At 67.9% G+C, this 112,455-nt stretch carries 106 protein-coding genes, 1 tRNA gene, 1 pseudogene and 1 riboswitch (1 of these 109 only partly in view); of the genes and pseudogenes, 50 read left to right on the top strand and 58 right to left on the bottom strand.

Features of this window, described 5'->3' with window-relative positions:
• Positions 1-181 (top strand): annotated as a pseudogene (locus ACSFA2_RS15790) (methyl-accepting chemotaxis protein); the annotation flags it as partial.
• 15 nt (positions 182-196) lie between these two features.
• Here the strand turns inward: ACSFA2_RS15790 and ACSFA2_RS15795 are convergent.
• Positions 197-1,093, bottom strand: a complete 897-nt coding sequence (locus ACSFA2_RS15795) for a response regulator (RefSeq protein WP_435456263.1) — start codon at positions 1,091-1,093, stop codon at positions 197-199.
• Positions 1,077-4,463 carry a hybrid sensor histidine kinase/response regulator gene (locus ACSFA2_RS15800; RefSeq protein WP_435456264.1) on the bottom strand — a complete coding sequence of 1,129 codons (3,387 nt, stop codon included), beginning with the start codon at positions 4,461-4,463 and terminating at the stop codon, positions 1,077-1,079. The genes ACSFA2_RS15795 and ACSFA2_RS15800 overlap by 17 nt, the downstream gene beginning before the upstream one ends.
• Positions 4,464-4,726: 263 nt before the next feature.
• On the opposite strand from ACSFA2_RS15800, the gene urtA reads away from it, so the two are divergent.
• The 7 genes from urtA to ACSFA2_RS15835 all read left to right on the top strand — a co-directional run bounded on the left by urtA (position 4,727) and on the right by ACSFA2_RS15835 (position 11,611).
• Entirely contained in the window at positions 4,727-6,001 is a 1,275-nt protein-coding gene (urtA, locus tag ACSFA2_RS15805) for an urea ABC transporter substrate-binding protein (protein WP_435456265.1), read from the top strand.
• 124 nt (positions 6,002-6,125) lie between these two features.
• Positions 6,126-7,040 carry an urea ABC transporter permease subunit UrtB gene (gene urtB, locus ACSFA2_RS15810; RefSeq protein WP_435456266.1) on the top strand — a complete coding sequence of 305 codons (915 nt, stop codon included), beginning with the start codon at positions 6,126-6,128 and terminating at the stop codon, positions 7,038-7,040.
• Position 7,041: 1 nt separating this feature from the next.
• Positions 7,042-8,247 (top strand): urea ABC transporter permease subunit UrtC, encoded by a 1,206-nt coding sequence (urtC, locus tag ACSFA2_RS15815; RefSeq protein WP_435456267.1) that lies wholly within the window; start codon positions 7,042-7,044, stop codon positions 8,245-8,247.
• A 16-nt stretch (positions 8,248-8,263) separates the two neighbouring features.
• Entirely contained in the window at positions 8,264-9,007 is a 744-nt protein-coding gene (gene urtD / locus ACSFA2_RS15820) for an urea ABC transporter ATP-binding protein UrtD (RefSeq protein ID WP_435456268.1), read from the top strand.
• Between the two features lie 315 nt (positions 9,008-9,322).
• The gene (gene urtE, locus ACSFA2_RS15825) at positions 9,323-10,012 is read left to right on the top strand and encodes an urea ABC transporter ATP-binding subunit UrtE (protein WP_435456537.1); all 690 of its coding nucleotides are present in this window, start codon (positions 9,323-9,325) and stop codon (positions 10,010-10,012) included.
• Between the two features lie 26 nt (positions 10,013-10,038).
• Positions 10,039-11,268 (top strand): formamidase, encoded by a 1,230-nt coding sequence (gene fmdA / locus ACSFA2_RS15830; RefSeq protein ID WP_435456269.1) that lies wholly within the window; start codon positions 10,039-10,041, stop codon positions 11,266-11,268.
• A 4-nt stretch (positions 11,269-11,272) separates the two neighbouring features.
• The gene (locus tag ACSFA2_RS15835) at positions 11,273-11,611 is read left to right on the top strand and encodes a zinc ribbon domain-containing protein (RefSeq protein WP_435456270.1); all 339 of its coding nucleotides are present in this window, start codon (positions 11,273-11,275) and stop codon (positions 11,609-11,611) included.
• A gap of 12 nt (positions 11,612-11,623) precedes the next feature.
• Here the strand turns inward: ACSFA2_RS15835 and ACSFA2_RS15840 are convergent, their stop codons facing one another.
• The 4 genes from ACSFA2_RS15840 to ACSFA2_RS15855 form a co-directional block, all read right to left on the bottom strand.
• Positions 11,624-13,486, bottom strand: coding sequence for a hypothetical protein (locus ACSFA2_RS15840; protein WP_435456271.1), 1,863 nt, complete (start codon positions 13,484-13,486; stop codon positions 11,624-11,626).
• Between the two features lie 247 nt (positions 13,487-13,733).
• Positions 13,734-14,447 carry a YebC/PmpR family DNA-binding transcriptional regulator gene (locus tag ACSFA2_RS15845; protein WP_435456272.1) on the bottom strand — a complete coding sequence of 238 codons (714 nt, stop codon included), beginning with the start codon at positions 14,445-14,447 and terminating at the stop codon, positions 13,734-13,736.
• A 75-nt stretch (positions 14,448-14,522) separates the two neighbouring features.
• Positions 14,523-15,284 (bottom strand): molybdate ABC transporter substrate-binding protein, encoded by a 762-nt coding sequence (locus tag ACSFA2_RS15850; RefSeq protein WP_435456273.1) that lies wholly within the window; start codon positions 15,282-15,284, stop codon positions 14,523-14,525.
• A gap of 69 nt (positions 15,285-15,353) precedes the next feature.
• Positions 15,354-15,908 carry a nucleoside 2-deoxyribosyltransferase gene (locus ACSFA2_RS15855; RefSeq protein ID WP_435456274.1) on the bottom strand — a complete coding sequence of 185 codons (555 nt, stop codon included), beginning with the start codon at positions 15,906-15,908 and terminating at the stop codon, positions 15,354-15,356.
• Between the two features lie 97 nt (positions 15,909-16,005).
• Here ACSFA2_RS15855 and ACSFA2_RS15860 point away from each other — a divergent pair, with 97 nt between their 5' ends.
• A complete protein-coding gene (locus tag ACSFA2_RS15860; protein ID WP_435456275.1) occupies positions 16,006-17,049 on the top strand; it encodes an aliphatic amidase in 1,044 nt (347 codons plus the stop codon).
• A gap of 88 nt (positions 17,050-17,137) precedes the next feature.
• Complete coding sequence (locus ACSFA2_RS15865) at positions 17,138-17,419, top strand: hypothetical protein (protein WP_435456276.1); 282 nt, start codon at positions 17,138-17,140, stop codon at positions 17,417-17,419.
• A gap of 15 nt (positions 17,420-17,434) precedes the next feature.
• Here the strand turns inward: ACSFA2_RS15865 and ACSFA2_RS15870 are convergent, their stop codons facing one another.
• The 5 genes from ACSFA2_RS15870 to ACSFA2_RS15890 form a co-directional block, all read right to left on the bottom strand.
• Positions 17,435-18,571, bottom strand: coding sequence for an ABC transporter substrate-binding protein (locus ACSFA2_RS15870; RefSeq protein ID WP_435456277.1), 1,137 nt, complete (start codon positions 18,569-18,571; stop codon positions 17,435-17,437).
• A 92-nt stretch (positions 18,572-18,663) separates the two neighbouring features.
• Complete coding sequence (trmB, locus tag ACSFA2_RS15875) at positions 18,664-19,422, bottom strand: tRNA (guanosine(46)-N7)-methyltransferase TrmB (RefSeq protein ID WP_435456278.1); 759 nt, start codon at positions 19,420-19,422, stop codon at positions 18,664-18,666.
• Positions 19,419-20,321: a tRNA glutamyl-Q(34) synthetase GluQRS gene (gluQRS, locus tag ACSFA2_RS15880; RefSeq protein WP_435456279.1), complete on the bottom strand. Its 903-nt coding sequence runs from the start codon at positions 20,319-20,321 to the stop codon at positions 19,419-19,421. Before gluQRS ends, trmB begins: the two co-directional genes overlap by 4 nt.
• A gap of 8 nt (positions 20,322-20,329) precedes the next feature.
• Complete coding sequence (locus ACSFA2_RS15885; protein WP_435456280.1) at positions 20,330-21,403, bottom strand: NAD(P)/FAD-dependent oxidoreductase; 1,074 nt, start codon at positions 21,401-21,403, stop codon at positions 20,330-20,332.
• A 61-nt stretch (positions 21,404-21,464) separates the two neighbouring features.
• Positions 21,465-22,418 (bottom strand): LysR family transcriptional regulator, encoded by a 954-nt coding sequence (locus ACSFA2_RS15890; protein WP_435456281.1) that lies wholly within the window; start codon positions 22,416-22,418, stop codon positions 21,465-21,467.
• 142 nt (positions 22,419-22,560) lie between these two features.
• Here ACSFA2_RS15890 and ACSFA2_RS15895 point away from each other — a divergent pair, with 142 nt between their 5' ends.
• The 4 genes from ACSFA2_RS15895 (at position 22,561) to ACSFA2_RS15910 (ending at position 25,354) form a co-directional block, all read left to right on the top strand.
• A complete protein-coding gene (locus ACSFA2_RS15895; protein ID WP_435456282.1) occupies positions 22,561-23,262 on the top strand; it encodes a pirin family protein in 702 nt (233 codons plus the stop codon).
• 97 nt (positions 23,263-23,359) lie between these two features.
• Positions 23,360-23,797 carry a DoxX family protein gene (locus ACSFA2_RS15900; protein WP_435456283.1) on the top strand — a complete coding sequence of 146 codons (438 nt, stop codon included), beginning with the start codon at positions 23,360-23,362 and terminating at the stop codon, positions 23,795-23,797.
• A gap of 44 nt (positions 23,798-23,841) precedes the next feature.
• A complete protein-coding gene (locus tag ACSFA2_RS15905; RefSeq protein WP_435456284.1) occupies positions 23,842-24,396 on the top strand; it encodes a flavodoxin family protein in 555 nt (184 codons plus the stop codon).
• 40 nt (positions 24,397-24,436) lie between these two features.
• The gene (locus ACSFA2_RS15910; RefSeq protein ID WP_435456285.1) at positions 24,437-25,354 is read left to right on the top strand and encodes a pirin family protein; all 918 of its coding nucleotides are present in this window, start codon (positions 24,437-24,439) and stop codon (positions 25,352-25,354) included.
• Between the two features lie 10 nt (positions 25,355-25,364).
• Here the strand turns inward: ACSFA2_RS15910 and ACSFA2_RS15915 are convergent, their stop codons facing one another.
• Positions 25,365-26,150 (bottom strand): sulfurtransferase, encoded by a 786-nt coding sequence (locus ACSFA2_RS15915; protein WP_435456286.1) that lies wholly within the window; start codon positions 26,148-26,150, stop codon positions 25,365-25,367.
• A gap of 148 nt (positions 26,151-26,298) precedes the next feature.
• Between ACSFA2_RS15915 and ACSFA2_RS15920 the strand changes: the two genes are divergently transcribed.
• Positions 26,299-27,351, top strand: coding sequence for an Ldh family oxidoreductase (locus ACSFA2_RS15920; protein WP_435456287.1), 1,053 nt, complete (start codon positions 26,299-26,301; stop codon positions 27,349-27,351).
• A 27-nt stretch (positions 27,352-27,378) separates the two neighbouring features.
• Here ACSFA2_RS15920 and ACSFA2_RS15925 read toward each other — a convergent pair whose 3' ends face one another.
• Positions 27,379-27,813, bottom strand: a complete 435-nt coding sequence (locus ACSFA2_RS15925; RefSeq protein WP_435456288.1) for a hypothetical protein — start codon at positions 27,811-27,813, stop codon at positions 27,379-27,381.
• A 263-nt stretch (positions 27,814-28,076) separates the two neighbouring features.
• Here ACSFA2_RS15925 and dnaE point away from each other — a divergent pair, with 263 nt between their 5' ends.
• On the top strand, positions 28,077-31,589 hold the full coding sequence (gene dnaE, locus ACSFA2_RS15930; RefSeq protein WP_435456289.1) for a DNA polymerase III subunit alpha: 3,513 nt from the start codon (positions 28,077-28,079) through the stop codon (positions 31,587-31,589).
• A 97-nt stretch (positions 31,590-31,686) separates the two neighbouring features.
• Positions 31,687-32,553, top strand: coding sequence for a cupin-like domain-containing protein (locus ACSFA2_RS15935; protein WP_435456290.1), 867 nt, complete (start codon positions 31,687-31,689; stop codon positions 32,551-32,553).
• A 24-nt stretch (positions 32,554-32,577) separates the two neighbouring features.
• Here the strand turns inward: ACSFA2_RS15935 and tolA are convergent, their stop codons facing one another.
• The 19 genes from tolA to ACSFA2_RS16030 form a co-directional block, all read right to left on the bottom strand.
• Positions 32,578-33,570, bottom strand: coding sequence for a cell envelope integrity protein TolA (gene tolA / locus ACSFA2_RS15940; RefSeq protein ID WP_435456291.1), 993 nt, complete (start codon positions 33,568-33,570; stop codon positions 32,578-32,580).
• Positions 33,571-33,573: 3 nt separating this feature from the next.
• Complete coding sequence (locus ACSFA2_RS15945; protein WP_435456292.1) at positions 33,574-34,011, bottom strand: ExbD/TolR family protein; 438 nt, start codon at positions 34,009-34,011, stop codon at positions 33,574-33,576.
• 36 nt (positions 34,012-34,047) lie between these two features.
• Complete coding sequence (tolQ, locus tag ACSFA2_RS15950; RefSeq protein ID WP_435456293.1) at positions 34,048-34,758, bottom strand: protein TolQ; 711 nt, start codon at positions 34,756-34,758, stop codon at positions 34,048-34,050.
• Positions 34,755-35,192 carry a tol-pal system-associated acyl-CoA thioesterase gene (gene ybgC / locus ACSFA2_RS15955; RefSeq protein ID WP_435456294.1) on the bottom strand — a complete coding sequence of 146 codons (438 nt, stop codon included), beginning with the start codon at positions 35,190-35,192 and terminating at the stop codon, positions 34,755-34,757. Before ybgC ends, tolQ begins: the two co-directional genes overlap by 4 nt.
• On the bottom strand, positions 35,189-36,373 hold the full coding sequence (locus ACSFA2_RS15960; RefSeq protein WP_435456295.1) for a pyridoxal phosphate-dependent aminotransferase: 1,185 nt from the start codon (positions 36,371-36,373) through the stop codon (positions 35,189-35,191). The genes ybgC and ACSFA2_RS15960 overlap by 4 nt, the downstream gene beginning before the upstream one ends.
• On the bottom strand, positions 36,370-36,906 hold the full coding sequence (nusB, locus tag ACSFA2_RS15965) for a transcription antitermination factor NusB (protein WP_435456296.1): 537 nt from the start codon (positions 36,904-36,906) through the stop codon (positions 36,370-36,372). The genes ACSFA2_RS15960 and nusB overlap by 4 nt, the downstream gene beginning before the upstream one ends.
• Complete coding sequence (gene ribH / locus ACSFA2_RS15970) at positions 36,903-37,367, bottom strand: 6,7-dimethyl-8-ribityllumazine synthase (RefSeq protein WP_435456297.1); 465 nt, start codon at positions 37,365-37,367, stop codon at positions 36,903-36,905. The genes nusB and ribH overlap by 4 nt, the downstream gene beginning before the upstream one ends.
• A 4-nt stretch (positions 37,368-37,371) precedes the next feature.
• On the bottom strand, positions 37,372-38,526 hold the full coding sequence (gene ribBA / locus ACSFA2_RS15975; protein WP_435456298.1) for a bifunctional 3,4-dihydroxy-2-butanone-4-phosphate synthase/GTP cyclohydrolase II: 1,155 nt from the start codon (positions 38,524-38,526) through the stop codon (positions 37,372-37,374).
• Entirely contained in the window at positions 38,523-39,176 is a 654-nt protein-coding gene (locus tag ACSFA2_RS15980; RefSeq protein ID WP_435456299.1) for a riboflavin synthase, read from the bottom strand. Before ACSFA2_RS15980 ends, ribBA begins: the two co-directional genes overlap by 4 nt.
• 49 nt (positions 39,177-39,225) lie before the next feature.
• Positions 39,226-40,329 carry a bifunctional diaminohydroxyphosphoribosylaminopyrimidine deaminase/5-amino-6-(5-phosphoribosylamino)uracil reductase RibD gene (gene ribD / locus ACSFA2_RS15985; protein ID WP_435456300.1) on the bottom strand — a complete coding sequence of 368 codons (1,104 nt, stop codon included), beginning with the start codon at positions 40,327-40,329 and terminating at the stop codon, positions 39,226-39,228.
• A gap of 39 nt (positions 40,330-40,368) precedes the next feature.
• On the bottom strand, positions 40,369-40,803 hold the full coding sequence (locus ACSFA2_RS15990) for a type IV pilin protein (protein ID WP_435456301.1): 435 nt from the start codon (positions 40,801-40,803) through the stop codon (positions 40,369-40,371).
• A complete protein-coding gene (locus ACSFA2_RS15995; protein ID WP_435456302.1) occupies positions 40,800-44,033 on the bottom strand; it encodes a pilus assembly protein in 3,234 nt (1,077 codons plus the stop codon). Before ACSFA2_RS15995 ends, ACSFA2_RS15990 begins: the two co-directional genes overlap by 4 nt.
• 34 nt (positions 44,034-44,067) lie before the next feature.
• Positions 44,068-44,787 carry a pilus assembly PilX family protein gene (locus ACSFA2_RS16000; protein ID WP_435456303.1) on the bottom strand — a complete coding sequence of 240 codons (720 nt, stop codon included), beginning with the start codon at positions 44,785-44,787 and terminating at the stop codon, positions 44,068-44,070.
• Positions 44,784-45,692, bottom strand: coding sequence for a PilW family protein (locus ACSFA2_RS16005; RefSeq protein ID WP_435456304.1), 909 nt, complete (start codon positions 45,690-45,692; stop codon positions 44,784-44,786). The genes ACSFA2_RS16000 and ACSFA2_RS16005 overlap by 4 nt, the downstream gene beginning before the upstream one ends.
• Positions 45,580-46,131 carry a type IV pilus modification protein PilV gene (pilV, locus tag ACSFA2_RS16010; RefSeq protein WP_435456305.1) on the bottom strand — a complete coding sequence of 184 codons (552 nt, stop codon included), beginning with the start codon at positions 46,129-46,131 and terminating at the stop codon, positions 45,580-45,582. Before pilV ends, ACSFA2_RS16005 begins: the two co-directional genes overlap by 113 nt.
• Entirely contained in the window at positions 46,125-46,682 is a 558-nt protein-coding gene (locus ACSFA2_RS16015) for a GspH/FimT family pseudopilin (protein WP_435456306.1), read from the bottom strand. The genes pilV and ACSFA2_RS16015 overlap by 7 nt, the downstream gene beginning before the upstream one ends.
• A gap of 139 nt (positions 46,683-46,821) precedes the next feature.
• Positions 46,822-47,265 (bottom strand): transcriptional regulator NrdR, encoded by a 444-nt coding sequence (nrdR, locus tag ACSFA2_RS16020; RefSeq protein WP_435456307.1) that lies wholly within the window; start codon positions 47,263-47,265, stop codon positions 46,822-46,824.
• Positions 47,266-47,286: 21 nt separating this feature from the next.
• Complete coding sequence (gene glyA / locus ACSFA2_RS16025; protein WP_435456308.1) at positions 47,287-48,531, bottom strand: serine hydroxymethyltransferase; 1,245 nt, start codon at positions 48,529-48,531, stop codon at positions 47,287-47,289.
• Positions 48,532-48,573: 42 nt separating this feature from the next.
• Positions 48,574-48,700, bottom strand: a riboswitch (ZMP/ZTP riboswitch).
• 43 nt (positions 48,701-48,743) lie between these two features.
• On the bottom strand, positions 48,744-49,595 hold the full coding sequence (locus ACSFA2_RS16030; protein ID WP_435456309.1) for a lytic transglycosylase domain-containing protein: 852 nt from the start codon (positions 49,593-49,595) through the stop codon (positions 48,744-48,746).
• Positions 49,596-50,230: 635 nt separating this feature from the next.
• On the opposite strand from ACSFA2_RS16030, the gene ACSFA2_RS16035 reads away from it, so the two are divergent.
• Together ACSFA2_RS16035 and ACSFA2_RS16040 are read left to right on the top strand one after the other, a co-directional pair.
• On the top strand, positions 50,231-54,019 hold the full coding sequence (locus ACSFA2_RS16035; RefSeq protein ID WP_435456310.1) for a DUF748 domain-containing protein: 3,789 nt from the start codon (positions 50,231-50,233) through the stop codon (positions 54,017-54,019).
• A gap of 98 nt (positions 54,020-54,117) precedes the next feature.
• Positions 54,118-56,952, top strand: coding sequence for a DUF349 domain-containing protein (locus ACSFA2_RS16040; RefSeq protein ID WP_435456311.1), 2,835 nt, complete (start codon positions 54,118-54,120; stop codon positions 56,950-56,952).
• Positions 56,953-57,016: 64 nt separating this feature from the next.
• Here the strand turns inward: ACSFA2_RS16040 and ACSFA2_RS16045 are convergent, their stop codons facing one another.
• The 5 genes from ACSFA2_RS16045 to ACSFA2_RS16065 all read right to left on the bottom strand — a co-directional run bounded on the left by ACSFA2_RS16045 (position 57,017) and on the right by ACSFA2_RS16065 (position 60,392).
• Positions 57,017-57,808 carry a M90 family metallopeptidase gene (locus ACSFA2_RS16045; protein ID WP_435456312.1) on the bottom strand — a complete coding sequence of 264 codons (792 nt, stop codon included), beginning with the start codon at positions 57,806-57,808 and terminating at the stop codon, positions 57,017-57,019.
• A gap of 8 nt (positions 57,809-57,816) precedes the next feature.
• Positions 57,817-58,584 (bottom strand): UDP-2,3-diacylglucosamine diphosphatase, encoded by a 768-nt coding sequence (locus ACSFA2_RS16050; RefSeq protein ID WP_435456313.1) that lies wholly within the window; start codon positions 58,582-58,584, stop codon positions 57,817-57,819.
• Between the two features lie 19 nt (positions 58,585-58,603).
• Positions 58,604-59,116: a peptidylprolyl isomerase gene (locus ACSFA2_RS16055; protein ID WP_435456314.1), complete on the bottom strand. Its 513-nt coding sequence runs from the start codon at positions 59,114-59,116 to the stop codon at positions 58,604-58,606.
• A 14-nt stretch (positions 59,117-59,130) separates the two neighbouring features.
• On the bottom strand, positions 59,131-59,703 hold the full coding sequence (locus ACSFA2_RS16060) for a peptidylprolyl isomerase (RefSeq protein WP_435456538.1): 573 nt from the start codon (positions 59,701-59,703) through the stop codon (positions 59,131-59,133).
• An 80-nt stretch (positions 59,704-59,783) separates the two neighbouring features.
• Positions 59,784-60,392: a tetratricopeptide repeat protein gene (locus ACSFA2_RS16065; RefSeq protein ID WP_435456315.1), complete on the bottom strand. Its 609-nt coding sequence runs from the start codon at positions 60,390-60,392 to the stop codon at positions 59,784-59,786.
• Positions 60,393-60,593: 201 nt separating this feature from the next.
• Between ACSFA2_RS16065 and cysS the strand changes: the two genes are divergently transcribed.
• The 6 genes from cysS to ACSFA2_RS16095 all read left to right on the top strand — a co-directional run bounded on the left by cysS (position 60,594) and on the right by ACSFA2_RS16095 (position 66,110).
• On the top strand, positions 60,594-61,970 hold the full coding sequence (gene cysS / locus ACSFA2_RS16070) for a cysteine--tRNA ligase (RefSeq protein WP_435456316.1): 1,377 nt from the start codon (positions 60,594-60,596) through the stop codon (positions 61,968-61,970).
• Positions 61,971-61,984: 14 nt separating this feature from the next.
• Positions 61,985-62,635, top strand: a complete 651-nt coding sequence (locus ACSFA2_RS16075; RefSeq protein ID WP_435456317.1) for a DNA-3-methyladenine glycosylase family protein — start codon at positions 61,985-61,987, stop codon at positions 62,633-62,635.
• Between the two features lie 14 nt (positions 62,636-62,649).
• Positions 62,650-63,630, top strand: coding sequence for an acetyl-CoA carboxylase carboxyltransferase subunit alpha (locus ACSFA2_RS16080; protein WP_435456318.1), 981 nt, complete (start codon positions 62,650-62,652; stop codon positions 63,628-63,630).
• A 35-nt stretch (positions 63,631-63,665) separates the two neighbouring features.
• Positions 63,666-64,616: a tRNA lysidine(34) synthetase TilS gene (gene tilS / locus ACSFA2_RS16085; protein ID WP_435456319.1), complete on the top strand. Its 951-nt coding sequence runs from the start codon at positions 63,666-63,668 to the stop codon at positions 64,614-64,616.
• 96 nt (positions 64,617-64,712) lie between these two features.
• The gene (locus tag ACSFA2_RS16090; protein WP_435456320.1) at positions 64,713-65,981 is read left to right on the top strand and encodes an aspartate kinase; all 1,269 of its coding nucleotides are present in this window, start codon (positions 64,713-64,715) and stop codon (positions 65,979-65,981) included.
• Positions 65,982-66,017: 36 nt separating this feature from the next.
• Positions 66,018-66,110, top strand: a tRNA-Ser gene (locus ACSFA2_RS16095).
• A 112-nt stretch (positions 66,111-66,222) separates the two neighbouring features.
• Here the strand turns inward: ACSFA2_RS16095 and ACSFA2_RS16100 are convergent.
• From ACSFA2_RS16100 to ACSFA2_RS16115, 4 genes are all read right to left on the bottom strand, one after another.
• Positions 66,223-66,471 (bottom strand): hypothetical protein, encoded by a 249-nt coding sequence (locus ACSFA2_RS16100; protein WP_435456321.1) that lies wholly within the window; start codon positions 66,469-66,471, stop codon positions 66,223-66,225.
• Positions 66,472-66,532: 61 nt separating this feature from the next.
• On the bottom strand, positions 66,533-67,978 hold the full coding sequence (locus ACSFA2_RS16105) for a trypsin-like peptidase domain-containing protein (RefSeq protein WP_435456322.1): 1,446 nt from the start codon (positions 67,976-67,978) through the stop codon (positions 66,533-66,535).
• Between the two features lie 16 nt (positions 67,979-67,994).
• Complete coding sequence (locus ACSFA2_RS16110; RefSeq protein ID WP_435456323.1) at positions 67,995-68,456, bottom strand: universal stress protein; 462 nt, start codon at positions 68,454-68,456, stop codon at positions 67,995-67,997.
• 111 nt (positions 68,457-68,567) lie between these two features.
• Positions 68,568-69,101 carry a hypothetical protein gene (locus ACSFA2_RS16115; protein ID WP_435456324.1) on the bottom strand — a complete coding sequence of 178 codons (534 nt, stop codon included), beginning with the start codon at positions 69,099-69,101 and terminating at the stop codon, positions 68,568-68,570.
• Positions 69,102-69,358: 257 nt separating this feature from the next.
• On the opposite strand from ACSFA2_RS16115, the gene ACSFA2_RS16120 reads away from it, so the two are divergent.
• Positions 69,359-69,631 carry a hypothetical protein gene (locus tag ACSFA2_RS16120; RefSeq protein ID WP_435456325.1) on the top strand — a complete coding sequence of 91 codons (273 nt, stop codon included), beginning with the start codon at positions 69,359-69,361 and terminating at the stop codon, positions 69,629-69,631.
• A 42-nt stretch (positions 69,632-69,673) separates the two neighbouring features.
• Here the strand turns inward: ACSFA2_RS16120 and ACSFA2_RS16125 are convergent, their stop codons facing one another.
• The gene (locus tag ACSFA2_RS16125; protein ID WP_435456326.1) at positions 69,674-70,057 is read right to left on the bottom strand and encodes a hypothetical protein; all 384 of its coding nucleotides are present in this window, start codon (positions 70,055-70,057) and stop codon (positions 69,674-69,676) included.
• 188 nt (positions 70,058-70,245) lie between these two features.
• Between ACSFA2_RS16125 and ACSFA2_RS16130 the strand changes: the two genes are divergently transcribed.
• The gene (locus ACSFA2_RS16130) at positions 70,246-70,533 is read left to right on the top strand and encodes a hypothetical protein (RefSeq protein WP_435456327.1); all 288 of its coding nucleotides are present in this window, start codon (positions 70,246-70,248) and stop codon (positions 70,531-70,533) included.
• Between the two features lies 1 nt (position 70,534).
• Here ACSFA2_RS16130 and ACSFA2_RS16135 read toward each other — a convergent pair whose 3' ends face one another.
• The 4 genes from ACSFA2_RS16135 to ACSFA2_RS16150 form a co-directional block, all read right to left on the bottom strand.
• A complete protein-coding gene (locus ACSFA2_RS16135; RefSeq protein WP_435456328.1) occupies positions 70,535-70,699 on the bottom strand; it encodes a hypothetical protein in 165 nt (54 codons plus the stop codon).
• Positions 70,700-70,843: 144 nt separating this feature from the next.
• Positions 70,844-71,272: an RNA-binding S4 domain-containing protein gene (locus ACSFA2_RS16140; protein WP_435456329.1), complete on the bottom strand. Its 429-nt coding sequence runs from the start codon at positions 71,270-71,272 to the stop codon at positions 70,844-70,846.
• A gap of 2 nt (positions 71,273-71,274) precedes the next feature.
• The gene (locus tag ACSFA2_RS16145) at positions 71,275-72,693 is read right to left on the bottom strand and encodes a sensor histidine kinase (RefSeq protein WP_435456330.1); all 1,419 of its coding nucleotides are present in this window, start codon (positions 72,691-72,693) and stop codon (positions 71,275-71,277) included.
• Complete coding sequence (locus tag ACSFA2_RS16150) at positions 72,690-73,373, bottom strand: response regulator transcription factor (RefSeq protein ID WP_435456331.1); 684 nt, start codon at positions 73,371-73,373, stop codon at positions 72,690-72,692. The genes ACSFA2_RS16145 and ACSFA2_RS16150 overlap by 4 nt, the downstream gene beginning before the upstream one ends.
• Before the next feature lie 117 nt (positions 73,374-73,490).
• On the opposite strand from ACSFA2_RS16150, the gene ACSFA2_RS16155 reads away from it, so the two are divergent.
• From ACSFA2_RS16155 to ACSFA2_RS16165, 3 genes are all read left to right on the top strand, one after another.
• Positions 73,491-74,450 (top strand): tripartite tricarboxylate transporter substrate binding protein, encoded by a 960-nt coding sequence (locus ACSFA2_RS16155; RefSeq protein ID WP_435456332.1) that lies wholly within the window; start codon positions 73,491-73,493, stop codon positions 74,448-74,450.
• 130 nt (positions 74,451-74,580) lie between these two features.
• A complete protein-coding gene (locus tag ACSFA2_RS16160) occupies positions 74,581-75,117 on the top strand; it encodes a tripartite tricarboxylate transporter TctB family protein (RefSeq protein ID WP_435456333.1) in 537 nt (178 codons plus the stop codon).
• Position 75,118: 1 nt separating this feature from the next.
• Entirely contained in the window at positions 75,119-76,633 is a 1,515-nt protein-coding gene (locus ACSFA2_RS16165) for a tripartite tricarboxylate transporter permease (RefSeq protein ID WP_435456334.1), read from the top strand.
• A gap of 15 nt (positions 76,634-76,648) precedes the next feature.
• Here ACSFA2_RS16165 and ACSFA2_RS16170 read toward each other — a convergent pair whose 3' ends face one another.
• Positions 76,649-77,020, bottom strand: coding sequence for a hypothetical protein (locus tag ACSFA2_RS16170; protein ID WP_435456335.1), 372 nt, complete (start codon positions 77,018-77,020; stop codon positions 76,649-76,651).
• A gap of 227 nt (positions 77,021-77,247) precedes the next feature.
• Here ACSFA2_RS16170 and ACSFA2_RS16175 point away from each other — a divergent pair, with 227 nt between their 5' ends.
• Entirely contained in the window at positions 77,248-79,245 is a 1,998-nt protein-coding gene (locus tag ACSFA2_RS16175) for a phosphatase PAP2 family protein (protein ID WP_435456336.1), read from the top strand.
• Here the strand turns inward: ACSFA2_RS16175 and ACSFA2_RS16180 are convergent.
• The 9 genes from ACSFA2_RS16180 to ACSFA2_RS16220 all read right to left on the bottom strand — a co-directional run bounded on the left by ACSFA2_RS16180 (position 79,200) and on the right by ACSFA2_RS16220 (position 90,587).
• The gene (locus tag ACSFA2_RS16180) at positions 79,200-80,735 is read right to left on the bottom strand and encodes a tripartite tricarboxylate transporter permease (protein ID WP_435456337.1); all 1,536 of its coding nucleotides are present in this window, start codon (positions 80,733-80,735) and stop codon (positions 79,200-79,202) included. The genes ACSFA2_RS16175 and ACSFA2_RS16180 overlap by 46 nt on opposite strands.
• The gene (locus ACSFA2_RS16185; RefSeq protein WP_435456338.1) at positions 80,735-81,157 is read right to left on the bottom strand and encodes a tripartite tricarboxylate transporter TctB family protein; all 423 of its coding nucleotides are present in this window, start codon (positions 81,155-81,157) and stop codon (positions 80,735-80,737) included. Before ACSFA2_RS16185 ends, ACSFA2_RS16180 begins: the two co-directional genes overlap by 1 nt.
• Before the next feature lie 193 nt (positions 81,158-81,350).
• Complete coding sequence (locus ACSFA2_RS16190) at positions 81,351-82,604, bottom strand: sensor histidine kinase (protein WP_435456339.1); 1,254 nt, start codon at positions 82,602-82,604, stop codon at positions 81,351-81,353.
• On the bottom strand, positions 82,585-83,271 hold the full coding sequence (locus ACSFA2_RS16195; RefSeq protein ID WP_435456340.1) for a response regulator: 687 nt from the start codon (positions 83,269-83,271) through the stop codon (positions 82,585-82,587). The genes ACSFA2_RS16190 and ACSFA2_RS16195 overlap by 20 nt, the downstream gene beginning before the upstream one ends.
• Positions 83,272-83,281: 10 nt before the next feature.
• Positions 83,282-84,016, bottom strand: coding sequence for a hypothetical protein (locus ACSFA2_RS16200; protein WP_435456341.1), 735 nt, complete (start codon positions 84,014-84,016; stop codon positions 83,282-83,284).
• 61 nt (positions 84,017-84,077) lie between these two features.
• The gene (locus ACSFA2_RS16205; RefSeq protein ID WP_435456342.1) at positions 84,078-87,140 is read right to left on the bottom strand and encodes an efflux RND transporter permease subunit; all 3,063 of its coding nucleotides are present in this window, start codon (positions 87,138-87,140) and stop codon (positions 84,078-84,080) included.
• Entirely contained in the window at positions 87,137-88,369 is a 1,233-nt protein-coding gene (locus ACSFA2_RS16210; protein WP_435456343.1) for an efflux RND transporter periplasmic adaptor subunit, read from the bottom strand. The genes ACSFA2_RS16205 and ACSFA2_RS16210 overlap by 4 nt, the downstream gene beginning before the upstream one ends.
• Positions 88,366-89,874 (bottom strand): efflux transporter outer membrane subunit, encoded by a 1,509-nt coding sequence (locus ACSFA2_RS16215; protein ID WP_435456344.1) that lies wholly within the window; start codon positions 89,872-89,874, stop codon positions 88,366-88,368. Before ACSFA2_RS16215 ends, ACSFA2_RS16210 begins: the two co-directional genes overlap by 4 nt.
• Positions 89,871-90,587 carry a TetR/AcrR family transcriptional regulator gene (locus tag ACSFA2_RS16220; protein ID WP_435456345.1) on the bottom strand — a complete coding sequence of 239 codons (717 nt, stop codon included), beginning with the start codon at positions 90,585-90,587 and terminating at the stop codon, positions 89,871-89,873. Before ACSFA2_RS16220 ends, ACSFA2_RS16215 begins: the two co-directional genes overlap by 4 nt.
• Before the next feature lie 143 nt (positions 90,588-90,730).
• Between ACSFA2_RS16220 and ACSFA2_RS16225 the strand changes: the two genes are divergently transcribed.
• Complete coding sequence (locus ACSFA2_RS16225) at positions 90,731-92,281, top strand: sigma-54 interaction domain-containing protein (protein ID WP_435456346.1); 1,551 nt, start codon at positions 90,731-90,733, stop codon at positions 92,279-92,281.
• A 57-nt stretch (positions 92,282-92,338) separates the two neighbouring features.
• Here the strand turns inward: ACSFA2_RS16225 and ACSFA2_RS16230 are convergent, their stop codons facing one another.
• A complete protein-coding gene (locus tag ACSFA2_RS16230) occupies positions 92,339-92,923 on the bottom strand; it encodes a BPSL1445 family SYLF domain-containing lipoprotein (RefSeq protein WP_435456347.1) in 585 nt (194 codons plus the stop codon).
• Positions 92,924-93,282: 359 nt separating this feature from the next.
• Here ACSFA2_RS16230 and ACSFA2_RS16235 point away from each other — a divergent pair, with 359 nt between their 5' ends.
• From ACSFA2_RS16235 to ACSFA2_RS16265, 7 genes are all read left to right on the top strand, one after another.
• Positions 93,283-94,476 (top strand): substrate-binding domain-containing protein, encoded by a 1,194-nt coding sequence (locus ACSFA2_RS16235; protein ID WP_435456539.1) that lies wholly within the window; start codon positions 93,283-93,285, stop codon positions 94,474-94,476.
• Positions 94,477-94,492: 16 nt separating this feature from the next.
• The gene (locus tag ACSFA2_RS16240; RefSeq protein WP_435456348.1) at positions 94,493-95,257 is read left to right on the top strand and encodes an ABC transporter ATP-binding protein; all 765 of its coding nucleotides are present in this window, start codon (positions 94,493-94,495) and stop codon (positions 95,255-95,257) included.
• Positions 95,254-95,973 (top strand): ABC transporter ATP-binding protein, encoded by a 720-nt coding sequence (locus tag ACSFA2_RS16245; RefSeq protein WP_435456349.1) that lies wholly within the window; start codon positions 95,254-95,256, stop codon positions 95,971-95,973. The genes ACSFA2_RS16240 and ACSFA2_RS16245 overlap by 4 nt, the downstream gene beginning before the upstream one ends.
• A complete protein-coding gene (locus tag ACSFA2_RS16250; protein ID WP_435456350.1) occupies positions 95,970-96,956 on the top strand; it encodes a branched-chain amino acid ABC transporter permease in 987 nt (328 codons plus the stop codon). The genes ACSFA2_RS16245 and ACSFA2_RS16250 overlap by 4 nt, the downstream gene beginning before the upstream one ends.
• 10 nt (positions 96,957-96,966) lie before the next feature.
• The gene (locus tag ACSFA2_RS16255) at positions 96,967-98,031 is read left to right on the top strand and encodes a branched-chain amino acid ABC transporter permease (RefSeq protein ID WP_435456351.1); all 1,065 of its coding nucleotides are present in this window, start codon (positions 96,967-96,969) and stop codon (positions 98,029-98,031) included.
• Positions 98,028-98,897, top strand: a complete 870-nt coding sequence (locus ACSFA2_RS16260; protein ID WP_435456352.1) for an alpha/beta fold hydrolase — start codon at positions 98,028-98,030, stop codon at positions 98,895-98,897. The genes ACSFA2_RS16255 and ACSFA2_RS16260 overlap by 4 nt, the downstream gene beginning before the upstream one ends.
• Before the next feature lie 130 nt (positions 98,898-99,027).
• Positions 99,028-100,530, top strand: a complete 1,503-nt coding sequence (locus tag ACSFA2_RS16265) for a sensor histidine kinase (RefSeq protein WP_435456353.1) — start codon at positions 99,028-99,030, stop codon at positions 100,528-100,530.
• A 20-nt stretch (positions 100,531-100,550) separates the two neighbouring features.
• On the opposite strand, the gene ACSFA2_RS16270 is transcribed toward ACSFA2_RS16265, so the two are convergent.
• A complete protein-coding gene (locus ACSFA2_RS16270; protein ID WP_435456354.1) occupies positions 100,551-102,065 on the bottom strand; it encodes a helicase HerA-like C-terminal domain-containing protein in 1,515 nt (504 codons plus the stop codon).
• A 102-nt stretch (positions 102,066-102,167) separates the two neighbouring features.
• Between ACSFA2_RS16270 and ACSFA2_RS16275 the strand changes: the two genes are divergently transcribed.
• The 11 genes from ACSFA2_RS16275 to chrA form a co-directional block, all read left to right on the top strand.
• On the top strand, positions 102,168-102,479 hold the full coding sequence (locus ACSFA2_RS16275) for a phosphopantetheine-binding protein (RefSeq protein ID WP_286646073.1): 312 nt from the start codon (positions 102,168-102,170) through the stop codon (positions 102,477-102,479).
• 149 nt (positions 102,480-102,628) lie between these two features.
• Positions 102,629-103,270, top strand: coding sequence for a COG4648 family protein (locus ACSFA2_RS16280; protein ID WP_435456355.1), 642 nt, complete (start codon positions 102,629-102,631; stop codon positions 103,268-103,270).
• Between the two features lie 22 nt (positions 103,271-103,292).
• Entirely contained in the window at positions 103,293-104,990 is a 1,698-nt protein-coding gene (locus ACSFA2_RS16285) for an ApeI family dehydratase (protein WP_435456356.1), read from the top strand.
• A complete protein-coding gene (locus ACSFA2_RS16290) occupies positions 104,990-105,976 on the top strand; it encodes an acyl-CoA synthetase (protein ID WP_435456357.1) in 987 nt (328 codons plus the stop codon). Before ACSFA2_RS16285 ends, ACSFA2_RS16290 begins: the two co-directional genes overlap by 1 nt.
• Positions 105,960-106,556 carry a LolA-related protein gene (locus ACSFA2_RS16295; RefSeq protein ID WP_435456358.1) on the top strand — a complete coding sequence of 199 codons (597 nt, stop codon included), beginning with the start codon at positions 105,960-105,962 and terminating at the stop codon, positions 106,554-106,556. The genes ACSFA2_RS16290 and ACSFA2_RS16295 overlap by 17 nt, the downstream gene beginning before the upstream one ends.
• Positions 106,553-108,925 (top strand): MMPL family transporter, encoded by a 2,373-nt coding sequence (locus ACSFA2_RS16300; RefSeq protein WP_435456359.1) that lies wholly within the window; start codon positions 106,553-106,555, stop codon positions 108,923-108,925. Before ACSFA2_RS16295 ends, ACSFA2_RS16300 begins: the two co-directional genes overlap by 4 nt.
• A 40-nt stretch (positions 108,926-108,965) precedes the next feature.
• On the top strand, positions 108,966-109,772 hold the full coding sequence (locus tag ACSFA2_RS16305) for a polysaccharide deacetylase family protein (protein WP_435456360.1): 807 nt from the start codon (positions 108,966-108,968) through the stop codon (positions 109,770-109,772).
• Positions 109,769-110,518, top strand: coding sequence for a class I SAM-dependent methyltransferase (locus ACSFA2_RS16310; protein ID WP_435456361.1), 750 nt, complete (start codon positions 109,769-109,771; stop codon positions 110,516-110,518). Before ACSFA2_RS16305 ends, ACSFA2_RS16310 begins: the two co-directional genes overlap by 4 nt.
• The gene (locus ACSFA2_RS16315) at positions 110,515-110,991 is read left to right on the top strand and encodes a hotdog family protein (protein ID WP_435456362.1); all 477 of its coding nucleotides are present in this window, start codon (positions 110,515-110,517) and stop codon (positions 110,989-110,991) included. The genes ACSFA2_RS16310 and ACSFA2_RS16315 overlap by 4 nt, the downstream gene beginning before the upstream one ends.
• A 5-nt stretch (positions 110,992-110,996) precedes the next feature.
• A complete protein-coding gene (fabG, locus tag ACSFA2_RS16320; protein WP_435456540.1) occupies positions 110,997-111,728 on the top strand; it encodes a 3-oxoacyl-ACP reductase FabG in 732 nt (243 codons plus the stop codon).
• A gap of 47 nt (positions 111,729-111,775) precedes the next feature.
• Positions 111,776-112,455, top strand: partial view of a chromate efflux transporter gene (gene chrA, locus ACSFA2_RS16325; RefSeq protein WP_435456363.1) — the 5' portion only. Its footprint extends 655 nt past the window's final position; the window shows 680 of its 1,335 coding nt (coding positions 1-680); its start codon is at positions 111,776-111,778; its stop codon lies off the right edge, out of view.

Raw genomic sequence — 112,455 nt, forward strand, 5'->3', positions numbered from 1 at the left:
GACCCAAGGCATCGAGCAGATCAACCAGGCCATCAGCCAGATGGACCAGGTCACGCAGCAGAACGCGGCGCTGGTGGAAGAAGCCGCCGCAGCGGCCGGCTCGCTGCAGGAGCAGGCCGGCAGCCTGTCGCAGCTCGTCGGCGTCTTTCAGCTGACGCCTGCAGCGCCGTCCCGGCGCTGATCCGCCGAAGCGCCGTTACAGCGCCATGTGACCGGTCGCCAGCGCCGCGGCGGCCGAGCGTGTCTCCACGCCCAGTTTCTCGAAGATGTGTTCGAGGTGCTTGTTCACCGTGCGGGGGCTCATGCCAAGGATCTCGGCGATGTCGCGGTTGGTCTTGCCCTTGGCCAGCCACGACAGCACCTCGGTCTCGCGCGGCGTGAGTGCGGCGTCAGCCACGCGCGAGGCGAGGGCGGGGCCCTCGCGCTGCAGCGCCAGCAGCAGCATCGTCTCGCCGAGCGTGGCCGAGCCCATGTTGCGCACCGACAGGCGCGTGCCGGCCGCGGTGGTGGCCAGGATGCTCGCGCCCTCGGCCAGTGCCGACCCGAGCGCGGCGGGCAGTTGGCCTGGTGCGGCCGGTTCGCCCAGCGCATGCAGCCACAGCGCGGCCTGCGGCGAGCGCCAGGCCACGCGGCCGTGGGTGTCGACGAAGACCACGCCCATGCCCGCCACGTCGACCGCGTCGCGCGCCATCCGCGTGATGCGCGCGTTGCGCGTGTGCGTATGGAGCCGGGCCAGTACCTCCTGCGCGCGGATCGGCTTCACGACGTAGTCGACACCGCCGCAGGCGAAGCCTTCGACCACGTCCTGCGTCTCGGCCATGCCGGTCATGAAGAGCACCGGGATGTGCGCCAGCGCCGGGTTGGCCTTGATGCGGCGGCAGGTCTCGAAGCCCGACAGGCCGGGCATCAGCCCGTCGAGCAGGATCGCGTCGGGCACCACCAGCTCGAGCCGCTGCAGCGCCGACTCGCCGTCGGCCGCGACCAGCACGGTGTAGCCGCTGGCCTCCAGCGTGTCGCACAGCATGCCCAGGCTGCTGGGCGCGTCGTCGACGACGAGCACCACCGGGCGTTCGGTGTCAGGGGCTGGGGGCATCGGCATCCTCCGCGAGAGCGTTCTTGAAATCGTCGAGTTCAAAGCGCGCGAGCATGCCGCGCAGCTGGGTGCAGGTGGCGGCCAGTGCCGGGTCGTTGGCGGCCAGTCGGTCGAGCGCCTGCTGCAGGCCGCGCACATGGCCCACCTGCACCAGGCGCATCAGCTCGAGCCGGGCCTCCTCGGGCAGCGAGACCGGTTCGGCCGGCGGCGGTGCCGCATCGTGCGCGGCCGGCGCCGGCGTGTGCTGCAGCCATTGCAGGCCCAGGTGGCGTTCGAGCGTGGCGATCAGTTCCGACTCGATCACCGGCTTGCCGATGAAGGCCTGGCAGCCGGTGGCCTGCAGCCGGTCGGCCTGGTTCTCGAACACGTTGGCCGAGACGATGAGGATCGGCACGTCCTCGAAGCCGGCGATGCGCACCCGCGTGGCGGTCTCCCAGCCGTCCATGTCGTCCATGCTGATGTCCAGCAGGATGGCCGAGGGCACGTGCTCGCGCAGGCTGTCCAGGCATTCGGTGCCGCTGGCGGCCTCGCGCACGTCGAAGCCCAGCGGCATCAGCATGCCGGCCAGCATCTGGCGCTGCACCGGCTGGTCGTCCACCACCAGCAGGGTGCGGCGCGGGCCGAAATAGCCGGAGATCGGGCGCTGCGGTTCGGCCTGCGGGCCGGGGTCGGCCACCTCGCGCAGGTACACCCGCACGCTGAAGGTGCTGCCGCGGCTCGACGTGGCGGCCATGCGCAGCTCGCCACCCATCAGCGACGTGAGCAGGCCGGTGATGGTCAGGCCCAGGCCGGTACCGGGTTCGCCGTGGCGCCGGCCGGCCGCACCGCGCTCGAAGGGCAGGAAGATGCGCTGGTGGTCCTGTGGCGCCACGCCGATGCCGGTGTCGATCACGTCGAAACGGAGCACCTCGCGGGTCGCGTCGACGTGCAGCGTCACGGTGCCGGCCTCGGTGAAGCGCACGGCGTTGGTCAGCAGGTTGATCAGGATCTGGCGCAGCCGCTTGGCATCGGCATGCACCCAGGCCGGCAGGCGGCCGCTGTGGGTGTAGACGAAGGCCAGGCCCTTGCCCTCGGCCTGCGGTCGCACCATGCGCACCACCTCGTCGAGGAAGCCGGGCAGGGCGAGCGGCATCGGCTCCAGCTGCAACCGGCCGGCCTCGATGCGCGCCAGGTCGAGCAGGCCGTCGATCAGCCCGAGCATGTGCTCGCCGCTCTTGTGGATGGTCTGCACCGCGGCGCGCGGCGGGTGCGTGGCATCGTCGTTCTTCAGCAGGATCTGCGAGTAGCCCAGGATGCTGTTGAGCGGCGTGCGGAGCTCGTGCGTCATGCCGGCCACGTAGCGCGTCTTGGCCTGGTTCGCCGCCTCGGCCGCCTCCTTGGCGGCCTGCAGCGCGGCGTCGGTGCGGCGGTGCGCCTCGATCTCCAGCGTGAGCAGGTGGTTGTGGCGGTTCGATTCCTCCTGCGCCATCTTGCGGCTCTCGCTGCCCAGCACCACCCACCAGGCCGCCACGGCCGCCACCATCGACAGCAGTGCAAAGACTTTCAGGAAGGGGGAACGCAGGAAGACGTGCGTGGCGTGCGCGTTCAGCAGGCCTTCCTGCGCGTACACGATGCCCAGCACCGTGGCCAGCAGCGCGATGAGCGAGGTCGCGACGAGCATGTAGTGCGCCACCCGGAAGTTCAGCCGCAGCGCCAGCGCCGGCGGCAGCAGCGCCTTGATCCACACGCCGATCTGCTCCGAGGCGCGCGAGTTCTTCTTGCAGCCGTCGTGGCAGCGCGATTCGAGCGTGCAGCACAGCGAGCAGATCGGCGCGCTGTAGGCCGGGCAGTGCGCCATGTCTTCCGACTCGAAGGGGTTGTCGCAGACCGAGCAGCGCACCAGCTGCCCCGGCGCCCAGTGCTGCAGGTCGGTGCGCGCCAGGTAGTAGCGGCCCTTCGTCTTCCAGGCCAGCAGCGGCGACACCACCAGCGCGGTCAGCAGCGCGACGAAAGGCGAGAACGATTCGGCCCAGCGCCCCAGCAGGCCGGCGTAGGCCACCATCGCCACTGTGGCCGCGACCACCATCGACACCAGCCCGACCGGGTTGATGTCGTACAGGTGCGCCCGCTTGAACTCGATCGACTTCGGGCTCCAGCCCAGCGGCTTGTTGATGACCAGGTCGGCCACCAGCGCGCCGACCCAGGCAATGGCGATGTTGCTGTAGAGGCCCAGCACCTTCTCCAGTGCCGCGAACACCCCCAGCGTCATCAAGAGCAGGGCGATCAGCACGTTGAACACCAGCCACACCACGCGCCCGGGGTGGCTGTGCGTGAGCCGCGCGAAGAAGTTCGACCAGGCCAGCGAGCCCGCGTAGGCATTGGTCAGGTTGATCTTCATCTGCGAGACGACGACGAAGAGCACGGTGATGCCCAGCACCCAGGCCGGGTCGCTGAAGACGTAGGCGAAGCCGGCCAGGTACATGCGGGTCGGCTCGACCGCATGCGCGGCCGGGATCTCGTGCTGCAGCGCGAGGAAGGCGAGGAAGGCGCCGCCCAGCATCTTGAGCATGCCCGGCACGATCCAGCCCGGCCCCGCCACCAGCACCGCGGCCCACCACTTGGCCCGGTTGGCGGCGGTCTTCTCGGGCAGGAATCGCAGGTAGTCGACCTGCTCGCCGATCTGCACCACCAGCGAGAAGGCCACCGTGGCGCCGGCGCCGAACATCAGCGGGTCGAAGTTGTTGGTGCCGGAGATGCGGCCGACCAGCCCGGTGAAGTCGGCATAGGCCTGCGGGTTCTTCCACAGCACCGCGACGAAGGGCAGCACGAAGAGCGTGAGCCAGATCGGCTGCGTCCACAGCTGCAGGGCAGAGATCATCGTGATGCCCCGCATCACCAGCGGGATGATGACGATCGACGACACCAGGTAGCACACCGCCAGTGACCAGTCGAAGTACATCTGCAGCGCAAGCGCCAGGATGGCCGCCTCCAGTGCGAAGAAGATGAATGTGAAGCTCGCGTAGATGAGCGAGGTGAGCGTGGAACCCAGGTACCCGAAGCCCGCGCCGCGCGTGAGCAGGTCCATGTCGACGCCGTACTTGGCGGCGTAGTAGCAGATGGGCAGGCCGGTGAGGAAAGTGATGATGCCCACCACCAGGATCGCCCAGAGCGCGTTCTCGAAGCCATAGCTCAGCGCGATGGCACCGCCGATGGCTTCCAGCGCGAGAAACGAGGTCGCGCCGAAGGCCGCGTTGGCGACGCGGAACTCCGACCACTTGCGGAAGCTGCGCGGCGTGTAGCGCAGCGCGTAGTCCTCCAGCGTCTCGTTCGAGACCCAGGTGTTGTAGTCGCGGCGGATGCGAAAGATCTTCTGACCGGTGACGGGCGCCATGTTCCGTTCTTTCGGAAGGGGGAAATGGCTGTCTCGTTGCAAGAAGCGCTCCTTGTCCGTTCGGTGGGTGGCAGCGGGCGCCCAGTCTCGCCGCGCACGCCGCGGCGGCCTCTACGTTGATTGACGTATTCGGCGTACGTCGGCCCGTTCCTACAGTGGCGGCCATGGTGCTCGGCGCGCCGCACGCCGCACAGCGGTGGTGCGCCGGGACACCGTTTGGTCCCTGCTCCGCAACCTTTCAACCTTCGACTGGAGATTCCCCCATGGCCCGTGATCAAGATCCGTCCCTCGCCGAACAGCAGCAGCTCGCGCTGCGTCGCCGCCGTCTGCTCCAGGGCGCTGCCGCGCTGCCGGTGATGGGCCTCAGCGGCCTGAGCTTCGGCCAGCAGTTCCCGACGGCCAAGGTCAACACGACCAAGCTCGCCGTGACCGACACCGAGGTCACGGTCGGCCAGCTGCATTCGTCCAGCGGCACCATGGCCATCTCGGAAACCGGCTCGATCCAGGCCGAGCAGCTGGCCATCGACGAGATCAACGCCATGGGCGGCATCCTGGGCCGCAAGATCAAGGTCATCAAGGAAGACGGCGCGTCCGACTGGCCGACCTTCGCCGAGAAGTCGAAGAAGCTGCTGGTCAACGACCACTGCGCCGCGGTGTTCGGCTGCTGGACCAGCGCGTCGCGCAAGGCGGTGCTGCCGGTGTTCGAGAAGGAAAACGGCCTCCTGTACTACCCGACCTTCTACGAAGGCCTGGAGCAGAGCAAGAACGTGTTCTACACCGGCCAGGAAGCCACGCAGCAGATCATCTGGGGCCTGGACTGGGGCGCGAAGGAGAAGAAGGCCAAGACCTTCTTCCTGGTCGGCTCCGACTACATCTGGCCACGCACCTCGATGAAGATCGCGCGCAAGCACATCGAGACCGTGGGCAAGCTCGGTTCGGTCAAGGGCGAGGAGTACTACCCGCTGGGCCACACCAACTTCAACTCGCTGATCAACAAGATCAAGGTCGCCAAGCCCGACTGCATCTTCGCGGCGGTGGTGGGTGGCTCGAACGTGGCCTTCTACAAGCAGCTCAAGGCCGCCGGCATCACCGGCGACAAGCAGTTCCTGCTGACGCTGGCGGTGACGGAAGACGAAATGACCGGCGTGGGCGGTGAGAACTTCGCCGGCTTCTACTCGTCGATGAAGTACTTCCAGTCGCTCACCAACGACAACAACAAGAAGTTCGTCGCCGCCTTCAAGGCCAAGTACGGCAAGGACGCGGTCATCGGCGACGTGACGCAGGCCGGCTACCTCGGCCCCTGGTTGTGGAAGGCCGCGGTCGAGAAGGCTGGCAGCTTCGACGTCGACAAGGTCGTGGCCGCATCGCCGGGCATCGAGCTGAAGAACGCACCCGAGGGCTACGTGAAGCTCGATGCGAACCACCACCTGTGGAGCAAGGCGCGCATCGGGCAGGGGCAGCTCGACGGCTCGTTCAAGGTCGTGGCCGAGTCGCCGGACTTGATCAAACCCGATCCGTTCCCCAAGGGTTACCAATAGCCCACCCCCGAAGCGGCTCACTTCGTGTAGCCGCCTCCCCCTCGAGGGGGCGACACCAGCGGCCCGGCGAAGCCGGTTCCGCGGTGTCCCACGGTTCGTTCACTGATTTATCGGACGCAGCGCCATGAGCATTTCAGACATGTGGAACATCGGCCTCATGCAGGGCTTCGCGGGGCTGAGCCTGTTCGCGGTGCTGCTGCTGATGGGCCTGGGCCTGGCGATCATCTTCGGCCAGATGGGCGTCATCAACATGGCGCATGGCGAGTTCATGACCATCGGCGCCTACACGATCTACATGGCCGCGCGCTTCACGGAGCACCTGGCGCCGGCCTTGATGCCGTATTACTTTCCGGTGGCCATCGGCCTGGCCTTCATCCTGGCGTTCATCGCCGGCTGGCTGGTGGAATGGGCGTTGATTCGCCACCTGTACAAGCGGCCACTCGACACGCTGCTCGCCACCTTCGGCATCAGCCTCGGTCTCCAGCAAATCTTCCGCACCTTCATCGGCCCGAAGGAAGTGAGCCCCACGCTGCCCGAGTGGCTGATGGGCTCGTGGGCACCGGCCGAGGGCCTGGACATTCCGATCAATGGCCTGTTCGTGCTGGCGCTGACGACGTTCGTGACCGTCGGCGTGCTGCTCGCGCTGCACAAGAGCCGCTGGGGCCTGCGGGTGCGTGCCACCGTGGCCAACCGCACGATGGCCAACGCCACCGGCATCGACACCAAGAAGACCGACCGCCTGACCTTCGCGATCGGCTGCGGCATCGCCGGGGTGGCTGGCGCGGCCTTCACCACCATCGGCTCGACCGGGCCGACGTCAGGGTCGCTCTACATCGTCGACGCCTTCCTGGTCGTCACCTTCGGCGGCGCCGCCAGCCTGCTGGGCACCGTGGTGTCGGCCTTCGGCATCGCGCAGACCCAGTCGATCGCCGAGTTCTTCATTACCGGTTCGATGGCGAAGGTGCTGACGCTCTCGCTCATCGTGCTCATTCTGATGATCCGCCCCCAAGGTCTCTTCGCATCGAAGGTTCGTCGCTGACATGAACACCCTCAAGTCCTTGATCACGCGCTACCAGCTGGCCAGCCTGCTGATTCTGACGCTGCTGCTGGCGGTCGTGCTGCCGCTCGCGCTCGACATCTTCCGCCTCAACCTGGTGGGCAAGTACCTCACCTACGCCTTCGTCGCCGTCGGCCTGGTGATGGTGTGGGGCTACGGCGGCGTGCTGAGCCTGGGGCAGGGCGTCTTCTTCGGCCTGGGCGGGTACGCCATGGCCATGTTCCTGAAGCTGGAAGCGTCGGACCCCGAGACGACCAAGATCCAGTCGACGCCGGGCATCCCCGACTTCATGGACTGGAACCAGATCACCGAGCTGCCGTTGATGTGGCTGCCGTTCAAGAGTTTCCCGCTCACGCTGATCCTGGTGATCGCGGTGCCGACGCTGCTGGCCTGGATCATCAGCTACGCGATGTTCAAACGGCGCGTGGGCGGCGTGTACTTCGCCATCATCACGCAGGCCGTGGCGCTCATCGTCACCGTGCTCATCATCGGCCAGCAGGGTTACACCGGCGGCGTGAACGGCATGACCGACCTGAAGACGCTGCTGGGCTGGGACACCCGCACCGACAGCGCCAAGTACATCCTTTACTACGTTTGCGTCGCGCTGCTCATCGCCAGCATCGTGCTGTGCCGCTGGATCCAGACCAGCAAGCTGGGCACGCTGCTGCTGGCGATGCGCGACAAGGAAGACCGGGTGCGCTTCTCGGGCTACGACGTGTCGAACTTCAAGGTGTTCACCTTCTGCCTGGCGGCCGGCCTGTCGGGCATCGGCGGCGCGCTGTTCTCGCTGCAGGTGGGCTTCATGTCGCCCAGCTTCGTGGGCATCGTGCCTTCCATCGAGATGGTGATCTTCGCGGCCGTCGGCGGGCGCATGAGCCTGGTCGGCGCGGTGTACGGAACGCTGCTGGTGAACGCCGGCAAGACGCTGTTCTCAGAGAGCTTCCCCGACCTGTGGCTCTTCCTCATGGCCGCGCTCTTCATCGGCGTGACCATGGCTTTCCCGATGGGGCTGGCCGGCCTGTGGGAAAGCCACATCGCCCCGTGGTGGAAGAACCGCCGCCAGGCCCTGCGCGACGCGTCGGCCAAGCCGCCGACGGCATCGGCACCCCTGCCGCCACGCATCGTCGACCCCGCGCCCGGCACCGGTCGGGGCGACTTGCCCGACGGCGTGAGCAGCCAGCGCGTCTGAACCCCGGAGCCACCCCATGAGCAACACCGATTTCGCACTGGCGGTCGAAGACCTGACCGTGTCCTTCGACGGCTTCAAGGCCATCGACATGCTGACGCTCTACATCGACAAGAACGAGCTGCGCGTGATCATCGGCCCCAACGGCGCCGGCAAGACCACGCTGCTCGACCTGATCTGCGGCAAGACCAAGGCCAGCAGCGGCAGCATCAAGTTCAAGAACACCGAGCTCACGAAGATGGCCGAGCACAAGCGCGTGCGGCTGGGCATCGGCCGCAAGTTCCAGACGCCGTCGATCTACGAGAACCTCAGCGTGTTCCAGAACCTCGAGGTGTCGTACCCCTCGGGCCGCTCGGTGTTCGGCGCGCTGGCGTTCAAGTGCACCGACCAGGTGAAGGCCGCCGTGCAGGCCGTGGCGGAGGACATCGGGCTGGTCGACAAGCTGGGCACCGAAGCCGGGCTGCTGTCGCACGGCCAGAAGCAATGGCTTGAGATCGGGATGCTGCTGATGCAGGAGCCCGAGCTGTTGATGCTCGACGAACCCATCGCAGGCATGAGTTCACGCGAACGCGAGCTGACGGCCGACCTGCTCAAGCGCATCTGCAAGAACCGCGCGGTGATCGTGATCGAGCACGACATGGAGTTCGTCAAACAGATCGCGCACAAGGTCACCGTCATGCACCAGGGGAAGATCCTGGCTGAAGGGCCGATGGAGAAGGTGCAGGCGGATGAGCGTGTCATCGATGTTTATCTGGGGCACTGACATGAAACCCGTTGCTTGTCGTTCCGGGTGGGCTCACGCCGACGGCGTACTCCCCTCCGCGAATGTCCCCCGGCCTGCGGCCTCCTCCTTTATTTCGCTGCGGGGAGCACGCCATCGACGCGAGCCGGCAGCGCGGTGCTTCATCGATGGATATCGCACGACGTGCCCCGTGCCGAGGGTATGGGGTGTCTCCCGCAGCGAAATAAAGGAGGAGCCGAAGGCGGGGGACATTCGCGGAGGGAGATACCCCGTGGCCTCGGCACGTACCCCCACCTTGCAGTCCCTGAACCTGGAGCCATCGCAATGAGCAACGTGATGCTGGAAGTCAAAGACCTGCACACCGCCTACGGCCAGAGCGAGGCGCTGCACGGTATCTCCTTCGACGGCATGGCGAACGAGACCATCGCCATCATGGGTCGCAACGGCATGGGCAAGACCACGTTGTTCAAGAGCCTGATGGGCGTGCTGCCGATCAAGAGCGGCAGCATCAAGGTCGCAGGTAACGACGTGTCGCACGACGAGAGCTTCAAGCGCGTGGCCAAGGGCATCGCCTACGTGCCGCAGGGCCGGATGATCTTCCCGACGTTGACGGTCGAGGAAAACATCCAGACCGGCCTGGAGAATTCCAAGAGCCGGCACATCCCCGAAGAAATCTACGCGCTGTTCCCCGTGCTCTTCGACATGAAGCGGCGCAAGGGCGGCAACCTGTCGGGCGGCCAGCAGCAGCAGTTGGCCATTGCGCGCGCGCTGGTCACCAACCCGAAGGTGCTGCTGCTCGACGAGCCGACCGAGGGCATCCAGCCGTCGATCATCAAGGACATCGCCAAGGCGCTCAACGAGATCCGCAAGATGCGCGGCATCACGATCATCGTGTCCGAGCAGGTGCTGAGCTTCGCGATGGACGTGGCCGATCGGCTCTTCGTCATCGAAGGCGGCCGGCTGGTGCACGAGACCGCGCGCGACAAGACCGATGTGAATCACATCAAAGCCTACCTCTCTGTTTAACCACAACCCCCAGGAGCCACACGCAAATGACGGACACGCTGATCAAGGTCGACCTGACGAAGTCGCCCACCGAGAACGAAATGATCCACAACCGCTGGCATCCGGACATCCCGATGGCCTGCTGGGTCAACCCGGGTGACGACTTCATCCTGGAGACCTTCGACTGGACCGGTGGCTTCATCAAGAACAACGACAGCGCCGACGACGTGCGCGACATCGACCTCACCACGGTGCACTACCTGTCGGGCCCGGTCGGCGTGAAGGGTGCGGAGCCTGGCGACCTGCTGGTGGTCGACCTGCTCGACATCGGTGCCAAACAGGATTCGCTCTGGGGCTTCAACGGCTTCTTCTCGAAGAAGAACGGCGGCGGCTTTCTGACCGACCACTTTCCGCTGGCGCAGAAGTCGATCTGGGACTTCAAGGGCATGTTCACCAGCTCGCGCCACATCCCCGGCGTGAACTTCGCCGGCCTGATCCACCCCGGGCTGATCGGCTGCCTGCCCGACAAGCCGATGCTCGACATGTGGAACGAGCGCGAGCAGAAGCTCATCGACACCGACCCGCATCGCGTGCCCGGCCTGGCCAACCCGCCCTCGGCCGGCACCGCCCACATGGGCAAGATGACGGGCGAAGCGCGCGCCAAGGCCGCGGCCGAAGGCGCCCGCACCGTGCCGCCGCGCGAGCACGGCGGCAACTGCGACATCAAGGATCTGTCGCGCGGCTCCAAGGTGTTTTTCCCGGTCTACGTCGACGGCGCGGGCCTGTCGGTCGGCGACCTGCACTTCAGCCAGGGCGACGGTGAGATCACCTTCTGCGGTGCCATCGAGATGGCCGGCTGGGTGCACATGAAGGTCACGCTCATCAAGGGCGGCATGGCCAAGTACGGCATCAAGAACCCGATCTTCAAGCCGAGCGTGATGACGCCGAACTACAAGGACTTCCTGATCTTCGAAGGCATCTCGGTCGACGAGGCCGGCAAGCAATACTACCTCGACGTGAACGTGGCCTACCGTCAGGCCTGCCTGAATGCCATCGAGTACCTCAAGAAGTTCGGCTACTCGGGCGCCCAGGCCTATTCGATCCTCGGCACGGCGCCGGTGCAGGGCCACATCAGCGGCGTGGTCGACGTGCCCAACTCCTGCGCCACGCTCTGGCTGCCGACCGAGATTTTCGACTTCGACATCAACCCGAACGCCAGCGGGCCGACCAAGTTCATCGACGGCAGCATCGACATGCCGCTGTCGCAGGACGTCTGAGCCGATGCCGACCTACGACTACGAATGCGGCGCCTGCGGCGGCTTCGACGCGTTGCGCAGCGTGAGCCGGCGCGACGAGCCCGCCGCCTGCCCGGACTGCGGTGCGGCGTCGCCGCGCGTGATGTCGGCCGCGCCGCGCCTGGCGCTCATGGCCGGCAGCACGCGCAGCGCCATCGAGACCAACGAGCGCGCGCGCCACGAACCGAAGAGTTCGAAGGACTACCAGCGGTTGAAGCATCCCGCGGGCTGCGGATGCTGCAGCACGAAGCGTGGCGCGACGGTGACGGCGCCCAACGGCGTGAAGGGCGCGCCGAGCCGGCGGCCCTGGATGATCAGCCACTGAACCGAAAAGGCCTCAGCGGGAAAAGCGGGTGACCATGAAGTCCTGCCCGCTGTAGGTGCCCTGAAAAGTTCGCAATGGATTCGAGACATAGCGTGCGACATCCTGCTTCAGCTTTCCGTACTCTGGACTGTCCAGTTGGTAGGCATGGGTCGAACCGATCTTCAGGATGGGGACACCGGTCAGGCCGAGCACGCTCGATTCGTAGTAGCCCGATAGCAGAACAGCCGATATCTTTCGTCCCTGGTTCTGAACAATCCAGCGTACGGGCTCGTAGTTCGTCAGGACGAGAACCAGCGGCTGCGATGCAGGCGCCACGGTGACGCGAACGAAGCCGGGCGAACGAGGACGGCCCGCGCCATGTGTGCCCGATTTCGATTCGTAGACGCCAATCGCGGCAACTTCGGCATCGGCGGGCACCTCCGTCAACATCGGCTGCACCTGGCGTGTTTGCGGCATGCCTCCCATCATGCTGTCGCGGCCTTGGCCCGAAGTCAGCGCATTCAGCTTGGCCAATTGAACGGCAAGCTGGGCGTTGGCAATGATCTTGCTCAACTCCTCGGGCGGGCCTGCCTCGATGGCACTCCCGATGACCACTGCATCGCCGCGACGCATGAACCCACTCCGAGGTGACAGAGGAAGGATGAGCCCGTCAGCCTGCTGATACTTCAGATCAGGGGCCATGGTCTGGGCATCCACATCGAGCACCTTGCCCTCGTTGCGCATGGAACCTTCCGTCGACGCCGCGAAGTAAATACGCGAGTCGTCGAGCTTGGCGTAGCCGCTTGCACGCAGCACCGCGGTGTCCCAACTGCCTTGATCGCCGGTCTCAAGATCCGCCCAAGCCAGGCTCGTCGACGTCACATAGACGAGCCTCTTCCCGCCCCGCATCAGGAACGGGGTCGCCGATGTCACTGGTTTGATGAGGCGCCACTGGTTGAGTTGCCGGGCCGTCAGTGTGCCGTCGGCTTCTCGCGCATGGTCCATGACCATGGCCGTGTTGTACCCGCCGATCAGGGTCTGATTGCCGTCGCCCGGAATGGAAACTGACCAGCTGGGCCGCCGCTCGGACGACAGGTATGCCGTAGCCTCACCGTTGAGCATGTCGACCAATACCGTCGCCTGTCCCTGAGCGCTTTGTGTCATCACCAGCCCGTTGACAGACGGAAGCCACGAATACAGACGCAAGTACTTGTCGGTCGACCACAGCACGGCGCCGGATTCGATCTCCAAGAAAACCACGCCGCGGTTGGATCCGCGCGGGAGCGCGAGCACCCGCCCGTTCGGCGACAGCTCCAGACCGGTGTGGGTGTAGTCGTCTGCTGTAAACGTCTGCATCACCTTGCCCGACGGAAGGCTCACTGCTGTCAGGGTGCCGCGCGAGGATCGAAGTACCGCGACATTCGACGCCGAGGACGTCGTGATACCCACCGTGCTCTCGGGTGTCGACGGCAGAGCCTGAGATGGCGGCAACGCGGCGAGGGGGACCAGTGCTGGCTTCTGCATGGCTATGGCAACACGCCTGATGCCGATCCAGTCAGCAAGCTGCCGATCTTGTTCCGCGAAGCAGCTTGCGTTCGTCACTTTCCTCTTGATGTCCGCAGGCGAGTCCAAGCGCCCTACATCCACCGCCGCCGTGCAGGTGAGGGCCCGGACCTGCAACATCTTTGCGTATCGAGCCTTCACTGCATCGGCCGTTGCCTTGTCCGCATCCGAGGTTGCTATCGCTTCTAAGAGCCTTTTTGACGCAAGTGCGGTCTCATCCGGAATCGGAAATGCACTGGTGATCCGGTCGCTGGGGGAGGCGAAGCCGGCTGCGAGCTTGTCGCAACCACTCAACGTGCATGCCGCAAGTAAGAGGACCAGAATTCGACGCATCGTTCTACTTTCAAAGGCACTCCGATGCCCGGCATGGGGTATGGGTGCGCAGGCTTGGGGCAATCTGCCGAGTGGCGGCGGCGCCAATGAGTGAGCACCATTGACTGGTGAGAATGTAACAAAAGTGCTCGGTGTCGATGCCTGCCTGTGGTGCAGGAATGTTGGCCGCATTGCTGTGCGGGACCGAGGGTGACCGCTTTCGATGCGGCTCGATGATCGACCCGGCCTTGCCCGTTTCGACTGCGCCTCAGCCCGCCAGCCCGGCGTACACGTTCTGCACGTCGTCATTGGCGTCGATCGCCGCCAGGAAGGTCTCGACCTCTTCCAGTTGCTCGGCGCTCAGCGTCGCCGGATCGACCGGGTTCTTCGGCTTGTAGCCCAGCTTGGCCGACAGCACGGTGAAGCCCTGCTCGGGCAGCGCCTTGCTCACCAGGTCGAGGTCGGTCGGCGCGGTGAGAAAGACGGTGGTGCCGTCTTCCTCGCCGGGCTCCAGGTCCTGCGCGCCGGCTTCGATCGCGGCGACTTCGGCATCGGCGCCGGCGGCGGCCGGTGCAGCCTCGATCATGCCCAGGTGGTCGAAGTCCCAGGCCACCGAGCCCGAGGTGCCGAGATGGCCCTTGCGGAACAGCACGCGCATCTGCGGTGCCGTGCGGTTCACGTTGTCGGTCAGGCACTCGACCATCACCGGCACCTGGTGCGGCGCGAAGCCTTCGTAGACAACATGCTCGAAATGCACCGATTCACCGGTGAGGCCCGCGCCTTTCTTGATGGCGCGGTCGAGCGTGTCCTTGGGCATCGACACCTTGCGGGCCTGTTCGACGACCAGCCGCAGGCGGGCGTTCGACCCCGGGTCGGCGCCGCTGCGCGCGGCGACCATGATTTCCTTGGCCAGCTTGCCGAAGAGCCGGCCCTTGGCGTTGGCCGCCACGTCCTTGTGCTTTGCTTTCCACTGCGCGCCCATGTCGATCTCCTTGCGTTCTGCGTTGCCTGGCGGCGAAGCAGCGACTGTACGCGTGCGCGCGGCGGCTCGCCTCGTTCAGCGCGGCGGCGTCATGCCCTTGGCGGCGAGCGTGGCGGCGGCGTCCGGGCCGGTCATGGCCGCGAGCAGGCTGCGCGCTGCGTCGGCGTGCGGGGTGTCGCTGGCAATGGCGCCCGCGTAGGTCGTGCTGTTCTGGATGTCCGCCGGCAGCGGCCCGACGAGTTCGGCGCCGCGCACCGGCAGGATCTCGCTGATCTGATGCACCGCCAGGTCGGCCTCGCCGGTGACGACGCGTTCGGCCACCAGGCCGCCGGGCACCAGCACCGCCTTGGCGCGGATCGCGTCGGCGATGCCCATGCGCTGGAACAGCCCGTCGAGGTAGATGCCGCTGGAGCCGCCCGCCGCGGGGTCGATGTAGGCCACCTTTCGGGCATCGAGCAGCGCCTGCTTGAAGTCGGCCACCGTGTCGATGCGCGGCCGGGGCGCGCCGGCCTTCACGGCGACGCCGATGTCGACGGTGGCCAGCAACGTCACGCTGTCGGGCACCACGCGGCCTTCCGCGGCGAGCGTCTTCAGCGCGGCGGGCGTGAGCATGAGCACGTCGAAGCGTTCACCGGCACCGACACGCTTGGCCAGGGCGCCGGCCGTGTCGTTCTGGATGTCGAGCCGGTGCCCGGTGCGTGCCTCGAAAGCCGGCGCCATCGCGACGACCACCTGCTTGAACGCGCCGGCCGTCAGCACCTTCAGCGTGTCGGCCTGGGCGGTGACGGCGGCCACGGCGATGACCGGAAACAGAACATTGCGCAGCAGACGTCGCATCGAAAGCCTCGTGAGAAAGATGATGGTCGGGCCCATGAGCGGGCACGCGAGTATCACGCGCAGACGTGATCAGCGGGTGACGCGCAGACGTTGTGCCAGCCGCACCAGCGCGGCCTCGGCCGAGTCGGCGATCTCGGTCGAGCGCGTCAGCATCAGGTTCAGCCGCTGGCCCAGACCCTCGACCATCACGCCGCTGGCGCGCTCGCGGATCACGCCGTCGGCACCGGTCTCGCACTCGACCGTGGCGCACACGCGCTCGGCGTAGGTACCGGGCGCCACGCCGTACACCATCACCGGTTTGCCCAGCGCGGTGGCAAAACCCACCTCGAAGACCGTGCCCGAATCGGGCTCGTGGCCGCGGAAGGGCACCAGGTTGGCGATCACGCCGTCGGCCTCGCGGATCAGGCGCACGTTGCCGTCGTAGATGCGCTGGGCTCGCTCTTCGTCGCCCAGGCGCAGGTCGGCCGCGATGCCGCCGTCGGAGGGCGGCACGCCCTGCAGGCCGAGCGTGTCACAGAAGGCGACGAGGCGTTGGAAGATCGCCTCGCTGTCGCGGAAAAAGACATCCGGGCCGGCGAGGTAGATGCGGGGGCGTGACGATTCGCAAGAGGGGTTGGAGCGCATCGCGCCATTGTGGCGCTACGTCAATCAACGTATTCGGCAGGGCGGGGTCGCTTCGCAGAATGGAGTCGGTCCCACCACCCCAGACGAGGTCGATGCCATGATCCACGGCGACATTTCGAGCAGCAAGGACACCGTCGGTGTCGCGGTCGTCAACTACAAGATGCCGCGCCTGCACACCCGGGCCGAGGTGCTCGACAATTGCAAGGCCATCGCGAAGATGGTGGTCGGGATGAAGGCCGGCCTGCCGGGGCTCGACCTGGTGATCTTCCCCGAGTACTCGACGCACGGGATCATGTACGACAGCGCCGAGATGTACGAGAACGCCGCCAGCGTGCCCGGCGTCGAGACCGAAATCTTTGCCGCGGCCTGCCGCCAGGCGAAGGTGTGGGGCGTGTTCTCGCTGACCGGTGAGCGTCATGAAGAGCACCCGAACAAGGCGCCCTACAACACGCTCATCCTGATGGACGACCAGGGCGAGATCGTCCAGAAGTACCGCAAGATCATGCCGTGGACACCCATCGAGGGCTGGTACCCGGGCAACCGCACCTACGTGAGCGACGGTCCCAAGGGCCTGAAGGTGAGCCTCATCATCTGCGACGACGGCAACTACCCCGAGATCTGGCGCGACTGCGCGATGAAGGGCGCCGAGCTCATCATCCGCTGCCAGGGCTACATGTACCCCGCGAAGGAGCAGCAGATTCTGATGTCGAAGGCGATGGCCTTCGCCAACAACACCTACGTGGCGGTGGCCAACGCGGCCGGCTTCGACGGCGTGTACTCGTACTTCGGCCACTCGGCGCTGATCGGCTTCGACGGCCGCACGCTGGGCGAATGCGGCACGGAAGAGATGGGCATCCAGTACGCGGCGCTCAGCAAATCGCTCATCCGCGACTTCCGCAAGCACGGCCAGTCGGAGAATCATCTCTTCAAGCTGGTGCACCGCGGCTACACCGGCCTCATCAACTCGCACGAGGGCGACAAGGGCGTCGCCGACTGCCCCTACGAGTTCTACCGCCAGTGGATCGCCGATCCGCAGGGCACGCGCGAGAGGGTCGAGGCCCTCACGCGCAGCACGGTCGGCACGGCCGAGGCGCCGATCGAGGGGATTCCGAACGAAGAGACGGTCAACCTGTATCGCTGAGGGCAAATCACGTTGGCGCCGGTGCACGGGCGTTGACAGGCCTCTGAACGCCGAACAAACTGAAGCGGTCCCCAACAGATTGGATTGCATGGACCCGTCCATCACACCCGAGGATCGCGACCTTCGACCCAGCGTCGGCGCACGGCGTGCGCGATGGCTTGACGAATCCCTGGACCTTCTCTACATCGCGTTCGCTGTGCTTGGCGTCAGTTGTGCCGTCGGCATGGTCTACGGCTGGCTGGCCGGGCTGGCCGCTCTGGCTGGCGCCGTGATCGCCGTGTATGGCCTGCTGCACCTGATCCGGTCGGTCGCGCACCGGTCGCTTCAGACCCGGGTGCCGCAGCGACGCTTTCCGGGCGCGCGGCGCTGAATCGGAACGCAGCCCTCAGCGCACCACGCGCCCGTCCGCCGTCACGGTCACCAGCTCGATTCCCCAGGCCGCGTCGCGGGCGCCGGCGCGCAGGTTGATGCGGAAGCCGCCGACGTCGTAGGCCGTCATGCCCGCCAGTGTGCGTTGCAGGGCTGCGGCCGTGAAGGGACGGCCGGTGCGGCGGATGCCTTCGGCCAGTGTCTTGGCGGCGATGAAGCCTTCGAGGCTTTCGTAGGTCGGCGTCTGGTCGGACGTGTCGATGGCGGCGTTGTACTCACGCACCACGGCCACGGAGGTGCTGCGCGGCGAGGGCACCACCTGCGAGATGACGACGCCGCGGATGTCCTTGCCCAGCGCCAGGAACAGGGGGTTCAGACCGACCACCGAGTAGTTCATGAACAGGCCGACGTACCCGGCCTTGCGCATCTCCAGGATGACCGCGGCGGTGGTCTGGAACAGCGCCGCCTGGATCACGACCTGCGGCTGCAGCTTGTTGAGGCTCGCCACGGCGGCGTCGACCTTCGTGCTGCCGGCCGGCACGAAGGCCGACCCGACCAGCGGCGGCAGCTTCAGCTCGGCGATGGCGTCGTTCACCGCCTGCAGGCCGGCGTGGCCCAGGGGGTTGTCCTCGGCCAGCACGGCGATGCGCGACTGGCCGATGGTGGCGCAGTGCCGCACCATCTTGAAGGCCTCGTCGGCCATGCTCGGGCGCACGTGGAAGACATTGGGGTTCGCGGCGCTGCGCAGCGTGTCGGCCGCGCCGAAGGGCGCGAAGAAGAGGGTGCCGCGCTGCTGGGCCACGGCGGCACCGGCATTGCTGCTGGCCGTGCCGACGAAGCCGAAGAGCAGATCGGCGCCGTCGGCCAGCAGCTTCTGCGCATTGGCTGCGGCACGCGCCGGGTCGGCGCCGTCGTCCACCTGCCGAAGTTCGATGCGCGAGCCGGGGTTGGCCTCGTTGAAGGCATCGACGTACAGCTTGGCGCCGCCCGAGAAGGCAAGGCCGATCTCGCTGGCGGGCCCTGTCAAGGGAACGGACTGTCCCCAGACCACACGCCGGGGGGCCGGCACCGTCTGCGCGAGAAGCGGCGAACCGAAGCCGCCCGCCAGGCAGCCCGCGCCGTACGACAACCATTGCCTGCGTGAAATCGACATGGATGCTCCTGGCCAAGGTAGTAACAAAAGGCTACGCAAGCCTCGTGCCATCCAGCGCTCAGCGGCACTTGCCGCGCTTGATGGGTCTCTGATCAGCGGCGCGCGAACACCAGGTCCCAGACGCCGTGGCCCAGCTTGAGGCCGCGATTCTCGAACTTGGTGAGCGGCCGGTAGTGTGGTTTCTCTGCCCAGCCGTCGGCAGTGTTGCGCAGCATCGGTTCGGCCGACAGCACTTCGAGCATCTGCTCGGCGTAAGGCTGCCAGTCGGTGGCGCAATGCAGGTAGCCGCCAGGCTTCAGCCGATCGGCCAGCTTGGCCACCAGCGGCGACTGAATCAGCCGGCGCTTGTTGTGGCGCTTCTTGTGCCACGGGTCGGGGAAGAAGATGTGCACGCCGGCCAGCGTGCCGGCCGGAAGCATGTGGTCGAGCACGTCGACTGCGTCGTGCGCGCAGATGCGGATGTTGGTCAGGCCCTGTTCACCGATGCGCTTGAGCAGCGCGCCGACGCCGGGCTCGTGCACCTCGCAGCACAGAAAGTTCGTCTCGGGCATCACGGCGGCGATGTGCGCCGTGGCTTCGCCCATGCCGAAGCCGATCTCGAGCACGGTGGGCGCCTCGCGGCCGAAGGTGGCGGTGACGTCGAGTGGCTCGGCGCGGTAGGGCAGCAGGTAGGTCGGGCCGAGTTCGTCGTAGGCGCGTTGCTGGCCGTCGGTGGTGCGGCCGCCGCGCTTGACGAAGCTCTTGAGGCGCTGGCCGTAGCGTGGGTTGGTCGCCGCCGGGTCGGCGGCCTCGGCAGGGTCGGTGGGGCCCGGTAGGTCGGGAGGAAGGTCGGTCGCGGGCAGGTTTGTCACGGGCGCGAATTGTAGAGATCGCGCCAGGCGGCCACCCAGCCGGCCAGGGCGTCGGGAATGTGCGTGGCATCGTTCGGCGGCAGCCCGAGGGTGCGCGCGGCCCGCGACAGCTCGGCCAGCGCCTGCTGCGGCGTGCTGGTGTCGAAGGCCGCCGCGCCGTGCTGCTTCGACAGCTTTTCACCGTCGGCACCGCGGACCAGCGGGGTGTGCAGGTAGCGCGGGGTCGGCAGCCCGAGCGCGCGCTGCAACAGGATCTGGCGGGCGGTGTTGTCGGTGAGGTCCGCGCCGCGCACCACGTCGGTGACCTGTTGCTCGGCATCGTCGATCACCACCCGCAGCTGGTACGACCAGGGCCCGTCGGCGCGGCGCAGCACGAAGTCACCCACCTCCGCTGCGACCTGCTGCGACTGCGGGCCGAGCCGCCGGTCGTTCCAGCGCACGAGGCCGGGCTCGAAGGCTTCGGTGGCGAAGCGCCAGGCCCGCGCGGGCTTGCCATGCAAGCCGTCGCGGCAGGTGCCGGGGTAGACACGCTCGCTGTGGCGGGTATGCGGCACGCCGCGCCGTGCCAGCGCCAGGTCGATCTCGGCGCGCGTGCAGCCGCACGGGTAGGCCAGGCCGACGGCGATCAGGCGATCGAGCGCGACGGCGTAGCGGTCCCCACGGGCCGTCTGCCAGACCGGCACGTCGTCGGGGTGCAGGCCGCACGCGGCGAGTTGCCGCAGGATCTCGTCGCCCAGGCCCTGCAGGCAGCGCTCGGTGTCGCCATCTTCGATGCGCACCAGCCAGCGCGCCTGCGGGCCGCGTGCCCGCACGTCGAGCCAGCTGGCCAGCGCCGCCACCAGCGAGCCCGCGTGCAGCGGCCCGGTGGGCGAGGGCGCGAAACGGCCGGTCGGCGTCACGCCACCCGTCACACCACAGCGAGGGCCAGCGACAGGCCGGACAGGAAGGCGTCTTCGACGCGGTGGCCCATGCACCAGTCGCCAGCCAAGCCGATGCGTGCCTTGGCATCCCACAGATGCGGCTTGCCCAGCGGGGCCTGGGTCTGCGCTTCGGGCCAGCAGCGGGCGCGGGCGTAGTTGGGCGTGGCATGGATGCCGGTGATCTCGGCGAAGGCGCGCAGCAGCTTGGCCTCGACGCGGGGGGCGTCGTCGCGCAGGTGTTCCTGCGACCAGATCGGGCTGGCCTGCAGTGTCCAGCGCTCGACCGGGTCGCGGCCGGGCTTGGACGATTCGCGCGCCAGCCAGGCGACGCGATGGTGCGTGCTGCGCGCGGCGTTCCACTGCGGGCCCAGGTGCGACATGGTCGGCTGGTTGGCCTGCGGGAAGGCGATCATCAGCGTCCAGCAGGGCGAGGCATGCACCTTGGCGATGTTGCGTTCGAGCGAGGGCGAGACCTTGCTGCGGCCCAGCAGCAGCCGCGCGCGCGCTGGCGGGATGGCCAGCAGCACGGCGTCGAAACCGGAATGGACCGGCACGCCGCTGCCGCCTTCGGTGTGCAGCTGCCAGCGGCGGCGGTCGAGCGCATCCGGCTCGATCTGCGTCACCTGCACGCCGGTCACCAGGCTGTCGCCCAGCGGCTTGGCCCAGGCCGCCACCACCGCGTCCATGCCGGGCTGGGCCACGTAGTGCGGTTCGAGCGAGGGCAATGCGGCTTCGGCCACGCGGCCGTGCGGGTCGAGCACGCGCACGAGGTTGGCGCTCCAGGGGCGGCAAAGCTTGGGCACGGTCTGCAGCGCGAGGGCGAAGCGCTCGTCGCGCACGGTGAAGTACTGGGCGCCGCTGTCGAAGCGGCCGAAGGCGGTCGACTCGCTGGCCATGCGGCCGCCCGCGCCGTCTTCGGCCTCGAACACGGTGACCTGGTGGCCGGCCTGCACCAGCGTGCGCGCGCAGGCGATGCCCGCCATGCCGGCGCCCACGATCGCGAAATGCTTCGGCGCCGGGCTGGGGGTTCGGTGACGGTCGGTCGGTGCGGACGTGTTCATGACGGGTCTCTTTCTTCGAATGGCGAGCAGGGCGGAATGGCTGTCGACTCTACCTCGGCTTTCAGCGGCCCCGGTGTTGCTCGAGCAGCGCGCGGCGCGTGCCTTCATGCTCGAACTGCGCAAGCCACCATTCGAGCGCGCGGCCCGGTCGGGCCGCGGAGCGCACCCGCCAGGCCAGGTGCATCTGGCCCACCGGGCGCACGCGTTCGGTCTGCAGCTCGACCAGGTGGCCGGCCTCGATGTACGGCCGTGCCAGCGCCTCCGGCAGGAAGCCGCTGCCCAGGCCGTGCAGCTGGGCGGCCAGCTTGGCCTGCATCGTCGGCACGGTGAGCACGTCCTGCCCGCCGATCAGGTTGACGTTCATCGTCGGCCCGGCCCGCGAGGAGTCGGCAGCGGCCACGGCGCGGTGGTTGCGCAGCGTGGCATCGCTCAACGGCTGCGGCAGCCGGGCGAGCGGGTGGTGGGGCGCCACCGCGTAGACGAAGCGCAACTCGCCCAGTGGCCGGGTGCGGATGCCGGGCGCGGTGAAGCCGAGGCTCTGCGCGTCGAGCACCGAGCCCACGGCCAGGTCGGCTTCGCCACTGGCCAGCGCTTCGATGGTGCCGAGCAGCGTTTCGTCGCGCAGCTTCAGGCGCGTCGGCGGTTCCAGCGCATAGAAGGCGCCGACCAGGTCGAGCATCGGGTCGCGGGCGATCACGCTGTCCATCGCGATGGTGAAGAGCGGTTCCCAGCCGGTGGCCACGCGCTTCACGCGGTTGGCCACCGCCTCGAGGTCGGCCAGCAGCCGCGGGGCTTCGCGCAGCAGCTCGGCACCCGCTTCGGTCAGCCGTGCCTGGCGCGCGCTGCGGTCGAACAGCAGCACGTCGAGCGCGTCCTCGATCTGCCGCACCCGGTAGCTCAGGGCGCTGGGCACCATGTCCATCGCGCGCGCGGCGCCGGCGAAACTGCCTGCGCGCACCACCGTCTGGAGCATGGCGAGGGCGTCGGGGGTCAGCACGTCGCGGGCGCTGGGCATGGCGATCCTTCATTCAAAAAAACTGAATGATGCCATCAAAAGTGGACGGCTTTCAGCCGGGTCGGACGCCCTAAAGTTCTCTACATCCGCTGCACACACGGTGCGGCATCTGAAGGGCCCCGAGGGGCCAAGGAGTTCAACGATGTTGACGATTCGTAAATCCCAGGAACGTGGCTACGCCGATCACGGCTGGCTCAAGTCTTTTCACAGCTTCTCTTTCGCCGGCTACTACGACCCGGCCCACATGGGCTACGGCAACCTGCGCGTGATCAATGAAGACCGCGTCGCGGCCGGTGCGGGTTTCGGCACGCACGGCCACAAGGACATGGAGATCATCAGCTACGTGCTGTCGGGCGAACTGGCGCACAAGGACAGCATGGGCAATGTCGAGAGCATCCCGCCCGGCGACGTCCAGCGCATGAGCGCGGGCCGCGGCGTGATGCACAGCGAGTTCAACCACAAGGCCGACCAGACCACGCACTTCCTGCAGATCTGGATCCAGCCGAACGTGAAGGGCATCGAGCCGGGCTACGAGCAGAAGCAGTTCGGCGCGGCCGACAAGCGCGGACGCCTGCGCCTGGTGGCCTCGCCGGACGGCAGCGACGGCTCGGTGACGGTGCATGCCGACGCCCGGCTGTACGCCGGGCTGCTCGACGGCGACGAGAAGGCATCGCTGACGCTCGACCCGGCGCGCAAGAGCTATGTGCATCTGGTGCGCGGCGAGCTCGAAGTCAATGGCGCGAAGCTGGTGACTGGCGACGCCGCGATGCTCGAAGGCGAGACGCAGCTGGCACTGACCGCTGGCAACGACGCCGAAGTGCTGGTGTTCGACCTGGCCGCCTGATGTTCCCGCCGCTGCCCTTGGGCAGCGGCTTTTTCTGTCCGGCTGCCTTCTGGCAGCGTTTTTCTTGTTCTTCTTTTCAATCCACTGAGGAGTTTCCATGTCCACCATCACCACCAACCGCGCCGCAGGCGTCACCACGACCGGTAGCCAGGATGTCGTCGCCCTGATCGGGCGCGTGCTGATCGCCGCGCTGTTTATTCCGGCCGGCTTCGGCAAGCTCATGGGCTTTGCCGGCACCGTCGGCTACATCGGCTCGGTCGGGCTGCCGCTGCCGCAGGTGGCTGCCGCGCTGGCCATCCTGGTCGAACTCGGCCTCGGCATCATGCTGCTGGTCGGCTTCAAGACGCGCTGGGCCGCCCTGGGCATCGCGCTGTTCACGCTGGTCGCCACCTTCGCCTTCCACAACTACTGGGCCATGCCGGCCGACAAGGCCTTCGTCAACCAGCTCATGTTCTTCAAGAACATTGCAGTGATTGGCGGCCTGCTCACCGTCTGGGCCTTCGGTCCCGGCCGCCTGAGCGTCGACAAGCGCTGAGCGCCGAATTCCCCCTGAATCCCTGACGAAAGAAAATTCACACCATGTCCAAGATCGCCATCGTCTTTCATTCCGGCTACGGCCACACGCAGCGCGTCGCGCAGGCCGTCGCCGACGGCGCGGGTGCCGAACTGATCACCATCGATGCCGACGGCAACCTGCCTGAAGGCGGCTGGGAAACGCTGAACGCAGCCGACGCCATCATCTTCGGCTCGCCCACCTACATGGGCGGCGCCAGCTGGCAGTTCAAGAAGTTCGCGGACGCCTCGTCCAAGGTCTGGTTCACCCGCGGCTGGCAGGACAAAGTGTTCGGCGGCTTCACCAACAGCGCCAGCTTCAATGGCGACAAGCAGGTCACGTTGCAGTACCTGAACACGCTGGCATCGCAGCATGGCGGCCTGTGGGTCAGCCTGGGTCTGCCGCCGGCCAACACCAAGGCCGCCACGCGCAACGACGTGAACAACCTGGGCGGCTCGGTCGGCCTGCTGGTGCAGTCGCCGTCGGACGCCAGCGCCGCCGAAGTGCCGCAGGGCGACCTCGACACCGCGAAGCTCTACGGTGCGCGCGTGGCCGCCATCGCGGCTAAGCTGCACGGCTGATCCACACCTGAAGCGCGGCCCGGAGCCGCGCCGCCCCACGATGAACGAACTGCTCGTCCTCCAGCCCAACGACAAGGACCTCGGTGGTGGCTTCAAGGTCCGGCGCTTGCTGCCGGCCGCGAAGCGACGTTCGGTGGGGCCCTTCGTGTTCTTCGATCACTTCGGCCCGGCCACGGAGACACCCGGCAACGCGCACGACGTGCGGCCGCATCCGCACATCGGCCTGGCCACGGTCACCTATCTGTTCGAGGGCGCGATGATGCATCGCGACAGCCTCGGCAGCGTGCAGGAGATCCTGCCGGGCGCCATCAACTGGATGACCGCCGGGCGCGGCATCGTGCATTCCGAGCGCAAGCCCGAGCGCCTCATGGGCGCCGAGTACGTCAACCACGGTCTGCAACTGTGGGCGGCACTGCCGCAGGCCTTCGAGGAGGTCGAGCCCAGCTTCGCGCACACGGCGTCGAGCGACATCCCCGAGCGCGACGAACAGGGCGCAGAGGTGCGCGTGCTGATCGGCGAAGCCTTCGGCACGGTCTCTCCAGTCAAGACCTTCGCCCCCACGGTCTATCTCGATATCGCCTTGCAGGCTGGATCGACCTTCGTGCTGCCAGCGCTGGCAGCCGAACTCGCGGTCTATGCCGTGGACGGCAGCCTCGCCATCGACGGCACGCCGATCGACGTCCACACCATGGTGGCGCTGCCGGACGGGCAGGGCGCCACGCTAACGGCCGCGCAAGCCGTGCGGCTGGTGGTGATCGGCGGTGCGCCGCTCGACGGGCCGCGCTTCATCACCTGGAACTTCGTCTCGAGCCGGCGCGAACGCATCCTGCAGGCCGGCGACGATTGGGCCGCGCAGCGCATGGGCCAGGTGCCTGGCGAGACTGAATTCATCCCGCTGCCGGGCCACCCCTTCAAGGTGCAGAGCCCGACGCCGGACGCGGGCACCACGCCGGTCTGAGCCGGCGCGCTCAGGCCTTGCGGGCCAGGTCCGGGTCTTCGGCGGCGCGGGCGCTGGCGGCGTTGCCGGTCGCGCTCAGGTCGGGCGCCAGCGTGCGGCGGCCGTCGAACACGAAGCAGTCGCCGCGGTAGTGCGCGCCGCCGACGTCCTCGAAGTACTTGAGGATGCCGCCTTCGAGCTGCAGCACGTTCTCCACACCAGCCTCGCGCATCAGGATCGCCGCCTTCTCGCAGCGGATGCCGCCGGTGCAGAAGCTCACCACCGTCTTGCCGGCCAGCTCGTTCTTGTGCGCCAGCAGGGCGGGCGGGAATTCGGTGAACTTCGAGATGCGCCAGTCGATGGCGCCTTCGAAGGTGCCATGGTCGACCTCGAAGGCGTTGCGCGTGTCGAGCAGGGCGATCGGCTGGCCTGCGTCGTCGTGGCCCTGGTCAAGCCAGCGCTTGAGCGTGGTGGCCTCGACCCCCGGTGCGCGGCCGGCCGCCGGCTGGATCGCCGGATGGTCCATGCGGATGATCTCGCGCTTGACCTTCACCAGCATCCGGCGGAAGGGCTGCGAGGCCGACCAGCTTTCCTTGGTGTCGAGCGTGGCGAAGCGCGGGTCGGCGCGCAGTTCTGCGACAAAGCCGCGAACCTCGTCCGGTGCGCCCGCGAGAAAGAGGTTGATGCCTTCGGGCGCCACGAGGATGGTGCCCATGAGCTGGCGCGCCCGGGCGCTGTCGAGCAGCGTGAGGCGCAGGGTGGCGGGGTCTTCGATGGCGCTGAAGAGATAGGCGGCGATGTTGAGGATGGGAAGCACGGGCGCAATTGTAAAAGTGCGCGCGCCGGCCGGCCGCGGCGGCAATGACCTTCGGTTTGATGCGGCGCAAGGCACGGCGCGATCGATCGGCCTAGCATGCAGCACGACCATCCCACGGCCTCCGCCTCTTTCCTCACGGAACCCCCGAATGAGCATCCGCCTGGCCATCCCCGACGCCCTTCGCCTTGTCGAACAGCTCCTGTGCAAGCAAAAGGTGCCCGACGACATCGCGCGCGATGTGGCCGAGCATCTGATCGAGTCCGACCGCGTGGGCTACGCGAGCCACGGCATTTCCATCCTGCCGGGTTATGCCAAGGCGCTGGCCGACGGCCAACTCGACGGCGCGGCCCGGCCCGAACTGCTGGCTGACCGCGGCGCCTTCCAGGCCTGGCACGGCCACCACGGCTTCGGCCAGCACGTGGGAAAGCAGGTGATGGCGTCCGCCATCGATGCGGCGCGCCGTCACGGGCATTGCATCGTCACGCTGCGCGACAGCCACCACCTGGGTCGCATGGGTCATTACGGCGAGCAGGTGGCCGCTGCCGGCATGGTGCTGGCCGCCTTCACCAACGTGACCAATCGACCGCCGATGGTCGCGCCTTTCGGCGGTGCCGAGGCCCGGCTCACGACCAACCCGCTGTGCTTCGCCAGCCCGCTGCCGGACGGACGGCCGCCGCTGATCGTCGACATGGCGACCAGCGCCATCGCGTTCAACAAGGCGCGCGTGCTGGCCGACGCCGGCGAGTCGGCGCCGGCGGGCGCGCTGATCGACGCGCAGGGGCAGCCGACCTGCGACCCCGCAGTGATGTTCGCCAAGCCGCCCGGGGCGCTGTTGCCCTTCGGCGCGCACAAGGGCTATGCGCTGGGGGTGGTGGCCGAACTGCTGGCCGGCGTGCTGTCGGGCGGCGGCACGATCCAGCCCGAGAACCCGCGCGCCGGCCTGGCCACCAACAACCTGTTCGCGCTGGTATTCGATCCCGCGTCGGCCGGCGCGCCGGCCTGGCAGACGCACGAGGCCGGCGCCTTCATCGACTACCTGCTGTCGTGTCCGCCGCAGCCCGGCGGCGAGGGCGTGCAGTACCCGGGCGAGTACGAGGCGCGCAACCGCGAGCGGCATGCCACGCACATCGAGCTGGGCGAGGGGAGCTGGAAGGCGCTGGCGGATCTGGCGGCCCGGTTGGGCATCGACGGCGCGCGCTGATCGGCGCCACGCCGGGAGCGCGTGCTTTCAGTAGCCTTCGGTCGGGACGGCGAAACCGGTTCTGACCGCGTGGTCGACCAGGCCGTGCGTCTTGCGTGCGAGACGCCACCAGCCGAGCGCGACCAGCGCCGCTGCCGCAGTGAGCGGCAGTGCCATCGGGTCGTAGAGCGCGGCCCAGACCGTCAGCCCGCCGAAGAGGGCCCAGACGATGGCGGCGCATTCGGCGGTGTTCTCCCGCATCAGCAGGAACGCGACGGACTTCGGATCGCCGTGCGCGCAGAACAACCCATAGACGAAAGCCAGCACGGCGGTGCAGCCGATGCCGAGCAACTCGAGCCCCAGCACCGGTGCGGAGGTGTCGTCTGCGGTGCGCAGGAGCGTGTGCATCGCGATGCACACCGCCAGGGCGCCACCGACGTGGAGTGCGAAGGTTCGCAGCAGCCAATAGCACCGTACGAGCATCGCCTGTTCCTGGTGGGTTGAACGGCGCCGACTCGCAGCGCCCATCGCATCGCAGCGCCGAGAAAATGCCTCGGCGTGCCGTTGATTCTGGATGGCTTTGCTCGGGCGTGCGGCCCTCCTTCGGCATAAGTTCACGCCCCCCGGGGGTATCGCTTTCGACCGATGCGAAATGGCGACGCCGCGCTCGGCAAGGGCAATCACAGCACGGCCCTAACACAGGCCGGCGCACGCCGCTGGGGCGGCCGGCTTCCTACAATGACCCGATGTTCGTGCATCTGCGTCTCCACACCGAATTCTCCGTCGTCGACGGCACCAACCGCATCGACGAAGTCGTCGCGGCCGCCAAGGCCGACCGCCAGCCCGCGCTGGCCATCACCGACCTGAACAATCTGTTCGGCGGCGTCAAGTTCTACAAGGAAGCGCGCGGTGCCGGCGTCAAGCCGGTGCTGGGCACAGAAGTCTTTGTCGACGGGCTCGGCGAGCCCGGCGTGCTCACTCGCATCATCCTGCTGGTGCAGAACACCGAGGGCTATCTGCACCTGTCGGAGTTGCTGGCACGCGCCTGGACGCAGAACGTCAGCCGTGGGCAGGCGCAGCCGGCCTGCAAGCTGGCGTGGCTGCAGGAACTCAACGGCGGGCTGATCGCGCTGTCGGGTGCGCAGGCCGGCCCGCTGGGCGCTGCGCTGCTGCAGGGCCAGGCCGAGCGCGCGGCCGAGGTGGCGCTGCAGCTGGCCGGCCTGTTTCCGCACCGCTTCTATATCGAGCTGCAGCGCGCCGGCCGGCCGGAAGACGAGCCGCACGTGATCGCCGCAGTGCAACTGGCGGCCCGGCTCAAGCTGCCGGTGGTGGCCACCCACCCGGTGCAGTTCGCCACCGCCGAGGACTACGAGGCGCACGAGGCACGCGTCTGCATTTCCGAGGGCGAGATCCTGGGCAACCCGCGGCGTGTGCGCAAGTTCACGCGCGATCAGTACTTCAAGTCGGCTGCCGAGATGGAGGCACTCTTCGCCGACGTGCCGAGCGCCATCGCCAACACGGTCGAGATCGCCAAGCGCTGCAACCTGACGCTGGTGCTTGGCAAGCCGCAGCTGCCGGACTTTCCGACGCCGCTGGTCGACGGCGTGCGCATGCCGATCGACGCGTTCTTCCGCGTCGAATCGTACGAAGGCCTCGAGGTGCGTCTGGCGCATCTTTATCCGGATGTCGCCAAGCGCGACGCCGAGCGGCCCCGCTATGTCGAGCGGCTCGAATTCGAGATCAACACGATCCTGAAGATGGGCTTCCCCGGCTACTTCCTGATCGTGGGCGACTTCATCAAGTGGGCCAAGGGCAACGGCTGTCCGGTCGGCCCGGGCCGGGGCTCGGGCGCCGGCTCGCTGGTGGCCTATGCGCTGAAGATCACCGACCTCGACCCGCTCGAATACAACCTGCTGTTCGAACGTTTCCTGAACCCCGAACGCGTGTCGATGCCCGACTTCGACATCGACTTCTGCCAGGGCAATCGCGACCGCGTGATCGACTACGTGAAGGACAAGTACGGCCGCGACGCCGTCAGCCAGATCGCCACCTTTGGCACCATGGCCGCGCGCGCCGCCATCCGTGACGTGGGGCGTGTGCTGGACATGAGCTACATGTTCTGCGACGGCATCAGCAAGCTGATCCCGAACAAGCCGGGCAAGCCGGTGACCATCCAGTACCCGCCGGCCAACCTGTCGGAAGCCGACAAGGAGAAGTACGCGATCGCCGCCGAACCGCTGCTGGCCGCGCGCATCGAGAAGGAAGAGGAAGTGCGCATGCTGGTCGAGCTCGCGCAGAAGCTCGAAGGCATGACCCGCAACATCGGCATGCACGCGGGCGGCGTGCTCATTGCCCCGGGCAAGCTCACCGACTTCACGCCGCTCTACCAGCAGCCGGGCAGCGACTCGGCCGTGAGCCAGTACGACAAGGACGACGTGGAGGCCGTGGGCCTGGTGAAGTTCGACTTCCTGGGCCTGGCCACGCTGACCATCCTGGAGATCGCGCGCGAGTTCATCGCCAAGCGCCACAAGGGCCAGGAAGACTTCGCCTTCGAGAACATCAAGCTCGACGACGTGCCGACCTACCGGCTGTTCTCCGACGGCAAGACCGAGGCCGTGTTCCAGTTCGAATCGCGCGGCATGCAGGGCATGCTGAAGGACGCGCGGCCCACGCGCCTGGAAGACTTGATCGCGCTGAACGCGTTGTACCGTCCCGGCCCGATGGACCTGATCCCCAGCTTCGTGGCGCGCAAGCACGGCCGCGAAGAGGTGGAGTACCCGCACCCGGCCGTGGCCGAGATGCTGTCCGAGACCTACGGGATCATGGTCTACCAGGAACAGGTGATGCAGACCGCGCAGATCCTGGGCGGCTACAGCCTGGGCGGCGCCGACCTGCTGCGCCGCGCGATGGGCAAGAAGAAGGCCGAGGAAATGGCCGAGCACCGCGAGAAGTTCCGCGCCGGTGCGCTTGCGACCCACGGCATCGTCCAGACGAAGGCCGACGAGATCTTCGACCTGATGGAGAAGTTCGCGGGCTACGGCTTCAACAAGTCGCACGCCGCCGCCTACTCGCTGCTGGCGTACCACACGGGCTGGTTGAAAGTCCATTACACGGCGGAGTTCTACTGCGCGAACATGACCGTGGAAATGGACGACACCGACAAGCTGAAGGTGCTGTTCGAGGACGCGGTCAAGAACTTCGGCATGACCTTCGAGCCGCCGGACGTGAACCGTGGCCGCTACCGCTTCGAGCCGGTCACCGACAAGGTGATCCGCTATGGGCTGGGCGCGGTCAAGGGCACCGGGCAACTGGCGGTGGAGGCCATCGTCAAGGCGCGGGAAGAGGGTGGTCCCTTCACCAGCCTGTTCAACTTCTGCGTGCGCATCGACCGCCAGCGCATCAACAAGCGCACGGTCGAGGCGCTGATCAAGGCCGGCGCCTTCGACGCCATCCAGCAGAACCGCGCATCGCTGGTCGCGTCGATCGACCGTGCCTTCGACTTCGCCGCAGCGACCGATGCCAACGCCGCCCAGGTCGACATCTTCGGCGACTGCGAGCACGGGTCTGCCGCGCAGGAGCCCGACCTGGTCGAGGCCACGCCCTGGGGCGTGAAGGAGCGGCTGACCTACGAGAAGACCGCCGTCGGCTTCTACCTGTCAGGCCACCTGTTCGACGAGGTGGCGCGCGAGGTGCGGCGCTTCTGCAAGCGGCCGATCGACGAGCTGCTCGATGGGCGGGAGCAGCAGGTGATCGCCGGCATCGTGAGCGACCTGCGCGTCATCAACGGGCAGCGCGGCCGGCTGGCGATCTTCAAGCTCGACGACAAGTCGGATTCGATCGAGGCGACGGCCGACCAGGCCGTGCTGGACGCCAACCGCAACACGCTCAAGGACGACGAACTCGTCATCGTCAGCGGGCGGCTGCAGCCCGGCCGCGGCGGCTTCGAGGCGCGCTTTCAGGTGCAGCAGGTCTGGGACCTGGCCGCGGCGCGCTGCCGCTTCGGCAAGTTCCTGCGGGTGGCGGTCAACGGCAAGGCGCCGGACATCGCCCGGCTGGTGAAGGACTTCCCGCCGCGCGTGGAGGTGAGCGAGGCGGGCGAGTTGCGCAACGGGCTGCCCGTGCGCCTTTCGCTGGCGCGCAACGGCGCGCAGGTGGAGCTGCAGCTGGGCGACAGCGCCAAGTTTTTCCCCACGGACGCGGCGCTGGCCAGCTGGACCGCGCAGGCCGAGGCCGGGAAGGCGGCCGTCATCTACGACTGAGGGCTGTCGACAGGCCTGCGGCCTTGTGCGGCTCAATAAAAAGTATTACATTCGTCGCCCGTTGTAACAGGGCAGCCGCTGCCGCGAGAGGACGTCCATGCAGTGTTTCGAAGACAGCCCCGTGCTCGACCAGCTGGACCGGGAGGCCTTCAAGTTCAAGCACAAGCTCATGGGGCATCCGGCACTGAGCCTGGACAACCTGCAGCGGGTGATTCCGTCGCTTCCCAAGGAACGCGTCATGTACTCCAAGGCGCTTCTGCAGAAGGGCGATGACTTCGAAGCGACCTTCAAGCAGCGCCCGGCCGACCGCACGGTCGAGCAAACCATCGAGAGCATCCGCGTGAGCGACGGCTATGTGATGGTGCAGGGGCCGGAGATCGACCCGTCGTTCGCGCCGCTGCACCGGGAACTGCTCGCCGATGTGCAGACCCTGATGCGCCGCCGCGGCGTGGGCACCGAGGCGATCGACCCCCAGCTCTACCTGTTCATCGCGTCGCCCAACGCCGTCACGCCCTTCCACATCGATCGCTACTCGACCTTTCTGATGCAGTTCCGCGGCAGCAAGGAAGTCACGGTGTTCCCGCAGTGGGACGAGCGCGTGGTGCCGTCGGTCAGCCGCGAGGCCTATGTGGCCTATGCAAATTCCCGCCTGTCATGGTCGCCCGAGGCCGATGCGCTGGGCACCAAGTACCAGTTCGCCCCGGGCGAGGCGATCCATATCCCCTTCGTCGCCGGCCACCATGTGCGCAATGGCGGGGACGATGTGTCGATCTCGATGTCGATCATCTTCAATACCGCGCAGAGCATGGCCTGGCGCCGCGCGCTGAGCTTCAACCATGCGTCGCGCCGGGTGCTGGGCCGCTTCGGCATCGCGCCCTCGCCGGTCGGCCGCAGCCCGCTGCGCGACAGCGCCAAGGCGCAGATCTGGGATGCGGTGGCCAAGGTGAAAAGCGCCCGCCGCTGACCTGCACGGGCGCTGCAGGCCGGCTCAGCGTTTGGGCTTGAGTTCCACGATGAGTATCGGCGGAACGCGGCCGTCGACGTCGCGCGGCAACCGCTCGGTTTTCTGCAGGGCGCGCAGGGCGGCCTGGTCCCAGGCAGGCAGGCCGCTCGACTGGACCAGCCGCGGTGTGCCGACGATGGTGCCGTCGGGTGCCAGGCGCACTTCGAATTCCGCCCCCGGATTGCCGCTGACCAGGTCGGCATCGGGGAACACCACGTTCGGCCGGACGGCAGCGGCCACCTTGCCGCCATAGCTGCCCGACGGGCCGGAGGACTTGAGCGCAGTGCCCGTGGCGCTCTCGTTGCCGCTGGCGCCGGCCAGGCCCTGCATGCGCTTGAGGGTGGCGGCACGGTCGGCGGCCGCCTGCTTGGCATCCGCTTCCTTCTTCTTGGCGGCTTCGGCCTGCTGCTGCTGCTGCTGCTGCTTGGCTTCGGCTTCCTTCTTCTTGCGCGCGTCGAGCTGGGCCTTTTCCTTGGCCTCCTGGCGATCCTCGGCCTCTTCCTCGGCGCGGCGCTTGGCCTCGAGTTCCTTCTTCTCCTGGGCCGCCTTGCGGGCGGCCTCGGCCTTCGCCTGCTGCTGCTTGGCCTGTTCCAGTTCGCGCTCGCGTTCCTTCTGCTCCTTGAGCTTCTTCTCGCGCTCGAGCGCGATGTCGGGCTCGCGTGGCGGCGGCGGTTCGGGCGCGCGCACCTGCGGGGCCGGTGGGGGCGGAGGCGGCGGTGGGGGAGGTGCCGGGGTGGGCGCGGGCGCCGGGGCCGGGGTCGGCGCCGGGGGCTGGGAGAGGCGCGGCGCGGCCTGCTGCACGGTGGTCGACCAGATCTCGGCTTCGACCGCATCGCTTTCCGGATCGCGCTTCCAGTGCACGCCCCAGGTCAGCGCAGCGATCAGCACCACGTGCGCGACAAGCGCGAGCGCAACGGCACGCGGCGTGCCGCGTGTCGGTGGGGGAGCGAACTCGGGGCGATCTGCTGCGAGCGACATGCCTTACTTCGCGCCCGTCGTCGTCACCGAGAGGCCGACGCGCTCGACGCCGGCGCGCTTGAGCTCGTTCATGGCCTTCACGACCGTCTCGTACTTGACCGACTTGTCGGCGCTGATGACCACGGGGCGCTGGGCGTCACCGCCCTGCGCGGTCTTCACGGCAGAACCGATCTGGGTGAAGGGCACGTTGGTGCCGCCGGTGCCGGTCGAGGGGTCCTTCTTGACCTGGATCTCGTCGTCGGTCTTGATGACGATCTCGATCGGCTTGTCGGGCTGCTTGTTGGCACGGTCGACGCTGGGCAGGTTGATCACGCTCGGCGTGATGAGGGGCGCGGTGACCATGAAGATGATCAGCAGCACCAGCATCACGTCGATGAACGGGACCATGTTGATCTCGTTGATCGTGCGGCGGCCGCGGCCGCGGGAGGAAACGGATGCCATCGGGTCGGGTCCTTGTGCGTGCGTGCGGGCGTTCGCTCAGCGACCGGTGGCCGAGCCCTGCGACGAAACATGCGTCGACAGGTTGCGCTGCAGGATGTTGGAGAACTCTTCGGTGAAGGTCTCCAGCGCGATGGCGATCTTGTCGATCTCGCGGGCGAAGCGGTTGTAGCTCACGACCGCGGGAATGGCCGAGAACAGGCCGATGGCGGTGGCGACCAGCGCCTCGGCGATGCCGGGGGCCACGGTGGCGAGCGTCACCTGGGCGAGCGCGGCCAGGCCGGTGAAGGCATGCATGATCCCCCAGACCGTGCCGAACAGGCCGACGTACGGCGACACCGAGCCAACGGTCGCCAGGAAGGACAGGTTGGATTCGGCCACATCCATCTCGCGCTGGAAGCTGGCGCGCATCGCGCGGCGGGCGCCGTCGAGCAGGGTGGGCGCATCGGAGATGTGGCGTTCGCGCAGCTTCTGGTACTCGCGCATGCCGGAGGCGAAGATGCGTTCCATCGGGCCGGCGAACTTGGCGTTCTGCGCGGCCGACGAGAACAGTTCGTTCAGGCTGGTGCCCGACCAGAACTCGCGCTCGAAGTCGTCGTTGAGCGTGCGCATGCGCTTGAGCGCGAAGTACTTGCGGATGATGGCGGCCCAGCTCGCGATCGAGATGCCGATCAGCAGCGCCACGACCAGTTGCACGACGAAGCTGGCGTGCAGCAGGAGGTTGATGATCGAGAGGTCTTGGTTGTTCATGGCTTCAACGGTTGGGAGATGGAGCTGCATTCGCGCTCGAGGGTTCCCGCGACATCGGCAGGAATGCGCGACGGCCGCATGGTGGCGGCGTCGACCCAGCCGATGCGGATCGTGCCTTCGCACAGCAGCAGGGTCGGCTCGTTCTTGGAGAGCACGCGCTGGGCGATTGTGGCCGACGCGGCGCCGATCTGACGCAGATCGGCCGTAACAAGCAGTTCGTCGTCGAGGCGCGCGGGCCGGTGGTACTTGAGCTGCGTCTCGCTCACGACGAACATGCCGCCGCTGCGTTCGCGCAGCGCGTGTTGCCCGATGCCCAGGGAGCGCAGCCATTCGGTGCGCGCGCGTTCCATGAACTTCAGGTAGTTGGCGTAGAACACGATGCCGCCGGCATCCGTGTCTTCCCAGTAGATGCGGATCGGGAACTGGAAACTCATCCGGCCAGCGTCTTGAGCCGCGCGATCGCTTCCTCGAGGTGCGCCATCGAGCTGGCGGTCGAGAAGCGGACGAAGCGCGCGGTCTCGGCCGTGCCGAAGTCGCGGCCCGGCGTGACGGCCACGTGCGCGCGCTTCATCACCTCGAAGGCGAAGTCCCAGCTGCCCTCGATGCCGAGCCGGCGCGCGAAGGCCGAGCAGTCGGCCCAGGCGTAGAAGGCGCCGTCGGGCACCACGGGCACCGTCAGGCCCAGGGCATTGAGTTGCGGGATGAACCAGTCGCGCCGGGCCTTGAACTCGGCACGGCGGCGTTCGTACTCGGCGATGCTCTCGGCCTCGAAGCAGGCGAGCGCCGCGTACTGCGCGACCGTGCTGGCGCAGATGAACAGGTTCTGTGCGAGCCGCTCGACCGCCGGCACGAGCGCGTCAGGCACCACCAGCCAGCCCAGGCGCCAGCCGGTCATGTTGAAGTACTTGCTGAAGCTGTTGATGCTGATGACCTGGTCGTCAATGGCGAGCGCGGTCTGGCCGAAGCGGTCGTCGTGCGAGAGACCAAGGTAGATCTCGTCGATCAGCGTGATGCCGCCGCGCCTGGACACCACCTCATGGATGCGGCGCAGCTCGTCGGGCGCGATCGAGGTGCCGGTGGGGTTCGATGGCGACGCCAACAGCACGCCGCGCGTCTTGTCGGTCCAGGCGGCCTCGACCTTGTCGGCGCTCAGCTGGAAGCGCTCGGCAGCGGTGGTCGGCACGAGGACGGCGGTGCCCTCGGCAGCGGTCACGAAATGCCGGTTGCAGGGGTAGCTGGGGTCGGGCAGCAGGATCTCGTCGCCGGCTTCGATCAGCGCCAGGCAGGCCAGCTGCAGGGCAGCCGAGGCCCCCGCCGTGATCACGATGCGGCGTGCCGGCACCTCGACGTTGAAGCGCTGGCGGTACCAGTCGCTGATGCGTTCGCGCAGGAGGTCGAGCCCGGTGGCCTGCGTGTATTGCGTCGCGCCGGCGCGCACGGCACGCACAGCCGCTTCCTGCACCAGCGGCGGCGCGGTGAAGTCCGGCTCGCCGATGTTCAGGAAGATCATCGGGCGGTCGGTGGCCGCCACTTCGCGCGCCAGGGCGCCGGCCGCCTTGGCGACCTCCATCACATAGAAGGGTTCGATCTTTTCGGCGCGCGAAGAGATCCTCATGCGCGCGCCTTCCCCGACGCGCGGTCTGCTTCGACCTCCAGGCTGCGCAGCTGCGGTGCCAGGCCGTTGAGCACGGCGTTGACGTACTTGTGGCCGTCGGTGCCGCCGAATTCCTTGGCGAGCTCGATGCATTCGTTGAGCACCACGCGCCATGGCACGTCGAGGCAATGCTTGAACTCGTAGACGCCGATCCACATCACGGCATGTTCGACCGGCGATATCTCGGCGAGCTTGCGGTCGAGCAGCGGCACGATCATCGCGTCGAGTTCGGTCTCTTCACGGATCGAGCCGTGCAGCAGGGCGTCGTAGTGCGCGGCGTCGGCCTTGTGGAAGCCGGCCAGGTCGCGCGTGAAGTGGTCGATGTCGGTCGGGTCGTTGCGGCCCACCAGGTGCTGGTAGAGCGCCTGCAGGGCGAACTCGCGCGAGCGGCTGCGGTTGGACTTCGCCGCGGCTTTGCGGGCGCCGGTGGCGGTCAGGCCGGTGCGGGTCTGGCGCGGCTTGGCGCTGGGTTCTTTGGGGGGGGTATCGGTCATTTGAGCGTTGCCAGGAGGCGCGCCATTTCGACGGCGACCCGGGCCGCGTCGCGACCCTTGTCGGTCTGCCGCGCAACGGCCTGTTCGAGGTTGTCGGTGGTGAGGATCGCGTTGGCGATCGGCAGGTGCGCGTCGAGCGCGACGCGGCTGACGCTCGCGCCGGATTCGTTGGCGACGAGCTCGAAGTGGTAGGTCTCGCCGCGGATGATGCAGCCGAGCGCGACGAGCGCGTGGTAGCCGCCGCGCCGCGCCATCGCCTGCAGCACGATGGGCACTTCGAGGGCCCCCGGCACCTGGACATGGTCGACGTCGCCCTCGGCCACGCCCAGGGCCGCGAGCTCGGCCAGGCAGGCCGAGGCCAGCGCGTCGGTGATGTCGGCGTTGAAACGCGCTTGGACGACGCCGATGCGCAGGCCCTTGCCGTCGAGTGGCGCGTCGGCGCCCTTGTTTGCATGAAGCACGATGTCAGTCCTTGTGGATGTAGCCGGTGATCTCGATGCCGTAGCCGGCCGCCATGCTGGGCATGCGGCGTGGCGTGCCCAGCAATTGCATCTTGTGCACGCCGCATGCGCGCAGGATCTGCGCGCCCACGCCGTAGCTGCGCAGGTCCATGCGGCCGCGCTCGGGCGCCTGCGCGGGGCGCGCGGTGCCGTCGAACTGGGCCAGCAGGTCTTCGCCGGTTTCGCCGCAGTTCAGCAGCACCGCGACGCCCTTGTTCTGTGACGCGATATACGCGAGGCTGGCGTCCAGGCTCCAGGAATGGAGCGAGCGGTTGACCTCGAGCGCATCGAGCACCGACAGCGGCTCATGCACGCGCACGGCGACTGTCTCTTCGGCGCCCCAGCTGCCGCGCACCAGCGCCAGGTGTACGCCGTTGCTGGGCTTGTCCTGGAAAGCGTAAGCGGTGAAGCCGCCCCAAGCCGTCTGGATCTCGCGGCAGCCGACCTTCTGCACCAGCGTTTCGGTGCGGCTGCGGTGCTCGATCAGGGCGGCGATGGTGCCGATCTTCAGGCCATGTTCGGCAGCGAAGATCTGCAGGTCGGGCAGGCGCGCCATCGTGCCGTCCTCGTTCATCACCTCGCAGATCACCGAGGCGGGCGAGCAGCCGGCCATGGCGGCCAGGTCGCAGCCGGCTTCGGTGTGGCCGGCGCGCATCAGCACGCCGCCGTCGACCGCCTGCAGCGGGAAGATGTGGCCTGGCTGCACCAGGTCGGCCGCCACGGCGTCGCTGGCGACGGCCGCCTGCACGGTGCGGGCGCGGTCGGCGGCGGAAATGCCGGTCGTCACGCCTTCGGCGGCTTCGATCGATACCGTGAAGGCGGTCGAATGCTTGGCGCCGTTGCGCGCCACCATCGGCGGCAGGTTCAGCCGCTCGCACATCTCGCGCGACAGGGTCAGGCAGATCAGGCCGCGGGCGTGCCGTGCCATGAAGTTGATCGACTCGGCCGTGATGTGGTCGGCCGCGATGACGATGTCGCCTTCGTTTTCGCGGTCTTCCTCGTCCACCAGGATGACCATGCGGCCGGCGGCGAGCTCGGCCACGATCTCGCTCACGGGCGAGATGGGCGCTGGCGTGCGTCCGTTGCGGGGGCCCGCGATGGGCGTGACGGAAGCGTTCATGGTGTGCTGTCTTTCTGCGGAACGGGGAGGGCGCCGGCCTGGAGCATGCGCTCCACGTAGCGCGCCACGGTGTCGATCTCGAGGTTCACCGCGCTGCCTTCCTTCAAGGTGCCGAGCGAGGTGTTCTCCACCGTGTGGGGGATGAGGTTGATGCTGATCTCGCTGCCGTCGGCGTGGTCGGTCACGGTGTTCACCGTCAGGCTCACACCGTTGATGGTGATCGAGCCCTTGTACGCCAGGAATCGCGCCAGCGCCTGCGGCGCCAGGATGCGCAGTTCCCAGCTTTCGCCGACGGGTGCGAAGCGGGTCACACGGCCGATGCCGTCGACGTGGCCCGAGACGATGTGCCCGCCCAATCGGTCGTTCGCGCGCAGCGCCTTCTCGAGGTTGACCGAGGCGCTTTCCTCGGCGAGACCCGCCGTCTTGTCGAGCGATTCGACCGAGATGTCGATGGTGAACTGCTGCTGCGTCGGGTCGAGCGAGGTGACCGTCATGCAGGCGCCGTTCAGGGCGATGCTGTCGCCGAGGCCGACATCGTCGAGGTAGCCCGGCGGTGCGGCGATGCTGAGGCGCTTGCCGTGGGAGGAGGAGCTTCCGAGGTTGCGTACGGCGGCGATGCGCCCCACGCCGGTGATGATGCCGGTGAACATTCCCGCATTTTCGCAGAGAACGCGGAACGGCTCCCCGAACGCCCGAAGCTCAGAACGAATCGCGTCCCTGCACCCGCGCGAGGATGCGCAGATCGGGGCCGAAACGGTCGATCGAACGGAAGTCGAGGGCAAGGGCCCCGGCCAGCTCGGTCAACGGTCCGCCGGCATACGGCTGGCTCGCCATCCCGAAGCCGTCGCCCAGGAACTTGGGCGCCAGGTACACCAGCAGTTCGTCGACCAGGCCTTCGCGCATGAGCGAACCGTTGAGCTTGTGGCCGGCCTCCACGTGCAACTCGTTGACCTCCCGCACGGCCAGGTCGCGCAGCATGGCGGCCAGGTCGACCTTGCCGTCGGCGTTGGCCAGGGTCGTCACTGTGGCGCCTTTGGCTTCCAGCGCCGCGGCGAGGGCCTCGTCGCGGCGTGCGGCGTAGATCCAGACCTGTCGGCCGGGAATGTCGAACAGCCGGGCGTCGGGTGGCGTTTGCAGCCGGCTGTCGACGATCACCAGGTGCGGTTGGCGGGGCGTTTCGAGCCCGCGCACATCGAGGCGCGGGTTGTCTTCGATCAGCGTGCCGACGCCGGTCAGCACCGCGCTGGCCCGCGCCCGCCAGGCGTGGCCGTCGGCGCGGGCGGCTTCGCCGGTGATCCACTGGCTGGTGCCGTTGGGCAGGGCCGTCCTGCCATCGAGCGATGCCGCCGTTTTCAGGCGGACCCACGGCGTCTTGCGGACCATGCGGCTGAAGAAGCCGATGTTGAGTTCGCGTGACTCGATGGCGCCGGGGCCGACCTCGACGTCGACGCCTGCAGCGCGCAACCGCTCGAAACCCTGGCCCGCCACCAATGGATTCGGGTCGGCGATCGACGCCACGACCCGTCGAATACCGGCGGCGATCAGCGCGTCGCAGCACGGGCCGGTGCGGCCGTGGTGCGCGCAGGGTTCCAGCGTGACGTAGGCGGTCGCGCCTTCGACCGAATGGCCGCGTGCGGCGGCGTCGCGCAATGCCATCACTTCGGCGTGCGGACCACCGACGGGCTGCGTGTGGCCAGTGCCGAGGACGTGGCCGGCGGCGTCGGTGAGGATGCAGCCGACGGCAGGATTCGGAGAAGCTATCTTTTGAGCCTGGACGGCGACCTGCAGGGCCCGATCAATCATTGAACGAGCATAACCGGACCCTCGAAGGCCCTGTGCGCGCTAATGGCCCCAGCATTCATCCGTCGTCGCGGTCGCGTTGGTCACCTCGCGCTCGTTCGCCTGGGTCAAGGTGAAGGTGCCGCATTTGTCGCCCGTCTGCCCGCCTTGAGGCGTTGCATTCAACAGGTAGGCGCTGTCGGAGGCGCTCTCCAGCGAAATGACATAGCGCCTGCCGGGCACACTTTGCAAGGCTGCCGGGAACGCGCTGGCGGCCGGATACACCCCGTTGGCCGTGGCGACCCGTTCAAGCCATTGCGCCGCCTGGAGAAGTCCAGCGCGTGCTTCAGCCCTGTGCCCGCGTCGCACGTACTCCTGATAACTGGGCAGTGCGATGGCCGTCAGGATCCCGATCACGGCCACCACGATCATCACTTCGATCAAGGTGAATCCGAAGGGCGGCGAGGTTCTCCGGCGTGTCATGCGGACGCTGGTCATTGCAGTTGCCTCCAGCTCGGATAGAGCGACACGCGCTTGGGCGGGGTCCTGACGGTCGATGGCTTTCCGTCGGGTCTGACGCCCGTTTCCGTGTTGCCATCTTTGCTTCGGAGCTCGACGCTGAGCGCGGTTTCGATCCTGGAACGAGAGTCGCCAGTCTCGGTGTAGGCATAGATTTTCGAGTCGGGGCGCGCACCGGAAATGGCGTTGAGGGTGGTCACATAGCGTTTGCTGGTGACGGAAGGCGCTTCGCAGGTTTCTTCATCCGGATTCGCAACGCCCTGGCCCGGAATCAGACTCGCAATGTCGACCAGGTCGCCTGCAAACCAAGCGGGATTGTCGACGGCTCGCTCACGGCTGAGGGGAAGGTCCAGGAACCAGCCTCGCCGCGGGGGTGTGCCCCGGTAGTCGACCGCGTTGGCGGAAACGGTCCACAGTGCGCTTTGCGAATCGGTGGTCGTGGCCGTCGAGGTGCCGCTGACGGTTTGCTCGGTCAATACGGTGCGGCCGCCCGTGATGGCGCTCGGAGACGAAAACTTGTCGTAGACCCCGTAGATGGTTTGCCGGCTTGTGTCGCCGCGATCGGCATCGGTGAGGTTTTTCCCCGTCGCGAAAACGATCATGAGTCCACCGTCGGGGTGTGCGATCCAAACGGGAGCCGTCGCGATGGGTTGCCGCTGAGCGGGCTGGGCATCGTTCTGGGCCACATAAAGCGGGGCGCCCGCGAACGCGACGTTCCAGTTGCCGGCGTTGCTGCTGCTCAGATCGAACTTCCACAGGTTGCCGCGCAGATCGCCTGCGTAGACCGCATCGGGCGTGTTGTCGCCATTCAAATCGACAAGGCGAGGTGTGGACAAGCCATTGCCATTGCCACCCGTGCCATCTGCCGTGATCTTGACCAGCTCCTTACCCGCATCGAGATACTGGATCAGCAGTACCGCTTTTTCGCTGCTGCTGTTGTAGCCGTTGCCGATCACCAGCGCCCAGCGACCGTTGTTCATCTTGGTGATCTGCCGAGTGATATTGGTATTGCCGCGCTCTCTTGCGGGCGCCCCCGTGATATGTCCGATATCAGCGTCGAGCGTTCCGCCGGTCTTGTCCAAGACAACCAGCTCGCTCGCGGCAGTGGTGGAAAAGGTGCTCGGTGTCGTGACGTCGAGAACGAAGTAGCCCTTTCCGCCCATCCCAGGAAAGCCAGCCAAATAGGTCCGCCACTTTGTGCTGGCGCCCGTGTAGATGTCCGCAGTGAACGGCGAGCCGTCGACGAAATAGCGGTGCTGGTAGTTCGGCTTTGTCAGTTGCGACAGTGCGCTATGAACACCTTCGGGAACGTACGCCATCAGCTCGCGCCCTGTGGCGGCGTTGAACCCATGAAGCATGCCGTCGTTCGCCCCGACGTAGACCATGGACGCACGCGATGCGTTGTCGGCGCGGAAGGTGGTGTACCCATCTTGGCCATACCCGGCAGCTGGCCGTCCCGCCGTGTACCAGATCTGCGAGTTGACGATGTCTCCGTGCCGGGAGCCACGGGTACGGAACGGTCCCGCGGGCGTGTGCCCCTGTTCGAGCGTTCGGTCACCGCGGAGGTAGGAGAGTCTCGACTGGGCTGTGTCGACGGCCGTCGGGCTGGTGTCCACCACGCCATCGACGGTTGCAAGCGCAGTCTGCTGCTCGGGGGAAAGGTTCGCCCAGGACCACGCGATGCCAGCGGTCGACGGGGCACCGGTTCCTGCGGCCGTTGTTTTGGACGACAGAACCAGTCGTTGCGACGGCCAGTCCGCCGATTCGGCGTCCATCAAGGTCGCGGTCGTGTGCGGCACGGCCGGACTGCCTGACGTGGCCACTGTTTGGCCCCAGAGGCCCTCGGTGACGGTCGTCGCGCCGGCGTTCACGCCAAAGCCTCGGACCTGTCCACTCCAGTCCGTCCCCGTATAGCTGCTTGCAAAAAGGCTGGACCCGACGCGGGAGGACGACGAACTTCCTGCGACCGAAGTGATCGGCGTTGATCTGTCCGCCTGGATGTCGTTCAAGATGTCCTTGAAGGCGGCGGACAACGACGTTGCCGTCGGGGCAGGCACGAATTTGCCACGGCTGTTGAGTGCCATGTGCCACAACTCCGGCATGCGCGTTGTTTCGTTGGCGGTGATGGCGTCGGTCCATGCCGCAGTGCCAGTGACAAGCCCTTCATAGCTGTCCCCCGTCCAGGTATCCGTGCCGAACTTCGGCACCGCAGCGGTGCCGTTCCAGTTGGCGGCTGCATTGAAGCCGACCGTGTAGGTCGTCATGTGCTGCCAGGTGGCGGGGTCGTTGCGCGGGTTCCAGAACTCGGGAAGCGACGTCGCGGAACTTCCGCTCGTGAAACTTTGCTCTCCCTTGCGGACCACCTTCGGCGCGACGTCGTTCGCAATGCCCGGCTGTAAGTCGGTGGCCCAGTAGTGAAACGCAAGGTCGGACAGTGTTGGCAACGGCACCGTGCCGTACGTGCTCCCGAAGAGGGTGCCTCCGAAGTCGTCTCGGTACACCCGAGTTGCCTCTGCGGCCGGGTCGTAAACCGTGCTTCCGTCACCGAGCGTACGTCGGGTGCCATCTGCATTGCCGATCGCACTTGCCGCTGCAGGGTCTGACGCGTTCCATGGCGCGCTGTCGTTCGGACCGCCGTTGCCATTTCCGAAAGGGCTGTTCCACCCACCGTCGGTCATGAACAGGTTGTAGGCCTTTCGACAGCTGAGCATGGGTTCCTGGCGCTCTCCCGGGATGCTGGCCCACGGGCTATTCAAGCCCGGTACTGACTTCAAGTACTCACCAGCGTTGAAGAGCATTCGATGAGAGGGCGTCCCGCTTCGAACGGTGAGCGTGTCGACCCATGTCATGAACCGTCGACGTTGCGCGCCATCGAGAACGCGCAGTTCGTTCTCGTTTTTGCAGTCGCCACCGCTTGGTATTCGGAAGCACCCCGACATCGCTTGCCATGCCAATCGAATCTCGCCGTCGGGAATGTTGGTTGCACTGAAGGTGTCGCGCAGAGCGTCCCTGAGGGTTGCCATTCCGCTGAGCCCCATGCTGCCCGAATCGTCGACGGAAACGATGACATTTGGCGCGGCGGGCTTGAACTTGGTTCCGGCCGGAGCCGTGCTCAGGGTGAGCGGTGCGGCAAGCGTGGCCAGCGGCGCAGCCAGTGCTGCCGCAAGCAAGCTGAGCGCTGACCGTTTGAAGGTCGGGGTTGACTGCATGGTGATCCTCCTGTTTTGTGTCCCTGACTGCGACTCAGGAGTTGAGACGTTTCCAGACAAAAATCGTCTGGACTACCGCTTGTGTTTGCGGGCGAACGCCTTCCGCGATGGCCGTGATTCGATAGACCAGCGGGGTCGTATCGTCTGGCGCGAGGCTTTTTGCCGCACCTCCGCGGGTGCTTGCCGAGTAGTCGTAGGGAAGCAGCTCAACCCAGTACCACGCCTTGTTACGGCTCGGAACGAGCAGAGGGTTGCTGGCGCTCCCAGTCTCGGCGCCGGTGAACTGCCCGTAAGTGGCTGCTTTGGTTTTCATGGCGGCCAAATTCGTGGTGTTTCGCCAGAACTCATTGACTTCGAAGGTTGCGTTCGCTCCAGGAACGCAGACTGCTGCAACGCATGGGGGCTCGCTGCTTCTCAACAATGCGTCCATGTCCCAATACTCATTCATGTCGGCGGGAAAAAACGCCTTATTGGCCGCCACGTCGATGACGCCGAATTCCCTGCAGTGTGTGCTGGAGCAGGGCGCGCCTGAAGTGCTCGACCCCTTGATATCGAGTTCGGCATCTTTGGCCATGGCCTGAGCCGCCTCGAGTGCGCGCTGGTAGTCGCTGTCGACGCCGGAAATCAGTTCATTCAGAAGCGCCGTTCTGGAGCTCCAGAGCACCAGCAGCGTTGTCAAGAGCACCATCACCAAAACCACGAAAAGAGAAATCCCCCTCTGGTTCTGAATCGAAGAAATGGCTTTATATTTCATGGGAGAACGCCAGCTCTGATATCAAATGTGTTTCGGAAAACGATTCGCAACTTATCACCGCGGGCAGTGCTTTCGTTTTTGCAGTTCGTGTAGGTTGCGGCGATGTCCGGCATTCGTTGATCGCCTTTCAATTCAATGCAGACCTCGATGCCGCTGACTGAATTCCAGAGGTTTCCTCCCTCCACGTTTTCCGCGGTCATGATTCGGGTTCCCGAGGCCGACCTCACCCGATACGCCACTTGAAAATCCGTCACATTCGTTGCAATAGCTTGTGTTTCGCCGCTTGGCACTGTGGTGACACATAAGAGTTCATTGCTCGACGCCTTGCGTTTGAATGTTGCATCCATCGTGGTGTTCGCATTAACTACGCTGCCGAGACAACTCCGACGCTGTGTATTCGCCAAGCTTGGTGAAGAGAAGTTGCTCACGGACAGCCGGTCTCCGTCCGCACCATCCGTACCTTTCACGGAAACGCCTTCGCTATCGATTCCCGCATAAGTGGCATCGAATGAATAAAGTCCGTTTGTGTCGCTTCTCTGCGGCTCTTGAGACCCGGCTTGGCGCAGCTGGAGACCAATCACGCGCAAAGCATAGGAGCCTTGTTGCTGCAATTGAGCAATGTCGCCCACCGTCCCCGCGGTGGTGTGCGAGACGGTCAACGTCCCGATCGCTGCCGCGATCACCAGTAATCCCAAGGCGATTCCAACCAACAGCTCGATCAGCGTCAGGCCAAGCTGTCGCGTCGGTCTCGAATGGCGTGGGAGAGTCGCCACCCTCGCGGTCGGCAATGTTTTACGGTTGCACATAGACCAAATGGCAAAGATGCGTTGCGGGGCACTCGATACCCTCGACCACGGCACTTGGAAGAAAGGGTGTTTTGTAGTCGTCCGAATCGCTGGCTTCATTCTTTTTCCATGCCACGATGATTCCGAGTTGTCGGCGATTGCTCGAAGTTGCCTCATCGGTCGATAGGAAGAGGTTTGCCTGGCCCAGCGGGAGTATTTGGGCGACATTTGCTTTCCACTTCGCAAGGTCCCAGTGAGCAAGCTCTTCAGGAACGCAACTTGTCGTCGAGCAATCAACCGTGGGTTGCGGAACCGTAGCCGTGAAGCCGCTGACATACGCGCCAATTTGCGAGTAGCTGCCTGGGTTTGTCTTGATTCGCTCGGAGAAATCCTCGATCAGCCGAACTGCCTGACCCCGTCGGACACCGGTTTGTGTCTCGGCGAGCAGACGCAATTGAACGCCGAGCATTCCTAATACCGCAACCGCAAGGATGGCGATCGAAACAAGCGACTCCAGCAACGTAATACCTCGCTGCCGCGATGGGTTCGAGCTCAACATTGTGTTCCCTCGGCTGTTCTAATTCGACCCCCAGAATTAACGCAGATTTTCAACGAAAAGCGCAGGGGGTCGGATGAGTCGCCCAGTTGAAAGGAGTACGCGCCGAGTCCATTGATCTGTCCCCAGCCGTCAAGCACAACGACGTTCTTGCTGGAGGTAGCCGACACACCTGTAGGCCTATTTGAGGTCTGGATGATCGTATCGCCGGTGTCGAACGAATTATTGCCATTGGCGTCAGAAACGATCATCCAACCGCAATTCCAGGCGCCATTGCTTCCGCCAATGCAACTATTGGGAATGGATGGGATGGGCACTACCAGGATGCGCCCGCCGCGGCGAATTGCCTCGGTGCGGGCCAGCGACAGCGTGCGAGAGAGGTCTTCTGCCGCACGCCGTACCCGATAACGGCTCACGACGTCTGAAAAACTCGGTGCCGCGAGAGCGCCGAGAATTGCGACGATCGCAATGACGACCATGAGCTCCACGGCCGTGAATCCACCCATCTTGCGTGACGTGGATTGAAACGGACGGAGAGCTTCTTTGGGTCGCATGATCCGGCGCATGCTATACGCAGGATCAATGACTCAGGCCGCCACCTGGCTCAACGGTTTAAATAAACCGATGAAAGGCGTTCAATTCTTATTGCGTAACGTTTTGGCAGGATTGCGAATTGATTTTGACAGATGTGGATTAAATGTCTCGCAGCAACTGCCTGAATTCGTCCACGTCCTCGAAGCTGCGGTACACCGACGCAAAGCGAACGTAGGCGACCTTGTCCAGCTTCTTCAACTCCCGCATGACGAGTTCGCCGACCTTGGTCGACTCAATTTCTCGCAGGCCGCTGGACAGCAGCTTCTGCTCGATGCGAAAGAGGGCGCCGTCGATCTGCTCGATGCTGACCGGCCGCTTGCGCAGGGCCAGCATCATCGAGGCGCGTACCTTGGTCGAGTCGAAGTCGGCACGGCTGCCATCCTTCTTGACCACCACCGGAAAGTTGACGTCCGGTCGTTCGTAGGTGGTGAAGCGCTTTTCGCAGTCACCGCACTGGCGGCGGCGGCGGACGAAGTCGCCGTCTTCCGAGACGCGGGTCTCGACGACCTGCGTTTCGGCATGACCGCAGAAAGGGCACTTCATGCTGCGGTCAGGCCTTCGTGATCAGCGGTAGACCGGGAAGCGGCTCGTCAGCGCATGCACCTTGGCGCGCACGGCTTCGATGTTGGCTGCGTCGCGCGGGTTGTCGAGCACGTCGGCCACCAGGTGAGCGGTGGCGCGGGCCTCCTCGTCCTTGAAGCCCCGGGTGGTCAGGGCCGGCGTGCCGATGCGCACGCCGCTGGTGACCATTGGCTTCTCGGGATCGTTCGGGATCGCGTTCTTGTTGATGGTCATGTGGGCGCTGCCCAGCACGGCCTCGGCTTCCTTGCCGGTGATGCCCTTGGAACGCAGGTCGACCAGCATGACGTGGCTTTCGGTGCGGCCGCTCACGATGCGCAAGCCGCGCTGCGTCAACGTCTCGGCGACGATCTGCGCGTTCTTCACGACCTGCTGTTGGTACGCCTTGAACTCCGGCGCCATCGCCTCCTTGAAGGCCACGGCCTTGGCGGCGATCACGTGCATCAGCGGGCCGCCCTGCAGGCCGGGGAAGATCGCGCTGTTGATCGCCTTCTCGTGCTGCGACTTCATCAGGATGATGCCGCCACGCGGGCCGCGCAGGCTCTTGTGCGTCGTGGAGGTCACCACGTCCGCATAGGGGACCGGGTTCGGGTACACACCCGCTGCCACCAGGCCGGCGTAGTGGGCGATGTCGACCATGAAGATCGCGCCGACGTCCTTGGCCACCTTGGCAAAGCGCTCGAAGTCGATGCGCAGCGAGTAGGCCGAGGCGCCCGCGATGATCAGCTTGGGCATGGATTCATGCGCCTTGCGCTCCATCGCGTCGTAGTCGATGGCTTCGTTCGCATCCAGGCCGTAGCTCACCACGTTGAACCACTTGCCGCTCATGTTGAGCGGCATGCCGTGCGTGAGGTGGCCGCCTTCGGCCAGGCTCATGCCCATGATGGTGTCGCCTGGCTTCAGGAAGGCGAGCATGACGGCTTCGTTGGCCGAGGCACCGCAATGCGGCTGCACGTTGGCGGCGTCGGCACCGAAGATCTGCTTGACGCGGTCGATCGCCAGTTGCTCGGCGATGTCGACGAATTCGCAACCGCCGTAATAGCGCTTGCCGGGGTAGCCCTCGGCGTACTTGTTGGTGAGTTGCGAGCCCTGGGCCTGCATGACGGCCGGCGAGGCGTAGTTTTCGCTCGCGATCAGCTCGATGTGGTGTTCCTGGCGGGCGTTCTCGGCCTGGATGGCCGCCCAGATTTCGGGATCGGTCTGTTCGACCAGGATGTCGCGGTGGTACATGGCAGTCCTTTGAAGACGGTGGTCCTTGTTCTTCAATCAAACAAGGGCTGCCCAGGCGAACGGCTGATCGCCCGGTGGTTGCCGGGCGGTACGCTTCCCAGTGGTAGTCCACGTCAGCGCCGTCGGCCCCGAAAGGGCGCGGCGCCTATCGCCAGTCGCGTACCCGGCGAGTGTAGCCGAGGGGCCATGCCCCCGGCGATGCGCAGGGTCGATCAGGAGTCCGCCAGCAGGGCCACCTTTTCCGGCGGCGCCACGGTCGCCCCATCCGGCTTGGCCGGTGCGACCACCGGCACGGTCTGGCTCTGCGGCGCCTGTGCACGCAGCGCCGGCGGGGCGACCGGCGGTGCCTTGCCGCCAGCGACCTGGACCAGGCGCGCATGTTCGGCCATCACCTTGGCGGCGTAGCCACCGTCGTCATCGAGGTTGGCGGCGCCCACGTAGTAGCGCAGACCGGCTTCGAGCGAGCCGGCGCGGGCGATGCATTCCTGCAGCACCTTCACACCGACGCGCATGTTGGTCACCGGGTCGAAAGCCGTGAGCGTGCCACCCGCGCTTTCGTACTTGTCTTCGTGGATCCGCGTCATCACCTGCATCAGGCCCTGGGCACCGACGTGGCTTTGCGCGAACGGGTTGAAGCTCGATTCCACCGCCATGATCGCGAGGATCAGCGTCGGGTCGAGCTTGGTGCGCTTGCCGAGTTCATAGGCTTCTGCCACCAGAACGCTCAGAGGCTCCGCAGCCACCCGGTACTTCTTGCTAAGCCAGTAAGCCACGGCGGCTTGCTGCTTGGGCAGGTCGAGCGGGCTCGCGGCCGTGGTGCGGTCGATGGCATTGGGCGTCAGCGCCGTGGCTTCCGGCGCGGGCTTGCGCGACTCGAGCCAGGTGGCGAGTTGTGTTTCACCGGTGGCACGCAGGTCCGGGCGTGCGGCCAGGGCCAGCACGACGAACACCGTGGCAAGCCCGAGCAGGGCGAAGCCGTTGTGCGTGATTTCAAAAAAGCCGTCGACCACATCGGAACCGAATGTCCGTAGCCCGCGGGCTGTGGTCTCCAACGTCTTGTTCATCGCTCTTCCTTTCTGTGCGGCGTCTGAAGATCACGCCGGAGGGCGAGAGGTCGGACGACAGCGCTTGGATTGGTACGTACCAGGTCAGCGCGAGAAGGAGGGGCGCTGACAACATGGTGAGGCCGAAAGTATTCGGCGGCGGATCGGGACGGCCCGGGGGAGAGGTAGTGAGAACCGGGCGAGGCGGATTCTAGGAGCGCCCAAATACACGGTCAAGCATAAGGATGTTGTTTGATATGTTAATGAGTGTGAAAGAGTCGATCGCCTTTTGCATATCCGACCGCACATGTCGATTGGCAATCTGTCTTGCCGCAGCCGCTCGGAAGGCCTAAGCTGGCATGGTCCGATCTCATCGGGCATGTACCGAAGTCCAGCGGTCGAGAAGCGATTCGAGAACCCCGCGACGGAGGCCAATCGGTGGCAATCTCTTGCTGCCAGCACGGGCGGAACGATCCACTTCTGCTCGAGCGAAAAGATGGCATGGGCCTCGCGCCCGTCATCGAGCCCGGTGGCAAGACTTCAGGTCGAACCGCCGGGCTTTCTCGTTTTTGCGCCCGTCGCGGCAAACTTCTCGGTGCGGAGTCTTCGCTCGGCAGCAGGCCTTCGACCCCCGCCATTTGCGGCACACTCGCCCGATGGATGTCGCATCGTTGAAGAAGAACAAGTGGTTGCGTCGCGGAGGCGTCGCGGTGGTGGTGGTGTTGGCCATCTGGGTTTTGGCCTGGCTGGCGGTGCCGCCCCTGGCGAAGAGTCAACTGCAGAAGATCGCGACGGAGAAACTCGGCCGGCAGGTCACGGTCGGTGCCGTCGACTTCAAGCCGTGGTCGCTCGAACTGGTGCTGACAGACCTGCGCATCGCTGCTGCCGATGGCGGCCAGCCGCAGTTGGCCATCCGCCGCCTCTACGCCGATGCGGAACTCCAGTCCTTGCTTCGCCTGGCGCCCGTGATCGATGCGGTCAGCGTCGAAGGCCCGGCCGTCCGCCTGACGCATCTGGCCGACGGCAGGTACGACATCGACGACGTCCTGGCCAAGCTCGCGAGTCCGCCGGATGCGCCCAAGTCCGACCCCGCGCGTTTTGCGGTCTACAACATCAGCGTGACCGACGGGTCGGTGGATTTCGACGACCAGACGGTCGGCCGCAAGCACGCACTGCGCGACCTGGTGCTGAAAGTGCCCTTCCTGAGCAATCTGGATTCGAAGCGCGAGGTCACGACGGAGCCCAAGCTGGCCTTCACGCTCAACGGCAGCGCCTTCGACTCGGCCGCCTTCACCACGCCGTTCGCCGACAACCGCAAGACCGACGCCCAGCTGCGCTTCAAGGGGCTTGACCTCGCGCCGTACCTGGCTTACATCCCGGCGGGCCTGCCGGTGCAGGTCAAGGCCGGTCTGCTGGACGCCGACCTCAAGATCGACTTCGAACAGGCCGCCGTGGCGGGCCTGAAGATCACCGGCACGGTCGAAGCGCACCAGGCCAAGCTGGCGGATGCGAAGGGACGCGACCTGCTCGGCTTCGACGCCCTCAAGGTCGCGCTGGTCGACGTGCGGCCGCTCGACGGCGTGATTCATCTGGGCGACGTGGCGCTCGCCGCGCCGCAGCTCGTGGTGGCGCGTGATGCGCGGGGGCAGCTGAACCTGCTGGCCACCGATCCGGCCACGGGCGCGACACAGAAGGTCGCCGTCCCCAAGACACCGGCCAGCGCAGCGGCTGCACCGGCGGAAAAAAAACCGATGCAGATCATGGTGGACAAGGTCGTGTTGAGCGGTGGCCGCATCGGCTGGCGCGATGAAACCACTGCGCCGGCCGCGGCGGTCGATGTGACGGAACTCGCCATCGAGGCGAACGGGGTCACCTGGCCGATGGCGAAGCCGGCGCGCTTCAGCGGGTCGACCCGGGTGGGCGGTGCCGGACTCAAGTTCCAGGGTGAAGCGACCGACAAGGTGGCGAGCGTGCAGGTCGAGGTCGACGCGCTGCCGCTGTCGCTCGCGGCGCCGTACCTCGCGCAGAGCCTGGAGCCCACGCTGGACGGCAAGCTCAGCGGGCAGATCGAGGTGTCCTGGAACGCGCCCGATCTCAAGTTCAAGGCGCGCCGCCTGTCGGCCGACGGCCTGGCGCTCACCCAGGGCAAGACGGCCCTGGCGAGCGTCGGCCGCTTCGAACTGGTCGACGCCGAGGCGGACATGACGCAGCACACGCTGGCCATCGCCTCGTTCACAGCGACGAACCCGAAGGTCCGCATCGAGCGCGACAACGAGAAGCGCTGGATGTTCGAGCGCTGGCTCAGGGCGCCTTCCGGCGCCTCGGACCAGGCGGCGGCCAAGGTCGCCGCACCCAAGTCCACCGAGGCCACGGCGCCCGTGTCGGCTCCCGCGTCGTCGAATACCAAGCCCTGGCGCCTCAGCATCGCGACGTTGGCTGTGGACGGCGGCACCGTGTCCTATGCCGACAAGGCCAGCGGCACGCCGGTCGCGGTCGAGGTCACCGCGCTCAAGCTCAACGCGCAGAAGATCACACCCGACACCGCGACCGTGTCGCCGGTCCAGTTGTCCGGTCGCATTGCCGCCGGCCGTGCCGAGCCAGGCAAGTTCGATTACAAGGGCCAGATCGTGCTCAAGCCCCTGTCGGCCGAGGGACGGCTCGAGGTGGCGGCGTTCCCGGCGCATGCCTTCAAGGCCTACTACGGCGACGCGCTCAACATCGACATCCGTCGCGCCTTCGCCAGCTACCGCGGCACGGTCCGCTACGAGACGCTGCCGGCAGGCATGAGCCTGAAGCTGGCCGGCGACACCGCCGTCGAGGATTTCCGCGCCAACAGTGCATCGCTCACCCAGTCCGAGTCGCCAGGCCTGGAGCGCGCCAACAACCAGTTGCTGAGCTGGAAGGCGCTCAGCCTGCGGGGGCTGCAGGTCGCGATGGTGCCGCGCGCGCCGCTGACGGTCGATGTACGCGAAACCACGCTCACCGACTTCTTCGCGCGGGTCATCGTCGACCCGACGGGTCGGCTCAACCTGCAGAACCTGACCAAGAAATCGCAGCAGGAGGCGGACGCGGCGGCGGCTGCGGCGCCCGAGGCCAACACGCGGCGCAACCTGGGCGGCAGCACCACGACGACGGCCAAGGCACCGGCGGTGGGCACCCCGACGGTCCCCGCCGAGGCCATGGTCGGTGGAGCGCCGACACCCACGCGCCCGGCGCCAACGGCCACAGCGGCCACTGGTGACACAGGCGGCCCGGCGCCCGTGATCCGCTTCGGCCCGATGAGCCTGGTCAACGGCAAGATCGACTTCACCGACCTGTTCGTCAAGCCCAACTATTCGGCTGACCTGAGCGCGCTGACCGGCAAGCTCAGCGCCTTCGCGTCCGACAAGCCCGAAATGGCCGACCTCGAACTGCGGGGCAAGGCGCAGCAGACGGCGGCGCTCGACATCTCGGGCAAGATCAATCCGCTCGCCAAGCCGCTCGAACTCGACATCACAGCCAAGATGCGCGACCTCGACCTGGCGCCGCTCACGCCCTACGCGGTGCGCTACGCCGGCCACGGCATCGAGCGCGGCAAGCTGAGCATGGACGTCAACTACAAGATCTCCGCCGAAGGCCGACTGGCGGCGACCAACAAGCTGGTGCTCAACCAGCTGCAGTTCGGCGAGGCGGTGCAGGGCGCCCCCAACAGCCTGCCGGTGAAGCTCGCGGTGGCACTGCTGGCCGACCGCAATGGGGTGATCGACATCGACCTGCCCATCAGCGGCTCGCTCAATGACCCGCAGTTCAGCATCGGTTCGCTGATCTTCAGGGCCATCGGCACCCTCATCGTCAAGGCCGTGACTTCGCCGTTCAGCCTGTTGACGGGCGGTTTCGGCGGCGGGGGGGCTGGCGAGGCGAGTGCCGTGGCCTTCGACCCGGGCAGCGCCGCCTTGTCGGCCGGCGCGAAGGAAAGCCTCGACAAGGTGGCCAAGGCGCTGGCCGACCGTCCGGCCCTGCAACTCACCGTGGTGGGCACCGCCAGCCTGGAGCACGAACGCGAGGCCGCCAAGCGCCAGCGCCTGCGCCAGTTGCTGGTTTCCGAAAAGCGCCGCGCCGCCGCGCGCGCCGGCCAGAACGCGGCGGACGTGACCTCGGTCACCGACGCCGAATACCCGGAACTGCTCACCGCCGTCTACAAGCGCGCCGACATCACCAAGCCGCGCAACCTGATCGGCCTGGCCAAGGACCTGCCGCAAAAGGAGATGGAAGACCTGTTGCTGGCCACCCTGACCGTCAACGACGAGTCGATCCGCCAGCTGGCCGTCGAGCGCGGCGCCGTGGTGCGCGACTACCTGCTGGCCAAGCAGTTGCCGAGCGAGCGGCTCTTCCTGGGCGCGGTCCGTACGAACCCGTCCGGCAACGATTGGAAACCTGGTGCGGAACTGAATCTGGCGACCCGCTGAACGGAACACGCGCCGGTCGGTGAAAATGGCGGGGTGCGCCGGCTTTTTGCCGGCGCCTTCGCTTTTCTCATCTTTCCTCCGACAACGACCTGCGCGCAGTGACCTCTACCTCTTCCAAGCACCAAGACCTTCAGTCTCTCGACACGCTCACGGGCGGCGCGTTCACCGCCCCCACGTCTGGCGAACGGGCGCAGCGCATCCGCGAGTGGCTCTCGGCGAATCCTTCGCCCGACCAGATGCAGGAGGTGTTCAAGGAGCTCAGCGGCCGTGACAAGGGCGCCGCGCGCCTGCTGCGCGAGAAGCTCGACGAGATCAAGCGCGCCAAGGGCCAGGAGGCCATCGCGGCCGAATGGGCACAAAAGGCCGAAGCCCTGCTGGCGCAGTCCAAGCTCAACATCGCCGACGCGCTCGCCTGGCAGCGCGACGCCGCCAAGGCCGGTGCGCCGCTGTCGCGCGAGCCGCTGGCCGGCTTCAAGGTGCAGCTGGCCGAGCGTGTGAAAGGCATCGAGGACCTGCAGCACCGCGCCCAGGTCCAGCGCGAGGCTGCCGTGCTCCTGGCGCAGCGCTTCGAGGTGCTGTCGACCAAGGGCTGGCGCGATGCGCAGGCGGCCGAGGAAGGCCTGCGTGCCGACGTGACCCACTGGCAGCAACAGGCCACCGAGCTGACCGCCGACGCCAACTGGAACAGCCTGGACGCCAAGTTCGCTCCGCAGATCGATGCCTCCAAGGCGCAGCTGCTGGTCGTGTCCGATGCTTTCCACGGCGCGCTGGCGCAAGCCATCGCCGCCGCGGCCGACACCGCGGCGCCGCTGCCGCCGGTGCCCGTCTGGGCCGATGAACTGCGCGCCGCCCGCGGGCTGCCGACCGAGGCCGCCGCTGCGGCGCCTGCCAAGCCGGCCGGCCCGAAGATCGACCCCGAGAAGCGCGCGGCCGCCCAGGCCGTGGTCGAGGTCGCGCTGGCGAAGCTGGAACAGGAAACGGCCGAGGGCCACGGCAAGGCCAGCGCCGGTGCGGCCGCCGCGCTGCGCGCGGTGCTCAAGGAACACGGCAAGCAGGTCGACGCGGCGCTCGAAGCCCGGGTGCACGCCGCCCTGGTCGCCGCGGGCGAACTCGAAGGCTGGCAGCGCTGGAGCGCCGACAAGGTGCGCGAAGACCTCGTCGCCAAGGCCGAAGGCCTGCTCAAGCGCCCGGAAGGCCAGGCGCTCGGCGGCCGCAAGATTCAGGAATCGCTGCGCACGCTGCGCGAGCAATGGAAGAAGGCCGACCAGGGCGGTGTGCCCAACCACGCGCTCTGGAAGCGCTTCGACGAGGCTTGCAACGAGGCCCACAAGGTGGTGGAAGCCTGGCTCGACAAGGTGCGTGCCGATGCGGCCGAGCACCGCGCCCATCGCGTGGCGCTGATTGAAGAAGTGAAGGCCTGGGCCGAAGCGCACGCCAGTGCGTCCGACCTGAAGGCGCACAACCGCGCCCTGCACCAGTTCGCCGACCGCTGGCGCGACGGCGGCCATGTCGGCGAAAAGGTCTTCGCCGAATTGCAGCCGCTCTGGAACGAGGCCTTCGGTGCCGCCCGTGCGCCGCTCGAAACGGCGCAGGCCGCCAGCATCGAGCGCCGCCATGCCATGATCGCCGAGGCCACCGACCTGGGCGCCCAACCCATGCTGCGCATCGACGCCGTCAAGGCGCTGCAGCAGCGCTGGCAGGCCGAGGCCCAGGGCGTGCCGCTTGATCGCCGCCAGGAACAGAAGCTGTGGGACGCGTTCCGCGCACCGATCGACGAAGCCTTCAACCGCAAGACGGCCGAGCGCGAGAAGGCCTCCACGGCGATGAGCGAGCACGACCGGAACGTGCTGGAGGCGTCCAAGGCGCTCGACGCGGCGAATGCTTCCGGCGACGTGCAGAAGATTCGTGCCGCGGTGGCGCAGCTCGAGGCCGCGCTGCGCGGTGAGGCGCCGACGCGTCCGGCGCCCGCTCCCGTACCTGCTCCGGTCACGTCCGGGAGCGACGGTCCGGCCGTCGGTGCAACCGAGATCGTCGCGCCTGGCCAGGCCGCCGCCGAGTTCGGCGAAGGCGCCTCGGTGCAGCCGGTGCCGGGTGAAACCGAAGCGCCGCCGCCGGTGGCGGCGCCCGAACCGGACGAGGCAGGCCAGACCGCCGCACCTGCGCCGTCGGGCGACCTGATCGCTCCGGTCGGCAGCGCCGACTTCTCCGCACGTGCCGACGAAGGCGACAACGACGCGGCCGCCACACCGGTCGCGCCGCCCAAGGCCGCGCCGAAGCCGGTGGTGGCCGCGCGCCGCGGCGACGACCGTCCGGGCAGCCGCAAGGCGGAGCCGGCGGGTCCGACCGGCCGCTTCGGCGACCGCCGCGACAGCCGCAGCGGCCCGGGTGGGCGTCCGAACGATCGCGGCCCGCGTGCCGGTGGCCCGGGAGGCGATCGTTTCGGCGACCGTCCGCCGCGTTTCGAAGACCGCGGTCCCCGTCTGGGCGACACGGCCTTCCGTGCGCAACGCGAGGCGCTCGAGCGCGCCGATCTGGCGCTGCGCAAGCTGGCGGCCCAGGCCCACGGCGAAGCGCTCACGCACCTGCTGGGCGCCTGGGAGAAGCGTGACGCCGCCGAACTGCCGAGCGTGCAGGAACTCGGCCGGGCAGTGACGCCCGCCGTGCGCACGGCCTGGACGCAGGCGGTGGCCAAGCCGCCCTCCGGCGACGCGGGCGAAGCCCTGTTGCGCCTGGAGATGGCGGCCGAGGTACCGACGCCGGCCGACCAGATCGATGCGCGTCGCGCCCTGCAGCTCAAGTTGCTGACCAAGCGTGGCGACCCGGCGCCGGCGCAGACCTGGGGCGAGGATGCGGGCAAGGTGCTGGCGTCGGCGCACGATGCGGCCACGGCGCGCCGTCTGCAGAACGCGCTGAAGGCGCTGCTGCGCAAGTAAGCGCCGCAGGCTCAGGCTCAGAGAGGAGGCCGCGTCGCCGAGGGGCGCGCGGCCTTTTGTCTTTTCAGCGGCTTGGGGGTGTGAAGAACGCGTCGAACAGCGCCAGCAGCGGCGGGAATTCCTCGCCGAAGCGCGTGCGGTTCACGAAGTACGCCTCGCACGCCACCGCGAAGAACTCGCTGATCGACTCGGCCCCGTAGGGGTCGAGCCAGGGCGCCTCGCCGCCGAAGCGTTCGGCCACGATCGTCTTCTCGCGGAAGGCGTCGAAGGCCGGCTGGATCACTGCGCGCCACGCCGCATGCGCATCGCGCGCGCTGACATGGCCACCGAAGCCGGGCGGCAGTGTCGGGCAGCCGTCCGCGGCGCCGTCGCGCATGTCGATCTTGTGGGCGAACTCGTGGATCACGACGTTGTAGCCGTCAGCCGCCGTGAGGCTGCTGGCGAGCACGTCCTGCCAGCTCAGCATGACGGGGCCGCGGTCCATGGCCTCGCCGGCGACCACTTCGTCGTATTCGTGGACCACGCCGGTCTCGTCCACGGTCTTGCGTCGCGCGACCACTTCGGACGGATGCACCACGATGCCGACGAAGTCGCCGTACCAGTCGAGCCCGCCGGGCAGGTGCAGCACCGGCAGCACCGCCTGTGCCGCGACGGCCAGCGCCACCTCGTCGGTGATGACGAAGCCATGCGCGCCATGGAATTCCTTGTCGCGCAGGAATTCGGCCGCCAGGGCGCGCAGCCGATCAGCATCCGCCGTCGGTCGCTCGGCCAGGAACGGGTATCGGGCCAGCGTGGCCTGCCAGGCGGTATCGGGAATCTCGGGGGCGGCACGCAGGCCGCGAAGCCACTTGAACATCGCGGCCCTCAGCGGACGTCGACGCGCCGCGCTTCCGCGGCCGACACGCACAGCACCTGCGCACGGGGCGGGTGTGCATCGGCGTCCCAGTCGCTCAGCACGATGCGGCGCAGGCCGTCGCCCAGCGCATGCTCGGCGGGCCGATGCGTGTGGCCGTGGACCAGCGTGTGCGCATGGGCGCGGTTCAGCCATTCACGGGCCGCGTTGGGGTCGACATCGGCCCAGACCATGCCGGGCGTCGTCTTGCGCTGTTCGCTCTGGGTGCGCATCGATCGCGCGAGCGTGCGGCGCACTTCAAGCGGTTGCGACAGAAAGGCCTGCTGCCACGCCGGGGTGCGGACCTGGGCGCGAAACTCCAGGTAGTCGGTGTCTTCGAGGCACAGCGCGTCGCCGTGGCTCAGCAGCCAGCGTTGGCCGTGCAGCACGAGGACGGTCGGATCTTCGAGCAGCGTGAAGCCGCAACGTGCGGCGAAATCCGGACCGACGAGAAAGTCGCGGTTGCCGTGCATGAAGAAGATCGGCCGCCGCAGCGATGCCGCGCGCAGCAGATCGGCGCATTGCGCCTCGAAGCCGGGGAGGGCGGCCGCGTCGTCGCCGACCCAGACCTCGAACAGGTCGCCGAGGATGAAAAGCGCGTCGGCCGGCGTGGTCTCGAGGTAGCCGCGCCAGGCGTCGAAAGTCACCGGCTCGCTGGCCTGCAGGTGCAGGTCGGAGAGCAGGTCGACCGTGTGCCATGCGGCCGGCGCCACGAGTTCGGCGAAGGCCTGCTCGTTCATGCCGCGCGACACCCCGGCCTTACTCGACCGTGACAGTGGCCTTCTCGATGATCACGTCTTCCAGCGGCACGTCGTCGTGGAAGCCCTTGCGGCCGGTCTTGAGGGCCTTGATCTTGTCGACCACGTCCGTACCGGCGATGACCTTGCCGAACACGGCGTAGCCCCAGCCCTGCGCCGACGGTGCGGTGTGGTTCAAGAAGCCGTTGTCGGCGATGTTGATGAAGAACTGGGCCGTGGCCGAGTGCGGGGCGCTGGTGCGGGCCATCGCGACCGTGTACTTGTCGTTCTTCAGGCCATTGTTGGCCTCGTTCTCGATCTCGGCGCCGGTGGGCTTTTGCGTCATGCCGGGCTCGAAGCCGCCGCCTTGCACCATGAAGCCGGGGATGACGCGATGGAACACCGTGTTGTCGTAGTGGCCGCTCTTCACATAGCCGATGAAGTTCTCGACCGACTTCGGCGCCTTGGCGCGGTCCAGTTCGAGGGTGATGGTTCCCTGGCCGGTGATGACGAGTTCGACTTGGGGGTTGCTCATGGATGGCTCCTGGTTTACTTCGCCACGACGGTGGCGGACTGGATGGTGATGGTGTCGAGCGGCACGTTCTGCATGCCGCTCTTGTTGCCGGTCTGGACGGCGCGGATCTTGTCGACCACGTCGCTGCCCGCGACCACCTTGCCGAACACGGTGTAGCCATGGCCGTCCGGGTTGGGGGCGTCGAGCATCGCGTTGTCCTTCACGTTGATGAAGAACTGCGATGTTGCCGAATTCGGGTCGCCGGTGCGCGCCATGGCGATCGTGTACTTGGCGTTCTTGAGGCCATTCGAGGCCTCCAGCGGCACCGGTGCGCGCGTCGGCTTCTGGCGCATGTCGGCGGTGAAGCCGCCGCCCTGAATCATGAAGCCGTCGATAACGCGGTGGAACACCGTGCCGTCGTAGTGCTTGTCCTGGACGTACTGGAGGAAGTTCGCGACCGTCTTCGGCGCCTTCTCCGGCGCCAGCTCGACGACGATGTCGCCAGCCGACGTGGCCAGCTTCACGCGCGGTGCCGCGCCTTGTGCCCATGCGCTTGCGCCGAGGGCGAGCGTGGCGGCAAGGACCAGCGCCGTGCGGCGCGAGAGGATGTGGAAGCTCAAGGGATGACTCGCTTTCTGCAGGAGTGGACGTGCCTCGGCGGCACCACGCGCCCCGAGGCGCGAACGGTTTACTTGGTGTGCGTCTGCTTGCGCGCGTCGGTCGGCGCACCCGGCAGTGCCGAGATGGAGGCCGGCGTGCCGGTGAAGATCTGCCGGATCAGCGCGAGCTTGGGTGCCGCGCTGGCATTGGTGGACGCGAGCTGCTGCGCCTTGGCATAGGACTGGGCCGCAAGCCGCGCATACACGTCGCCGAGGTTCTCGTGCGCCGTGGCGTAATTCGGGTTGAGACGGATCGCGTTCTCCAGCGCGTCGCGCGCCTGTTCGAATTTGCTTTGCTGCGCATAGAGCGCTGCCAGGTTGTTATACGGCTCGGGCAGTTCGGGGAAGTCCTGCGTGAGCTGCACGAAGGCGGTGGTCGCGTCGGCCGTCTTGCCTTGCTCGGTGAGGATCACGCCGCGCAGGAAGCGCATCTGCGGGTCGCGCGGCTTGCCGGCGATATAGGCGTCGGCCTTGGTCAAGGCCTCGGCGGCCTTGCCCTGGCGCAGCAGCTGGTTGACGTCGGCGTAGTCGTCGGCGTGTGCGAGCGTGCCGGCCGCTGCGAACAGCAGGATGCCGAGCAGGCGCAGTGCAGGGCGAAAGGACAACGAGGAGAGGAGGAGGGTGACGGCTTGCTTCATGAGGCTCGGGAAGAGGGTCCGGCGCGGGCTTCGAGAATCACCCGAGGATCTGTCGAAGATGCACGGCAGGGGCCGTTTATACTGGGCGCGATTGTAGCCGAGGGGCCAAGCCGAACCCCTCGTGCGGCAGCCCCCACACCCCTGACAAAACCCTTGTTCGCCTGCGTCGCCCGAGTCGCAGGCCGACGCTTTCCGATTTCCATGAGTCTGCGCATCTACAACACGCTGTCGCGTGAATTGGAGGAGTTTTCTCCACTGCAACCCGGCCAGGTGCGCATGTACGTCTGCGGCATGACCGTGTACGACCTGTGCCACATCGGCCACGCGCGGATGATGATGGCCTTCGACGTGGTGCAGCGCTGGCTGCGCGCCACCGGCCTCAACGTGACCTACGTGCGCAACATCACCGACATCGACGACAAGATCATCGAGCGCGCGGTCAAGCGTGGCATCACGATCCGCGCGCTGACCGACGAGATGATCGCGCTGATGCACGAGGACGTCGCCGCGCTCGGCATCGAGCCGCCGACCATCGAGCCGCGTGCGACCGAGTACGTGCCGCAGATGCTCGGCATCATCGAGACGCTCGAGCAGAAGGGCCTGGCCTACCGCTCGCCGATGGGCGACGTGAACTACGCGGTGCGCAAGTTTCCCGGCTACGGCAAGCTGTCGGGCAAGTCGCTCGACGAGCTGCATGCCGGCGAACGCGTCGCGGTGCTCGACGGCAAGGACGACCCGCTCGACTTCGTGCTCTGGAAGGCGTCCAAGCCGACCGAGCCGGCGGAAGTGAAGTGGGCCAGCCCCTTCGGCTCGGGCCGGCCGGGCTGGCACATCGAATGCTCGGCCATGAGCTGCGCCACGCTGGGCGAAACCTTCGACATCCACGGCGGCGGCGCCGACCTGCAGTTCCCGCACCACGAGAACGAGATCGCGCAGAGCGAAGGCGCGCACGGCAAGCCGCTCGCCAAGGTGTGGATGCACAACGGCTTCGTGCGCGTGGACAACGAGAAGATGTCCAAGAGCCTGGGCAACTTCTTCACCATCCGCGAAGTGCTGCAGAAGTACGACCGCGAGACGCTGCGCTTCTTCCTCGTGCGCACGCACTACCGCAGCCCGCTCAACTACAGCGACGCGCATCTGGACGATGCGCGCAACGCGCTCAAGCGGCTTTACACCGCGCTGCATCTTGTGACGCCCGCACAAGTTGATCTCGACTGGACAAATCCGCATGCGGCCGCATTTAAGGCAGCAATGGATGAGGACTTCGGTACGCCTGGGGCCGTTGCGATTCTGTTTGAGTTGGCCGCGGGCGTCCATCGCGCTCAGTCCGCTGAAACAGCTGGCCTGTTGAAGGCGCTGGCCGGCACGCTGGGCCTGCTGCAGGGCGACCCGCAGCAGTTCCTTCAGTCAGGCAGCGCGCTCGACGACGCAGCCATCCAGGTGCTGATCGCGCAGCGCGCGGCGGCCAAGGCCGCGAAGAATTTCGGCGAGGCCGACCGCATCCGCAACGACCTGCTCACCCAGGGCATCGTGCTCAAGGACGCCGCCACAGGCACGACCTGGGCTGCGGCGCAGTGAAGGAACGGACCCCGATGTCGCCCGCCGTTGCCCTGCCCGTCAAGATCATCACGCCCGACTACTGGGTGGAAGCCTGCAAGCACCTGGCCAAGAAGGACCGGGTGATGAAGCGGCTCATCCCGCAGTTCGGCGACGCCTGCCTCGAATCGCGCGGCGACGCCTTCACCACCCTGGCGCGCAGCATCGTCGGTCAGCAGATTTCCGTGAAGGCGGCGCAGTCGGTGTGGGACCGCTTCGAGGCGCTGCCGCGCAAGATGACGCCGCGCAACGTGCTCAAGCTCAAGGTCGACGACATGCGCGCAGCCGGGCTGTCGGCGCGCAAGGTCGAGTACCTGGTCGACCTCGCCATTCATTTCGATTCCGGCGCCGTGCACATCGACGCCTGGAAGGACATGACCGACGAGATGATCATCGACGAGCTGGTGGCGATCCGCGGGATCGGCCGCTGGACCGCCGAGATGTTCCTCATCTTCCACCTCATGCGCCCCAACGTGCTGCCGCTGGACGACGCCGGCCTCATCAACGGCGTGAGCCAGAACTACTTTTCGGGAGAGCCGGTCAGCCGCAGCGACCTGCGCGAGGTGGGCGTGGGCTGGGCCCCTTATTGCAGCGTGGCGACTTGGTATATTTGGCGGTCGCTCGACCCGGTACCGGTCGCGTACTAAAACAGGAGAAGACGTTGGCGAAACGAACCTTCCTCGACTTCGAGCAGCCCATCGCTGAACTCGAAGGCAAGATCGAAGAACTGCGCTATGTGCAGACGGAATCAGCGGTCGACATCTCCGAAGAGATCGACCAGCTCAGCAAGAAGAGCCAGCAGCTCACCAAGGACATCTACAGCGACCTGACGCCCTGGAAGATCACCAAGATCGCCCGGCATCCGGAACGCCCGTACACGCTCGACTACGTCCACGAGATCTTCACCGACTTCGTCGAGCTGCATGGCGACCGCCATTTCTCGGATGACCTGTCGATCATCGGCGGGTTGGCGCGCTTCAACGGCGTGCCCTGCATGGTCATCGGCCATCAGAAGGGCCGCGACACGAAGGAGCGTACCGCGCGCAACTTCGGCATGAGCAAGCCCGAGGGTTACCGCAAGGCGTTGCGCCTGATGAAGACGGCCGAGAAGTTCAAGCTCCCGGTCTTCACCTTCGTCGACACGCCCGGTGCGTACCCGGGCATCGACGCCGAAGAGCGCGGCCAGTCGGAGGCCATCGGCCGCAACATCTTCGAGATGGCGCAGCTCGAGGTGCCGATCATCGTCACCATCATCGGTGAAGGCGGCTCCGGCGGCGCGCTGGCCATTTCGGTGGGCGACCAGCTGGTGATGCTGCAGTACTCGATCTACTCGGTGATCAGCCCCGAAGGCTGTGCGTCGATCCTGTGGAAGACCAGCGAAAAGGCGCAGGAAGCGGCCGACGCGCTGGGCATCACGGCCCACCGCCTGAAGGCGCTGGGCCTGGTCGACAAGATCGTGAACGAGCCGGTCGGCGGCGCGCATCGCGACCACAAGCAGATGGCCGCTTTCCTCAAGCGCGCCCTGAACGACGCCTTCCGCCAGGTCAGCGACCTGAAGCCCAAGGAATTGCTGGAACGCCGTTACGAGCGCCTGCAGAGCTACGGCCGCTTCTCGGACACCAAGGCCGACAGCACGCGCTGACGTGCTTGCGGGCCGGTTCCGGTCTGCCCTTCACCATGGACAACCCCGCCGCCCACGCGCTCGCCTCGTGGGCGGTGTCGCTTCCGCTGGGCGTCGCCTACAGCGGCGGTGCGGATTCGACGGCCTTGCTGCACGCGGCGGCGGTGCGCTGGCCGGGCCAGGTGCATGCGCTGCATGTGCACCACGGCCTGCAGTCGGCGGCGGATGATTTCGAGCGTCACTGCGCCGCGACCTGCGCCGCGCTGGGCGTGCCGCTGCACACCGGTCGTGTGGACGCCCGCCACGACAGCGGTGACAGTCCCGAAGACGCCGCACGGCGGGCGCGCTACGCCACGCTGGCCGTGCTCGCGTCGGCGCAGGGGCTGCAGGACGTGCTGCTGGCCCAGCACGCGGACGACCAGGTCGAGACGATGCTGATCGCGCTTGGTCGCGGCGCGGGGCTCGATGGTCTCGCCGCCATGCCGCGTGAGATGACGCGCCACGGCATTCGCTTCCACCGACCGCTGCTCGATGTGCCGGCGACCGAGCTGCGCATGTGGCTCGCAGCCGAAGCCATCCCGTTCGTCGAAGACCCGAGCAACACCGACGAGCGCTACACGCGCAACCGCATCCGCCGGCGCGTGCTGCCGGCGCTGGCCGAGGCCTTGCCGCAGTTCCGCGACACCTTCGCGCGCAGTGCCCGCAACGCGGCGCGCGCGTCGGCCTTGCTGACCGAGCTGGCAGAGATCGATCTGGCGACGGCCGGCATGCCGCCAGCCATCGACGCTTTGCAGGCCCTGTCGCGCGAGCGCCGTGCCAACGCCTTGCGGCACTGGCTGCGCAGCGTCCACCGCGCGGTGCCGAGCGAGGCGCAACTGCAGCAGCTGCTCGACCAGGTCGAGGCCTGCCGCACCCGCGGCCACGGCATCCGGCTGAAGGTCGCCGACGGCTTCGTCGAGCGGGATGGCGCGCGGCTGCGTTGGTACAATGTCGCGCCTTCGCCGTAGCTCGCAGCCTTTGCGCTGAATCGGCCATCGACGAAGCGGTCCGCAGGGCCGTCGCCGACTTCGCGGCGTCCGTTTTTCCTCTCCTTGATTTCACCCATGGCATTGATCGTTCACAAATACGGCGGTACGTCGATGGGCTCGACCGAGCGCATCAAGAACGTCGCCAAGCGCGTCGCCAAATGGGCACGCGCCGGCCACCAGATGGTGGTGGTCCCGAGTGCCATGAGCGGCGAGACCAACCGGCTGCTGGGCCTTGCGAAGGAGCTCGCGTCCAGCAAGACCGACGCGAGCCACGACCGCGAACTCGACATGCTCGCGTCGACCGGCGAGCAGGCTTCGTCGGCGCTGCTGGCCATCGCGCTGCAGGCCGAGGGCGTGCCGTCGGTGAGCTATGCCGGTTGGCAGGTCTCGGTGCGCACTGACAGCGCCTTCACCAAGGCCCGCATCGAAAGCATCGACGACGCCCGCGTGCGCGCCGACCTCGACGCCGGCAAGGTGGTGGTCATCACGGGCTTCCAGGGCGTGGACGATGCCGGCAACATCACGACGCTGGGCCGGGGCGGCAGCGACACCTCGGCCGTGGCCATCGCCGCGGCGATGAAGGCCGCCGAATGCCTGATCTACACCGACGTCGACGGCGTCTACACCACCGACCCGCGCGTAGAACCCGACGCGCGCCGGCTGCAGACCGTCAGCTTCGAGGAAATGCTCGAGATGGCGAGCCTCGGCTCCAAGGTGCTGCAGATCCGCTCGGTGGAATTCGCCGGCAAGTACAAGGTCCCGCTGCGCGTGCTGTCGAGCTTCACGCCCTGGGACATCGACATCAATGAAGAAGCCAAGTCCGGCACGCTGATCACTTTCGAGGAAGACGAAAACATGGAACAAGCCGTCGTATCCGGCATCGCGTTCAACCGCGACGAGGCGAAGATCTCGGTGCTGGGCGTGCCCGACAAGCCGGGCATCGCGTACCACATCCTCGGTGCCATCGCCGACGCGAACATCGAGGTCGACGTGATCATCCAGAACCTGAGCAAGGACGGGAAAACCGACTTCAGCTTCACGGTGAACCGCAACGACTACGCCAAGGCCACCGATCTGCTCAAGGCCAAGGTGCTGCCGACGCTGGGTGCGGCCGAGATCGTGGGCGACACCAAGATCTGCAAGGTCAGCATCGTGGGCATCGGCATGCGCAGCCACGTCGGCGTTGCCAGCAAGATGTTCCGCGTGCTGAGCGAAGAGGGCATCAACATCCAGATGATTTCCACCAGCGAAATCAAGACCTCCGTCGTGATCGACGAGAAGTACATGGAGCTGGCGGTGCGTTCATTGCACAAAGCCTTCGATCTCGACCAGCCGACCGCCTGAAAACGCCCCGAACACTGGCATAATCACGCCTCCAAAGGAACTGTGACCGAGTGGCCGAAGGTGCTCCCCTGCTAAGGGAGTATGGGGTGTAGAGCCTCATCGAGGGTTCGAATCCCTCCGGTTCCGCCAGAATTGGCTTCTGATCACCTCGCGGTGCATCAAAAGCCCCTGAAAGCCCCGCCAGTCGGGGCTTTCTTGCGTCTGGATGCTGACGCGTTTCGTCGCCCGTTGATGCCGGGAACTACCCGGCCACCGGATGCGCGCAGGGTTCGATCTTCATGACCCACTTCGCGCTCCCATCCGCCATCGGCTGGTAATGCCGCTGGATGACCCGGTAGGCCAGGGCATTGGTGGGGCCGGGGTAGCTGAAGGTGTCGCCGACGTTGAACGGGCAAAGGGGGACGTTCTTCAGCCCGCTCGCGAGGCCATTGGCCGCCCGGATGGCGTCCATGTGTTCCGGTTCGGCCCAGAAAGCCATTTCGATCGCCATTGCAGATGCTCCGTGAATGAAGTGGCTATTGTCGGCCGTCTCTGGCGGGGCCTGGAGGGCGTCAGCGCGCGGGCGGCTTCGGCGGCAAGCCGATGGCCAGGTAGGCCATCCGCCGGTCGCGCATCAGCAGCAGCGCGACGCTGCCGCCGCCCGGCGGCAACGCGGCGACCAGGCGTTTGAAGTCGGCGACGTGTGCCACCCGCTGGTCATTGACGGCGATGACCACATCGCCCGGCCGGACCCCTTCGCTGCGCGCGAGCCCCACGGCATCGTGCACCCACAGGCCGCTGTCGATGCGAAGCTGCAGGCGCTGTGCAGCGGTGAGTTCGAGCAGCGTCAGACCGAGGTCGTCGGTCCACGCGATATCGCCGGGCGGGGCGTCGTTGGGCGTGCTGCCCGGTTGAAGGGTTAGCGTGGCACGGACGGTGACGGCGGTGCCGCGCCGCCAGACCGTCAGACTGCACCGCGTGCCGGCCGGCCGTGCGGCGATGGTGTCGATCAGGGCGATGGGGCGCGCCGTGGGCACACCGTCGATCGCGGTCACGATATCGCCAACCGCCAGGCCGGCGGCGTGGGCCGGACCGCCGTCGTGCACTTGCACCACCAGCGCACCCGTGGTGCCGGGCGCGCCGAACGATTGCGCGAGTGCCGGCGTCACCCCCTGGAACTCGGCGCCCAGGTGCACACGCCGGACCGTGCCGTTCGCGCGCAACGCATGGGCGATTTTCAGCGCCAGATTGATGGGGACCGCGAAGGAGATGCCCATGTAGCCGCCGTTGCCGCTGTAGATCAGCGCATTGATCGCCACCACCTCGCCCCGGCTGTTGAAGAGCGGACCGCCGGAACTGCCCGGGTTGATGGCGACGTCGGTCTGGATGAACGGAATCTCGCCCGCGCCGTTGAGGAAGCGGCCGGTCGCGCTGACCACCCCGGCGGTGAAGCTGCCATGGAAACCGAAGGGTGCGCCGATCGCCGCCACCCAGTCGCCCGTGGCCAATCGGGAGGAATCGCCCATGACGGCGGTGGGCAGCCCGGTGGCCGCGATCTTGAGCACGCCCACGTCGCTGCGCGCGTCGAGGCCCACCACACGTGCACGGAAGCGCCGGCCATCGTCGAGCCGGACCTGGATGTCGTCCACGTTGCGGATCACGTGCGCGCTGGTGAGGATGTAGCCATCGCTGGACAGAATCAGCCCCGAGGCGAGATCGCGGATCTGGCTGAGCCGCGCGCTCGCCGGGAGCGGCCAGGCCAGGCGGTCGGCGAAGTCGTTTTCCGGCATGAACTCGAGCTCGGTCGCGTCGGGGCTGGCGTCGCGCCCGATGCGAAGCGTCGCGATGTCCACCACGGTGGCGCTGCGCCGCGTCACCAGCGACGCGAACCCCGACTCGACCCCTGATTCCGGCGTGCTGCCCGCGAGCAGCGCTGCAGGCGGGGCCACCAGCGGTGCGCACCCACCCAGCAGCAGGAGCCCGCTGACGAAGGCTGCAGCGCGCCAGGGTGCCAGCATGCCGACGGTGGCGTCCTCAGGTGTCCACCGCGGTGTCGCGCACGAGCAGCACCGGCACCATGCTCGCGCGCACCACCAGGTCGGCGTCGCTGCCGAGCGCCAGTCGGCTGAAGCCGCGGCGGCCGTGCGTGCCCATCACGATGAGGTCGCAGCCGCTCTTGCGGGCCTCGTCCACCAGCGCGTCGGCGATGCGGCCTTGTGTGACTTCACACAAGGCCGTGTCGGCCTCAACGTCGGCTTCGGCGACGGTGCGCGCGGCCCGTTCCAGCAGTGCATGGCCGTCGTCGCGCAGACGCTGGATCGAGAGCTCGAAGCTGTTCATCGACGAGAGCTCGACCAGCGTGGGGAACTCATCGATGACGTGCACCAGGCGCAGCTTGCCTTTGGTCTTCTGCGCGTCGGCGAATCGGATCGCTTCGCGCAGGCCGCGCTCGGCCGTCTTGCTGCCGTCGAGTGGAACCAGGATGTAGCGGTACATGGTGTGTCTCCTTGAGAAGCCGTCGAGCCACCATGCTGCGCCGGTGCCACGCGCCGGGGCTTGCGGTGGATCAAGTTCGAGGAACGAGCGCAGTGGCCCGGCCTTGGGCGATTACACCTCTGCGGTGGCGGCCGTGCCCGGCATCGGCGCCCGGGCACGCCTCGCATCGATCAGACGGGCCGCCAGTTGTGCCGTCAGTTGCAGCCGTTTCAGATCACGCTGGCGTGCTTCTTCGGCCAGATCACAGCACGGCCCGTACAGGGTGCCGTAGACCCGTCCGTCGAGCAGGACGACCGGGACGCTCGCATAGCAGACGGCGTTCGTCGTCCGCGGGACGGTCTGGCACGCCATGGCGAAGTCGAGCAGGTTGCCGAAGCGGGCGGTGTGAAAACTGCCGCACGCGGCACCGTTGAGCGAGCGCTGGACGCGGCGTCCGTCGACCAGTTCGAGGACGAAGGCGGCGTCGGTCGCGTGCTGTTCTCGCAGGATGCGCAGGACGGTGCGCAATGCGTCGTCAACCAGCGGGTCGTTCCGGTCGGCCGTGGCGACGGCGAGTTCGGAAACGCGGACTTCCAGCGCACCGGGCGCATAGTCGAAGTCGAAGGAGGCCGGCGGATCTTGCGGTGCGTGCTGTGGCTGATTCATGTGCGTCCCTGGTAAGGGGTTCATTGGACGCCAGTGAAGCGCTAAAGGAGTACTAATGTTCTCGTTGTTTTGCGGGATTTGTCACTTAAAGCATTACAACCGGCTCCCCCGCGCTGCGCATATCCGGCGAAAGCCATGCCTAATTCAGGCTATCGACAGACGGTGACAAAGATCATCGAATGTGAACTAAAGAACTCGGTTCCCTCCGGTCCCGACACACACAACAGCAACGGGCCCGGCCCGACGAGGATGAAGAAATGACTGCTGATCTGCGCCGCATTGCACTGACCGTGGACGAGCCGTGGCCGGGCCTGTATTTCTGGGTGCTGCAGGAAGAGAACGACGACGCGGGCGTCTACGAGCCGATCGATGCGGCCGACGCGCCCGCCAAGACCTACCAGGCGGCGCTGGCCGCAGGCTACATGGCGCTGCAGGCGGCCGCTGGCGCCGATGGCCCGCGTCGTGGCCAACTCGCCGCGCCCACGTTCATCAGCCCGTCCTTCGACGTTGCCCACACGACGATCCAGTAGCCGACGGCAACGTCGGTCGCGGTCGATGTTGCGCCGACAGGCTCAGGAATCGATCGCCGGCTGCGCAGCGCTGATGATGGGTGAGGGCGACAGTGCGGCCAGGGCAGCCGGGCCACTGAGTTCGTCGGGGGCTGTTTGTGCAAAGGCGCGGCGCTGGTACATCGCCTGGCGGCGAGCCCGCGCATTGCGGATGGCGATGCTCTGGCGGCGCACCAGGTCGCGCACCTCGTCTTCCGCAACGACGAGGTCGATGCGCGCCCGCAGCAGGGCGCCGACGCGCTCGGGTTCGGGCCACATCCAGGTCGGGAGCAAGGCCCAGGACGCCTTGAGTGGATCGCGCAGGACGTCGTAGGCGTGCTGGTCCACCGCATAGGCCGTTTCCAGGTTGGCCACGGCGTCGGCGAATTCCACTTCCCATTGACTCATGAGCACCTCCGAGTGACCCACAAGTATGTCCGGCGACGACTGTTAAACAGTGTCAATTTATTCACGCCGGGCCGGCTTTGTTGACCTCGGTCGGGGTTCCGGGGCGCTCCGCGCCCGCCGAAAATCAAAGAAACCAGTGCGTCAGCGATGCGGCGACCGCCGCGCATGCCGCCCACCAAGGTCCCTCCGTGTCACTTCTGCTCCTTCATCAGCTCGCTCATGCGGCGCTTCCGGTCAACCTGTTCTCGGGGGAGGAAGTGGATGGTCTGCGCGTCCTGTACCTGGCGGGGCACGTGAAGGCGACGATCCCCTTGCCGGTGCGCACACTGTATGGGTATGACCAGCCGCCGGCGACGGTGGAGGCCGTCACGCCGCTCGGCCATTGGATGCTGCGTCGTTTCCCGTTGGCGACACCGAACGGGAAAGCGGCTCGACCCGCGCGGGCGCCTCGCAAGCGCCTGCTGGGCCGGTTCTGACTCAGCGTGCCGACTCGTCCAGTGTTGCGATGGAGGCGGCCACACGCGCGGCCATCGCCTGGGTGAGCACGATCTGCGAACGGCTCAGGGTCACCAGCATGCCGATGCCGACCCCCGCGGCCGAGGCCAGGGCCACCACGAACTGTGCTTGCGAAAGCGTTTCCATTTTGGTGCCTTTCGAGGAAGTGACGAACCCACGGGGCGAGCCAGCAGTCTGTGCGTGAGGCAGCGTGTCCTCAATACGCCATTCGGCTAAACGCGCCCCGGCGTCGGCCGGGTCGCGCACGCCGCTATGCCGCATCGCCGATGGCTATTCGGCACTGTCGTCGCCGTCCACGCTGGCGCTCCAGCGCGGGCCCCAGCCGCTTCGGGCCTGGTCGAGGCTGCGCCGCTCACGCTTGGTCGGCCGTCCCTGCTCGATGCTCAGCGCCGGTTCGCTGCCGAGGCGGCGCTGTTCACGCGCTTCGGCCTGCGCTGCAATGCTCTCGGCGGTTTCCTCGTACAGCTGCTGTGCCACCGGCGCCGGCCCGCGCTGGCCGCTCAGTCCCCGGACGACCACGGTCCGCTGCACCGCGCCCTGGCGCAGCGCCACCGTGTCCCCGGCCTTGACTTCGCGCGAGGCCTTCGCCACGTCGCCGTTGACCTGCACGCGGTTCTTGCCGATCTCGTCGGCCGCCAGCGAGCGGGTCTTGTAGAAGCGCGCAGCCCACAGCCACTTGTCGATACGCAGACGATCCATTCCTATCCTTGTTGCAGCGGCACCCGCACGGTGGCGTCGAGCCCGACGACGTGGCCGTCCGCCAGGCGATTGTCCAGCGCGATGGTTCCCCCCAGTGCCTGCACGATCTCCTGGCAGATCGCCAACCCGAGCCCCGAGCCGCTGGCCATGTCGCCGGCAGAGAAGGGCGCGAACAACCGGCCCCGCAGTTCGTCCGTGATGCCGGGGCCGGCATCGGCGATGCTCAGCAGCGCCTCGCCATGGTCGGCACGAACGCGTACCGACAGCATGCCGCCGCGCGGGCTGTGCTTGATGGCGTTGTGCAGCAGGTTGCGTGTCAGCTCCTGCAGCATCCAGCGGTGGGCGTGCACCTGCACGGCCTCGGCGTCGAGCTCGAAGTCGAGCGCCTTGTCCGCGATCAGCGGCGACACGTCGAGCGCCACCTGGCGCACCACCTCGCCCAGGTCCTGCGTGCTCGACTCCGGCTGCTGGCGCAGCTGCTCGACCTTGGCGAGCGAGAGCATCTGGTTGGCCAGCGTCGTCGCCCGCGCCACGGTGGCGTCGATCTCGCAGAGGGCCTGATCCGCCGGCACGTCGCCGCGCCGCGCCGACTGCACCTGCGCCTTGAGCACGGCCAGGGGCGTGCGCAACTGGTGGGCGCTGTCGCGCACGAAGCGCTTCTGGTGGTCGAGCAGCGCCTGCAGCCGGCCCATGACGCGCGTCGTCGCTTCGACCAGCGGGCGCAGTTCGCGCGGGGCGTCGGGCGCGTCGATGGGCGACAGGTCGTCGGCGGCGCGGGCCTCGATGGCTTCGCCCAGTGCGCGCACCGGCTGGGTCGCACGCTGCACGACCAGCGCGGTGACCCCGGCGATCACGGCCAGCAGCACGGCCTGCCGCCACAGCGTGTCGAACAGCAGCTTGCGCGCCAGGGTCTCGCGGATTTCCAAGGTCTCGGCCACCTGCACCACGGCCATGCCACGACCGACCGAGCTGGCCACGGGCTGCAGCAGCACGGCGATGCGCACCTGCTGCCCGCGAAACTCCGCATCGTAGAAGTCGACCAGCGCCGCGTAGGGCGGGCGGATCGGCAACGTCCCGCGCCAGAAGGGCACCTCGTCGAAACCCGAGATCATCTCGCCATTGAGCGTCGACACGCGGTAGTACATGCGGCTCTGGCTGTCGGCCTCGAAGGCCTCGAGCGCGGAATAGGGCACGACCGCACGCAGCACGGCCGCCTCGTCGTAGCCGGTCACGTCGAGCTGCTCGCCGATGGTCTTGGCCGACGCCAGCAGCGTGCGGTCGTAGGCGATGGTGGCGGCGGCCAGGCTCTGGCGGTACAGGCTCACGCTGTTGACCGCAATGACCAGCGCCACCGGCAGCAGGATGCCGAGCAGCAGCCGCGCCCGCAGGGAGATCGCCGAGATCGCGAACAACCGCCTCACGGCTCCTCGCGCAGCAGGTAGCCCAGCCCGCGCAGCGTCATCAGCGCCGTGCCGGTGCCGACCAGCTTCTTGCGCAAGCGATACACCACCACCTCGATGGCCTCGTACTGCACGTCCGCCTCGCCGGGGAAGACCAGTTCGAACAGCCGCTCCTTGGTGACGGCATGGCCGGGGTTGGCCATCAGCGCCTTCAAGAGCGCCAGCTCGCGGGGCGTCAGCTCCAGTACGTCAGCGCGGTGGTAGATGGCGCCGCTCGCGGTCTCGTAGCGCAGCCCGCCGACCGGCGGCGGTCCGGGCGGCGCGTCGCCGCCGTCGGCTTGTTGATGGCGGCGGCGCAGGGCGCGCAGGCGCGCCTCGAGCTCGTCCAGGTCGAAGGGCTTGGGCAGGTAGTCGTCGGCGCCCGCATTGAGCCCGACGATGCGGTCGCCCACCGTGCCGCGTGCCGTCAGCAGCAGCACCGGCGTGCGCAGGCCGGCAGCGCGTGCCTGGGCCAGCACCTGCAGGCCGTCGAGGTTCGGCAGGTTGAGGTCGAGCGCGACCACGTCGGGCTCCAGCGCCTGCCATTGCGCCAGCGCGAGCGCGCCGTCGCCGCACACCCGCACGTCGATGCGGCGGCGGCCCAGCGTGCGCTGCAGCGTGGTTTGCATGGTGGGGTCGTCTTCGACCAGCAGCAGCTTCATCAGGGGAGGTGGGTTCGGTGTTTACCCCAGTCCGCAGGACAGCCAACTGACAGCGGGGCGGCGCATCATAGCGGCGTTCAGCTTCCCCCCAGATTCCACCCTACAAGGAGACATTCAATGCGTCGCGACACCTTTTTGAAGTCATTGGCCGCCCTGGCCGCCGCGGGCGCCTTGCCCCTGTCGGCACGCGCCGCCGCCAACCTCAAGATGATGATCCCCGCCAATCCGGGTGGCGGCTGGGACACCACCGGCCGCGCGCTGGGCAAGGCCATGACCGACGCCAAGGTGGCCGACACGGTCACCTACGACAACAAGGGCGGTGCCGCCGGCGCACTGGGCCTGGCGCAGTTCGTCAACGGCGCCAAGGGTGACCCGAACGCGCTGATGGTCATGGGCTCGGTCATGCTGGGCGGCATCATCACCGGCAAGCCGCCGGTCAAGCTCGAACAAGCCACGCCCATCGCCCGCATCACGACCGAATACAACGTGTTCGTGCTGCCGGCCAGCTCGCCGCTCAAGACCATGAAGGACGTGGTCGACCAGCTCAAGAAGGACCCGGGCAGCGTCAAGTGGGGCGGCGGTTCGCGCGGCTCCACCGAGCACATCGCCGCGGCGATGATCGCGCAGAAGGTCGGCGCCGATCCGTCGAAGATCAACTACGTGGCCTTCCGCGGCGGCGGCGAAGCCACCGCGGCCATCCTGGGCGGCAACGTCACGGTGGGCGGCAGCGGCTACAGCGAATTCGCCGAGTACATCGCGGCCGGCAAGATGCGCGCGATCGCCGTCACCTCGGCGCAGCGCCTGCCGGGCATCAACGTGCCGACGCTGAAGGAGCAGGGCATCGACGTCGAGATCGGCAACTGGCGCGGCGTGTACGGCGCCCCGGGCCTCACGCCCGAGCAGCGCAAGACCGTCACCGACATGGTGCTGGCCGCGCTCAAGAGCTCCGCCTGGGCCGAAGCGCTCAAGAAGAACGACTGGACGCCGGCCGTGCTGTCGGGCGACGCCTTCGCGAAGTTCGTCGACGACGACTTCGCCAGCCTGCGCGCCATCATGGCCAAGTCCGGAATGATTTGACTCTCCCCCGGGGCTTGCCCACTTCGTGTGGGTGCGCCCACCCCCTTCCGGGGGCGACACCGACGGCCCGGCAAAGCCGGTTCCGTGGTGTCTCTGGAAGGGAGACTCATGCTTGCTTAAGAGAAAAAACATGCACTCCAACTCTCTTCCTGCAGAAGCGGGCCGCGGCGCCATGTGGCCGCAGACCCTGGTCGGCGCCGGCGTGCTGCTCACCGGCCTTGCGCTGGCGGCGGGCGCCATCGGCATTTCGTCGGAGGCGGGCTACGGCGGCGTCGGCCCCAACTTCCTGCCGTGGCTCGTGTCGATCGTTCTGTCGATCTGCGGCGCGTGGATCATCTGGGAATCGCGCACCGGTGGCTTCCGCGACATGGACGAACCCTCGGGCGCGGTCGAGACCTACTGGTCAGGCTTCGTCTGGGTGTCGGCCGGGCTGCTGCTGAATGCTGCGCTGATCACCACCATCGGCTTCATCTTCAGCTGCACGCTGTGCTACGTGCTCGCGGTCCAGGGCCTGCGCCGCGCGAGCGGGCAGGGCGGCGTCAACAGCCCGCGCACCTGGCTCATCGATGCCGTCACCGGCGCGCTCATCGCAGCGCCGGTGTTCTGGATGTTCACGCAGTTCCTGGCGATCAACCTGCCGGGCCTCACCGCCACGGGCTGGATCTGACATGGACATCTTCAACGCACTCATGCAGGGTTTCGCTGCGGCGATCACCCCGGCCAACCTGCTCTGGTGTCTGGTCGGCTGTGCCCTCGGCACGGCCGTCGGCGTGCTGCCCGGTATCGGCCCCGCGGTGGCGGTGGCCATGCTGCTGCCCATCACCGGCAAGGTCGACGTCACGGCCTCGATGATCTTCTTCTCGGGCATCTACTACGGCGCGATGTACGGTGGCTCGACCACCTCCATCCTGCTGAACACGCCCGGGGAGACGGCCAGCATGGTCACCGCCATGGAGGGCAACAAGATGGCCAAGAGTGGCCGCGCGGGCGCCGCGCTCGCGACCGCGGCCATCGGTTCCTTCGTGGCCGGCACCATCGCCACCGTGGTGGTCACGCTGTTCGCGCCCTTCGTGGCCGACTTCGCCGTGAAGCTCGGCCCGCCCGAGTACTTCCTGCTGATGCTGCTGGCCTTCACCACGGTGAGCGCGGTGCTCGGCAAGAGCACGCTGCGCGGCATGACGGCGCTCTTCATCGGGCTGGCCGCCGGCTGCGTCGGGCTCGACCAGATCTCGGGCCAGGGCCGCTACACGGGCGGCATCCCCGAAATGCTCGACGGCATCGAGATCGTGCTGGTCGCGGTCGGCCTTTTCGCGGTGGCCGAGGTGCTCTACGCGGTGCTGTACGAAGGCAAGGTGACCGAAGGCCAGAACAAGCTCAGCCGGGTGCATATGAGCAAGCGCGACTGGAAACGGTCGATTCCGGCCTGGCTGCGCGGCACCGCCATCGGCACGCCCTTCGGCTGCATCCCGGCGGGCGGCACCGAGATCCCGACCTTTTTGAGCTACGCGATGGAGAAGAAGCTCGCCAAGGACAGCGATGCCAAGGCCGAGTTCGGCACCACCGGCGCCATCGAAGGCGTGGCCGGCCCCGAAGCCGCCAACAACGCGACGGTGACGGCGGCGCTCATTCCCCTGCTGACGCTCGGCATCCCGACCAGCAACACCACCGCCATCCTGCTGGGCGCCTTCCAGAACTACGGCATCCAGCCCGGCCCGCAACTCTTCACCACCTCGGCCGCGCTGGTGTGGGCGCTGATCGCCTCGCTCTACATCGGCAACGTGATGCTGCTGGTGCTCAACCTGCCGATGGTCGGCCTGTGGGTCAAGCTGCTGAAGATCCCCAAGCCCCAGCTCTACGCTGGCATCCTGATCTTCGCGACGGTCGGTGCCTACGGCATGCGCCAGAGCGCCTTCGACCTGTTCCTGCTGTACGCCATCGGCGTGCTGGGCGTGATCATGCGGCGCTTCGACTTCCCGACGGCCCCGGTTGTCGTCGGCATGATCCTCGGCCCCTTGGCCGAAGCGCAGCTGCGCAACGCCATGTCGATCGGCGAGGGCAGCGCAGCGGTGTTCTTCCAGCGCCCGATGTCGATCGTGCTGATCGTCGTGGTGCTGGCCGTGCTGATCCTGCCGCGTGTCGCCAAGGCGATGGCGATGAAAAAAGCGCGGATCGGGGCGCTCTGACTCCCGGTCGTTGATTCAGCGCGGCGCGCCGGCCCGATCGGCCGGCAGCACGATGGTGGCGCGGCCATCCTGCGTGGTCACCGTGTCCGACGCCGCGGGCGGTATGACCGACCCGACCGGCGCCACCACGGTGGCGCGACCGTCGGCGGACGGCATCGCCGCCTCGGTCGGCGGCCCGCCCAAGGCACGATCCAGCGCGGTTCCCGCCGCGCGCACGCAAGCCTCGCGTGACGGTGCCGGCAGATTCCCGCGGTTGCAGGCCGCGACCTCCGCGTCATAGCGCTGTTGCGCAGCGGCGCGGTCGACCGGCCCCTGTTGCGCGAAGCCGTTGATGGCGAGCAGAAGCGCCGTTCCGACGAAGGCGTACTGGATGCGAGTGGCGAGCATGGGCGTCCTCCGTGTTCCGAGGGCTCGATGGTCGACGCTCGATCGCGCTGCTCGCGTGCGATGCCACAGCATGTGCCGGTAGGCCAAGGGCGACGAAACGGTGCCGGTGCCGCAACCCCATGCCGCCCGCGTGTTTCACAGGCATGACTTCTTCGTTGCCTAGATTGCGTGCCGTCGAGCCGGCGCTCCTGTCGGCTCGCGCTCCCATTCCGCATCGAGTCCTTTCCATGTCTCCATTCCTGTCATCCCCCCGTCCGTTCGTCCTTACCCTGGTCGCCGCGCTGTGCCTCTCGGCCTGCGGCGGTGGCGGCGATTCGGGCGCTTCGACCCCCACCACCGGCACGGCGCCGACCGCTCCTGCCGTCGTGGCGGCCGGCGCGCCGAAGGACCTGGGCTTCACGGACACCGCGCCGGTGCCCGACCCGGCGGCCATCCTGCCCTTCGTCGACAACGTCGCGACCAACCAGCGCGGCGATGCACGCTACGCAACCAAGGAAACCAACGCCGGCGTCCGCGTGGTGGCCGGCTTCCTCGATTTCTGGACGCCCAGCACGCTGCTGGTGGACGCAGGCCAAACGGCCCCCGCACAGGCGGGCTTCCCGGCCGTCGCCGCCTCCACCTGGAGCGGGATTCCCGGAGATGCCACCGACGGCAAGGTGCTCAACACGGCCGTGCTGGGCCGCAACATCCAGTACGTGGTCGACGTGACCACCGCCCGCACCAGCGCGCAGGAACTCGCGGCCTACCTCGACGACCGCCGCGGCAAGGCGTACAGCGTCAGCGACGGCCTGGGGCCGCTCACCGCGGCGTGGCGCGCCGCCGCGCAGCAGACCACGACGATCACCGGGATCCCGGCCGACGCCACCACGGTGCTCTACAACGACAGCGGCAACAACACCGGTGTGGGCGGCGGCGCCAACCCGAGTTTCGGCACGGTGGTCGACCTGATCAACAACATCGGCGAGAACGGCTCCACCGAGCCGGCCAAGCGCTACTTCAAGTACGCGCGCCCCTGGCGTTGGAGCACCAGCGTCAAGGTGGTGCCCGCCCTGGAGCCGGCGAAGAGCGCCACGCCCGGCACGGACGGCGGCTTTGTCAGCGGCCATACGGCCGAAGCCGTGCGCAACGGCTTCGCCTTCGGCTACGTGGTGCCCGAGCGTTACCAGGAGATGGTCGCCCGGGGCCTCGAGCTGGGCGAGAACCGCATCCTCGCGGGCATGCATTCGCCGCTGGACGTGATCGGCGGGCGCATCCAGGGCCATGCCGTGGCGGCGGCCAGCCTGTCGACCGGCGCCAACGCCGCGCGCAAGGCCGCGGCCCGCGCGCAGGCCCAGTCGGTGCTGATGACGGCGGTCGGCGCCGCCGATGCCACGGCCTTCAACACCTTCGCGCATTCGCAGGGCACAGACCAGGACCGCTTCGCGGACCACGCCGCCAGCAAGGCCGCCTACCTGCGCCGCATGACCTTCGGCTTCACCCAGGTCGGCGACAAGACGAGGCCGGCCGTCGTACCCAAGGGTGCAGAAGTGCTGCTGGAAACCCGGCTGCCGTACCTCGACGCCGAGCAGCGCCGCGTGGTGCTCAAGACCACCGCCATCGCGTCGGGCTACCCGGCGATGGACGACCCCGAAGGCTGGGGCCGCCTGAACCTGTTCGATGCGGCCGACGGCTACGGTGCGTTCAACGGCGACGTGGTCGTGAAGATGGACGCCAGCCTGGGCGGCTTCCACGCGATGGACAGCTGGCGCAACGACATCGCCGGCGCCGGCAAGCTGAGCAAGACCGGTACCGGCACGCTGCGCCTGGGCGGCAAGAACAGCTACAGCGGCGGAACGCAGCTCGTGGCGGGCACGCTGCAGGCCGACTCGGCCAGCGCCTTCGGTGCGGGCAACGTCTATGTCGGTGGCGGCACGTTGGTCTGCAATGCCGATTCGATGGTGACCATGGCGGGGGCGTACACGCAGCTGGACGGCAGCACGCTGCAGATGAACATTGGCGGCAATGGCGCCGGCCGCTTGACGGTCAAGGGCGTGGCGGCCCTGGGCGGCATATTGAACGTGGCATTCAAATCGGGCGCGGCGCCCAGCGTGGGCGACGTGCTCACGGTGGTGAGCAGCGGCGCGCTGGTCGGCAAATTCAGCGCGATCACGGTACCGGCCGGGTTCAAGGTCACGCCGACCTACACCGCGACCGAGTTGTCGTTGCGCATCGACGCCGCGGTCTGAGCGACCAGCTTTTTCTTCTTCGCCGCCCGGAAGAACGCGATCGTCTGCCAGACAACCACGATCGCGATCACGCTCAGCAGCGTGGCGCTGATCGGGCGAGTGACGAAGATGCCGAACTCGCCGCGGCTCAGCAGCATCGCGCGGCGGAAGTTCTCTTCCAGCATCGGGCCCAGGATGAAGCCGAGCATCAGTGGCGCGGCTTCCATGTCGAGCCTGAGGAACAGGTAGCCGATCAGGCCGAACACGGCCGTCGTGTAGATGTCGTCCAGGCTGTTGTTGATGCTGTAGGTGCCGATGCAGCAGAAGAACAGGATGGCCGGGAACAGCACGACGTACGGGATCTTGAAGACCGACAGCCAGTAGCGCACCAGCGGCACGTTGAGGATCACCAGGAAGCAGTTCCCGATCCACATGCTGGCCACCAGGCCCCAGAACAGGTCGGGGTGGCTGGCGATCATGTTCGGGCCGGGCTGGATGCCCTTGACGATGAAGGCCGCCATCATCAGCGCCATCACGGCGTTCTCGGGAATGCCGATGGCCATGAGCGGGATGAAGCTGGTGCGTGCGGCGGCTTCGTCGGCGGCGGCCTGGCCGGCCACGCCTTCGATGCAGCCGGTGCCGATCTCGTGCTTGTACTTGCTGAATTTCTTGTCGGCCGCATACGCTGCGAACTGCGCAATGGTCGGACCACCGCCGGGCAGGATGCCCAGGATCGATCCGATGACGCTGCCGCGCAAGGCGCTCGGGAGGATGCGCTTGAACTCGGGCCAGGTCGGCATGAGCTTGATCTTGCCGTTGAAGGGTGTGAGCACATTCTTGTTGTCGAGGTTCTTCACCACCTCGGCGATGCCGAAGCAACCCAGCGCGATACTGATGAGCCCGACGCCGTCCTGCAGGAAGGCCAGGTTCATCGTGTAGCGCGCCACGCCGCTGTTGACGTCGGTGCCGATCATGCCGAGCAGCACGCCGATCATGGCCATCGCCAGGCCGTTGAGCAGGCTGCCGCTGCTGACGAAGCTCACGCAGAAGAAGCCCAGCAGCATCAGCGCGCAATAGTCGGCCGGACCGAACAGGAAGCCCACTTCGCCCAGCATGGGCGCCATGGTCGCCAGCACGACGATGGCCACCGTGCCGCCGATGAAGCTCGAGATGCCGGCCGTGAACAGCGCCAGGCCCGTCTTGCCCTTGAGCGTCATCTGGTAGCCGTCGATGCACGCCACGATGCTGCTGGCGTGCGGGATCTTCATCGTGATCGCGCTCACGCTGTCGCCGTACTGCGCGCCGTAGTAGATGCCGGCCAGCATGATGAACGCGCCGCCGGCGGGGATGGAGTAGGTCAGCGGCAGCAGCAGGCTGATGGTGGAGAGCGGCCCGAGGCCGGGCAGCAGCCCGATCAAGGTCCCGACGGTGCAGCCGAGGGCGCAATAGAGCAGGTTCTGCAGCGTGAGTGCCTGCTCGAACCCGAACGCGAGGTTGTGAAGGAGTTCCATCAGTACAGCGGCAGGCTCAGGCCGAGAAAGTTCTTGAAGGCGAACGCGATCGCGATCAGGCAGACCGAGATCTTGATGTTGCGAAACACGGAGTAGGAGGTGCCGGCGAAGGTCGAGCAGAACACCAGGAACACGATGCCCAGGATCATGTTGATGTACTCGGAGATCACCGCGAAGCCCACCAGGCTGGCCAGGATGAGGGCGATGTTCTTGACGTTGTAGTCCACCGGCAGGCGCTCGATGAAGAACGACCGCCCCGCCGTGATCAGGCCCACCACGAACAGCGCGCAGCTGACCATGAACGGGAACATCCCGGCGCCGGAGTGGCCGAGCGTGCCCAGCTTGTAGTTCAGCGCGACGATGCCAAAGAGCAGGGCGAGGGCCATGATGACCACGCCCCGGACGAAGTTGCGGCTGTTCATGGCGAGCGCCTTTCGAACGGCGCGGGGGTGAGGCTGTAGAGGGGCATGCAAGGGTCTCCAGGTGGTTCGTCCCGAGCATCGCCGCGCGGCAGGCGCAGCGATGCTCGGGCGGCGAATCGTAGAAAGCGATGCTTCCAATCGGCTTTCGTTGGGTCACCCTGCCCGCAAAATACGTGTTAGTCCTTACCGCCTGCTAAGGGTCATTGCTAGGGTGCGGCGATGGCGCCAGCGGCAGTTGCATGACGGCGCGCAGGCCCGGCAGGCGCGTGGGTGCGCCACCGACCTCGACCGCAGCGTCGCCATCTGCGAGCACGATGTCGCCGCCGTTGCGCCGGGCGTAGGCGCGCGCGATGGCCAGGCCCAGCCCAGCGCCTCGCGCGGCGTGGCCGGTGCGGTCGCCGACCTGGCGGAAGCGCTCGAACACCTCGGTGCGCCGCGCCGGCGCGATGCCGGGGCCGTCGTCGCTCACCTCGGCCCATGCCATGTCGCCGGTCGTTCCGGCCCGGACCGTGATGTGGCCGCCGACGGGCGTGTACACGATGGCGTTGTGCACCAGGTTCGAGAGCACCTCGTGCAGCTCGGCGGCGTCCGCGTGCACCGGCACGGCGTGCGCATCGACCCAGCCCAGGTCCTGGTCCTTCTCGTGCGCCAGCGTGAGGTACTGCAGCGCGACGTCCTTGGTCACGGCGTTGAGGTCCGTCAGGTGCAGCGCCTCGGTCGCCGCGGCGTCGTCGGTGGCATGCGCCAGCGACAGCAACTGCTCGCACAGCCGCCGGCTGCGCGCGATCTGCGCGACCATGGCCCGCAGCGTGTCGTGGAGCTGCGCGGTGTCGGTCTCGCGCAATGCGACGCCGGCCTGCGTCATCAGGATGGCGAGCGGGGTGCGCAGCTGGTGCGAGGCGTCGGCCAGGAACTGCGATTGCCGCTCCAGCAGCTGCCTGTAGCCTGCGACGTTCTCGTTGACGGCATCGACCAGCGGCACGACCTCTTGCGGCACGCCGCGCGCGTCGAGCGGCTCCGGCATCTGCCCCTGGCGGCTGCGTACGGAACGCCGCAGCCGCTCGAGCGGCCGCAGCGACCAAATCACGCCCAGCCACACCAGCAGCACGACCACGAGCACCATCCGCAGGTCGCGCAGCAGATGCTGCCGCAGCGACGCGGACTCGGCCCGCGCGCGCTGCGCAGCGCCCGCCTCGAGCAGGCGCCGCGCTTCAGCGGCACCGGCGTCGAGCTGCAGCGTGCCGTCGGGCGCCAGCGTGGCGCCGTGGCGCAGCGTCTCGGCGGTGTCGCGCATCGCGCGGTCGTAAGAGGCCTGGACCAGGTCCTGCAATTCGCGGTAGTCGTTCCAGCTGTCGAGCGCCAGCAGGCCGAGCACGCAGGGCAACAGCAGCGCGAGCAGCCGCGCGCGGATGCCGAAGCGGCTCGCCTCAGCGGGGCGGCTTGTCATGCCCGATGCTCTCCAGCATGTAGCCCAGGCCGCGCACGGTGACGATGCGCACGTCGCCACCGTCGAGCTTGCGGCGCAGCCGGTGCAGCACCAGCTCGATGGCGTCGGGCCCGGCGTCGCTGTCGGCCGGGAAGACCTTGGCCGACAGCTGCCCCTTCTCGACCGGCGAGCCGCTGCGCGCCAGCAGCACCGACAGCGCGGCGCTCTCCCGCGGCGTCAGCTGCAGCAGCTCGCCCGCGAGCGTGAAGGCGCGGGTGCCGTTCGCGCGCACCAGCGAGCCGCACTGCAGCGCCGTGTGCGTGGTCCCGCGGGCGCGCCGCACCAGCGCGTCGAGCCGGGCTTCGAGTTCCTCGATGGCGAAGGGCTTGCCGAGGAAATCGTCGGCACCGGCGTTCAGGCCGCGCACGCGGTCCTGCACCGAGCCTTCGGCGGTGAGCACGAGCACCGGCGTGCGGTTGCCCGCGGCGCGCAGGTCGGCCAGCAGGGCCAGGCCGTGGCGGTCAGGCAGGCGCAGATCGAGCACGACGACGTCGTGGTCGCCGGCGGCCAGCAGCGATTCGGCGGTGGCGGCATCGGGCGCATGGTCGGCGACGAAGCCGCTCTGCTTGAAGGCCCGCATGAGCCAGGCCGCCATCTCGACTTCATCTTCGACAAGGAGCAGGCGCATGCGTGCGATCCTAGCCGCGCGGCCGGTGCGGCGCCGCCCACCAGGCGGCGAGCCCGAGCAATAACAGTGCGCCACCCAGCCAGCGCAGCCAAGACGGCCAGGCGGGGGCGCGGCGCAGCAGTTCGACCTCGCGCACGAAGATCGTCTCGCAGGCGCCGTTGCCGGTGTCCTCGCGCGTGAGCGAGGTGCCGCGCGTGAAGGCGAAGCCGGCGTCGTGGCTGTAGCTGGCGAGCTGCCCGCCGATGCGGACCTGGTCGCCCACGCGCAGCCGGCGCAGCTGCCGGGCGATCGTTGGGTCTTCGGTAAGCAGGTGGTTGTTCGACAGCGCGCGGGTGTATTGCGGCTGCCAGGCCGTGTCGTCGCGGCTGCTGTAGTAGCAGACAAACTGGCCGCTGGAAAAGGACATCTTCTCGTAGGCACCATCGGCCGCGTTGGCGCCCCAGACCATGCAGAGGTCGACCACGTTGAGGTGGTCGTTGCTGGCGCGATGGATCCAGTCCCACCAGGTGTCGGCGTCATGCCGGCTCACGACCAGCCCGGTGATCTCGTAGTCGGCCACGGGCGCGATGCGGTAGTCGACCGTGCCGGCATGCGCCTGGAAAGCCGGTGCCGCCACCGTGCGCTGCAATGGCTCGTCGCTCAGCGCCGGCAGCAGTTCGGCCGCACGCGGCAGGTGGTCGGCCAAGCCGACGCCCAGCGCCAGCGACACGGTGCCGCCGAGCAGCAGCAGGCGCGCCAAACTCATTGGCATACCTTCGTGCTTCGCACTGCGGTGCGAGCTGGCTTGGGGCGGCCCGGCGCGACGCTCATGCCCCGCGCAACCGGCGCACGGTGCGCCGGATCCATTGCTCGATGTCGTCGACGTAGGTGAACACGGCCGGCACCACCAGCAGGCTCAGCACCGTCGACGTGATCAGCCCGCCGATCACCGCCATCGCCATCGGCGAGCGGAAGCTGGAGTCCGCCGCGCTCCAGCCGAAGGCGATCGGTGCCATGCCCGCGCCCATGGCGATGGTGGTCATGATGATCGGCCGCGCCCGCTTGTGGCAGGCATCGCGCAGGGCGTCCCAGCGGCTCATGCCATGGTCGCGGCGGGCGACGATGGCGTATTCGACGAGCAGGATCGAGTTCTTCGTCGCGATGCCCATCAGCATGATCAGCCCGATCAGCGACGGCATCGACAGCGCCTTCTGCCCGATCAGCAGGCCGACGAAGGCCCCGCCCAGCGCCAGCGGCAGCGCGCACAGGATGGTCACCGGGTGCAGGAAGTCCTTGAACAGCAGCACCAGCACGATGTAGATGCACAGCACGCCGGTCAGCATCGCCAGACCGAAGCTGTTGAACAGCTCGGTCATGACCTCGGCGTCGCCCACCTCGGCCACGCGCACGCCGGGCGGCAGGTTCTGGATCGACGGCAGCGCCATGGCGGCGGTCTTCGCATCGCCCAGGCCCACGCCCGAGAGCTCGATCTCGAAGTTGACGTTGCGCGAGCGGTCGTAGCGGTCGATCACGGCCGGGCCGCCTTCGACGGTGAGCTTGGCGACCTGGCCCAGCATCACCGGGCCGCGCGCGCTCGGCACGGCCAGCCGTTCGAGCAGCGCCATGTCTTGCCGCGCCGAGTCTTCCAGCTTCACGACGATCGGCACCTGCCGCTGCGCCAGGTTGAGCTTGGGCAGCGACTGGTCGTAGTCGCCCAGCGTGGCGACGCGCAGCGTCTCGGCGATGGCCGAGCTGGTCACGCCCAGGTCGGCGGCGCGCGCGAAGTCGGGCCGCACCGCGATCTCGGGGCGGATCAGGCTGGCGGTCGAGGTGATGTTGCCCAGGCCGGGGATGGTGCGCAGGTCGCGCTCCACGGCGCGCGCCGCGGTGGTCAGTGCGGCCGGGTCTTCGCCCGACAGCGACAGGATGTACTTCTCGCCCGAGCCCCCCAGGCCGACCGTGCTGCGCACCCCCGGCAGCGACTCGAGCGCGGCGCGGATCTCGTTCTCGATCACCTGCTTGCGCGGCCGGTCGCCACGCGGATCGAGCTTGATGGTGAGCGTGGCCTTGCGCGTCTCGGGCGTGCCGAAGCTTGCGAACGGGTCGCCGCCCGCGCTGCCGCCGGCCACCGTGGTGTAGACGCTCTTCACATGGCGGACTTCCATCACGCGGCGTCGCACCTCTTCGGCCGTGGCCGAGGTCTGGGCCAGCGTCGCACCGGGCGCGAGCGAGATGTAGACCTGCGTCTGCGAGTTGTCGTCTGGCGGGATGAAGCCGGTCTTGAGCAGCGGGATCATCGCGATCGAACCGATGAAAAAGAGCGTGGCGAAAGCCATCGTCAGCAGGCGGTGCTTCATGCACCACTCGGCGGCGCGCATGTACACCGTCAGCCAGCGGGGGTCCTTCTCGGCATCGACGATCGGCTTGAGAATGTAGGCGGCCATCATGGGCGTGAGCACCCGCGCGACCACCAGCGACGCGAACACCGCGAGCGACGCCGTCCAGCCGAACTGCTTGAAGAACTTGCCCGCCACGCCGCTCATGAAGGCGGTGGGCAGGAACACCGCGATCAGCGTGAAGGTGGTGGCGATCACGGCCAGGCCGATCTCGTCGGCGGCCTCCATCGCCGCGTCGTACGGGCTCTTGCCCATGCGCAGGTGGCGCACGATGTTCTCGACCTCCACGATCGCGTCGTCGACCAGGATGCCGACCACCAGCGACAGCGCGAGCAGCGAGATGATGTTGATCGAGAAGCCCAGCAGGTGCATGCCGATGAAGGCCGGGATGACCGACATCGGCAGCGCCACGGCCGAGACGAAGGTGGCACGCCAGTCGCGGAGGAACAGCCAGACGACGATCACGGCCAGGATGGCGCCTTCGTACAGCAGGTGCAGCGAGCCGTCGTATTCCTCCTGCACCGGCTCGACGAAGTTGAAAGCCTCGGTCAGCTGGATGTCCGGGTGCTGCGTGCGCATCTCGGCCAGCGCCTTCTGCACGAGGGCGCCGACGGCGACCTCGCTTTCACCGCGACTGCGGGCGACTTCGAAGCCGACCACGGTCTTGCCGTCGAGCAGGGCGGTGGCGCGCGGCTCGGCGATGGTGTCGCTGATGCGCGCCACCTGGTCGAGCCGGATGCGGCGCCCGTCGGACAGCGGGATCTGCATGCTGCGCAGTTCGTCGGCCGACTGCACCGTGGCCAGCGTGCGCACGGGCTGCTCGCTGCCCGACAGGTCGAAGCGGCCGCCGGCGCTCTCGGTCTGCACCTGACGCAGCTGACGCGAGATGTCGGCCGCGGTGGCGCCCAGCGCCTGCAACTTGGCCGGGTCGATGTCGACATGCACCTGGCGCGTCACGCCGCCCACGCGGTTGACCGCGCCGACGCCGGGCAGCGCCAGCAGCTTCTTGGTCACGTCGTTGTCGACGAACCAGCTGAGCGCTTCCGCGTCCATGCGGTTCGACGAGATCGTGAAGGCCAGCACCGGTTGCGCCGCGAAGTCGAGCTTGGTGACGACCGGGTCGCGCACGTCGGCGGGCAGGTCGGCCCGCACGCGCTGCACGGCGGAGCGCACGTCGTCGACGGCTTCCTGCACCGGCTTTTCGAGGCGGAACTCGATGATCAGCGTGGCTGCGCCGTCCTGCACCTTGGTCGTGATGTGCTTGAGGCCCTGGATGGTGGCGATGGAATTCTCGAGCTTGCGCGCGACGTCGGTTTCCAGCTGCGACGGCGCCGCGCCCGGCAGCGCTGCCGACACGGTGACCGTCGGCAGGTCGATGTCCGGAAAGTTCTGCACCTTCATCGCGTTGAAGGACAGCAGCCCCCCGAAGGTGAGCAGCACGAACAGCATCACGGCCGGAATCGGGTTCCGGATGGACCAGGCGGAAACGTTCATGGCTTGCTCTCTCCGGCAGCCACACGCACCAGGTCGCCGTCGTTGAGGAAGCCGGCGCCTTGCACCACCACCTGCGCATCGGCGGGCAGCTTGGTGAGAATTTCAACGCGCTCGCCGACGCGGCGACCGGTCTGGATCTTCAGCTGCGAGACGCGGTTATCGGGCTGCAGCAGCAACAGGTGGTTGAAGCCGTCACGCGGCACGATGGCGGCCTGCGGCACGGTCAGGGCGTTGCTTCGTCCAAGCTGAAACTCCCCGCTCGCGAACATGCCGGCACGCAAGGCCCCCACGCTTGTCGCTTCGCGTACTGCGCTGCCCCCCGAGGGGGCGCTCGCGCCTTCGGGCGGCCGTGCGGCGCTCGTGCCCGTGTTCTGCATCAGTGAGGGGATGTCGACATAGACCAGTGCGTTGCGCGTCTGCGGGTCGACCGTCGGCGCGATGCTGCGCACGGTGCCCTGCACCTGCGCGCCGCTCGCGCTCTGCACCGTGGCCGGCGTGCCGACCGCGATGCGGCCGAGCTCGGCCGAGGTGACTTCGGCGCGCCATTCGAGCCGGCCCTGGCGGATCAGCTTGAACAACTCGGTGCCCGCCGCGACCACGCTGCCGACCGTGGCGGTGCGTGCGGAGATCACGCCGTCGTCCGGCGCCAGCACCCGCGTGTTGCGGCCGCGCACCTGCTGCGCGGCGAGCACCGCCTCGGCCGCCTCGACGCGCGCCTTGGCGGTCTGCTCGGTGGTCTGGTACTGGTTGATCTGCTGCTGGCTCAGCGCGCCGGTCTGCGCCAGCGTGCGGGCGCGGGCTGCGTTGCCGGCGGCGTCGGCCGCGGTGGCCTTGGCTTCGGCCAGCGAGGCACGCGCCTGCGCCACGTCGGCGTTGACGGTCTCGGGCGAGAACACGGCCAGCACCTGGCCCTTCTTCACCACGTCGCCCACGTTCACCCGCACCTCGGCCAGGCGCAGGCCGTTCGATTCGGAGCCGACGATGGCTTCCTGCCAGGCCGCGACGTTGCCGTTGGCCGCGAGCGTGACGTTCAGCTCGCTCTGCTCGGGCTTGGCGACCGACACGGTGAGGGCGGGGCGTGCGGGCGCGGCGCCCTTGGCCGCAGCGGCCGGCGCGGCACCTGTCTGTGGCGCGGGCGCGGCCGGCTTGCGCAGCAGCCAGAACGCCCCCACGGCGACGACGATCAGGGCCACGAGGGCAAGGAGGAGGGTGCGCTGGCGTCGGGTCATGGTGTCTTCGCTGTTTTCGTCTGTGCGGAAGAGGGAGAGGTTTCGTTGGCGAGGGCGGTGCCGGGCCGGGCCCAGCCGCCGCCGGTGGCGCGGTAGAGCGCCACCCAGGCTTCGGCGCGTTCGCGCTGCAGCGCCACGCGCGAGGTCTGCGCGGCGAAGAGCGTGCGGCGGGCGTCTTCCAGCTCGAACAGGCTGGCCAGGCCGCTCTGGTAGCGCGCCTGCGTGGCATCGAAAGAGGCCTGGTAGTTCTGCACCGCGGTGTCGGCGTCGCCGGTGCGGGCGTCGGTGGCCTGCAGGTTGACCAGCGCCTCCTCGACTTCGCGCACCGCCGTGCGCACGCTGCCGCGGTACTGCGACACCGCTTCGTCGTAGCGGGCCTTGGCGCTCTCGGCGTTGGCCGCTCGGGTGCCGCCATCGAAGATCGGCAGCGTCAGCGCCACCGGTCCGATGGTCCAGGTGTCGATGCGCTGATGCGCGCCGCCGCTGCGCAGCTGCAGTGCGGCGACGGAGCCCTGCAGCGTCAGCCGCGGGTAGCGGTCAGCCTCGGCCGCGCCGACTTCGGCGCTGGCCGCGGCCACGCCCAGCTCGGCCGCGAACACGTCGGGCCGCTGCGCCAGCATCTGGGCGGGCACGCTGGCCACGGCTTGCACCGCCGGCAGGGCGCGGTCGGCGGAGACCGTGGCCAACTGCCGGTCGATCTCAGTGGCATCGATAGCGGTCAGCGCGACCAGGCCCTGGCGCAGCACGGCGCACTGCGCGCCCTGCTGGGTCAGGCGGGCCGACGCGTCGGCCGCGCTGGCGCGGGCCAGTGCCGCGTCGGCGGGTGCGGTGAAGCCGGCCTTGGCGGACAGATCGGTGAGGCGGGCCGTCTCGCTGCGCGAGCGCGCGTCCGATTCAGCCACCGTCAACTGGCGCTGGCAGGCCCGCTCGGCGAAGTACTGGTTGGCCGTCTCGGCCGCGACCGACACCCGGGCGTCGTGCCACCTGGCGCTGGCACTCTGCAATTGCGCGTCGGCGGCGTCACGGCTGGCGCGGCGGCCGCCGAACAGGTCGATCTCCCAGCTCGACTGCAGGCCCGCCTGCAGGGTCGTGACCGCCGGCAGCGAAGCGCTCGCGCCGGTCGAGCTGCCGGTGCCGCCCGCCGGCGAGTTGCTGCGCTGCGCCGACAGCGTGCCGTCGAGCGTCGGCAGCAGCGCCGCGCCGGCCTGCACCCACGTGCCGCGCGCTTCGGTGATGCGCGCCGCGGCGCTCGCCACCGTCGGGCTGACCGTCTGCGCGGCTTCGATCAGACGCACGAGCAAGGGGTCGTCGAGCTGCCGCCACCAGTCGGCCAGGGCGGGCAGCGAGCCGGCGTGGGCGATGGGGGTGGGCATCGGCGCATGCCACTGCGCAGGGATCGACGCGCTCGCACTCGCGGGCGGACGTGTCACGCCGCAGGCGGTCAGCGCGAGCGACAGGCACAGCAGCACCAGGCGCGGCCGGTGGTTCGTGCGGTGGGGTTTCATGGGGATTTCCTCTTGGAAGGGGGCGGGGCGCGCCGTGCCGTTTCGGCATCGAGCATCGCCACCGCGTACGAATGCAGCCGATCGGCCCACCGGTCGATGCTGTCGGCGGAACGCAGCAGGGACGGTCGCAGCACCTCGACCAGGTCCTGCATCACGAAGAGCTGCAACGCCAGCCCGTTGATCGCCAGCGCCAGCCGGTGGACATCGTCGTCGGCTTTCGTGATGCCGAGGTGACGCGCCAGGATGCGCACCAGCGCCTCGTGCGGCCCACGGATGTCGCGTTCGACCTCTTCGGCCCACTGGCTGGTCGGCTCGACCATCTCCCGCATGTGCAGGCGCATGCACTGGCGCACGATCTCGCCGTGCTTGAGCGGTTCGACGTAGGCCACCATGTAGAGGCGCAGCGCGTCGGCGGTGCTCAGCCCCGGCGCGTCGACGAGCTGGACCAGGTCGCCCGCCGTGCCGCCCATCGGCTCGTTGAAGGTGGCGCTGTAGAGGCCGGCCTTGTCACCGAAGTAGTAGCTGATGGCGGCGATGTTGACGCCAGCTGCTTTCGCGATTTCGCGCGTCGAGGTCTTGGCGAAGCCGTGCTCGGCGAACAGGCGCAGGGCGGCGTAGAGGATGCGCTCGCGGGACTCGGCGCCATCGCTGCGCGAGGCGCGTTCAGCGGGTGTCGCCGAGGGCGAAGCGGTCTGTTTGGGCGACGTCTTCATGGCGGCCGGATTAGACCACAGATCAAACGATTGATTGAACTAAAGAACCTGCCCGGAGAAGGGGGTGGAGGGCGTTGCGGCGGGCATGACGCGGAGCCACCCCTGGCTGTCGCGAGCGCGCCGCCCGGCGCTACGATGCCGCGATGGGCTCCATCTCTGCTGCATCACCTGCGCCTCCCGCGCTCCCGCTCGACGCCCAAGGCATCCTCGCACTCGCCGCGCGCTCGATGTTCCACCTGTTCTCCAGCATCAGCCAGGGCATGTTCCTGGTCGACCGCAGCGGGCGCATCGTGTGGGTGAACGAAGGCTACAAGCGCTTTCTGCCGGCGCTGGGCTTCGCATCGGTCGACGACTTCGTCGGGCGGCCGGTGGAGGAGGTGATCCACAACACGCAGATGCGCGAGGTGCTGGAGAGCGGCAAGCCGATCCTCATCGACCTGCTGACCAACAAGGCGGGCACCTTCGTCGTCAGCCGCATCCCGCTGCATGCGGAAGTGGCGGGTGCCGAGGGCGACCCGGAACTGGGCGAGGTGATCGGCGCCATCGGCATCGTGCTGTTCGATCATCCCGAGACCACGCTGCAGCCGCTCATCAGCAAGTTCGCGATGCTGCAGCGCGACCTGGACGATGCGCGCCGCGAGCTGGCGACGCAACGCAACCACCCGCTGTGGAAGCTGGCCGGCGCCGACGGTCAGCGCCGCGCCAAGCACACCTTCGCGAGCTTCATCGGCAGCAGCCCCGCGGCCGTCGACGTGAAGCGGCATGCCCGGCGTGCTGCGCAGTCGTCGAGCCCGGTGCTGCTGCTGGGCGAGACGGGTACCGGCAAGGAACTGCTGGCGCATGCCATCCATGCGGCGTCGGCACGCGCCGACGGGCCCTTCGTGAGCCTGAACATCGCGGCCGTTCCCGACACGCTGCTGGAGGCCGAGTTCTTCGGCTTCGCGCCGGGCGCCTTCACCGGGGCCGATCGCAAGGGGCGCGAAGGCAAGTTCAAGCTGGCCGATGGCGGCACTCTCTTCCTCGACGAGATCGGGGACATGCCGCTCGCCCTGCAGGCCAAGCTGTTGCGCGCGCTGCAGGAAGGCGAGATCGAGCCGCTGGGCTCGAACAAGGTGGTGCCCTTCGACGCCCGCGTGATCGCCGCCACCTCGCGCGACCTGCCGGCGCTGGTGCGCGAAGGGCGCTTTCGCGAAGACCTGTACTACCGCCTCAACGTGCTGCCGCTGCGGGTGCCGCCATTGCGTGAGCGGCGCAGCGACATCCCGGCGCTGATCGAGGCACTGGGGGAAGACATGGCTCAGCGCAGCGGCGAAGCGCCGCCCGAACTCATGCCCGATGCGCTGGCCCTGCTGGCGGCGCAGCACTGGCGCGGCAACACGCGCGAGCTGCGCAATGTGCTGGAACAACTGGCGATGCGCAGCGACTCGACGCGCATCGATGCGGCCGAGGTCAAGCGCGTGCTCGCCGAAACCGGCCTGGAACAGATCGCCGCACCCGAGCCCTTGACCACGGTGGGCGACGACGCGGACCAGAGCCGGCTGCTGCGCCCCATGGCCGAGCAGATCGCCGAACTCGAGCGCCGCGCCATTGCCGCCGCGCTGGCCCGCACCGGTGGCAACAAGCTGGCGACGGCCCGGCTGCTCGGCATCTCCCGAGCCACCCTGTACGACCGCATGGGGCCCGCCGGCGCGTAGCGCCTCACCAAAAAAAACGGCCTCGCAAAAGCGAGGCCGTTTTCAGGGGGGCGAGATTTACAGGCTGATCTCGGTGATCTTCGCGCCCGACACCGACACGCCGGCTTCCAGGCCCACGTTGGTCAGCACGAAGCCGACCACGGGTTGACGGATGGTGTTGGTGTCGACCGCGCCATTGGCGCCGATGTTGGCGACAGCCACGGTGGCGTCAGCGCCGGCCGTCCAGCCCTTGCTGCTGCGGAACTTGGCCAGCGATTCCTGCGTGTTGAACACGTAGATCACAGCCTTGGACTGCGCGCCGGCCTGGAAGCCGATGGAGCCAGCGGTGGTGCTGTAGTAAGCCTGGGTGCGGCCGCCGGTGCGCAGCGCGCCACGACCGTATTCGGCGCCGACGCCGAGGCTGGCACCGACCACCGACGGGAACACCAGCACGCCAGCGGCCTTGCTCACCATCTCGCGCGAACCCGGCACCGTCTGGTAGAGCTTCGACAGGGAGGCATCGGTCTGGGCGTCGATGGAGGTGCGCGACGACGAGGACGTGCCGGTGTCGCCCGGACGGGTGGTGGTGCAGCCTGCGAACAGCACGCTGGCCGCAGCGACGGCAGTGACGGTGGCGAGAGTGCGGAGCTTCAATGTGGTCATGGTCTATGTCCTCTTCTTTAAATGAAATCAGGTTCCGGTCCATGTCGAACGACGCTTGCTGCATCGGCTCTTGAACCAGACCGGGACCGATGCTAAGTCCGTAAAAAGCAGGGAAATCGGAGAAACGGCGGTGACCTACGTGATGTCGGGCGAAGCAGATGTGACCCGCTGGCCCGATGTCCTACGCTCTGGAAAACCCTGATCGAAATGCAGACAAATGACTGAATATCAGGCAATTGTTGTGTCTGCTGGTCGCGCCATCTGCGAGTTCCTCGAGGGAAATCCCTTTCAAATCAACGCTCCTTTTCTTGGCATGGACTGTGCAATATTCAGTCATACCAAAACAGGAGACTCGCATGATTCAACGTCGCCACCTCTTTGCACTGACGGCGCTCGCCGCGCTGACCGCCGCCGCGACTGCGCCTGCCCACGCGCAGTCCAACGAGATCCGCATTGCCCACGTCTACAGCAAGACCGGCGCGCTCGAGGCCTACGGCAAGCAGACGCAGACCGGCCTGATGATGGGCCTCGACTACGCCACCGGCGGCACGATGGAAGTCAACGGCAAGAAGCTCGTGGTCATCGAGAAGGACGACCAGGGCAAGCCCGACCTTGGCAAGTCGCTGCTGGCCGCCGCGTACTCCGACGACAAGGCGGCGCTGGCCGTCGGCCCGACCGCATCGGGCGTCGCGCTGGCCATGCTGCCGGTCGCCGAGGAGTACAAGAAGGTGCTGATCGTCGAACCGGCCGTGGCCGATTCGATCACCGGCGACAAATGGAACAAGTACATCTTCCGCACCGGCCGCAACTCGTCGCAGGATGCGATCAGCAATGCGGTGGCCATCGACAAGGCGGGCGTGACCGTCGCCACGCTCGCACAGGACAACGCCTTCGGCCGCGACGGCGTGAAGGCTTTCGGTGCTGCGCTGAAGAACGCCAAGCTGGCCCACGAGGAATACCTGCCGCCGGCGACCACCGACTTCACCGCCGGCGCACAGCGCCTGATCGACAAGCTGAAGGACCAACCCGGCCGCAAGATCATCTGGATCGTCTGGGCTGGCGCGGGCAACCCCTTCAAGATCGTCGACCTCGACCTCAAGCGCTACAACATCGAGATCGCCACCGGCGGCAACATCCTGCCGGCCATGGCCGCCTACAAGAGCCTGCCCGGCATGGAAGGCGCCACCTATTACTACTTCGGCATCCCGAAGAACCCGGTGAACGAGGCACTGGTCTCGGCGCACTACAAGCAGTTCAAGACGCCGCCGGACTTCTTCACGGCGGGCGGCTTCTCGGCCGCGATGGCGGTGGTCACGGCGCTGAAGAAGACGGGCGGCGACACCGGCACCAACAAGCTCATCACGGCCATGGAAGGCATGAGCTTCGACACGCCCAAGGGCAAGATGACCTTCCGCAAGGAAGACCACCAGGCCATGCAGTCGATGTACCACTTCAAGATCAAGGTGGACCCGGCCTTTGCGTGGGGCGTGCCTGAACTCGTGCGCGAAATCAAGCCCGAAGACATGGCCATCCCCATCAAGAACAAGCGCTGAGCGAGCGACACCACCGATGCTGGAAACCCGCGGACTCACCATCCGCTTCGGCGGCCACGTGGCCGTCAACGCTGTCTCGTGCGCCTTCGCGCCCGGCACGTTGACGGCCATCGTCGGGCCGAACGGGGCGGGCAAGACGACCTATTTCAACCTGATCTCCGGGCAGCTCCGGGCGAGCGAGGGCACGGTGTCGCTCAACGGGCGCGACCTGTCGTCACTGTCGGCTTCGGCACGCACGCACGCCGGCCTGGGCCGCGCCTTCCAGCTCACCAACCTGTTCCCGAACCTCACGGTGCTGGAGAATGTGCGCCTCGCGGTGCAGGCCACGCGCGAGGGGGCGCACCGGCGCGGGCTCAACCTGTGGAGCATCTGGAGCGACCACACGGCGCTGACCGCGCGGGCCGACGAGTTGCTCACGCAGATCAACCTCAAGTCGAAGGAGCACGCCACCGTCGCAAGCCTGCCGCACGGCGACCAGCGCAAGCTCGAGGTGGCGCTGCTGATGGCACTCGAGCCGCAGGTCTTCATGTTCGACGAGCCGACCGCGGGCATGAACGCGGCCGAGGCGCCGGTCATCCTCGACCTGATCCGCCAGCTCAAGCAGGACAAGACCAAGACCATCCTCTTGGTCGAACACAAGATGGACGTGGTGCGCGAACTGGCCGACCGCATCATCGTGCTGCACAACGGCGCGCTGGTGGCCGACGGCGAACCGGCCGAAGTCATCGCGTCGCCGATCGTGCAAGAGGCCTACATGGGCGTCGCGAAGGAGGCCGCATGAACTTGCTCGAATTGCAGGGCGTGCAGACCCACATCGGCGCGTACCACATCCTCCATGGCGTCGACCTCGTCGTGCCGAAGGGCCAGCTCACGATGCTGCTGGGCCGCAACGGCGCCGGCAAGACGACCACGTTGCGGACCATCATGGGCCTGTGGCACGCGTCGCAGGGCCGCGTGCGCTTTGCCGGCAAGGACATCACGGCGCTGCGCACACCCGACATCGCCGCGCTCGGCATCGCCTACGTGCCCGAGACCATGGGCATCTTCTCGGACCTGACGGTCAAGGAGAACATGCTGCTGGCCGCGCGCAGCGCGAAGAACGCCGATGGCATCGACGACACGCGGCTGAAGTGGATATTCCAGCTCTTCCCCGCGGTGGAGAAGTTCTGGAACCACCCGGCCGGCAAGCTGTCGGGCGGGCAGAAGCAGATGCTGGCCGTGTCGCGCGCCATCGTCGAGCCGCGCGAGCTGCTCATCATCGACGAGCCCAGCAAGGGCCTGGCGCCCGTGATGATCAACAACATGATCGACGCCTTCGCCCAGCTCAAGGCGAGCGGCGTGACCATCCTGCTGGTCGAACAGAACATCCATTTCGCGCAACGCCTGGGCGACACGGTGGCCGTGATGGACAACGGCCGCGTGGTGCACAGCGGTGCGATGGCCGCGTTTTCGGCGGATGAACAACTGCAGCAGTCGCTGCTGGGGCTGGCACTGTGAAAACTTCCGATCTCGACTGGAAGCCGCTCGCGCTGGTCCCGGTGCTCGCGCTCATCGCGCTGCCGCTCACGGGTTCGCTCTCGACCTGGCTCACCCTCACGGTCGCGGGCTTGGCAATGGGCATGATCATCTTCATCATCGCCTCCGGCCTCACGCTGATCTTCGGCCTGATGGACGTGCTCAACTTCGGCCACGGCGTGTTCATCGCGCTCGGCGCCTTCGTCGCCAGCACCGTTCTCGGGCTGATGGGCGACTGGACCGGCTCGGGCGAGCTGTGGCGCAACTTGGTTGCTGTCTTCCCGGCCATGCTGGTGGCGATGCTCGTGGCCGGCGCGGTCGGCCTGGCCTTCGAGCGCTTCATCGTGCGGCCGGTGTACGGCCAGCACTTGAAGCAGATCCTCATCACGATGGGCGGGATGATCATCGGCGAGGAGCTGATCAAGGTCATCTGGGGGCCGGCGCAGATCCCGCTGCCGCTGCCCGAGGCGCTGCGCGGCTCGGTCTTCGTGGCCGATGCGGCGATCAGCAAGTACCGGCTGCTGGCGGTGGCCGTGGGCCTGGTCGTGTTCGGCCTGCTGGCCTGGACGCTGGGCCGCACCAAGATCGGCCTCTTGATCCGGGCCGGCGTGCAGGACCGCGAGATGGTGGAGTCGCTCGGCTACCGCATCGGCCGCCTCTTCGTCGGCGTGTTCGTCGTCGGCAGCGCGCTGGCGGGCCTGGGCGGCGTGATGTGGGGCTTGTTCCAGCAGAACCTGATCCCGCAAATGGGCGCGCAGGTCAACGTGCTGATCTTCATCGTGATCATCATCGGCGGGCTGGGGTCGACGGGCGGAGCGCTCATCGGCGCGCTGCTGGTCGGACTGATGACCAACTACATCGGCTTCCTGGTGCCGACCCTCACGCAGTTCGCGAGCATCTTCCTGATGGTGGCCGTGCTCTTGTGGCGACCCCAGGGCGTGTACCCCGTGGCGAGCAGCCGGTGAGGGCGATGTGATGTTGAAACGACTCCTCTCCAACGACATGCCGCGCAGCCGCGTGCTCGCGGTGCTGCTGCTGGCCGTGCTGCTGGGCCTGGCCTTCGCGCCGTTTATTTTTCCAGGCGTCAAAGCGCTCAGCGTGGCGGCCAAGATCCTGGTCTTCATCGTGCTGGTCGCGAGCTTCGACCTGCTGCTGGGCTACACCGGCATCGTGAGCTTCGCGCACACGATGTTCTTCGGCATCGGTGCGTACGGCATCGCCATTTCGGCGAGCCGGCTGGGCGCGGGCTGGGACGCGCTCTTCATCGGTCTGGGCGCGTCGCTCGTCGTGTCGCTGGTGCTGGCGCTGGCCATCGGGCTGTTTTCGCTGCGGGTGCGTGCGATCTTCTTCGCGATGATCACGCTGGCGGTGGCCTCGGCCTTCCAGACGCTGGCCTCGCAGCTGTCGGACTTCACCGGCGGGGAGGACGGCCTGACCTTCAAGCTGCCCGCGCTGATCTCGCCGAGCTTCGAGTTCGCCGACGCGCCTTTCCTCGGGGTCTCGCTCGACGGGCGGCTGCTGTGCTACTACCTGCTCTTTGTGGCGGCGGTCGTGCTGGTGCTCGCGCTGCTGCGCATCGTGAACTCGCCCTTCGGCCGCGTGCTGCAGGCGATCCGCGAGAACGAGTTTCGCGCCGAGGCCATCGGCTACCGCGTGGTGGTCTACCGCACGACGGCTGCTGTGCTCTCGGCCCTGTTCGCGACGCTGGCCGGCGCAATGCTCGCGATCTGGCTGCGCTACAACGGGCCGGACACCTCGCTCAGCTTCGAGATCATGGTCGACGTGCTGCTGATCGTGGTGATCGGGGGCATGGGCACGGTCTACGGCGCGGCCATCGGCGCGGTGCTGTTCGTCATCGCACAGAGCTACCTGCAGGACCTGCTCAAGTTCGGCAGCGAGGCGGCCAGCGGCTTGCCGTGGCTGGCGGCGTTGCTGTCGCCCGACCGCTGGCTGCTGTGGCTGGGCGTGCTGTTCGTCCTGTCTGTCTACTACTTTCCGACAGGCATCGTCGGCAAACTCCGGGCGAGGGCCATGCGATGAATCCCACTTCGAACTATGCGCAACTGCTGGGCCGCGAAATCCACTGGATGGACTGGGGGCCGAAAGAGGGCGCCACCGTCATCGCCTGGCACGGCCTGGCGCGCACCGGGCGCGACATGGACGAGCTGGCCGATCATCTGTCGGGCCAGGGCTTCCGCGTGATCTGCCCCGACACCCTCGGCCGCGGGCTGAGCCAGTGGAGCCCGTTGCCCGACGACGAATACCAGCTCTCGTTCTACGCGCGGCTGGCCGAGGCGCTGTGCGACGAACTGACGCTCGACCGGGTGCACTGGGTCGGCACCTCGATGGGCGGCGCCATCGGCACGGTCTGCGCGTCGGGCCTGTTCGCGCCGCGCATGAAGGCGCGCATCGCGGGCCTGGTGCTCAACGACAATGCGCCCGAGCTCGCGACAGCGGCCGTCGAGCGCATCAAGGCCTACGCCGGCAACCCGCCGGCCTTCGCCACGGTGGCGGAACTCGAGGCCTTCTTTCGCACCGTCTACAAGCCCTACGGCTGGCTGAGCGATGCCCAGTGGCGGCGGCTCACCGAGACGTCGACGCGTCGATTGCCGGACGGCCGCGTGACGCCGCACTACGACCCGGCGATGGTTCGCCAGTTCACCGCGCACGACAACGATTACCTGATCTGGAGCCACTGGGACGCCATCGAGGTGCCGGTGCTGTGCCTGCGGGGTGTCGATTCCGATCTGGTGCTGCCGGACGCCGTGGCCGCCATGCAGTCGCGTGGGCCTGGCGCCACCGGCCTGCTGCAGGTGATCGAGGTGCCGGGCTGCGGTCATGCGCCCGCGCTCAACGTGCCCGAGCAGTTGCGGCCGATCGAGGCATTCTTGCGCACGGCCTCCTGAACGGGCCGGCGCGCACTGCCATAGGTCGTCCGTTGTAGGAAGGCCGAACTGCGGGTGGCGGGCCTCGGAACCGGTTGCCCCGGGTGGGCCGGCCACCTAGGATGGGGTGCAACCCTTACCTTCCCTCGCCGTGTCCGACTCCCTCCTGGGCGCACTGCCCTTGTCAGCGTCGTCTCGCTCCGAACAGGCTGCATCGGCCGGGGTGCCCGTTCGTGCCTCGTTCTCGATCGAGCCGCGAGAGAGCGACGGCGCAGAGCGCTCCGCGGCCGCCGAGCGGCGGGCGAAGGAGGCGCGCGCGGAGGCGATCGACGCGGACCTGGTCAGGCAATACATGAACGATGCGCTGCACCGGCACACGCTGGGGCTCCTGCTGGCATCGACCATGGCGGCGATGTGCTGGCCGTACGCCCCGCCCGAGGCCGTGCTGCTGTGGCTCGGTCTGGTGCTGGCCGGGGCCTATGTGCGGCTCCACTCGGCCCGGCATTTCGTCGACGTGGTCGATCGTGGCGGACCGTCCGCGCGGCAGGCCTTCGTGCGACGGTTGGTTCCCTTCTACGCCGTCATGGGGCTCGTCTGGGCTTCTTCCTTGCTCCTATTCGCAGCGCGCAGCGACGGTCTCCGGGGCTTCGCCTGCTGGGCCGTGCTGGCTGCGCTGATCTACGGGGCCGCGCAGCGGCTGGCGGTCTTGCCTGCGCTGTGGAAGGCGTTCGTCCCGACCTTCTTCGCGGGCGTCTTCTGCTATTTCGCCTACGCCGCTTCCATGCGGCCGGACGCGGGTTGGAGCGCGCTGGGTTTCGTTCCGCTGTGCGTCGCCCAGTTCTTCTTCCTTCGTCGCCTGTCGACCGACGGGCTGCGCCTCCAGTCGGCGCTGTACGGTGCGCAGTACGACCTGGCCTGCAAGTCCGAGGAGGCGCTGGCTGCGGTGGTCGCCAAGAACAAGTTCCTGGCCGCCGCCACGCACGACATGCGCCAGCCGGTGATCGCGATGGGTCTGTACGCGGAGTTTCTGGAGGCGGAGCCCGACAGCTACGACGAACTGGCGCCGAAGATCGGCCGTGCCGCGCAGGTCGTCAACCGGCTCTTCGACTCGCTCTTCGACCTGTCCGCCTTCGATGCCGGGCAGGTCCGGCTGACGGTGGCGCCGGTCTCGGTCGCGTCGGTCATCTGCGCGCTGCAGGAGGAATACGAACCGCTTGCCAACGCCAAGGGACTGACGCTCCGGGTCCGGGTTCGGGACGCGGTCCTCCATACCGATGAAGTCAGGCTCAGGCGCATGATCGGCAACGTTGTGTCGAATGCCATCAAGTACACCCCGCCGGGTCGCAAGGTCCTCCTGGCGGTGCGCCCCGCTGGCCACCAGGTGCGGGTCGAGGTGTGGGACCAGGGCATCGGCATCCCCGCCGCCCAGATCGACAAGGTGTTCCAGGAGTTCTTTCGTGCGGACGGCGGCAGCCAGCTCGCACCCGATGGCCTGGGCATCGGCCTGGCGCTGGTGGTGCGGCTGGCCGACGCGCTGCGCACGCGCGTCTCGATCGATTCCATCGAAGGGCGGGGCACCCGCGTGTCGCTCACCTTGGGCGACGTGGAGACCGAGCCCTCCAGGCGCGTTCAGCTCTCGGCGGCGTCCGGGTGATCGCGAGGGCTGGGCGGCGCTCAGCGCTTCTTGGCGCCGAAGATGCCGCCCAGCACGCCACGCAGGATTTCCTTGCCGACGTTGGTGCCCACGGTGCGCACGGCCGACTTCGCCATGGTCTGCACCAGGCCGTCGCGCTTGCCGCCGCGCGGGCCGGTCGAGCCGAACAGCAGGTCGTTGAGGAAGCCGCCTTCGGCGGGCGCGCCGGGCTTCGCCGCGCCCGCTTTGCCGACCGTGGCGGCGGGGGCACCGGGCGCGCTTTCGGCGCGGCCCTTGAGCTTTTCGTAGGCCGACTCGCGGTCGACCGTCTTTTCGTAGACCCCGGCCACCAGCGAGTTCGCGATGAGCTGCTGGCGCTGCGCCGGCGTGATCGGCCCCAGCTGGCTGCCCGGCGGCACGACGAACACGCGCTCGGTCACGCTGGGCCGGCCCTTGGCGTCGAGGAAGCTCACCAGGGCCTCGCCCACGGCCAGTTCGGTGATGGCGGCTTCGATGTCCAGCCCCGGCTTCTGCCGCATGGTGGTGGCGGTCGCCTTGACGGCCTTCTGGTCGCGCGGCGTGAAGGCGCGCAGCGCGTGCTGCACCCGGTTGCCCAGTTGCGCGAGCACCGAATCGGGAATGTCCAAGGGGTTCTGCGTGACGAAGAACACGCCCACGCCCTTGGAGCGCACCAGCCGCACCACCAGCTCGATGCGCTCGACCAGCGCCTTGGGCGCCTCGTTGAACAGCAGGTGGGCCTCGTCGAAGAAGAAGACCAGCTTGGGCTGGTCGGGGTCGCCGATCTCGGGCAGCTGCTCGAACAGTTCGGACAGCATCCACAGGAGGAAGGTCGCGTAGAGCCGCGGCGAATTCATCAGCTTGTCGGCGGTAAGGATGTTGATCACCCCCTTGCCGCCGACCGTCTGCATGAAGTCCTGGATGTTGAGCATCGGCTCGCCGAAGAACTTCTCGCCGCCCTGGCCTTCGATCTGCAACAGGCCGCGCTGGATGGCGCCCACGCTGGCGGCGCTGATGTTGCCGTACTCGGTGGTGAACTGGCTGGCGTTTTCGCCGACGTACTGCAGCATGGCGCGCAGGTCCTTCAGGTCGAGCAGCAGCATGCCGCTGTCGTCGGCGACCTTGAAGACCAGGTTCAGCACGCCGGCCTGGGTTTCGTTCAGGTCGAGCATGCGGCCCAGCAGCAGCGGACCCATGTCGGAGATGGTGGCCCGCACCGGGTGGCCCTGTTCGCCGAACACGTCCCACAGCGTGACCGGGCAGGCGAGGGGGGCGGGCGCTTCGATGCCGCGTTCCTTCAGCGTGGCGGCCAGCTTGTCGCCGATGCGGCCCGCCTGGCTGATGCCGGTGAGGTCGCCTTTCACGTCGGCCATGAACACCGGCACGCCGATGGCCGACAGCTGCTCGGCCAGGGTCTGCAGCGTGACCGTCTTGCCGGTGCCGGTGGCGCCGGTGATGAGGCCGTGACGGTTGGTCAGGTTCGGCAGCAGGAAGCACTCGGTCGCGTCGTGGCGGGCGATGAGAAGAGGGTCGGCCATGGGAGCTCCGGGAACATGTCGAAAGCGGCAGTCTATCCAAGACCCCCTCCTATAATTCGACGCCGCAGGCATATGTTCCGTGAAAAAGTTCCAGGAGTTCCTTTGTCATCGACCACCCCCACCCCCCTTTCCGCCGATGGCTCCAGCGCTGAACAGACGCCGCTCGAACTCGAGCTCGCAACCCTGCTGGTCGAATCCCTGAATCTCGAAGTCGCGCCCGCCGAGGTCGACCCGAACGCGCCGTTGTATGGCGACGGCCTGGGCCTCGACTCCATCGACATCCTGGAAGTGGCCCTCGAAGTGTCGCGCCGCTACGGCTTCCAGCTGCGTTCGGACGACGAGCGCAACCAGCAGATCTTCCAGTCGCTGCGCACGCTGGCCACCCACGTGGCGGCGAACCGTACGACTGCTTGATGAAACACCCCCGAAGCGCCTGCGGCGCCTCCCCCTCGAGGGGGCGATACCGGCGGCCCGGCAAAGCCGGTTCCGCGGTATCCCTTGGAGGGCGCCGCGTCGGTTTCATCGGCTGTGTGTGTCGCGCGACTGCGTGACGGCGAGCTGACGTGTCGCGATGGCGCCTGGCGCTCCTGCTGTTGGCAGGGGCGGCGTACGCGGGCTTGTCCCACTGGCTGATGCTGTTCCATCCGCACGCCCCCTGGGCGATGGCGGTGCTGCTCGGTCCGCTGTGGCTGACGGCGCTTGGCCTCGGCGGCTCGCGCTTCGGCGGCTGGGGCCTGGCCGGGGCCACGCTGGCGGGCGTGCTCGTCTTCGTCGCGCTGTGGCGCGGCGGCGCGGGCGACCCCAACCGGTTGTACGTGCTGCAGCACGTCGGCATGAACGGCGTGCTGGCCTGCTGGTTCGGCGGCAGCCTGCGCGGTGGGCGGCTGTCGCTCATCGGGCAGTTCGCTCAGCGTGTGCATCCGCTCGGCAAGGGCATGCCGGAGTACACGCGGCAGGTCACCTGGGTCTGGACGATCTACTTCATGCTCACGGCCCTCGTGTCGATCCCCATTTACCTCTGGCTGCCGTTCTCGGTCTGGTCGCTGCTCGCCAACGTGCTGAGCCCGGTGATGGTGGCCGTGCTGTTCGTGGGCGAGCACCTGGTGCGCTACCGCCTGCACCCCGAGTTCGAACGCACCCGCATGATCGATGCAGTGCGGGCCTTCTACGGCGCCACGTCGGCCGAGCCGAACGCCAAGCGCTGACGCGATGACAACGGAGTTGCGCATGTCGAACGATGTCCCTTCCCACCCCTTGCTGGCAACGCGCGACCTCGACGCGCCGCTGGCCTGGCGCGCCGGCGTGCCGGTGTCGGGCCACACCTTCCTGGCCGACGTGTCGCGGCAGGCCGAGCGCATGCCGGCGGCCGGCCCGGTGCTGAATCTCTGCAACGACCGCTACGCCTTCGTGGTGGCGCTCGGCGCGGCGCTGCTGCGCGGCCAGGCCAGCCTGCTGCCGCCCGATGCGCGGCCCGAGACGATGGCGCGGCTGACGGCCGAGCACGGAAAACTCACGGCCGTGACCGATGAGCCTTCGCTCGAAACGCCGGGGCTCGAGCGCGTGATGGTCGAGGTCGGCGACAGCGCAGCCGGCGCTCGGCCTGACGTGCCCACCATCGACGGCCGCCTGCACGCGGTGAGCCTGCTCACCTCCGGCTCGACCGGCGTGCCGCAGCCGCATGCCAAGAGCTGGCACACGCTGGTGGGGGACGCGGCCGCCGCCGTCGCCCGGCTGGCGCAGTTGCTCGGTCGACCGTCGCTCGAAGGGCTGACACTGGTCGGCACGGTGCCGGTGCAGCACAGCTACGGGCTCGAATCCACCGCCTTGCTGGCGCTGGTGGGTGGCGCAGCTTTCGACAGCGGCCGGCCCTTTTTCCCGGCCGACATCGTGGCGGCCCTGGCCGCGGTGCCGCGCCCGCGTGCGCTGGTCACCACGCCGTTCCACCTGAAGACGCTGCTGCTGGCCGGCCTCGAGATCCCGCCGGTCGACCTGATCCTGTCGGCCACCGCGCCGCTGTCGCCGCAGCTCGCCGCGCAGGCCGAGCAGGCCAGCGGCGGCATGCTCATCGAAATCTACGGCAGCACCGAGTCGGGCCAGGTCGCAACGCGCCGGCCCACGCAGAGCGAGGTGTGGGAAACCTTCGGCGAGATCCGCGTCACCGCGCAGCCGGGCGCCGACGGCGCGGAGCAGTTCGTCTTCGCCGGCGACTTCATTCCCCAGCCGACGCCGATGGCCGACATCCTGGAACTGCTGGACGACCGGCGCTTCCGCCTGTTCGGCCGTGCCAACGACCTGATCCACGTGGCCGGCAAGCGCAGCTCGCTGGGCCACCTCAACTACCACCTCAACAGCATCCCGGGCGTGGACGACGGCGCCTTCTGGCTGCCCGACGACGTCAGCGACGGCGTGGTGCGGCCGGTGGCCTTCGTGGTCGCGCCGACGCTTGGCGCCGGCGACGTGGTCGCCGCGCTGCGCACGCGGCTCGAGTCGGTCTTCGTGCCGCGGCGCGTGGTGCACGTGCCCGCGCTGCCGCGAGAAGGCACCGGCAAGCTGACCGTTCGCGCGTTGCGCGAATTCGCGCTGTCGCAACTCGCTGCCGACGACACGCCGGTGCAGGTGACGCACGAGGTGCCCGAAGACCACCCCGTCTTCGCCGGCCACTTCCCCGGCCAGCCGCTGGTGCCGGGCGCGCTGCTGGTGTCGGAAGTGATGGAGGTGATGCGGCGCGTGCCCGCCATGGCGGCGCGGCTCGGTGCGCATCCCACGCTGGCGGCGGTCAAGTTCCTGTCGCCGGTGCGGCCCGGTGCCGCCATCGACATCGCGCTGCACCCCGAGACGGGCGCCGCGCGCGGTGTGCGCTTCGAGGTGCGCTGTGGCGACGTGGTGGCGGCGAGCGGGCGCTGGGCGCCCTCGGACGCACGCTGATGGCGGTGCACGAGGCGGGCTCCGGGGCTGCCGGCGACAAGGCGCCGGATGCGGCGGCATGGGCGCACAAGCCCGAGCGCAGCAACATGCTGGCACTGCGCTTCATCTGCTGGCTGGCACTGACCTGCGGCCGGCGCCTGACGCGGCTGGTGCTGCACCCGATCTGCCTGTACTTCCTTCTCTTCGACCCCACGCCGCGGCGCCACATCAAGCGCTACCTGCTGCGCGCCATCGGCCCGCAGGCCGGCTGGGCGGACGGCTACCGGCTGCTGCATGCCTTCGCGTCGACGGTGCTCGACCGCGTGTATTTCCTGCGGGGTCGCATGGACCTGTTCGATGTGCGCATCAGCGGCCAGGCCCCGGTGGAGGCCGAGGTGCTCTCGGGCCGCGGCGCCTTCCTGCTCGGCGCGCACGTCGGCAGCTTCGAGGCGATGGGTGCCTGCCGCCAGCACAGCAGCGATCACGGGGCGCTGCGCCTGGCGATGCTCATGTTCACGGACAACGCGCAGCGCATCTCGAGCATCCTCGAAACCATCGCGCTGCCCGAACTCCGCCCGCACATCATCGCGCTGGGGCGGCCGCATTCGATGCTGGCGCTGCGCGACTGGCTTGACCGCGGCGGCCTGGGCGGCATGCTGGCCGACCGCACGCTGCCCGGCACCGAGGACATGGGGCAGCGCAGCAACAACCTGACGCTGTCCTTTCTGGGCCAGCCTGCGGTGTTCAACGACGGCCCGTTCCGGCTGGCCGCGCTGTTGCGCCGCAAGGTGTTTTTCATGGCCGGGCTCTACGGGGGCGGTGCCCGCTACGATGTCCGCTTCGAGCCGCTGGCCGATTTCAGCGAACGGCTGACCGACCCCGTGCAACGGGAACAACGCATCCGCACCGCGGTCGAAGCCTACGTGGCGCGCCTGGAGGCGCTGTGCCGCGAACATCCCTACAACTGGTTCAACTTCCATGATTTCTGGCTTGAAGACACGCACTGAGGCACGCGTCGAGACGGGGCTGCGGCGGGCACGCTGGGCTTTGCTGGCGCTGCTGTGCGCGGCCGCGCCGGCCTGGGCGCTCGACCTGAACGAACTGATGGGCCTGCTGGCCAAGCAGAAGCAGGGCGAGGCCAACTTTACCGAGCAGCGCTACGTGCGCGGCTTCGACGGCCCGCTGGCGGCCAGCGGCACCCTGAGCTTCACCGCGCCCGACCAGCTGGTGCGGCGCACGCTCACCCCGCGGCCCGAATCGATGGTGGTCGACGGCAACAACCTGACGCTGTCGCGCGGCGGCCGCACCCGCAGCATGACGCTCGACAGCATGCCCGAGCTGCAGGGCCTGGTCGAAGCGATGCGCGCCACGCTCGCCGGCAACACGCAGGTGCTGCAGCGCTACTTCACCAGCACCGTCGGCGGCAACGCCAGCGACTGGACGCTCGACCTCGCACCGGTCGACGCCCGCCTGGCCGCGCAGATCGCCACGCTGCGCCTGAGCGGCAAGGCCGGCGAGGTGCTGGGCGTGGAGATGGAGTTCCGCGGCGGCGACCGGTCGGTCATGACGATCTCGCCCAAGAGATGAGCGTTCAGCACGCCGGACCGAGCCGGGGCCGCCGCACGCTCGTGCTCCTGCTGTGGCTGACCGCCGTGCTGGCCGGGGTCGCGGTCATTTCGCGCACGCAGTTCAGCGCCGACCTGTCGGCCTTCCTGCCGGCCAGCCCCGACGCACGCCAGCGCGTGCTGATCGAGCAATTGCAAAGCGGCGTCGCCTCGCGCACGCTGATGGTCGGCCTCGAAGGCGGCAAGGACGCGGCGCAGCGTGCCGACGTGTCGCGCGCGCTCGGCAAGGCGATGCGCGCCAGCGGGTTCTTCGAGCAGGTGCAGAACGGCGACCACAGCGAGTGGCAGGAAGCCGGCACCTTCGTCTTCGACCGCCGCTACCAGCTGTCGCCGGACGTGACGCCGCAGCGCTTTTCCGTCGACGGCCTGCGCGATGCCATCACCGACACGATGTCGATGCTCGGCACGCCGGCCGGCAACCTGGTCCGGCCGCTGTTCGAGCGCGACCCGACCGGCGAGACGCAGCGCATCGCCGAAGGGCTGATTCCGGCCACCTCGCCGCGCACGGAAGAGGGCGTGTGGGTGTCGCGCACGGCGCCGCGCGCCATGCTGCTGGCGACCACCAAGGCGTCCGGCAGCGACCTCGATGCGCAGGCCGCGGCCATCGCCCGCATCGAGACGGAATACGCCAAGGCCACGCAGGGCCTGCGCGCCGAAGCGCCGAAGCTGCAGTTGAGCGGGGCGCCGGTGTTCTCGGTGCAGAGCCGCGACAAGATCAAGGGCGAGGCGATCCACCTGGCGATCGTCGGCGCCATCGTGATGGGCTGCCTGTTGCTGGCGGCCTTCGCGTCGCCCAAGGCGCTGGTGATCGCGCTGCTGCCGGTGCTGACCGGCGTGGTGGCGGGCACAGCGGCGGTCGCGCTGGTGTTCGGCTCGGTGCATGGCCTCACGATGGGATTCGGCAGCACGTTGATCGGCGAGACGGTCGACTACGCCATCTACTACCTGATCCAGGCGCGGGGCGCCGCCGTGCCCGGCACCGGCTGGCAGCGCTGGCGCGACCTGAACTGGCCGACGGTGCGCCTGGGCCTGCTCACGTCGGTGTGCGGCTTCGCGGCGTTGCTGTTCTCGGGCTTCCCGGGACTGGCGCAGCTCGGCGTGTTTTCCATCGCCGGCCTGGTGGCCGCCGCCCTGGTCACGCGCCACGGCCTGCCGATGCTGGCGCCCGACGGCGCCACCGGCATGGGCATGCGCCGCCACATGGCGCGCGCGGCGAGCGGCATCGTGCGAGCCATGCCGCGGCTGCGCGTCGGCTTCGTCGTGGCGGGCGTGGTGGCGGTGGCGCTGATGGCCTGGCAGGGCGGAGCGCTGTGGCGTGCCAGCCTGTCGTCGATGAGCCCGATCTCCAAGGCCTCGCAGGAACTCGACGCCTCGCTGCGCGAGGACATCGGTGCCAGCGACGGCGGCACGCTGGTCGTCATCCAGGCGGCCGACGAGCAGGCCACGCTGCGCCTCACCGAGGCCGCTGGCCAGCGGCTCGACGCGATGGTCGACCAGGGCCAGCTCAGTGGCTATGAAACCGTCACCCGCATGCTGCCGAGCATCGCCGCGCAGCAGGCGCGCATCGCCAGCCTGCCCGACGCCGCCACGCTGCGCACCCGTGTGGCCGAGGCGACGCAGGGCATGCCCCTGGCGCCCGAGCGGCTCGAACCCTTCGTCGCCTCGGTGGACGCGGCCCGCGGCCTGGCGCCCATCACGCGCGAAGAACTCGCCAAGGGGCCGATGGCGCCGGTGGTGCGCGCCCTGATGTTCGAGCGCCCGGGTGGCGGCTGGTCGTCGCTGATCGCGCTGCACACGACCGACCGCTTCGACAAGGCGAAGCTGGTCGCCGCCCTGGCGCCGTTGCCCGAGGTGCAGGTGGTCGACATCGGCGCCGAGCTTGGCAGCCTCTACGACCGCTACCTGCACGAAGCCTTCGTGCAGGTGATGCTCGGCGCGCTGGCCGTGGTCGTGCTGCTGGGCCTGTACCTGCGCTCGGTGCGTCGGCTGGTGGCCGTGTGCCAGCCGCTGCTGCTGGCGGTGGTGCTCACGCTGGGCGGCATGGCGGCGCTGCAGGTGCCGCTGGGCATCCTGCACCTGGTCGGGCTGCTGCTGATCGTGGCGGTCGGCTCCAACTACGCGCTCTTCTTCGACCAGTTGCAGGAGACCGGCCGCGCCGACGAAGACACGCTGGCCTCGCTGATGCTGGCCAACCTGACGACGGTCGTGTCCTTCGGGCTGATCGCGATCTCGGACATCCCGGCGCTCTCGGCCATCGGCCGCGTGGTGGCGCCGGGTGCGCTCTTGGCCTTGCTGCTCTCTGCGGCTTTCGCCAAGCAACGCGTCCGCTGAGGTACAAAGGCGCGCCATGTCGTCCGCCACCGTCTCTCCGATGTCTTCCGTCGCCTCGATGCCGCTGATCTTCCCGGCGAGCGCGCTGCTGCACGTCGGCGCGCTGGCGGCGGCCGTGTGGGTGCCTGGCGCCATGCCCTGGGCGATCGGTGCGGTGGTGCTCAACCATGCGCTCATCACCGGCGCCGGACTCACGCCGCGCAGCCGCCTGCTGGGGCCGAACGTCACGCGGCTGCCCGCGGCGGCCGTGGTGCGGCGCGAAGTCGCACTGACGATCGACGACGGACCCGACCCGGTCGTCACGCCGCAGGTGCTCGACGTGCTCGAGGCCTACGGCCAGCGCGCCACCTTCTTCTGCATCGCCGACCGTGTCGCGGCGCACCCCGCGCTGGCCCGCGAGATCGTCGCGCGCGGCCACAGCATCCAGAACCACACGGCGCGGCATCGGCACGACTTTTCCTTGCTCGGGCCGCGCGGCTACGCCGCCGAAATCTCGCGTGCGCAGGACCTGCTCACGCAGGCGACCGGCGAACGCCCGACCTGCTTTCGCGCGCCGGCCGGCCTGCGCAACCCCTTTCTCGCGCCGGTGCTGCGGCGGCTGGGCCTGTCGCTGGTGAGCTGGACGCGGCGCGGCTTCGACACGCGCGAGCGCGACCCGGCCAGGGTGCTGGAGCGCCTGGTGCGCGGGCTGGCGGCCGGCGACATCCTGCTGCTACACGACGGCAACGCCGCCCGCACCGCGGGCGGGCGCCCGGTCGTGCTGGAGGTGCTGCCGCCGCTGCTGGCACGGCTGAAGGCCGACCGCTTGCGCGCCGTGACGCTGCCCGAAGCACTGAAAGACACATGAGCAGTACCTTGTCGACCGATGCGGCCTGGCGTCGCCTGCACGAAGAGGCCACCGCGCCTTACCGACAGTCCGGCCGCTTCGGCTGGCACTTCGCCCGCGGCAAGCTGGGGCGCGATCCGGCCTTCCGCGGCATGCTGGAGCGCAAGCTCATCGGCGCGCGGCACGGGCGCGTGCTCGACATCGGCAGCGGCCAGAGCCTCACGGCCAGCCTGCTGTCGGTGGCCGCGTCGATGCAGGTGCAGGGCCAGTGGCCGAGCGCCTGGCCCGCCACGCCGCCGCGCATCGACTACACGGGCATCGAGCTGATGCCCAAGGACGTGGCCCGTGCGCAGGCCGCCCTTGGCCATCTCACACCTCCGCCACGCATCCTCTGCGCCGACATGTGCAGCGCGCCGCTGCCGGCCTGCGACCTGGTCGTGATCCTCGACGTGCTGCACTATGTCGACCTCCAGGCACAGGAAGGCGTGCTGCAGCGCGTGCGCGACGCGCTCGCACCCGGCGGGCGGCTGCTGCTGCGCGTCGGCGATGCGGCCAGCACGCGCGGCTTCGCGATCAGCCAATGGGTCGACCACACGGTGACGCGCATGCGCGGCCACCGCGTGTCGCCCACCTGGGGTCGCACGCTGGCCGAATGGACCGCGCTGCTGCAGCGCCTGGGCTTCACGGTGCAGAACATTCCCATGAGCCAGGGCACGCCCTTCGCCAACGTGCTGCTGGTCGCCGACCTCGAAACTGCCCCCGCATGACCACCCCCCAGACCCTCGACCGCGCGGGCATCGCCCGCCGCATTCCCCACAGCGGCAGCATGTGCCTGCTCGACCGGCTGGAGGCGTGGGACGCCGAAGCGATCCATTGCAGCACGGCCAGCCATGCGCTGCCCGACAACCCGTTGCGCACCGCGAGCGGGCTGATGGCGCCGAACCTCATCGAATATGCGGCACAGGCCATGGCGCTGCACGGCGGCGTGCTCGCGCCGGACGATGCCGAGCCTTCGGCCGGCTTCCTGGCGAGCGCGCGCAACGTGCGGTTCTCGGTCGACCGCTTCGACGATGTACCGGGCGCGCTGCAGGTGCATGCCAAGCGCCTGTCGGGCGATGCCAGCCAGGTGCTGTATGAATTCGCGGTGAAGGACGCCGGCGGTCGCGCACTGGCCGAAGGCCGCGCGGTCGTCGTGCTCAATACCCCGCTGCCGCCTGCCACCCCTCCCTCGACGAAATGACCGCCATGTCCCTGTCCGGAAAACGAGCCCTCATCACCGGCGCCAGCGGCGCCCTCGGCGCGGCCATCGCCCAGCGCCTGGCGCGCGACGGCGCCACCGTGCTGCTGCACGCCAGCTCGCGCCCGCAGGCGGTCGAGGAACTGGCCGCCACCATCACCGCCGCGGGCGGCACGGCCGAATGCCACGTCTTCGACCTGCGCAGCGACGAGGCGACGGCCGCCGGTTGCGCCGCGATGCTGGTCGGCGGGCCGGTGCAGATCCTGGTGAACAACGCGGGCGTGCACGACGACGCGGTGCTGCCGGGCATGCGGCCCGAGCAGTGGCACAAGGTGATCGACGTGTCGCTCAACGGCTTCTTCCGCGTCACGCAGCCGCTGCTGCTGCCGATGCTGCGCACCCGCTGGGGCCGCATCCTGAACATCTCGTCGGTGGCCTCGCTCACCGGCAACCGCGGCCAGGTCAACTACGCCGCGGCCAAGGGTGCGCTCAACAGCGCGACCAAGGCGCTGTCGCTCGAAGTGGCGGCGCGCGGCGTGACGGTCAACGCCATCGCGCCCGGCATCATCGCGTCGCCGATGGCCGACGCCGTGTTCGACCCGGCGATCATCCAGCAGATGGTGCCGGTCAAGCGCGCCGGCACGCCCGACGAAGTGGCCGCGCTGGCCGGCTTCCTGGCCAGCTCCGACGCGGCGTACATCACGGGGCAGGTCATCTCGATCAACGGCGGGATGATCTAGTGGCCGGCGCGCCGCTCGATGAGACGCGGCGTGGCGCGGCCCCATCGGTGGCACCAGTCGCCGTGAGCTTCTGGGAGGCCTTCCGCTTCTGGCTCAAGCTGGGCTTCGTCAGCTTCGGCGGCCCAGCCGGGCAGATCGCGGTCATGCACACCGAGCTGGTCGAGCGCCGGCGCTGGATCAGTGAGAAGCGCTTTCTGCATGCGCTCAACTACTGCATGCTGCTGCCGGGCCCCGAAGCGCAGCAGCTCGCGACCTACATCGGCTGGCTGCTGCACCGGACGCGGGGCGGCCTCGTGGCGGGCCTGCTGTTCGTGCTGCCGTCGCTGTTCATCCTGATCGGCCTCTCATGGGTCTACCTGCGCTTCGGCCATGTGCCGGTGGTGGCGGGCATCTTCTACGGCATCAAGCCGGCCGTCACGGCCATCGTGCTGCACGCGGCGCACCGCATCGGCGCGCGGGCGCTGCGCAACCGCTGGATGTGGGGCATCGCGGCGGCGTCGTTCCTGGCGATCTTTGCCTTCGACACGCCATTCCCGGCGATCGTCGTCGCCGCGGCGCTCGTCGGGCACTTCGGCGCGCGCCGTGCGCCCGCCGTGTTCACGATCGGCGGGGCGCCAGGCCACGCCGCGTCGGGCCACGGACCGGCGCTGATCGACGACGACACGCCGACGCCGCCGCATGCGCGCTTCTCGCGTGTGCGACTGGCGCAGGTCCTGGGCGTCGGGCT

Origin of the sequence: Variovorax cryoconiti (assembly GCF_051216395.1) — a bacterium.
Lineage (GTDB): Bacteria > Pseudomonadota > Gammaproteobacteria > Burkholderiales > Burkholderiaceae_C > Variovorax.

Coding starts and splice junctions, on each gene's coding strand:
- ACSFA2_RS15795 (WP_435456263.1), bottom strand. CDS start 1,093: ATGCCCCCAGCCCCTGACACCGAACGCCCGGTGGTGCTCGTCGTCGAC.
- ACSFA2_RS15800 (WP_435456264.1), bottom strand. CDS start 4,463: ATGGCGCCCGTCACCGGTCAGAAGATCTTTCGCATCCGCCGCGACTAC.
- urtA (WP_435456265.1), top strand. CDS start 4,727: ATGGCCCGTGATCAAGATCCGTCCCTCGCCGAACAGCAGCAGCTCGCG.
- urtB (WP_435456266.1), top strand. CDS start 6,126: ATGAGCATTTCAGACATGTGGAACATCGGCCTCATGCAGGGCTTCGCG.
- urtC (WP_435456267.1), top strand. CDS start 7,042: ATGAACACCCTCAAGTCCTTGATCACGCGCTACCAGCTGGCCAGCCTG.
- urtD (WP_435456268.1), top strand. CDS start 8,264: ATGAGCAACACCGATTTCGCACTGGCGGTCGAAGACCTGACCGTGTCC.
- urtE (WP_435456537.1), top strand. CDS start 9,323: ATGCTGGAAGTCAAAGACCTGCACACCGCCTACGGCCAGAGCGAGGCG.
- fmdA (WP_435456269.1), top strand. CDS start 10,039: ATGACGGACACGCTGATCAAGGTCGACCTGACGAAGTCGCCCACCGAG.
- ACSFA2_RS15835 (WP_435456270.1), top strand. CDS start 11,273: ATGCCGACCTACGACTACGAATGCGGCGCCTGCGGCGGCTTCGACGCG.
- ACSFA2_RS15840 (WP_435456271.1), bottom strand. CDS start 13,486: ATGCGTCGAATTCTGGTCCTCTTACTTGCGGCATGCACGTTGAGTGGT.
- ACSFA2_RS15845 (WP_435456272.1), bottom strand. CDS start 14,447: ATGGGCGCGCAGTGGAAAGCAAAGCACAAGGACGTGGCGGCCAACGCC.
- ACSFA2_RS15850 (WP_435456273.1), bottom strand. CDS start 15,284: ATGCGACGTCTGCTGCGCAATGTTCTGTTTCCGGTCATCGCCGTGGCC.
- ACSFA2_RS15855 (WP_435456274.1), bottom strand. CDS start 15,908: ATGCGCTCCAACCCCTCTTGCGAATCGTCACGCCCCCGCATCTACCTC.
- ACSFA2_RS15860 (WP_435456275.1), top strand. CDS start 16,006: ATGATCCACGGCGACATTTCGAGCAGCAAGGACACCGTCGGTGTCGCG.
- ACSFA2_RS15865 (WP_435456276.1), top strand. CDS start 17,138: ATGGACCCGTCCATCACACCCGAGGATCGCGACCTTCGACCCAGCGTC.
- ACSFA2_RS15870 (WP_435456277.1), bottom strand. CDS start 18,571: ATGTCGATTTCACGCAGGCAATGGTTGTCGTACGGCGCGGGCTGCCTG.
- ACSFA2_RS15885 (WP_435456280.1), bottom strand. CDS start 21,403: ATGAACACGTCCGCACCGACCGACCGTCACCGAACCCCCAGCCCGGCG.
- ACSFA2_RS15890 (WP_435456281.1), bottom strand. CDS start 22,418: ATGCCCAGCGCCCGCGACGTGCTGACCCCCGACGCCCTCGCCATGCTC.
- ACSFA2_RS15895 (WP_435456282.1), top strand. CDS start 22,561: ATGTTGACGATTCGTAAATCCCAGGAACGTGGCTACGCCGATCACGGC.
- ACSFA2_RS15900 (WP_435456283.1), top strand. CDS start 23,360: ATGTCCACCATCACCACCAACCGCGCCGCAGGCGTCACCACGACCGGT.
- ACSFA2_RS15905 (WP_435456284.1), top strand. CDS start 23,842: ATGTCCAAGATCGCCATCGTCTTTCATTCCGGCTACGGCCACACGCAG.
- ACSFA2_RS15910 (WP_435456285.1), top strand. CDS start 24,437: ATGAACGAACTGCTCGTCCTCCAGCCCAACGACAAGGACCTCGGTGGT.
- ACSFA2_RS15920 (WP_435456287.1), top strand. CDS start 26,299: ATGAGCATCCGCCTGGCCATCCCCGACGCCCTTCGCCTTGTCGAACAG.
- ACSFA2_RS15925 (WP_435456288.1), bottom strand. CDS start 27,813: ATGCTCGTACGGTGCTATTGGCTGCTGCGAACCTTCGCACTCCACGTC.
- dnaE (WP_435456289.1), top strand. CDS start 28,077: ATGTTCGTGCATCTGCGTCTCCACACCGAATTCTCCGTCGTCGACGGC.
- ACSFA2_RS15935 (WP_435456290.1), top strand. CDS start 31,687: ATGCAGTGTTTCGAAGACAGCCCCGTGCTCGACCAGCTGGACCGGGAG.
- tolA (WP_435456291.1), bottom strand. CDS start 33,570: ATGTCGCTCGCAGCAGATCGCCCCGAGTTCGCTCCCCCACCGACACGC.
- ACSFA2_RS15945 (WP_435456292.1), bottom strand. CDS start 34,011: ATGGCATCCGTTTCCTCCCGCGGCCGCGGCCGCCGCACGATCAACGAG.
- tolQ (WP_435456293.1), bottom strand. CDS start 34,758: ATGAACAACCAAGACCTCTCGATCATCAACCTCCTGCTGCACGCCAGC.
- ybgC (WP_435456294.1), bottom strand. CDS start 35,192: ATGAGTTTCCAGTTCCCGATCCGCATCTACTGGGAAGACACGGATGCC.
- ACSFA2_RS15960 (WP_435456295.1), bottom strand. CDS start 36,373: ATGAGGATCTCTTCGCGCGCCGAAAAGATCGAACCCTTCTATGTGATG.
- nusB (WP_435456296.1), bottom strand. CDS start 36,906: ATGACCGATACCCCCCCCAAAGAACCCAGCGCCAAGCCGCGCCAGACC.
- ribBA (WP_435456298.1), bottom strand. CDS start 38,526: ATGAACGCTTCCGTCACGCCCATCGCGGGCCCCCGCAACGGACGCACG.
- ACSFA2_RS15980 (WP_435456299.1), bottom strand. CDS start 39,176: ATGTTCACCGGCATCATCACCGGCGTGGGGCGCATCGCCGCCGTACGC.
- ribD (WP_435456300.1), bottom strand. CDS start 40,329: ATGATTGATCGGGCCCTGCAGGTCGCCGTCCAGGCTCAAAAGATAGCT.
- ACSFA2_RS15990 (WP_435456301.1), bottom strand. CDS start 40,803: ATGACCAGCGTCCGCATGACACGCCGGAGAACCTCGCCGCCCTTCGGA.
- ACSFA2_RS15995 (WP_435456302.1), bottom strand. CDS start 44,033: ATGCAGTCAACCCCGACCTTCAAACGGTCAGCGCTCAGCTTGCTTGCG.
- ACSFA2_RS16000 (WP_435456303.1), bottom strand. CDS start 44,787: ATGAAATATAAAGCCATTTCTTCGATTCAGAACCAGAGGGGGATTTCT.
- ACSFA2_RS16005 (WP_435456304.1), bottom strand. CDS start 45,692: ATGAAGCCAGCGATTCGGACGACTACAAAACACCCTTTCTTCCAAGTG.
- pilV (WP_435456305.1), bottom strand. CDS start 46,131: ATGTTGAGCTCGAACCCATCGCGGCAGCGAGGTATTACGTTGCTGGAG.
- ACSFA2_RS16015 (WP_435456306.1), bottom strand. CDS start 46,682: ATGCGACCCAAAGAAGCTCTCCGTCCGTTTCAATCCACGTCACGCAAG.
- nrdR (WP_435456307.1), bottom strand. CDS start 47,265: ATGAAGTGCCCTTTCTGCGGTCATGCCGAAACGCAGGTCGTCGAGACC.
- glyA (WP_435456308.1), bottom strand. CDS start 48,531: ATGTACCACCGCGACATCCTGGTCGAACAGACCGATCCCGAAATCTGG.
- ACSFA2_RS16030 (WP_435456309.1), bottom strand. CDS start 49,595: ATGAACAAGACGTTGGAGACCACAGCCCGCGGGCTACGGACATTCGGT.
- ACSFA2_RS16035 (WP_435456310.1), top strand. CDS start 50,231: ATGGATGTCGCATCGTTGAAGAAGAACAAGTGGTTGCGTCGCGGAGGC.
- ACSFA2_RS16045 (WP_435456312.1), bottom strand. CDS start 57,808: ATGTTCAAGTGGCTTCGCGGCCTGCGTGCCGCCCCCGAGATTCCCGAT.
- ACSFA2_RS16050 (WP_435456313.1), bottom strand. CDS start 58,584: ATGAACGAGCAGGCCTTCGCCGAACTCGTGGCGCCGGCCGCATGGCAC.
- ACSFA2_RS16055 (WP_435456314.1), bottom strand. CDS start 59,116: ATGAGCAACCCCCAAGTCGAACTCGTCATCACCGGCCAGGGAACCATC.
- ACSFA2_RS16065 (WP_435456315.1), bottom strand. CDS start 60,392: ATGAAGCAAGCCGTCACCCTCCTCCTCTCCTCGTTGTCCTTTCGCCCT.
- cysS (WP_435456316.1), top strand. CDS start 60,594: ATGAGTCTGCGCATCTACAACACGCTGTCGCGTGAATTGGAGGAGTTT.
- ACSFA2_RS16075 (WP_435456317.1), top strand. CDS start 61,985: ATGTCGCCCGCCGTTGCCCTGCCCGTCAAGATCATCACGCCCGACTAC.
- tilS (WP_435456319.1), top strand. CDS start 63,666: ATGGACAACCCCGCCGCCCACGCGCTCGCCTCGTGGGCGGTGTCGCTT.
- ACSFA2_RS16090 (WP_435456320.1), top strand. CDS start 64,713: ATGGCATTGATCGTTCACAAATACGGCGGTACGTCGATGGGCTCGACC.
- ACSFA2_RS16100 (WP_435456321.1), bottom strand. CDS start 66,471: ATGGCGATCGAAATGGCTTTCTGGGCCGAACCGGAACACATGGACGCC.
- ACSFA2_RS16105 (WP_435456322.1), bottom strand. CDS start 67,978: ATGCTGGCACCCTGGCGCGCTGCAGCCTTCGTCAGCGGGCTCCTGCTG.
- ACSFA2_RS16110 (WP_435456323.1), bottom strand. CDS start 68,456: ATGTACCGCTACATCCTGGTTCCACTCGACGGCAGCAAGACGGCCGAG.
- ACSFA2_RS16115 (WP_435456324.1), bottom strand. CDS start 69,101: ATGAATCAGCCACAGCACGCACCGCAAGATCCGCCGGCCTCCTTCGAC.
- ACSFA2_RS16120 (WP_435456325.1), top strand. CDS start 69,359: ATGACTGCTGATCTGCGCCGCATTGCACTGACCGTGGACGAGCCGTGG.
- ACSFA2_RS16125 (WP_435456326.1), bottom strand. CDS start 70,057: ATGAGTCAATGGGAAGTGGAATTCGCCGACGCCGTGGCCAACCTGGAA.
- ACSFA2_RS16135 (WP_435456328.1), bottom strand. CDS start 70,699: ATGGAAACGCTTTCGCAAGCACAGTTCGTGGTGGCCCTGGCCTCGGCC.
- ACSFA2_RS16140 (WP_435456329.1), bottom strand. CDS start 71,272: ATGGATCGTCTGCGTATCGACAAGTGGCTGTGGGCTGCGCGCTTCTAC.
- ACSFA2_RS16150 (WP_435456331.1), bottom strand. CDS start 73,373: ATGAAGCTGCTGCTGGTCGAAGACGACCCCACCATGCAAACCACGCTG.
- ACSFA2_RS16155 (WP_435456332.1), top strand. CDS start 73,491: ATGCGTCGCGACACCTTTTTGAAGTCATTGGCCGCCCTGGCCGCCGCG.
- ACSFA2_RS16160 (WP_435456333.1), top strand. CDS start 74,581: ATGCACTCCAACTCTCTTCCTGCAGAAGCGGGCCGCGGCGCCATGTGG.
- ACSFA2_RS16165 (WP_435456334.1), top strand. CDS start 75,119: ATGGACATCTTCAACGCACTCATGCAGGGTTTCGCTGCGGCGATCACC.
- ACSFA2_RS16170 (WP_435456335.1), bottom strand. CDS start 77,020: ATGCTCGCCACTCGCATCCAGTACGCCTTCGTCGGAACGGCGCTTCTG.
- ACSFA2_RS16175 (WP_435456336.1), top strand. CDS start 77,248: ATGTCTCCATTCCTGTCATCCCCCCGTCCGTTCGTCCTTACCCTGGTC.
- ACSFA2_RS16180 (WP_435456337.1), bottom strand. CDS start 80,735: ATGGAACTCCTTCACAACCTCGCGTTCGGGTTCGAGCAGGCACTCACG.
- ACSFA2_RS16185 (WP_435456338.1), bottom strand. CDS start 81,157: ATGAACAGCCGCAACTTCGTCCGGGGCGTGGTCATCATGGCCCTCGCC.
- ACSFA2_RS16190 (WP_435456339.1), bottom strand. CDS start 82,604: ATGACAAGCCGCCCCGCTGAGGCGAGCCGCTTCGGCATCCGCGCGCGG.
- ACSFA2_RS16195 (WP_435456340.1), bottom strand. CDS start 83,271: ATGCGCCTGCTCCTTGTCGAAGATGAAGTCGAGATGGCGGCCTGGCTC.
- ACSFA2_RS16200 (WP_435456341.1), bottom strand. CDS start 84,016: ATGAGTTTGGCGCGCCTGCTGCTGCTCGGCGGCACCGTGTCGCTGGCG.
- ACSFA2_RS16205 (WP_435456342.1), bottom strand. CDS start 87,140: ATGAACGTTTCCGCCTGGTCCATCCGGAACCCGATTCCGGCCGTGATG.
- ACSFA2_RS16210 (WP_435456343.1), bottom strand. CDS start 88,369: ATGACCCGACGCCAGCGCACCCTCCTCCTTGCCCTCGTGGCCCTGATC.
- ACSFA2_RS16215 (WP_435456344.1), bottom strand. CDS start 89,874: ATGAAACCCCACCGCACGAACCACCGGCCGCGCCTGGTGCTGCTGTGC.
- ACSFA2_RS16220 (WP_435456345.1), bottom strand. CDS start 90,587: ATGAAGACGTCGCCCAAACAGACCGCTTCGCCCTCGGCGACACCCGCT.
- ACSFA2_RS16225 (WP_435456346.1), top strand. CDS start 90,731: ATGGGCTCCATCTCTGCTGCATCACCTGCGCCTCCCGCGCTCCCGCTC.
- ACSFA2_RS16230 (WP_435456347.1), bottom strand. CDS start 92,923: ATGACCACATTGAAGCTCCGCACTCTCGCCACCGTCACTGCCGTCGCT.
- ACSFA2_RS16240 (WP_435456348.1), top strand. CDS start 94,493: ATGCTGGAAACCCGCGGACTCACCATCCGCTTCGGCGGCCACGTGGCC.
- ACSFA2_RS16245 (WP_435456349.1), top strand. CDS start 95,254: ATGAACTTGCTCGAATTGCAGGGCGTGCAGACCCACATCGGCGCGTAC.
- ACSFA2_RS16255 (WP_435456351.1), top strand. CDS start 96,967: ATGTTGAAACGACTCCTCTCCAACGACATGCCGCGCAGCCGCGTGCTC.
- ACSFA2_RS16260 (WP_435456352.1), top strand. CDS start 98,028: ATGAATCCCACTTCGAACTATGCGCAACTGCTGGGCCGCGAAATCCAC.
- ACSFA2_RS16270 (WP_435456354.1), bottom strand. CDS start 102,065: ATGGCCGACCCTCTTCTCATCGCCCGCCACGACGCGACCGAGTGCTTC.
- ACSFA2_RS16285 (WP_435456356.1), top strand. CDS start 103,293: ATGTCGAACGATGTCCCTTCCCACCCCTTGCTGGCAACGCGCGACCTC.
- ACSFA2_RS16290 (WP_435456357.1), top strand. CDS start 104,990: ATGGCGGTGCACGAGGCGGGCTCCGGGGCTGCCGGCGACAAGGCGCCG.
- ACSFA2_RS16300 (WP_435456359.1), top strand. CDS start 106,553: ATGAGCGTTCAGCACGCCGGACCGAGCCGGGGCCGCCGCACGCTCGTG.
- ACSFA2_RS16305 (WP_435456360.1), top strand. CDS start 108,966: ATGTCTTCCGTCGCCTCGATGCCGCTGATCTTCCCGGCGAGCGCGCTG.
- ACSFA2_RS16310 (WP_435456361.1), top strand. CDS start 109,769: ATGAGCAGTACCTTGTCGACCGATGCGGCCTGGCGTCGCCTGCACGAA.
- ACSFA2_RS16315 (WP_435456362.1), top strand. CDS start 110,515: ATGACCACCCCCCAGACCCTCGACCGCGCGGGCATCGCCCGCCGCATT.
- fabG (WP_435456540.1), top strand. CDS start 110,997: ATGTCCCTGTCCGGAAAACGAGCCCTCATCACCGGCGCCAGCGGCGCC.